The sequence below is a fragment of the Terribacillus aidingensis genome (genome assembly GCF_900215625.1).
Classification (GTDB): Bacteria; Bacillota; Bacilli; order Bacillales; family Amphibacillaceae; genus Terribacillus; species Terribacillus aidingensis.
This window is the reverse complement of sequence record NZ_OBEK01000004.1, coordinates 61593-176935: the sequence shown is the minus strand read 5'-3', so window position 1 is coordinate 176935 and position 115343 is coordinate 61593. Positions and strand designations below refer to the sequence as shown.

Here is a 115343-nt window from a genome sequence, read left to right as displayed (position 1 = left end):
CGGATAATACCGCCGACACCTGTTGCAGCGCCTTGGTAAGGTTCGACCGCGGACGGATGGTTATGACTCTCGATCTTGAACACGACTGCCTTGTCATCGCCGATATCAACGATGCCGGCTCCTTCGCCGGGCCCTTGTAACACATGCGGTCCCTTGGTCGGGAATTTACGCAATAATGGCTTAGATGTTTTATAGCTGCAATGCTCGGACCACATAACGGAGAAAATGCCTGTTTCGGTGAAATTCGGCTGTCTGCCTAAAATGTTTTTAACAGATTGGAACTCTTCATCTGTCATACCCATATCGCGATACAGACGGTCTTGTTCGATTTTTTCTGGACTGATTTCAGCTTGTTGTAACATACATTTCCCTCCAGTGGTGTAATACAGATTGGAATAGTGCCAAACCGTCTTTTGAACCAAGCAGATCCTCCACCGCTCGTTCTGGATGCGGCATCATACCGAGTACGTTTCCGGCTTTGCTGACGATCCCGGCGATATCAGCACGAGAACCGTTCGGATTATTTTTGTAAGTGAAAACAATCTGATTATTTTGCTGTAACGTCTCCAACGTTGCATCGTCACAATAGTAATTACCTTCCCCATGCGCGATAGGAATTTGAATTTCCTGTCCCTTTTCATAACTGCTCGTAAACAGCGTATCGTTACGTTCCACTACTAATGTTTCGTAGTGGCACATAAATTTCATTTTTTCATTTCGCAGCATAGCTCCTGGCAGCAAGCCTGTTTCCAAGAGAATTTGGAATCCGTTGCAAACACCAAGGACAGGTGTACCTATTTCCGCTTTTTGTTTAATCTGATTTAAGACGTTTGATACCGACGCGATAGCACCGGAGCGAAGATAATCACCATAACTAAAGCCGCCTGGCAGCAAAATAGCGTCATAGTCTGCTAGATTTGCATTTTCATACCATACAAGATCAGCTTCTTCTCCTAAACCGTCCCGGACCGCATGATACATGTCTCGGTCACAGTTGGAGCCTGGAAAAACGATGACAGCGAATTTCACGACTTGATGCCCTCCTCGACTGTGTAGCTGTATTCTTCCATCACAGGATTGGCTAGCAGCTTATCACACATACGCTGCACTTCTTGTGCTGTATCGGCATTATCCGGCAAACTCATTTCGATATATTTTCCGACACGCGTATCGGCTACTTCCGGAAAACCATTTGCCTGCAATGCTTCTTGTACAGCCTTACCTTGCGGGTCTAAAACCCCTTCTTTCAGCGTGATGAAGATTCTGACCTTTTTCATTTTGCTGCCTCCAGTCGATTTAAAATTGCATCATATACGTCAATCAAACTCCCAATGTCTTCACGGAACACATCTTTATCCATTTTGCTGCCACTCTCTTTATCCCAAAGCCGGCACGTGTCCGGTGAAATCTCATCTGAGAGAAGAATAGAGCCATTCTGATCACGGCCGAATTCCAGTTTGAAATCGACCAGCTGCAGGCCGACTCTGTCGAAGAATGCCTGCAAATGCTGGTTGACTTCCAATGCTGCTTGCTTAATGAAAACAAGCTCATCTTCATTCAGATCCGTCAGCAACAGCGCATGTGCGTCATTGATAATCGGATCATCCAAGCTGTCATCTTTGTAGTAAAACTCTGTCAAAACGGGTTGAAAAACAGTTTTCTCAGGAATACCAAGTCTTCTGGTAATGCTTCCTGCTGCAACATTCCGGACAACTACTTCGAGCGGTATGATTGACGTCTGACGCACTAACTGCTCTGTCTCATTTAGCGTCTTGATAAAGTGTGACGTAATACCCTTTTCTTTCAAATAATCAAAAATATGAGCAGAAATAAGATTGTTGTAACGGCCTTTTCCTTCGAAGCTTGCTTTCTTCTTGCCATTGAATGCTGTTGCATCATTCTTATAGGAGAGCACGAGCTGCTGCTCGTCCTCCGTGGATTGAAATACTTGCTTGGCTTTTCCTTCATAAAGCAATTTGCCTTTCACGTTCTCCACCCCGTTTGTCAAAGTATTATTCTAAGCCGATTTTATGGAAGATCTGATCTACGTTCTTCAAGTGATACGTATAGTCGAAGCAGTCATCAATCTCTTCCTGGCTAAGGAAAGCAGCGATTTCGGTTTCTGCTTCAATCAGCTGTTTGAAGTGTGTCTGTGTTTCCCATGCTTCCATCGCTTTCGGCTGCACAATATCGTAAGCTTGCTCGCGGCTCATGCCTTTGTCGATAAGTGCTAATAGGACACGCTGTGAGAAAATAACGCCGTACGTGCGATCGATATTGCGCTTCATGTTTTCTGGGAAAACTGTCAAGTTCTTCACAATGTTAGAGAAGCGGCTCAGCATATAATCCAGTGCAATTGTTGCATCCGGTAAGATAACGCGCTCTGCGGAGGAATGAGAGATATCTCTTTCATGCCAAAGTGCAACGTTCTCATATGCTGTTACCATGTGCCCGCGAATCAGACGAGACATGCCGACCATATTCTCAGAGCCGATTGGGTTACGCTTATGCGGCATTGCCGACGATCCTTTTTGCCCTTTGGCGAAGAATTCTTCTACTTCACGCGTTTCCGTTTTTTGCAAGCCGCGAATCTCGGTTGCAAATTTTTCAATGCTTGTTGCAATCAATGCCAGTGTGCTCATATATTGTGCATGGCGGTCACGCTGCAATGTTTGTGTAGATACAGGCGCTGGCTTCAAGCCTAGCTTTTTCGTCACGTATTTCTCTACATACGGATCGATGTTTGCATATGTACCGACCGCACCGGAAAGTTTGCCGTATTGAATCGTATCAGCTGCTGCATCAAAACGCTCCAAGTTACGTTTCATTTCTTCGTACCACAGTGCAAGTTTCAAACCGAATGTTGTCGGCTCAGCGTGCACACCATGTGTACGTCCCATCATGACGGTATGCTTATGTTCTTTCGCTTTTGTTTCCAAAATGTCGATGAAGTCAACGATGCCTTTACGGATGATTTCGTTTGCCTGCAGCAAGATATAGGAAAGCGCTGTGTCGACAACATCTGTGGATGTCAGACCGTAATGCACCCATTTGCGCTCTTCTCCAAGCGTCTCAGAGACAGCACGTGTGAAGGCGACTACATCATGACGTGTTTCTTGTTCAATCTCTAAAATACGGTTGATATCAAAGGATGCGTTCTCGCGTAGTGCTTTGACGTCCGACTCAGGGATAATGCCAAGGTCACTCCATGCTTCACATGCTAAGATTTCTACCTCGAGCCATGCACGGTACTTATTTTCGTCTGTCCAAATCTTGCCCATTTCTTCTCTTGTATAACGTTCAATCATGCCTTGTTTCCTCCTAGTGATCGTGTAAAGGCGTCGGTTGCATCCAGCAGAGCTTCTCGTGACGTACCAACCATTGTGAAATGCCCCATCTTCCGTTTCGGCTCGGCTTCTTGTTTGCCGTAATCATGCAGATGAGCAAGCGGTTTGTCAGGTGCTTGCCAATACTGGTCCAGCGCTTCTCCTAATAAATTTATCATAACGGCGGCCCCGATAAAATGGACCGGCAAAAGCGGCAGTCCGCAAATAGCGCGAATATGCTGCTCAAATTGCGATACCGTGCAAGCTTCAATTGTATAATGACCGGAATTATGCGGGCGAGGCGCCACTTCATTCATATACAGCTGATTGCCAGCAACAAACATTTCAACGGTGAACGTGCCGACAACTCCGGCCGCCTCTGCTAGCTTGCCAGCAGCTGTGCGAGCTTGCTCCGCTACCTCGTCCGTTATAGACGCTGGCACAACTGTTCGAGACAGGATATGGTCACGGTGCTCATTTTCGGCAGCTGGGAAGAAAGTAATTTCTCCATCTGTTCCTCTTGTGAGCACAATCGATATTTCCTTATCGAAGGTCAGCCATGATTCAAGTATGCAGCGTCCATTTTTACGGACAAATTCGGCTGCTTCTGGCAAATCATCCTTACCATTCAGTTTTAGCTGTCCCTTGCCGTCGTATCCGCCGCGGCATGTTTTCACGACAGCTGGAAACCCAATGCTTCTTATTTCAGTCAGCAATTCCTTCTCCTCTTTCACAATGGCAAAAGGAGCTGCCGGCAAATCAAGCTCTTTCATTAGATTCTTTTCATTTGCTCGGTCTCGGCTGATTTCTAAGAGCAGGGAACCTTGAGGAAGCTTATTCGCTGCTTCAAGTAATCTGGCTGCTTCCAAATCTACATTTTCAAATTCATAGGTGACAACATCACTTAAGCTTGCCAGTTTTCGAATGGCTGTTAAATCATCATAAGCCGCTTCTATATGATTGTCTGCAACTTGTGCCGCTGGACAATCGGGCGTTGGATCGAGAACAACGATTCGGTAACCCATATGTTTGGCAGCTGTGGCCATCATCCGTCCAAGCTGACCGCCGCCGAGAATGCCAATTGTTTTGTTGTTATTTGGTCGCAAGCTGATTCCTCATTTCTGCCACTTGTTTCTTCATATTTTCTTGGTAAGCAGCCAGTCGCTCGGCTATCTGATTATCATGGATACCGAGCATCTGTGCGGCTAGGAGGCCTGCATTTTTTGCTCCTGCCTTCCCGATAGCTACTGTCGCAACAGGTACGCCGCCAGGCATTTGAACGATGGAGAGAAGAGAATCCATTCCATTGAGCGCTTTCGTCTGGACCGGTACACCAATGACAGGTAAAGTCGTCTTGCTGGCAACCATTCCTGGTAAATGTGCTGCTCCGCCAGCTCCGGCAATAATTACCTTCAATCCTCTGCCTCTAGCCGATGCCGCATACTCGAACATGTCCTCAGGTGTACGGTGCGCTGAAATGACTTCTTTTTCATAAGGAATTTCCAGCTCTTCCAATAGCTTGCACGTATGCTCCATTGTCTCCCAATCTGAAATGCTGCCCATGATGATTCCAATCTCCGCCAATCCAATCCCTCTTTCCTCTTTTATTCCATAAAAAAAGCCTATTCATCCCTCCCGTAAAATCAGAGAGAAGATGAATAGGCTGACATTGCTGTAAGCTCATAATCATGCACACGTCCAGCCGAGATTCGGCTGTTCCATCTTCCCTCATAGTCCGCCATTTACGGTAGCAGGTAGAGACTTCCGGACCGTATCTCCGGAAATATATGAGGTGCGATCTATAAGTACAGCTAAGCCGCTGTACGTTATTGTCAAATCTAGCCGTGTCTTTCATGCATGTATTATGATAACAATTTTGATACCTATCGTCAATGAAAAAATCGAACGATGGTCATTTTGTTATATTTATTGTTCGGTTTTTAGGAGCTTTGCATCAAACATGACGCTTTTCCCAATCGGCTCTACCTTCTTTACGCCGTTCTCGGTTGTTTCCCGGAAAATTGGTTCTTCTACTTTTCGAACCGGCATATAGCCCTCCGCTTTGATACGGGCAAGGCAAGCATCAATTGTCTCATTCTCACCGAGCTCAAACCGTTTCTTGGTCATCTTTTTTTGGTTTGCCATTTCGACGAATTCGCTCCCTTTTTACACTTTTAACCCAGAAACCGCCTGAAATTTGCCGCGGTTCGTAGGAGATGATAAATGCTTTTGGATCTATTTCCTGAATCGTTTCGTAAAGCTTCAATTCATATTTTCGCGGTGTCAGGATTTGCATCGCCAGCCGGTCACCTTCCATGCCATATGCGAACCAGCTCGTAACACCGTATCCTTTTTCTCGAAGCTTCTTCGTAAACTCAATACTCGGATCGGAGGAAATAACATTAGCAGTAACATAACCTAAAGCTAGCTTTTCCTCAATTTTTGAGCCGAGTACAACTCCAATACCGAATCCGAGCGCATAAGCGATCAGATTCTGAATTTGATCAAGATTGTTCAATACCAGTCCCAGACCGACTGTATAGATCGTAACCTCGAACACACTGACTATTGCCGAAATATAGCGTCGTCCTTTTAATGTCAAGATAACACGCAAAGTATTGAGGGTAACATAAACGATGTTCACAACAAAGATGATAAGCACCATGACGAGTGGTATTTCTAACAAATTACTTCCTCCTTAAAGACTATTGTGTTTTTCAATAGCCGTGCTGCTTGCGCTTGCGCCGAAACAAATGAATCGGAATTGATATGAGAATAAGCAGTGCCATAATACTTGCGACAGCTGTAATAGCCGGAAAATTCTCTGCCCTGGCAGCGGCAATAGCTACATACGCCCAAATAAACACAAGCGGATAAATACTGTCGCGGAATATATGCATAAAGCTGATTGCTAAGATAGCTCCAATAATGAGCAGAATAATTGTCCAAACCTCACCGGACAACAGCCAGCCCTCTACATTATCGACGCCTAGTGACACAAATAGAATACCTACATTTAATATGGTTGCAACTGATACCCAGCCAATATAAATGGAAAACGGAAATAAATCAAACTTTCCGCGGTCTGAGGATGTTGAAACAGACTGATATAAGATAATCAATGAAATAAGCAGTGCAGCCATTGGGATAATGGAAAGGCTGAATAGCTGATAATGGAAACTGAACAGCCAAGCAATATTGAAGATACAGCTGGCGACAAATGCACTTGCTGCTTTTCCATACCATTCCTTTTCACGTGTCGACCGGAAAAAAAGACGGATGATCCAAATGAATACAACCAGATAAATAATACCCCAAATACTAAATGCATAACCTGCTGGCTGAAATAGCACACCTAGCTGGTTTGATAATTGCTGCGTCGTTTTTCCTCCAAGCGGCAAGGCATTGGACAGGTAATTGACGACGATTACTGCGATGAATGCAAGTAAGCTGATCCAAGCCAGCTTCACAGAACGGTTACTCATGTAAATTTCCTCCTCCTCGCCCACAGACGATTCTAATCTCTCGCTAGTATAATACAATTATACCCTCAAGCCTCGCAAACAACGCACAAAGGGAAAATCCTCCTAAAGAATTGTCATATTTGGCCTAAAGAAAAGCCGCCCCATATGGGACGGCTTTTCTTTAGGCCAAATAAATGAAATACAAAATGAATATCACGAACAGGAACCACATGACCGGATGAACTTCTTTCACACGGCCTTTGACAAGCAATGTCAGCGGGTAGAAGATGAAGCCAATCGCAATACCAGTTGCAATACTTGCTGTCAGCGGCATCATAAGGATCGTGAAGAATGCTGGTACAGCAAACTCTACCTTATCCCATTCAATCTCTTTTAGAGAAGAACACATGAGCACCCCAACAACAATTAAAGCTGGTGCTGTTACTTCGTTTGTAATGACGGAAAGCAGCGGGCTGAAGAACAATGCCAGTAAGAAACAGATGGCTGTGACAACAGCTGTAAAGCCACTTCTTCCGCCAGCACCCACGCCTGTTGTGGACTCAACATATGCTGTTGTATTTGATGTTCCGATGATCGCACCCGCCACTGTGGCACCAGAATCAGCAAGCAATGCTTTTCCTGGATTCGGCAGCTTGCCATCTTTCATTAAACCTGCTTTTGTAGCTACTGCTACTAACGTACCCGCAGTATCAAAGAAGTCAACAAACAAGAATGTAAGGATAACCGTCAGCATCTGAATGGTGAAGATATCGCCAAAGTGATCAAATGCTGCACCAAATGTAGGTGCTAAGCTAGGTACGCTTCCCACAACATCATTCACTGCAGTTGGCGGAGCAATCAATCCAGCAACCATACCAGCAACGGCTGTAATCAGCATACCGATGAAGATTGCTGCACGTAATCCTTTTACCAGTAAAAGAGCTGTTACAAAAACACCAAAGACTGTTAACAGAACTGGTCCGCTTGTGATATCACCAAGCGCTACTACTGTATCCTCACTTGCAACTACTAAGTTCGCATTTTTCAAACCAATAAATGCGATAAAAAGACCAATACCAGCACCCATCGCTAATTTCAAGTTCGGCGGGATTGCATTGATGAGCAATTCACGCAGACCGGAAAGAGACAAAATCATAAAAATCACACCGGAGGCAAACACACCAGCCAATGCAGTTTCCCAAGGGATTTGATACGTTAAGACAACTGTAAATGCAAAGAAAGCATTCAATCCCATACCAGGTGCCAATGCAATCGGCAATTTAGCGAATAGGCCCATAATCAGCGTACCAATCGCTGAAGCTATCGCTGTTGCAGTAAAGATCGCACCAGGATCCATACGGCCAGAACCAGGCAGTGCATTATCTGGAATGCCTTGCAAAGAAAGAACATTTGGGTTAACGAACAAAATATATGCCATCGCTAAAAATGTCGTTACGCCGGCAATAATCTCCGTCCGGTAAGAAGTGTTCAATTCGTCAAAGCGGAAAAAACGTTTCATAGCTTGTTACTCCTCCTGTTGCTTCGTTGGGGCAGGATAAGCTTTCAAATAAAAAACACTTCTGCCCAAAGAGCAAGAAGCGTTTCTTATCTACACCACATCTGCGTATGTAACTCAGATCGAAATGTCAGCGTAGTCAGGTTAATGACGGTAACCTGGTAGAAACTCATGGGCCATATTCCCAAAATTATACGAAGACGAAAAATATAAGTATTATTACTATTTCACTATAAAAGCAACTTACTCAATTCGTCAATGTTTTTTCAGTATTTGGACCCAAATATAGTATTAGTAATCGTTTCCAAGTTATTCAGCTGAATGTTGATTGCATAATTTCAGAAGTGGCGTTTGTAAAATAATCTTGAATAATAGCATGATCCGAATGCGGAATTGCTTCCCCTTTTACCAGTTGGGCGCCGTTGATTTGTCCGCCTGTAATCAGGACAATATCACCTTTACTGCTGAGCTCTAGCGCAAGTCTGACTGCCTCAGCTCGTGTCTCTGCAGTAGATATATGCTCTCCCTTATTTGAAAAACCTTCACAAACCTTTTTGATAACATCCTTTGGATCCTCGTAACCTGGATGATCAACAGACACGACAATCTCATCCGCGCGTCCTTCCACTGCCTTGGCCATTTCTGGCATTTTGCTATGATCACGAATTCCGACTCCCATAACGGTTGCAATTATGCGCTTATGCGGAATAGTATGAACAGCTGTTAATAATTGATCGAGCGCAACTGGCGTGTGAGCATAATCAAGAATTATTTTTCTGCCGCCGAATTCGAGAACTTCAAAACGACCTTCAGGACTTTCAATTGTCTTCAATACCTCAACGATTGCCCCCATGCCATACCCAAGCTGAATAGCTGTGCATATAGCTGATAGCAAATTTGCGACATTGTATTGACCGAAAATCGGTGCTTTTGCTGCGTATACTTTTCCGTGTATAACTAGTTCAAAATTTGTTCCATGGACATCTGTGCGAATCTGCTGTGCAATAACGTCTGCTTTACTTTTAGGATTCAGACTGTATGTCAGCAAGTCACCTTGATAGCTATTCAGAATTTCTTGGGCCATTCCCTTATCATCCAAGTTCACGATCGCCCTTTTTGTCTGCTGAAAAAGTTTTAGTTTTGCTCGCTTATAGTTTTCCATCGTTTCATGAAATTCCAGATGCTCCGGTGTCAAATTCGTATGAATTGCCACATCAAATGTCATGGCAGCTGTGCGCTTTTGATCAAGTGCAATGGAAGTTGCCTCCATCACTACGGCTTTCTCTCCATCTGCCTCAAGTTTTTGGAACAATGCATGCAAATCTGCAGACTCGGGCGTCGTCGGTGTACTTTTAAAGAAATCAATTTTCTCTTTCGATGTTATGATGCCGCAAGTTCCAATGGAAGTCGTCTTTAATTGAAGCTGATTCAGCAAGGAATGAACATAAGCAGCTACTGTTGTCTTGCCATTTGTCCCCGTCACACCAACTGTAGTGAGCTTTTCCCATACATTATCAGACAGCAGTACTGCCATCTGGGCCATTGCCAGCCTTGCATCTTCTACGGCTAGAAATGTACGGTCTTCATGCTCAAGATAGTATCTCTTTAAAAGATCTTCATCGGTGCCGATAACTACAGACGCTCCTTGTGCAAGCGCATCCTCTATATAAGCGTGTCCATCATGATTCGTACCTTTCACACAAACAAACACATCATCGTTAGTAACTTGACGTGAATTAAAACGCACTGTGTTGGCAATCGTACTAGACGCACCATAAATGCGCTTAAAATGGACTTTATTCTGTTTCATCATGTTGATTATCATGGCTACCCCCTGTATTTCCAATCCAAGTGTTTTCTTCGTTTACCCGAAATACAGAACACATATACCATGCACTCGAAAATCAAGCTGCAAGTCCTATAAATTTACCATTTCCGCCCATTGCCTTCCCTTCTCAATTTTGTTTTAATGTAAACATGTTAGTTTAAAGGTGTTGACAGAAAGTGAAGAAGCCTATTATCGGCAACCGCGTCATTAAGACGGGCATTGCCGTATTTTTTACTGCATTATTATGTGAGTTTGTTCATATAACCCCGGCATTTGCAGTCGTTGCCGCCATTGTTACCATTGAACCGACTATTCATGCATCTATTCAAAAAGGAATCATTCGTTTACCAGCAAGTATGATTGGAGCGGCATTTTCCGTCCTTTCCATTTATTTATTCGGAGCTTCTCCGCTGACCTATACGGCAGCGGCTTTTTTGACGATTGTCGTCTGTTACAAATTGAAGCTGCACGCCGGCTTAATTGTAGCGACAATTACCGCTGTTGCTATGATTGATGTAACGCACGTCAGCTTATGGGCAGATTTTCTAGCGCGACTTGGAGGCAGTGTGATAGGAATTGTAATTTCGACTATCGTAAATATGGTGATACTGCCGCCTGACTATCTTAAAAAATCACGCCAGCAGCTGGAAGTGGTCATCACCCATACAAATAAGCTCCTAAACGATTTTATCGATATCAGAATCAAACAAACGGAAGGCAGCCACCCTGTGCATGTGCTGACGAAATCCTTTCAAAAGCTCACAGAAGAACGGCTGCGTTTGGAGCAATATATTCAGCAGCAGCAAAGTGAAATGCGCTATCATCTTCCAAACGCTGAAACCAAAGCGATTCTGGAAGAAGAAGCTGCCGAAGCACGACAGCTGACACTCATTCACTATCATTTGTGGAACTTAATCCACGCTGGCCGAAGCGGCAAACAGCTGCATTGGAATAACGAGCAGCGTCATCACTACATATTGGCCGCTGAAGCTGTGCAGCAAAACCTGCTGCGTTGGACGAGTAAAAATTGCGCAATAAATAATAAGCCATTTCAAGATTTATTCCAGCTGTACTGGAGTATTGAAATACCCGAAAACCCAGAAGAAGCGTATTTTCCGATTGAAAGCATCTACTTGTATGAACTATTGTCGATTAATCAGCTGATTGAAGAGCAGCAAAGCGGAAATACACATCTGCCACAAAAAAAGGCCGTGCTATCGAATTGATAGCACGGCCTTTTTCTCTATTATTCCCACTCAATCGTTGCAGGTGGCTTACTTGTAATATCATACACAACGCGGTTCACGTGGTTCACTTCATTTACGAAGCGCACGGAGATACGCTCTAATACATCCCAAGGGATACGTGCCCAGTCTGATGTCATGCCGTCGATGCTTGTTACCGCACGGATACCTAGTGTGTAGTCATACGTTCGGGCATCGCCCATGACGCCGACACTCTTGAAGCCTGGAAGGACAGTGAAGTACTGCCAGATATCACGGTCTAGTCCTGCTTTCACGATTTCTTCTTGCAGGATGGCGTCTGATTCGCGTACAATCTCCAGCTTTTCTTCCGTGATTTCGCCGATCACACGGATAGCCAGTCCTGGTCCAGGGAATGGCTGACGGTGCACAATTGCATCTGGCAAGCCCAGCTCTGTTCCAAGTTCACGTACTTCGTCTTTGAACAATGTTTTCAGCGGTTCAATCAATTCGAATTGCATATCTTCTGGCAGTCCGCCCACATTATGGTGGGATTTGATTGTCTGTGCTGTTTCTGTACCACTTTCCACAATATCCGTATAAAGGGTACCTTGTGCAAGGAAGTCCATGTTTTCAAGCTTAGACGCTTCATCATCAAATACGTAGATGAATTCATTACCAATGATTTTACGTTTTTGTTCCGGATCAGAAACACCTTCAAGCTTGCTCAAGAAACGCTCTTGTGCAGGCACCGCAATCAAGTTGATTTTAAATTCATCACGGAATGTTTTCTCGACCATTGCACCTTCGTTTTTACGCAGCAGACCGTGATCAACAAAAATACATGTTAGCTGATCGCCGATTGCTTTGTGAATCAAGGCAGCTACAACAGAAGAATCCACGCCGCCGCTCAATGCGCATAGTACATTGCGATCGCCGACTTGCTGACGGATTTTTTCTGTTTCCATTTCGATGAAATTCTCCATCGTCCATTCTGCTTTTGCATGACAAACGTCAAACACGAACTGCTTCAGCATATGGTTGCCGTATTCAGAATGGCGTACTTCTGGGTGGTACTGCACACCGTAAAGATTGCGCTCTTTGTTGCTGATTGCTGCAACTGGGGTGGACGGGCTTGTCGCATCAACGCTGAAACCAGGTGCCGGATCAAGCACTTTATCACCGTGGCTCATCCACACTAGCTGTGTTTCCGGTGAATCTTTAAAAATAACAGAAGGATTCGTCAAAGTAATTTCGGCACGGCCGTATTCCCGGCTGTCTGCACGCTGTACATTTCCGCCGAAATGCTGCGTCATTAACTGCATGCCGTAGCAGATACCCAATACCGGAATACCCAGCTCGAAGATTTCTTCGTCACAGCGGAAACTATTCTCATCATAAACACTGTGCGGACCGCCGGAAAGGATGATGCCTTTCGGGTTCATTTTGCGAATTTCATCTGCTGTGAGTCTGTGGGAATGCAATTCACTGTACACACCGAACTCCCGGATTCTCCGTGTGATTAATTGATTGTACTGGCTGCCAAAGTCCAGTACTAATATCATATCTGTATCGATATCCAAGTCTGTCCACTCCTTCATAGTTCGTTCTCTAGATATAAGCAGGTCGGGTGCAAGCACCACATTTTACCTTTATCACGTTGTGAAAAAACAGAAGCTGAATCCGCGCCATCTAGTAAGGCGGAATCCAGCAAAGGTAACGCTGTCGGCTCAAGCCTTCACCAACATCAGCAGCTAAGCTGCACGTGTCTGAAGGTGCTTATTGCCTCTTATTCTATCAATGAGCCTAAATGGGGTCAAGATGCCGCTTGTTTAATTAAATTTTCCCACAATTCGACGGCATTTTCCCACAAAGGTTCGCTTTTTTCGTTTCGATAGAGAATTCGCTCATATGCGGCTGTCAATTCAGTCATTCGTGAGTTGCCGTACGCCTTGTCAATTGTCTGCGCATATTCTCGCAATGTTTCTCCTGATTGCCGCTTATAACCTTTATGAGCAAGCAAACGTAACAAGTAGTCATATGCTTTTTCGTATGTTTCCTCCGAACGTTCTTTTCCATACTTGTGAACGTAATAAGCTGTCAGCCACTTGTAGCGAGTCAAGTACAGAAGAAATACCGCAATTAAAAGTACAGCGATTGGAATAATCCAATATATCGGAGAGATAGCTGTGCTTGTTTCTGTTTGCGCTGTTTCGTTTTCTGCTTCTTCTGCTTGCGGCTGCTCTTCCTGTTGCGGTGCAGCCGCTTCCTCTTCCTGATCTGGTTCAGGTGTGTCTGCTTCTGGCGTTTCCGGAGCAGCATCGTCCTCGCTCGTGAATTCTGCCGGATTGCTAAAGCCTTGTGTAGGCTCAAACGGCACCCAGCCAGTCTCTGGAAAATACACTTCTACCCAAGAATGTGCATTAGCATTTGTCACAACATAGGAATCCATATCCGCAGGAGCAGAAACATTCGGATTGGAGCCCGGCTGGCCTTCGGTAAATCCTTTTACCCACCGTGCTGGAATATCTGCTGCACGCAGCAGCACGACCATCGCAGACGAAAAGTTATCGCAATAACCAATTTTTGAATCAAATAAAAATTGGTCTACATAATCTTGATCTTCTTCCGGCACCGGTACATCTTGTGTCCGGTATTGGAATCCATTTTGATTAAAGTACTGCTCCACCGCTTTTGCTTTATCGTACCGAGTAGCTTCAGAACCAGTTATCTCCGATGCCAGCACTCTAACACGATTTGGCAAGGTTTCAGGCAGCTGTGTGTAGCGATTATGGGTGTTTTGATCCTCAATACCTGGATCCCGCCGCAAATCCTCAATATTATATTGCGGCTCGTCAAAAGCAATTGTATACGGTTCAGACGGGTATTGTGATCGATTAAATGTTTCTACCACGCCAAAATCTGAATCCACAGCTACCGAAACAGGATCGCTGAAAAATGTTTGAGTGCCATAAGGATACAGAAGTCGATCCAGCACCTCATTGACATTCGGATACACAATGGCTTCCCGCGGCTCCTTCACTACATCTTCTTGGTAAAGGTCCAAATTCAGTGACTCTCCGCTTTGGAAGCTTTGCGGCTGCACTTGCCTTGAGCGTTCCCAGCCTTTACCGGTGTAGACATCTTTGCTGTCTGCCCGCCAATAGCCGGCGGCTTCGGTTGCTGCCCAAAAAGCAACGGAATTATCTTGGACAAATGGTCCGCCAAGCTGGGAATCATCTTCGCCAAAACCAACTTTTCGAACGCCTCCGCTGCCCGCCTCTTCCTTATCCGTTCCCGACATCTTCTGAATAAAAGGCACTGGATCTGCCCATTGCGGCGGCAGCTTCGGCGCAGCATAACCGACTGCTGCTGATAAAACGAGCAAAGCCAGCAGCGGGCCGCTCCAGAGCAGCAATCGCTTCGGAAGCTGCTGCTTTTCACCGGTCTGATAAATCCTTGTAAAAGCAGCGATTCCCATAGCAAAGAAGCTAAGTACAAAAATACGGACAATTGGACCGCTGCCATCGTATGGCGTAAACGTATCCAAGACGCCAATATAAACAAACGTCATGATAATGAAGAAGAAAATACGATTGGCAATAATAAACCAATAATACAAAAGATTGCTCATCAGCCATAAAAGTATTAAAAACAGCAATGTTCGGAAAAATGGCGTCAGTAACGCGAGCTCTCCTGTAAACAGCAGCTGCAGATTGGTTTGAATCTCGTCTTGGAACAAGGCCACCCAGCTTCCGGATAACAAGTTCTCTTCTGCTAAGATCACTTGCAGTACAACTGCAGTGAGCACAAGCTTTAACAGGAAGCTAAGCCACCAGCGCAGTTTTAGCGCCGACAGCAGAAAACAAACCGCTGTAAACAGCACGAACATTGGCAAACTGCCTGTATCACTGATCTCTTCCAGCGGACGAAGCCACTCCCAAAACAAAAGAAAACCACATAAATAGACGAGGTAGCGAAGGACTTGCAATTGCTGGTCTTTTTTAGGCATTATGCAGCACCTCCGCCCTGTTAGCAGGTTCTTGCATTGGATAAATCTCTATGTTGTGTCCAAGCTGACGAATACCGCTGATCAAGCTGCTATCGGCTTCAGCTTGCCGGCAAATATACAAAACAACAAGCAAATAGCCGCTTTGTCTAAGTGCCCGCAATATCGGAAAATCACCGATATCCAGCTGGGTTGTCACGTAATAGACGGTAGAACCTTTCGGCTGCTTGGAGAGCTCTGCAGCAAGTGCTTGTATCCGTGCAGGTTCTTGTTCGTAACGGACTGTGATCAAATGCTGCTGCACACGCTGCAGCTGTGCACTGCCCATGGTCGCCGGCAGCCATTTGACTTCTTTGCCGATACTTAAGAAACCAACTTGTTCATTGCGTCGCTTTAGCTGCTGATAAACAGAATAGACAATCACAATACTATGTTCGAAAAGATCCTCCGACTGTGCCGCTGCTCTTTGATCCAAGGCTATGAGCACATCCGCACTTTTTTCTTGTTCAAATTCCTTGGTCATCATATCTTGTTTGCGCGCAGATGCTTTCCAGTCGATCCAGCTGAAACGGTCGCCTGGCGTATACTCGCGGATGCCGGAGACGACATTGGTTTGTTTTGAACGAGGAGCGAATGCAGCGGCAGCTCCTTCCTCAAACACACTCGGCGGGTTGCCGAGCGTTATTTCTCTTGGTGCAGGATACACATGCAGCTGCTGCGGCAAGTCAAATACCGCCTCTTTTATGATTAGCTGAAACGGATCGCCTGTACGGATACGCACGCGATACAACTGATGCTTGCCGCGAGGAAGCTTGTCCAGTACATATTCCACATGCAGCTGTTTACGGAACCACGGGAAAAGAATATGCTGTTTCACTTGACGCGATTGGGCCGGCAGCATCGTCCCATCCGTTTTTGTCATTTTTAAGAGTGACTTGTCAAATAAATCTTCCACTTGCACATATGCAAGCGGATAAGGAAAACGCCGCTGTAATGAAAGCTCTACTTTTACCTCGCCGCCGCTTTTAACGTAAGTCTTAGAAAGCGCACGATCAATATGCCAGCTCCCAATGGGGCAGAAAAGCAAGATGAGCACGTAAAGCAGAATCGGCATGTAGGCATAAAACAGGAACCAACTGACAAATCCGCCTTGAAACATACTATAGGTAAACAAGATGCCAGCAAGCAGGATTAAACTTCCTAGCTTCATAGCAAAACGCAATTTACCTTTCATGTACAGATTCCTTCTCCACCGGCACTTCCACTGCTTCTAGCAAACGCTGTATCAGCTTCTCTGGTGTGAGCCCGTCGTAACGCGCTTCCGAGCGAAGCAGCACGCGATGACCAATCACATAAGGAGCCAGTGTTTGCACATCATCCGGAATAACATAGTCGCGATAATGTATATATGCATAAGCTTTCGCCGCTCGTGCCAATGCAATAGAGCCGCGCGGGCTAAGACCAAGATATACATCAGGGTGTTTGCGTGATGCTTGAGCCAAATTCACGATATACTGCTGTATTTGACGGTCCATGTATACATTGGTTACATCCCTTTGCATTTGTACGAGCTCATCCTTCGTCATAACAGGCTCCACTCGAGTAATCGGATGGTTTTCGTCAACAGAGGAAAGCATACGAAGTTCCTCGGCTGCGTTCGGATAACCCATCTGAATTTTCAGCAGAAAACGATCCAGCTGTGCTTCTGGCAGCGGATACGTTCCTTCATAATCAACTGGGTTCTGTGTTGCCATAACAAAAAATGGATCCGCAAGCGGCAATGCATTGCCCTCCACTGTAATGTTCTTTTCTTCCATCGCCTCCAGCAAGGAGGACTGCGTTTTCGGAGATGTACGATTGATTTCATCTGCTAAAACAATGTTGCCTAGAATTGGTCCTGGACGGAATTCGAATTCAAGCGTCTTTGGATTATAAATAGAAACACCCGTTACATCAGACGGCAATAAATCAGGTGTGAATTGAATACGTTTAAAATCGCAATCTACAGATCGTGCAAGGGAACGTACAAGCATCGTCTTCCCAACTCCAGGCACATCTTCCAGCAAAACATGACCGCCAGCCAGCAGAGCCGTTAAACTAAGAATAATCGGTTCTTGTTTTCCGATAATTACTTTATTAATATTCTCTATAATCCGCGTAACAGCGGGATGATAGGTTGATAGCTTCGTCATAAGAGCATTCCTTTCCCAGTTAAATTCGACAGAAAATTTTGGACAAGTGTTTCTTTCATGTTACCTGCCATATGAAGCATCGGCAAGCTATATACATGTAAAATTATTGCAAGAATAGAAAGAAGGCACACAATTGTGAGCCTTCCAAAGATTTACGATTCACGAGCTTTCTTCGCCTTGATCTCCTGCCATTTGAACAGCTTGTTGAGGAAGAGAAAAATTATTTTTGATTCCTTTGTTAGTAAAGGACCTAGTATGGCAAGGATGAGCACGTATAAAGCTGAGAATGGCTGCAGCACACCCATTAATCCGCCTGCCATCCCTAAATTCGCCATAATAATGGAGAATTCTCCTCGAGAAACGATGGTTAATCCAATATTCGTAGATGCTTTATGAGATAAGCCTGCGCGCCGTCCTGCAATCATGCCGGCGACAAAGTTTCCGATAACCGTAATAACGACTGCACCCAGGGCAAGCCATACCGCATCGCCAAGTGTAGTTGGGTCAATACTCAAACCAAAACTAAAGAAGAAAATGGCTCCAAAGAAATCTCGGAATGGGACTACCATATGCTCGATTCTTTCTCCTTGATCTGTTTCCGAGAATACGAGTCCGAGCAAGAGGGCACCGATTGCTTCGGCAACATGAATTGTTTCCGAGAAGCCGGCGATAAAAAATAAAGAAGCGAAAATAACAATGATAAATACCTCATTAGAGGATATACGCAGAAGTTTGCTTAATAGAGGCGCCGCCTTTCTTGCGATAACAAAAAACAGCAGCATATAACCAAGTGCGATTAAAATGGATAGAATCGTTCCGCCCAAGGAGTTGGAGTCTCCTAAAACCAGTCCTGATACAGTGGATAAATAAACAGCGAGGAAGATATCTTCAAACATAATGATACCTAAGATCAGCTCGGTCTCGGTATTGCCAGTACGCCGCAGATCGACGAGCACTTTAGCTACAATGGCGCTGGAACTGATTGTGATAATACCTGCAATAATTAAGGTCTCTTTGATCGGAAATCCGAGCAGAAATGGATAAAGCAAGCCTAAAGCAAAGTTGATTCCGATGTAAATGCTGCCGCCAACGACAATCGATTTACCAGATTTAATAAGCTTTCCAATTGAGAATTCGAGCCCTAAGTAGAATAAGAGAAATAGTACACCAATCCGTCCGAGGAATGCAATGATATCATCACTGTGGACAAACTGGAGATTGATTATGCCAATACTAGGTGCATGCGGTCCGACCAGCATCCCAATGATAATGAGGAACGGGATAATGGAGAAGTTTAACTTGTTGGCTAAAATGGCTGCGATTGCGATTAAAACAAGCGCAGTTCCTACTTCAAAAACTAAATGATCCATCGCTTATCCCCTTTCCTTTAAGAATAGCTCATTGTTGGCACGTTTTAAATCTGCCCGCTCACCAGAAATGACAAGGGTGTCACCGCTATTGAATACAGAATCAACACCAGGATTAAGCTGCTTGGTGTGGTCTTTGCGAATAATACCGATAATATTGATATTATAATGCTGACGGATGCCGATTTCCCCAATTGTCTTCCCGACAATTGGCGCGCTTGGTCCAAGCTTATACCATTCAATTACCAGATCATCAAATGCAACTTCAATCGTTTCCACCGCTTTCGGCTTATATGTCATTCCGCCGATAATCGAAGCAAGCTGTCTTGCTTCCGAATCTGTGAACGTTACACCGGAAATGCTTTCTTCCAAATCATCATCATCATAGTGGTATACTTCTCTGCGGCCGTCATCATGAATAACCACCACAACTTTATCGTCATTGTCCGTCATCAGCTCAAACTTTCTGCCAATACCCGGCAGTTCTGATTCTCGAATATTCATACACGTACCTCCTATTTTAGTGATTTAGCTTTCTGGACGACTTCCTTGAACTTGCTGTCGCTTAGAATTTCCTGCAGGTCATGAATAGAATCAAGATTAGCTTTTGCCATAAACACAATCCCGCACTCTTCCACAAATGCTACATGCTCCCCTTCCTTGACGTCCAGCACCTCCCGAATATATTTCGGCACTGTAATTTGCCCTTTTGAACTAAGCTTTGCTAATTCCATGATTTCGCCCTTCTTTCAAGTATTCCTTACATTCTTTACTTCCCTTACAAGTAAAGTCTACTAAACATCTCTCCCCTCCACAAGTAAGGGTTTACATTTTAGTGTTTTTTTTGCTGCTCAGCTATTCAAATTCCTGACACATTTCTAGGCTTTAATTGGCATTTCACTGGTCATTCAGCAGCTTATCCAGTATACTAAAGATAGGAACGAATGTTCTTGTTTTTTATTAAACAACAGGAGGACTGGCAGCAAGATGCAATTTCGGTACGCATATACTGCAGGAAAAGAAGCAGTTGTCCGGCACGAGCTGGAGCGGAGTATTTCCAATTATGTGAAGGAAATTATCCCAGATGCACATCGACTCTATTCCAAGAGGACTTCTTCTTCCAATAAAGGTCAGATTCGACAGGATTGGCGTAATGTCATCAACAAAGAAGGTCAGGAGATAAATCAAATTTACATCGAGATGTACAAGGAACAAGCAGATGATTCTTCCTATTACGTCGCTGAAGTAGATTTAACAAAATAAAAACGATGCGGGTTTTCCGCATCGTTTCTCTATAATCACTGATAATAAGTTTCGAGCCCTTTTACGATTCCAGTTGCAGCTTTTTGCTGGTAGCTGTCTGTTAGCAGGTTGGCAGCTTCAGCCGAGTTTGTAATATAACCAATTTCAGCCAAGATCGCTGGCGCCTGTGTATTGCGCAGCACACTGAAATCAGCTGCTTGCGTGCCGCGGTCTACGGAACCGAGCTGTGATATTAAGTTTTCCTGCACAGTAGAAGCAAGCTGCACACTTGTATCACCATCCGGGTAATAATATACTTCTGTTCCATTCACATATTCCTCGGATGATGCATTCAAATGAATGCTGACGAACATGGAGGCATGTGCAGCATTCGACATCGCTGCCCGAGTCTCAAGTGCAACGAATGCATCGTCATCCCGTGTCATAATGACATTTGCTCCGAGATTCTCCAATTGCTCCTGGGCTTTTAACGCAATAGATAGAACAGCAGATTTCTCATAAAAGTAATCTCCAATTGCTCCGCTGTCTTTTCCGCCGTGACCGGCATCGATTACAATCGTTTTTCCTTTCAACGGCGACAAGCTGTAACTCGCTTCATTCTCACTCGTAGTAATATAATCCATACTCACATAACCTGTATTACCATCATGCTCAACTTGTGCCCAGTTATCTTGAATAGAAACAATTGACACTGCTTCTCCATTGTACAAGCTTTCTGTAACAGCAGCGGACATATTTGGTGCTGTTCTGACATTCAGCGAAGTGGCAACTTGTACATACCCTTCGGTTGCAGCATTAGACTGAACCGCTGTTTGCTGTACATTCGGAGCTGCCGACGCGGAATCTTGAACACCGCTGACAAATACCATACTTATGTATCCTTCTTGCCCATAATAGTCGATTTTACCCCAGTCGTGCCTTATTTCTTCGATCTCAACTGCCTGTCCACCTTGAAGTTTGCCAATTACTACTGCATTATTCGAAGGCTCAGCGCGCACATTCAGAGACGTCGATACATCGATTGTTCCACTAGCCGCATAGCTCGATGCTGGTAAAAATGCTACAGCTGCTATAAGTGCAATAATAACAACCAAGCTTGAGCGACGGATTAGATGTTTGTCTAGCATACGATTCTCCCTTCACATTGTAGATTTTTGTAGATTCGCCATTATTATAGATGAAAATCTTGCCATTGAATAGTCTAATAGTCTTGCCAATTAATTGACAGTAACCGTCGAATTCAAAAAAAATCAGTATTATTGCCTCTCTTGAACCAGTTTTCTAGTCAAAAAGGCAGTGATATACGAGATTTGCTGTCTGTATCTGCGTAATTCTCATTGTTAATCCGTATAATCACGTATACCTTGCACAAGTCCGGCTGCTGCTTTTTCCTGGTAGGAAGCAGATGCTAGTTTTTGTGCTTCTGGCGCATTTGTCAAAAAGCCTATCTCAGCCAATACAGCTGGCATGCTTGTGTTGCGGAGCACATTAAAGTCAGCGCTCTTAACACCGCGGTTATGTGAACCAAGCTGATTTAATAATCCGGTCTGTACAGCAGCAGCTAAAGCATAGCCGCTTGAAGAACCCGGATAGTAATATACCTCTGTTCCACTTGCCGCAGTTGCTGAAGCTGCATTCGCATGAATACTGACAAACACATCTGCTCCGGCTGTGTTTGCTTGGTTTGCTCTGTCTTCCAACTCAATATAAGAGTCGTTAGACCTCGTCATCATTACTTCTGCACCTTGTGCCTGAAGTTTAGCTTGCGTTTTCTTTGCAATTGGCAGTACGACTCGCTTCTCTAACACACCATTTGCGATAGCACCACTGTCTTTCCCGCCATGGCCGGCATCAATCGCAATCACTTTTCCTGCTAATTCACTTGCTCTCATATGTACGTAATGCATGCTCACATAACCTGTCTCACCTTTATAGGTAATGCTCCCCCAGTTATTGGCAACTTCCTGCAATTCGACAATGTCTCCCGGATATAAGCTGCCGATGATATGCGCTGATGTAGATGGCGCTTGCCGTACATTCAATGTGGTATCCACATCCACCGTACCGCTTTGAGCGAAACTTGCTGCCGGGTACAGTACGATGGCTGTGAAAATGATGCATATTCCTATCAAAAGCTGTCTATTTCTGATCATACATGCCCTCCTATACTGACAAAAATCGAATGTTGTCACCATTATAGAAGACATGCTGAACAGCAGGTAGACCTATTCACAGAAAAGGTCCGGACGCTCTAGGTGATAGACTTGTTTTTCCAGACACCTCTTGCAATTCCTAACCTTCTGCCCATTACGTAACATCCACGTGCGTATTACCGATTCGCAAAGATTTGTTCCGTACTGTGAGAATACACTTCAATAATATTTCCAAAAGGGTCCTGGCAGTAGACGAGATAGTAGTTGCTGTCTTCGTTCAATGGCCAAAATTGACTAATAACTTTCCCGCCGGTCTTTTCAATCTTCTTCGCCAAGCGATGTACATCTCCGTCCTCCGCTACTACACAAAGATGGAACATACCCGGGTCCCATGGATGTCTTTCGGTTTTTCCATTTGTCTTAGGTTCAATAAATTCAAACAATTCAATACCGACTTGATTTGCTGCACTCATGTGGACATTACGAATATGTTTTACTTGTTCACCTTGCAAGTCTTGGGTCATGTCCCCTGCTTCTGGTTTCATATCAAATGGACCTGCTATGATTCGGAATCCAAGTACTTCCTTATAAAAATTAACCGCTGCATTTAAATCTGACACCGTCAAACCAATATGTGTAATTGCTGCCATACCCATTCCCTCCTACTATTTAGCTGTTTTTTACAAAAAAAATCATATCCTCTACCTATTTCACTTCACAATTGGTTTTAAACTCCGATTATATAAGTGAACAGTTCTGCGTTCAAAGGGGGATGACCATGAAAAAAAGACATGGCTTAGCAGGGAAGTTAATGATTGTTGTTGCACTAATTACGATTATATGCGGTACAGCTGTTGGAACCATCAGCTATTTAACAGCCAAAAATCAGCTGATTGAAGCTGGAAAAATGGACTTGCAGCATATGGCCAACAGTGCCGCTAGCGTACTGACACTTCTCAATGAGCAGGTGGAAAATGGGGAACTTACGCTGGAAGAAGCGCAAGAGGAAGCTCGCGTTATCTTGAACGGTCCTATCGAGGCTGGTGCGCATGATCTATCACAATCAGATTTTAATTATAAAGATGGTGCCGGTTACATTCTGGCTTATGATGATCAAGCAAATATGGTGCTTCATCCAAGAAAAGAGATTAACTCAGCTCCTACAGATGATGGCATAAAGAAAAATCGAGAAGACATAATCAAATTAGCAAAATCACAGGATGGTGATGCCAATAGTTTCTTAAGCTACGATGATCCTGATGAAAAAACAGGTGAAATCCGGGAGAAAATGGCATACGCAAATTATTTTGAGCCGTGGAATTGGACGGTTGGTATTACTGTATATACAGACCTTTTCTACTCAGACCTACAAACGGTTAAATGGATCATTATTGGCGTTACTGCCGGTATGACAATTCTCAGTCTTGTTTTGTTTTACTTCATCATCCGTCCAAAGCTGGTACAGCTTAAGTTAGTTACGGATGCGGCCACCCAGCTTGCTGCCGGTGACTTCCGCGAACAGCAGCTGAAAGAATCAAAAGATGAAATTGGCGTGCTGAGCCATGCATTCACTAAAATGGCTGGAGAGCTGCGCCTATTGGTGCAAAGTATTATTCAATCCAGCGACAAAGTATCGGACGCAGCATCTGAGCTGTCTGCAGTGAGTGAAGAAACTTCTGCCAGCAGTGAACAAGTTGGCGTAGCCGTCGATGATATCGCCAACGGAGCAAGTTCCCAAGCAGCTGATTTGGAAACAACAGCGCACCATTTGAGCGGATTTAATAACTCCATCCGGACAATGACTGCTCAAAGTGATGCAATCGCTCAGGCTGCACTTCAAACAAGTGATGCGACGACGAAGGGCAGCACGATGATGCTTGATTTGCAAGCAGCGAACGATGCATCTATGCAAAAAGTTGAAGCCATTTCTGATGGTATGAGAGATCTAGATAACAATCTGCAGCAAATTGTTAAGATTACAGATGTTATTGAAAATATTACCGAAGAAACAAACTTACTTGCATTGAATGCAAGTATTGAAGCAGCACGTGCTGGAGAGCATGGAAAGGGCTTTGCTGTTGTAGCGAGTGAAGTTCGGAAACTTGCAGATCAATCCAATGCTGCCACAAAAGAAATTCAGCAAATGATTTCTTCCATCACGAAAGAAGCTGCAGAGAATGTTGCCTTAATTGAATCGAATAAACAGCAAGCAGAACAACTGAATCGTTCGGTTGTTTCTACAGCGGCTGAATTTGCAGCCATTGAAGCTGCAGCAGAAGCAACGAAGAATGCAGGCAATAAGCTAATTGACGAAATCAAGCAAGTCACATCGCAAACGAATGGCATCACAGACAGCATCCAAAATGCATCTAGTGTGTCCGAAGAAACGGCTGCCAGCGTCGAAGAAATCGCTGCATCTATTGCAGATCAAATTCAAGCAGTCGGCAATATCGCCGCATCGGCTGAGGAGCTGACACATATCAGCAGACAGCTGAATGAATCTATCGCTGTTTTCAAACTATAAAAAAAGACCCGAAGCTCAGCTTCGGGTCTTTTTTATCAGGTACAGCCTTCACATTCGTAATAATGTTTGCTCGCATCTAATGTGCGAAGCAAGCTGCCGATTTCGACTTCTTCTGGTTCTACGAATTCCAAATCTGCCACACGTTCCTGAATGGACTGGCGAGCTTCTTCTTCAGATTCAGCTACGTAGCTGAATTCGCTCTTTTCACCAGTTGGCAGTATCTTGTACTCGAATAAGTATCTTTGCATATTACCGGCCTCCGCAACACAATATATAGTGTACGTACACTATACACCATCCCATATATGCAGGTCAATTGAAAAAATCCCATTCTGCTATATTGCTAGTTTTCTTAATAATCTGTTACCCAGGCAACCCGTTTCATTAAACCGTTTTCTTGCAAGGAGGAAATTTAATTTCTAGTTTAATATGTTGGGACAACCAAGCATACGTTATACAAAGGAGGTAGGGACGTTGGAATTTCCTATGATTATGACGAACTTCTGGGATGCTGTGCTTGGGGTCCCCATCGTTCTCATATTTACTCAGATTGTAAAGCATTTGCTTCCGCTTCCCGGCAAGTATACACCTACAATTGCCTTGCTGAGCGGCTTGCTATTGTCTTTTCTTTTCAGTCATCCTGACAACTTGATAGCTGCGATTTTTATGGGATATTTTTATGGTTATGCCGCCGTTGGCAGTTATGCTGCGCTTCGAACGGCTTTACGCGCCTACCGGAAAGACAAGCATGATTATCGCTGATAAAGCTGAACGCCAATTTTGGCGTTTTTTTATATACCGTAAACGTGCTTGAGTATGTTTTGTTTCACTTGGCCAAAGTTCTTTTCGTCAAGAGCCTGCGGATAGCTCATCAGCTGCAAAGGCACAGCTGCTCCTCCCTGACGCAAAGCTGGCTGTTCATAAGAAAAATCGTTCAGATGAAAACCCAGCTTCTCATAAAAGCGCACACGCCGGGCTGCATCTGTAGAATCAGCAGGAGGTTCTACTTCCAGTACAATGCGCTGCTTCGTTCCAGCTATCACATCACGCATAATTTGACTGCCAAGGCCTTGTCCCCGATAACGCTCCTCCACTGCTATATGTTCAATGAAAGTTAGCCCAGGCAGCATATACCGCGCATAAAATGCTGTCAAGCTGCCGTTTTTTACATATGTATAAATATGATAATCTTCTCTTTCCAGAAGCGCTAATTGAACTTCAAAATTTCGATATTCCACCTTTGGAAAAGAACGCTGCATTAAGTTGTAAACAAATTGAAAGCCCTGCATTAGAATACTTCCTTTTTCTTATTAGTATACATGAAAAAAGCGCCAGCTTCTGCTGACGCTTTTCTGCTCAGTTAGGATACCGCTTCTGATATCCCCTTCACAACTGCAATAAAGGTAACCCATAATGGAATACTTAAGCCTGTACCATATAATAACCCTACAAAAAAATTATTGTCATTCTTTTTCATGTCACGTCCACTCCTTCTATTGTGAGGATGTAGAATAGCTTCCTGCTTACATACATTTTATATTGAAAGCGTTTACACGGCAATAGGTTTTACTTGCTAAATTTCTTCAATAAACGCCATCGTATTTAAAATTTTCCCAATATTGTTTTGTTATAAACATTTGAATTAATAAATAGGAGTTTTGCTTTATATTAAAGGAAAATAATTCAAGCGATAGAGTGTAGCATATTTTGTGCACATTTTTGAAAAACTAAGCTTAACTGGAAGGAGGCATACAGAATGGCAAAATCAAAAAAACGAGCGCAAGAGAATGCAAATAAAGTTGCAGAAAAACAATATAATCCTTCAGACTATGAAGCGACTAGCGAGATTGATCAAGGAACAGCAGTTACCCATGAACAAGTGACGGACACGTACACAGAAGGTACAATTGACGGGAACATTGATAATGTAACTAAGGACGGTTCCCTAAAAAACAAACAAGGTAAAGATATCCCGCGAGAAGGATTCTAAAGTAACAAAAAGGACAGCCCGCTTGTGAGCTGTCCTTTTTCATTGCCTTATTGCCTGCGAACATCCTCTGTTCGCTGGTAAAACCATGCATAGAAACGCGCTGCTTCTGCTGCAGGAATATCTTTAATCTTATTATGCAAAACGGGTTTTGCACGGTTAATGGATGTAATGGTAGCTAATCCGAGCCAGCGCTGCAATGGATTTTGCATGCTGGCAATCTCAATCATTTTATTTCGCTTTGTAACAAATGTCGTTGTCGTAAAAGCACCTGATTTTATTTGAAAGAACTTCTCACTAATTACATATTGGGTATGCTTGAAGTCTAAATAACGATACAGCTCGATAAAGCAGAACAATACAATGGCTGCAATCCACCATGTGATCTCAAATCCCAGTACTTCCGGCCGCCAGAAAAACAGTGTGATGGTGACAATCAGCCAAATGATGCTCGGCTGCATTGTGCGGTAAACAAGAACTTTCGGCTCTAATTTAGCCATGTTTCTTTTCACTTTGTATTCTGGAAGTATCTCTGCGAGTAACGTGTATGCCCGTTTTAAAGGGAAATAAGGATACAAGGAATTAATCTCTTCTGTGTCTTCACTTAAATCCAATGCACCTGTAGTAATCAGCTTTATTTTAGCTAACCCGAGAAAACGATGTAACAGCGGTTGAGCTATTTCAATCCCTTGTACGCGATCTTTGCGAATGGAAAATGATGATTCATCCAAGAGCCCGGTCCGTATGTAGATGTGGTTATCGTCTGTGGCTAGTTCGTAATTTCCATATTTCTGCAGTATTCGCCACATCCCAATCAGCATGGACAGTACAATCAGAATGAGCAGTCCAATGCCTGTAATCCACCACACCTTCAATAACGGTAAATACTGACGAACATCACTCCAATCAAAGAAAATGTCTGCCTTTAATAGAAAGGATACAAGCAACGGAGGTATAATCAGGAAGCTTAACGATGTAAACGAAGCCTTTATCAGCTCTTTTTTGGTTGGTTTAAAATGGATGAACCGGTCTTTGACCTTAGGCTGTGGTGCTTCAGCAGTAAATTCATCCAATTCCTCTTCTATTACAGCTGCCTCCTGAGTTGGCACAGCTTCCTGTTTTGCCAGCTGCTCCAGTCGATCAGCCTCTGCTTTTCTAAGCACTTGGAATTCAACTGCTTGCTCCTGCGACCCTGTCTCAAACTTAATCGCAGACAAGCCTAACAATCGATGCATCAATTTTTTATGTTTCGTTACACTCTGGATTTTCTCATAGGGTACTGTGCGACTAGATTTAGTAAAGATTCCGCTGTATAAGTGAAATGCATAGTCATCCGTTGCATACTTCTCAAAAAACCATTTCAAGATATCATGAAGAATGGATAGCAGTATAATAGCCAGCACTATATAACCGGCGTATTTCCCCCACCAGTTATCAGCACTATTAAAAATAGTGACTATTATAAGCGGAACAATCCAACCCTTTATCGCCTTTACAATCCCAAACAGCATAATGGCCGGATGATAACGTTTTGTCTCCATCAGTCATCCTCTTCCTTCGCTTTGGCATACGCTGCAATCTCATTTCGCAATGCATATGCTTCCTTCTCTGGCAGCCCTGGAATACTATACTCGCCGGCCATTGTCTCTATTTCGACTTTCCGGAGTTTATATTTTCTTAATAACGGTCCTTGCTTCGTTTCGACCGATTGAATCTTTGTCACGGGAATAAGCTGATCCTTTTGGAACCAGGCACCTTGTCGCAGCTGGACATATTCTTCATCCATGTCATAGCGCCAATTACGATGGTCAATAACTGTTGCGAAATAGCCGATAACACCAAACGGCACAAAGACGATGAACAGAATAAGAAGCACGATCCCTATCCAGGCCGGCCACACAAACAGATAATCAAAAACAAATAATCCCCCAAAGATGAGCAGAATAATCGCATCAAAAATAATGTCACCTATAACTCCGACCCGCAATGATTCTTTGGGCAGTTTATATTTTGGTTCTTTTACTGGTGTCTCCATATGCTCCCCCGCTTTATCTCTATTTCTAGTTATATACGTGTACTAGTTAAAATGGTTTCAAAACTGTACTAATCTAATAGTACAGTTTGCGGAACAAGCAGACAATCATTATTTTGTTAAAAAGAAGTAAAAAAGGATTATCATGGGTATAGGAGTGCGATACAATCATTGAAATTCTAGAAATAAAAAAAGAATGGACCCGGTAAAAAACCGAGTCCATTCTTTTTATTTTGCAGGTTGGACCTGATTAATGTCTTGATTTTCTATTTTCGCAACAGCTTCGCTGCTTGTATCTACTCGTTTAACAAACAGTGCAAGCACCAATGCCAAAATGTTGATACCGAGTGCTACATAGAAGGAAGCATGAATACCAGCAAGCAACGCTTTTTGTGTCATTAAAGCAGTTGCTGTTTCTGTCAGTGTTGCTGGATTTACGCCTGCCATCAAGTTTGTCGCCTCGTCTTTTGTTACCGAGTTCATGATGGTAACAAGGACGGCAGTACCAATTGAACCAGATACTTGCTGCGCTGTGTTATTCACCGCTGTACCGTGTGGGTTCAATGCAGTTGGCAGTTGATTCAAACCATTTGTCATAATCGGCATCATCACCATAGACATACCGAACATACGCAGTGTATAAACAACGATAATGTAAGTATAGCTGGAATCGAGCTGCAAATGCGCCAGCATGTAAGTGGATACAGCCGTAATCGTTAAGCCGACAGCTGCTAGAATTCGCGGTCCGAATTTATCAAAAAGACGACCGGTAATTGGCATCATCAGTCCCATAATAATCGCACCCGGCAGCATCATCAAACCAGAATCTAACGGCGAAATGCCACGTACGTTCTGTACATATGCTGGTGTTAAAATCATACCGGAAAACATCGCCACCGCATTTACAATCGAAATGACAGAACCTAATGCAAACATCGGATGTTTATATACGCGAAGGTCCAGCAAAGGTTTTTCGATTCGTAATTGGCGTAAAACAAAAATAACCAGTGCAATTGTTCCTGCGATCAAAGTTGTCAATACAACTGAATCAGTCCAGCCGTCAGAACTGGCAGAACTAAAGCCGTAAAGCAAGCCGCCAAAACCAACTGAAGATAGCACAATGGATAAATAATCGAGTGTTGCTTCTTTATTTTGCGGCATCACATTTCTAAGCTTCCATACAGCCAGTAAAACACTAATTACTGCCAGCGGAAGAATCATCTCAAACAATAAACGCCAGTCATAATATTCCACGATATAACCAGACAAAGTCGGGCCGATAGCCGGTGCGGTAATCATAACCAGACCAAAAATCCCCATCGCTGCACCACGTTTTTCACGCGGGAAGCTAACGAGCATAATGTTCATCAGTAATGGACCCATAACAGAGGAACCTGCCGCCTGAACCATACGGCCGGTCAGCAATAAGCCGAAGTTTGGTGCAAAAGCTGCCAAAGCAGTACCTAGTGTAAAAATAATCATTGCTGTAATAAATAACATACGGTTTGAAAAACGTGTGACTAAGAATGCTGATGCAGGAATTAAGACCCCGCTCACCAGCATATAACCAGTTGCCAGCCATTGGACGGTCGAATAATCTTTAATATCCAAGTCCACCATAATGGAAGGCAGTGCAACGTTCAATAAGGAGTTATTTAAAAACGATACAAACGCCCCGACAAATAAGATTGCCAACATTAAGTATGGCACTTTTCTTGGTTGTGATATTTCTGAATTCAACTTTCTATCTCCCTTAATTCAATTTTAATGCTGCAAAGAAGGCCGCTTGCAAAGGCTAGCGTTGACCCCTTGTTTTTGCAGTGTCTCTACTACTTTCTTCATTAGCTTGTCGCTCTTCTTGATTACTTTGTTATACATCACATATCCTCGTTTCTGTGCAGACCTCTTTTAATCAAGTCAATTTGCGTCGTGTAATTCGCAATCGCCTCTTCTTCCGTCAAGTCATGAACAAATACCTGGACGAGATTGTGAAACGTAATGGCGCCGACAATCTTGATGATATGCAATAATTCCTGCTTATCTTTTATATTCAAATAAGATGTATCCACCAATTCTAACGTTTGAGATCGCTCATTTTTCAAGCTTTCTTTGTACATGCTGTTCGCCATCGTATTTTCTTTGCGATAGTTCATGTTACGAAAAGCATGATTTAACAGCTCGCCGTGTTCTGGATCGTGGCGCAAAGAAATCATATGGCGGAACGCATCCTCCAACGTCCCTAGAAGGTCGCCGTTCTTCTCCTTCAACATAGCTGTAATCTTTTTATTATTTTCTTGAGACAGCTGATTCAGCAGATAATAATAAAGATCTTCTTTATCCTCAAAATATTGATAGAAACTGCCTCGCGGTATTCCCGCATCTTTTATAATGTTCGCAATGGACGCTTCGTGAAGCGGTACACGTGAAAATTCCTTCTTAGCTGCATCTATTAATGCTCGTTGTTTTCCTTCTGGTAATTGAAGAAACGTTTGTTTTGGCATCGTTATTTACTCTCCTGCCTAACATATGACAACATGTCATATTGATGATACATTCATTATAATGTGACACAGTGTCATAAGTCAATACAATTCGCTCTCATCTACATGGACGCACGAAAAAACGGATTTCCAGCCGCTGGGAAATCCATCTTTTCATCTGCTATTAAGGTAGGTTGTTGCCAGCAGCCCGGTAAAGACTGTACCATTCTTTCCGACTCAGCTTCACGTTTTGCGCCTCACTAATGGAGTGAATTCTGTCTGGATTCATGGAGCCAATCACAGCTTGAATCCCTGCAGGATGCCGCAATATCCAGGCAATGGCAATGGTTGATTTACTGACATTGTACGATTCCGCTACTTCCTGCAACGCTTTGTTCACGTCCGGATAAGCCGGATTATCGATAAAGACACCTTCTATCATGCCAAATTGAAATGGCGACCAAGCTTGCACTGTCATTCCGTTCAACTGGCTGTAAGGCAGGACACCCGCGTCTCGCATGACTGATTCTCGGTTGTGCATATTAAGATTTAAGCCAGCGTCCAGCATCGGCGTATGCATCAAACTGAATTGCAATTGATTAATAATAAGATCCTCTTTTACATACTGCTTTAACAGATCAATATGGCAAGGCTGATGATTGCTGACACCAAAATGCCTTACCTTTCCGCTTTCCTTCAGCTGCCGAAATGCATCCGCCACTTCTTCTGGTTCCATTAATGCATCCGGCCGATGCAGTAAAAGTACGTCAAGATAGTCTGTCTGCAGCCTTTCAAGTATTCCATCAACACTGGACAGAATATGCTGCTTCGAGAAATCAAAAAAGCCATCTCGAATGCCGCATTTAGATTGAAGAATAATATCCTCCCGCTTAACCGCGCTTTCTTTCAGCCCAGCAGCAAATATCTCCTCTGACGATCCTGCGCCATAGATATCGGCGTGATCAAATAAGGTGATACCTGCCTCTTTACTTGTTTCAATTACTCGTAAAGCTTCCTGTTTATCTAAATCTTTCATTCGCATACAGCCGAGCGCAATTGGAGCTGTTTCTAGTCCGCTTGATCCTAATTTCATTGTGGTGCCTCCTTTTACTGCAAAACTTGCTTCAACTTATCTATTGCCCATTCGAGCTCATCTTCGATAATAATTAAAGGAGGAGCGATTCGAATGACTGTTTCGTGTGTTTCCTTGCAAAGCACACCCAGTTCTTTAAGCTTTTCACAGTATGGCCGTGCAGGCTCGGTTAGTTCAACTCCAACAAACAAACCTCTTCCTCTGACTTCTTTTATTTTGTGCGACGTCAGCTGCTGCAGCTGATCCTGTAAATAAGAGCCAAGCCGGTTGGATCTCGCTGCAAGATCTTCTCCTTCTGTAACATCCAGTGCAGCAATAGAAACCGCACATGCCAGCGGGTTTCCCCCAAATGTAGAACCATGCGAACCAGGATTGAATACCCCTAATACTTGCTTATCCCCCGCCACACAGGAAATTGGAAACACACCGCCGCCAAGTGCTTTGCCAAGAATGTATAAATCCGGTACAACATCTTCCCAGTCACAAGCAAACCGTTTGCCTGTACGGCCTAAACCTACTTGAATTTCATCTGCAATGAACAACACATTTTCTTCTTTACATAGTTCGGAAGCTGCTTTCAAATAGCCGTCTGGCGGAATGATGATACCCGCTTCTCCTTGGATCGGTTCCAGCAGGAAGGCTGCTGTGTTCGGCGTAATGGCAGCCTTCAAGCTTTCCAAGTCACCATAAGGAATAATCTTAATACCAGGCAGCATCGGTCCAAATCCGCGTCGATATGCCACTTCGGAAGATAATGACACAGCTGCCATCGTCCGGCCATGGAAATTCCCGCTGCAGACGATAATCTCTGCTTGGCCGTCCGCAATGCCCTTGACGTCATACCCCCAGCGTCTGGCAGCTTTAAAAGCTGTCTCAACCGCTTCTGCTCCCGTATTCATTGGTAAAATCATCTCTTTATTAGTGAAAGCAGCCATTTTTTCGTACCATAACCCGAGCTGATCATTATGAAAGGCGCGGGAAGTGAGTGTCACCTTTTGCGCTTGTTCGATCAGAGCTGTGATGACTTTCGGATGCCGATGTCCTTGATTCACTGCCGAATAGGCACTCAGCATATCCATATACCGCTTCCCCTCAGTATCCTCCACCCATACTCCCTCTGCCTTCGAAATAACGATAGGAAGCGGGTGGTAGTTATTTGCCCCAAACTGATCCGTCAACTGCATCAAATTCTGTGCATTTGTATCTTTCATCCCAACTGCCCCTCTCCAGGTTCATTTGGCGCCCATGATCAGCGCGATATTTCTGACTATTCTTATATTCTAACAAAGCAGTTCCTCTTTGTAAGCGTTTAAACGAGAAACCAAAAAAAATGCCCAGCTGCACTGGACATTTTTAGAGGTAATGATTATTTATAAGATTGTTGCTGTTTGTTCCTGCTTCTCCATCACTACATGCGGAATACCATCTTCATCAAAAACTTCAGACGCTTCCACATAACCGAGCTTTCGGTAAAAGCCGCTCGCCTGTACTTGTGCATGCAGCTTGAATTTCGTTTTACCAGCTTGGCGGACAAGCTCCTCTAGACTCTCAATAATAACGCTTCCAAGTCCATGCTTACGAAATTCCTTCCGCATACATATACGCTCCAGCTTTCCGTAATTCCCAACAAATCGCAGCCGCCCTGTTCCGGCAGCTTCTCCGTCATGGAAAATCAATAGATGCTGACAAGCACCGCCCAGCACATCAAAATGATCAAATTCATCCTCATGCGGCACGCCTTGTTCTTCTACAAATACTGCCGTGCGTATTGCTTTTGCTTTTTCGAAATCTTTTTCAGTTGTAATGACTTTGTATGTATTCAATGAGGTACCTGCCTTTACTTATTTGCTAGTTTTATTTAAACAAGCAATATGTTCTAATTGCAAGACTTTTCACTCATCTGACCACTATTAAATTTGATTGCATCCTTTCAGATTTAAATCCTCTTCCCTTCCAACGGCTTATTCCGAAACAAAGCCAAGATCCCTATAATCACGCCCCCTATCAGCCCAGCAATCAAATCGGTCATTGTATCTTTGTTTCCGCTTCGCTGCATTACACTCGTTACCGTCATATCGCCGATAAATTCAATACATTCCCAGATAGCACTTCCTAGAGCAGCTATACCTAACACAAAAAGAAAGATTATCCACCGCGAAATCTCAATTCCTGAGGGCCGTAACACTTTATAACGATAAATAGCCAGGCCGAGCCACGCAACATACATACTTCCCACCACATGCAGTGTTACATCCCACCATTTGTATGTATCATAAAAATGAAAGATAGCTCCTAAAATGAAGGTACAAACGAGGAGGGCATAGTAGCCTAGAATATGAGCCACGCGAAATGGTGTGCGCTGGAGAAACAGCAGTGCTAATGGCAAAGCACTCATCATTACCCGTCCGCCGCCTTTTGTCCAAGAGTTTATATCTCCATTTTTAATCTCTATTACAAAAGAGACCAGCATAAAGCTGCTAAATAAAATGCTTAACACAATAATTGTCTTTTTCACGTTTTCTCTCCTTTGACTCTTTTCCATAGTCTAACCAGTAAAAGCAGGTCTTAATGCGAATAAAAAAAAGACGACCCACCTTTCAGGTGAATCGCCTCCATGCTAATTGAGGAACTCCTCTATATCCTCATCTAAATAAACCCAGCCTTTCCAGCCGATATGAATCGTGTCACGCATAAAATACGGATCATGTTCATGTCCGGAATAATCGGCGTATGTGAAGCCGCTATCCGAAATCTGTTTTTTAATTCGGTCATAGTAGGCTTCTCTTCCTTGCTTTGGAAATCCGGTGTAATCATAATATGCGCCGTTAACAGGAATAACGACAAACAACGGTTTCGCTTGCGCTTCTTTGAGAATATCCAGCATCAGCTGGAAGTCCTCATACTCAAGTGACTCTTCATAGGAATGTCCTTTATTCTTCCCTTCCATCTTCTTGATATAGTGCTTCTTATCCTTATACACCTTATCATCAATATAGAATTGCGAGTGCTCTGTCCGTTTCTCGCCATATGTATCGGCTTGGGTCTGCAGTTCTTCCCATGTCTTGTTCTTCACTGTATCTGACTGATGACGATTGGTCGCTTTATCTTTCAGAAGCGCGAAATACAAATCTTTTTTCTGAAGCATGGATAGATAAGCTTTTGCAGGCACTGATAGACTAGCAAACAACACTTTGTTGTCATTCAAATATGCATCATACAATTGATATAGCAATGTGTCGTTTTTAACTGCGTCGTATGTCATTAAACGCTCCATCAACTTTCGTTTCACTTGCTCGTCTACATCCTTATTAAAAGGAAGCTGAAACGCTTGCAGCGAAGAGTAGTTTGGCGCAAAATGCTGCTCGTCTGTACCATGCTTAACAAACCATTGCGGCGATACGATGATCACCATCTGCTTGTTTTTCAATTGATCAGCATGTGCTGCAAAGTTTACATCATGAATAATAGAAGTCATTCCGCCTTTTCCTACTAGATAAGGTGTATAGGCAGCATCATTTGTTTCGAAATAATTCGATGGATGGAATGGATCCCAGCGCGATAATTCAGAAGAACCATAGATTGGAACGTAAGATGAATGTTTAAGCATTTCACTCTGTAAATACGTTCCCTGGAACATAGTCGGCTCCAGACTGATAGCTGCTTCTTCCAAACGATCTGCCGGAACTAACTTAGCCAGCCACGATGCCGGTACAAACACGAATCCGGCAAACAGGACCAATGCTAGAATGATTGGTCCAAACAGATACTTCTTCTTCATTATTTCAGCTCATTCAAACGATCTACAATAGCATTTGGTGTATTCCACGTATCTCGGTCGAATTCCGTAATCGGTACATTGATATCTAGCTGTTCTTCGAATTGAACAAGTAATTCTACTGTCGCGAAGGAATCAATCAGTCCTGCGTCGAAGATATCCATATCATGCTCTTCTTTGACAACATCATCTTCACAAACTTCTGCAATAACTTGTAGTACTTTCTCTTTAAAATCCATCATTCTATTCCCCTTTTATTGAAATGGTCTGCCTGAAAACAGATAAAATCCGAAACAGACGACATGAAAAGTAATAACGATTGACACAACCGTCATCATTCTGCCGGTTGGCCAGCGTTTGTGTTTTTTATTCCAAGTCTCGAAGAAATTAAATCCGGTCATCATCAAGGCATGGTACGCGCCATAAATGATGTACTGAATAGCTAACCCATGCCATACTCCCATCAGCAGGAACAGCAGGATATAACCTAAATTCGAGACGAGCATTTTGTTTTGTAACCATTTTTTCTTCTTCATCAAAAAGACGAAACGCATGAACACGTAATCACGGAACCAGAACGACAGCGACATATGCCATCGGTTCCAGAAATCTTTGATGTTGCGGCTGATAAATGGTTTATTAAAGTTCTCCGGCGACCTAATTCCCATTATATAGCTGATTCCGACTGCGAAAGCCGTATAACCGGCAAAGTCGAAGAATAAGTACAAGCTGTAGCTGTACATGTACAGCAAATGATGCGTAAACATGCTATCTGCTATATGATCAAGATTCATAATGAAGTACGTATTGATGCTGTAGCCAATAATAAACTTATACAAAAATCCAAGGAAGATCTTGTTGATTCCCTTATAAAGCAGTTCCTTGTATTCCTCCGGTGCCCAGAGCTTTTCTTCATCCTTCTGGAAGCGGCGGAAACGATCAATTGGACCTGACGAGATGGTCGGATAAAACAGCATAAAATAAACAAGCTGATAAATAGAGAGCTGCTGCTTAATTAAGCCATCTCTTGTTTCGATGATAACTTGGACGGCTCGGAACGTAAGATAGGAGATTCCGAGAAAGCTTGCCAAATTATCCACTGCCAAAATCGGCAGCACCTTTGATAAGATCAAGGGCAGGATGGACAACATGCTCATTACATAGAATACGAGACTGCTATTTTTCTTCTGCCTATAAGCAATGTAGCCTTTAATTAGTATCAGCTGCAGGATTGTGAAGGCAACTAATGAGAAAAAGCCTGCGCTTCCTTCTGAAAATATGATAGCCAATACAACTATGGAGACGAACACATTGTAATACCGCAGGCGCTTGCCCATTATGCCGAGAGTCATTGTCGGCAGCAGCAAGATACCTAGAATAATAAAGAAAAGGAAAGAACTGTACGGGGTCATGCGAATACCTCTTCCTTCATTCTCTTGCGGTCCGCTTTTCCATTCATCGTCATCGGAATAGCAGTATGATAAGTGAACTTTCGCGGTATCATATACGCTGGCAAACGCAGCGCAAGATCTTTCCGAATAGCAGCTGTCAGCTGGTATTCTTTTTCAAAGTCATGATTTTCTGGTACTACTGCTGCAATCAAGTATTCAATTTCCTCATTCGGTGCATGCGGAATAATAAGTGCAGCCTTTATGTACGCAGACTGATTCAAGTGGAACTCAATCTCTTCCAGCTCCATCCGGTAGCCATGCAGCTTGATTTGATAATCCAGCCGGCCTTGGCAGTACACCAATCCGTTCTGAATAAAGCCCGCATCTCCAGTACGATAGGCAGCCATTCCGTTTATGATGCCAAATGCATTCTCCGTAAGCAGCGGCTCTCCTAGATAGCCTTTTGACACACTCGGCCCTGCAAGGATAAGCTCCCCTTTTTCTCCATCAGCCAACGGATTACCCGCTTCGTCCACAACGAGAACACGCATATCAGGTTTTGCATGCCCAACCGGCAGCGCTGCTTTTTTTTCAAGCAATTCGTCGGTAATTTCAACAGACGTCACAGCAACCGTTGCTTCAGTAGGTCCATACGTATTAAAGATCCTTGCTCTTGGGAAACGTCTTTTCAGTTCTTTGGCCACCGCGAGCGGCAGTACTTCCCCGCAGAACAGGAATACCTCGAGTTCCGGGAGCATCTTTTCATGAAAGTCTGGATTCGGGAAACACATTTGCACAAAAGAAGGGGTCGATGTCCATATTTGTATGCTAGAACGACTTAAGTTCTCAAACAAAAGCTTTGGCTTATTGATAACCTCTTTCTCCAATGCATGCACAGTTCCACTGCTTTGCAGAGCAGGATAAAAATCCATAACAGACAAATCAAATGAAAACGGCGCCTGATTCAAGAATACTTTTCCTTGATTTAAAGGGAAGTCACCTGTCATCCAATCTGTGAATGACTGAAGATTTGCAGCAGTTATTTGAACGCCTTTTGGATTTCCGGTACTGCCGGAGGTATAAATGATATAAAATACTTCATCCGGCTGAACCCAGTGTTCATTGCCAATCGGCTGTTCTGTTTCCAGCTGCAGTGCCTGCATATGTAAAACAGCAACATTATTCAAATCCAGTATGCTATCTGTCGTATTAATAACTAATTGTGCACCGGATTTTTCCACGATAAGACGCATCCGTTCCATTGGAATGGATGTATCTACCGGAATATAAGGGTGGCCAGCCTGTACACAGGCGAGGAACGATACCGGCATATCGGCTCCCATATGACCATACACAACAATTGGCGTCTGCCGGCCAAGCTGCGTGGCATGTATTAAACTTGCCAGTCTGCTTGACCTGTCCCAAAGCAATCCGTAAGTCAGCACTTGGTCATCTGTACGAAATGCTGCCTGCTCTGGATTACTTGCCGCATGTTGTGCAATGCGTGTTAAAAGTCTCATCTTATTATCTTCTCCATTTAAAAATCATTATAAATATAGTTGCCTGTATTGGCCGTGTGAAAGCCGTACATCAAAAACAAGGTGACGAGAATTGCCAAGTAAAAACAGGTATGTAAAGCAAAACGGACACCTGCGTGCAGATACATCTGCTTAAGCTTATTCATTTTCTTTCTTCCTTTTATTCAAATTTGTAGCCAGTTCCAATGACAGTTCGAATATGATGGGATTCGCAGTTTAATTTAGCGCGCAGCTTTTTTATGTGTGTATCGACTACTCTACTGTCTCCATCAAAGTCTATCCCCCACACATGATTTAAAATTGTTTCACGTGAAAGAACATTATTTTTGTGCTGAAGCAGGAATACCAATAATTCATATTCTTTTGGTGTCAATTCTACTTGCTGGCCATCGAGCTCCAGCTGGTGTGATTTTGTATTAACGATTGCTTGCCCGAAGCTGATCATGTGACCAGTCGGCAAGTAATGTTCGGTTGCCCGCTTCATTAATGAATTGGCACGTGCTACTAGCACTTTTGGGCTGAACGGCTTGGTAACATAATCATCGGCACCCAGTTCAAATCCATGAATTTTATCATTATCACTAGATTTTGCTGTCAGCAATATAATCGGTACACCAGACCTCATGCGAACCTGCTTGGTGACAGCAAATCCATCCATTTGCGGCATCATAATATCGAGAATGACTAAATCGGGATAAATCGCATCAAACCAGTCGATAGCACTGCTGCCATTATCCGTTTCATACACTTCCCAGTCGTCTTTTTTGAAGTAGTCAGCTACTACTTCCCGGATTCTCACTTCATCCTCGACAAGCAACACTTTCTTCCCCATCGTGAATCTTCCTTCCACTCTATATACAAAATTAACAAGCTTGTATGTCTTTCATGTGTCCTTCTAAGCAATTTATTCTATTATTTAAAACGAACATAAAAACGCACACCGTCAGATAGATTTTCTGCTCCGTAACGAAACGCATGAAGGTCTAAAATTTGCTGGACGATAGCTAGTCCTAATCCTGTACCCCCTGTCATACGGCTTCGTGAAGATTCCGTCCGGTAAAACCGGTTCCAGATCTTTCCCAACTGTTCTTCTGGTATATGTGCGCCTTTGTTTTCAATCATACACACACTTTCGCCGTGTTCCTGATCTAATTCAATTGCAATAGTGATAGCAGAATTCGCCTCACTGTGACGGACCGCATTCATAAGCAGATTTCGCATAACCCGCTCCATCCACTCATAATCCGCTAACATAGGCTGTTCATTTTTCGGCATAATTTCTATGACAACATTTTTCTCTTTCGCTATACAATATAGTTTATCTGCCAAATCCTCGATCATTTCACTAAGCAGAAACGATGTTTTTCTTAATTTTATTGCGCCATTTTCGAGCTTTGCTAAATCTAGCATATCCTTGATCAGCACTTCCATCTTGTCTGACTCTTCGATAATCACTTCGATGTAGTGATCTTGTTTATCTGGGCTGACACCATCCTGCAGACCTTCCGCGAAGCTTTTAACGATACTGAGCGGTGTTTTTAATTCATGCGATGCATGCTCAAAAAACTCACGCTGTTCTTTTTCCATCTGCTCGCGCTGTTCCATGTCTTGCTTAAGCTTTCCGTTAGCTTGTTTCAAATCAGTTAATGCGACATCAAGATTTTTCGCCATAACAAGCATATTATTTGAAAGACTTCCCAGCTCATCCTTTTGCTTAATCGGCTTTGCTGAGGAGAAATCCAGATGCACCATTTTCTTAGCCATTTCATTGAGCTTAATCAGCGGTCGGCTGACAAGCCGTGAGTAAAACAGCGACAGCAATAAGATGAGAATTAGCCCTGCAATGCCAATATATACATAAAATACTCGAAGTGCCTCATTTGTGTCTTTGATTTCCTGAAGAGAGGTAACCGAGAACATAAATTGCATTTCTCCGTCTTTCTTAACTGGCTCAATTAGTATTAGATTATGTTTTCCAGTCCACGATTCCACCCAGTCAATTTGCAAACTCTTCCCTTTGGAAAGCTGCTTGATCTGCTTCTCTTCAAGTGGGAACCATTCTAATAATGCATCATATAGAAGTCCCAGCCCTCGATTCCACATACCAGCTTTAGGAAGTGAAATACTTTTTACTTTCCCTTTTATTGTCACTTTATTATCGACCAAATCTTCGCCTACACTAGACGCATTCTTCGTAATGGTGGATGGATAAATGACCGTAGGAACAGTGGCATCTGCTTCACCTTGAACAGTTAAAGTATCTCCTGTATCGATGTGCAAGGCACGAAGCTGTTTTCCGTAATCTGTGACAAGCAGGGAAAGCGACACTTCCACTATTTGGCCTTCTTCTGTTTCCAGCATAATATTAAACGGATCTTGAACTAGCTGAAAACCTTCAGCGTCCACTATCGTTAATGGACTTTTCGTCTCTCTCATGTAATGGAGTGTCTGTTTAGTAAGTTCCGCTTCGCTCCAAGTATTATTCTCATAGCCTTCTGCTAACTGATGAATATGTTTTGCTGCTTCTTTCGTTTTATGATGCTGATAAAAACGATCAAAGAATAATAGTTGAAAAATCATAATCATGGCATAGAACGCCATGAAGAACAAAGCTGTTACAGCGAACAATTTAACGGTGATACCGCTTTTTCTCATGTTGTACTCCTTTATTTCTTACGACAATTTGCTATATATACTTTAAATCACATATATGTTTTTTATGTGTCCATCCGCACAGTCTCCATATCGTACCTGTTTCCCAAATAATACGGAACCTTTTTTTGTACAAAAATAAACTTCATTTTGCTACATAAGCTCTTTTCGGGACATATCATCCGTAAAGAGGATACACCTAAGGAAAATAATTTAGACGCAATATTTTAGTGATGTGACTATATTTGACGTACCTTATCCTGCGTACTATATCATGTCTGAAACACCCGTCCAGGTATTAGCGCAAACATATTTCCTTGATATTGAGAAGCTGCCGGAAACGCTGTATCCGCTTAACAAGCAAACCATTGTCATTGTTCCAATAGATACGCATGTTCAAGAGACTGTTGACGATGCTCTTGGCGAGAAGCTCATCCGAATAGCACGAATTATGAACAAACAGCATTAATCTTACCGATTTACATACACTGCAGAGAACTAGCGTATGATTCAGAGCTATTGATTACAAATTAGATAATTAAAAAACTTTACAGTTATACAAAATAAAAAGACTGCCAGCTGGCAGTCTTTACTCGTTGCGTCTTGCTCTTTTGATAAGGAGCCGATAGGAAACGTATAGCAAATAGATTGGTGTGAGGAAATACATGAAGAACGGCAGTTGAAAGGAAGAAATAAGATCTACCCCAAGTACTCCAATACCCACCAGCACAGTTACTAGTGTCCCGTAGCTTGGTACCGATATATTTTTAAAGCTCGGAACTTTGATACTGCTTACCATTAAATAACTAAGTACACTAATAATGATCATATTTACAGACGCCGGTATATGCGCATGGAACAAGGTAGTAAAAGCTAATACACCTCCTGCAGCAGTAATAGGAACGCCGCGGAAATAGGAATTATCTTCTGAAGTACCTGAGTTGAAGCGTGCCAGCCGATAGGCTCCGCACAGCAGGAACAGCCCGGCTAATGCATAATCAAAGTAATCGCTGCCGCCATTTATCGTATTTGTATAAGAAAAGAGGATAGAGGGGGCAATACCGAAAGTAATAATATCCGCAAGTGAATCTAGCTGTTTCCCTATATCACTATTGACCTTGAGAATACGAGCAATGCGTCCATCCATCCCATCCATAATCGCGCCGAAAAGTATTAAAAGTACTGCACTCCTGTAACCCCCCCCTATAGTGAAACCTATTGATACAAACCCACAATACATGTTCCCAAGTGTTATTGCATTGGGAATATTTTTTTTTATGCTCATGTTTGTTCACACCTTTTACAATTTGATAGTTTTATATTACAGTTCCAGATATACTGAAAGAATCAAAATTCGCTAGGAGTTGCCTAAAATGTTAAAACTCAGTTTAAAAATATTCGTAGAATTAACGGGGAACAAATACTTATCCAGAGCGCTTGCTGCCTATACCAGTTCAAAATACAGCCGTTTACTCGTTCCCCTCTTCGCCTCTGTGTATAAGTTGAATAAAGATGATATGCGTTATCCGCTATCTTCTTATACAAGTCTTCAAGCGCTTTTCACACGACAATTGAAACCAGGTATTCGTCCAATTGATGCCCATACTTCGATAGCTGTCAGCCCGGTTGACGGGGTCATAAGCGATTACGGCACGATTAAAGATGGAACGACAGTACCAGTCAAAGGCTTGCAACTTTCTGTTTCGGAGTTACTTGGTGGAGAAAAACATGCAGCATCCTTTGATGGCGGAAAATTTATTGTCATTTATCTGTCACCACAGCATTATCACCGCATTCACAGTCCTGTGAATGGCCGTGTCATAAATAGTCGCACATTGGGAGGCAAATCATATCCGGTTAACAAGTGGGGGCTAAGATACGGTACTCGTCCTTTATCCACCAATTTCCGAAAGATCACGGAAGTTGATATAGACAGCCAAAAGTGCGCTATTGTAGCAGTAGGAGCTCTAAATGTAAACAGTATTCACATAACCAATCAGTCTGACAAACTTGAGAAAGGAGAAGAAATAGGTTTCTTCTCCTTCGGCTCTACTGTCATTCTATTGTTTGAAAATATGACCTTCTCAGCATTAACACCTAACCAATCAATTAAGGTTGGTGAAAAAATCGGAACAATTTCTTAACCCAATTTCTTTTTACGACGTTTGCGGTACCTAATTAATAAATACGCAGCTAACGCCAAACATGTGCCGATAATAATATATTTAGTGTTGCCATGCAGGACTCTTTCGACAACTGGCCATTTATCACCAAGCAGAAGCCCCAGAGTGATGAAGAAGTTGACCCAAATAATAGCCCCTAAGTAAGCGAAAATGGCGAACTTTCCAAACCGATAGTTCGCTATTCCAGCTACATAGGCTGTAATATGACGAATTCCAGGCAAGAAATAACCGAACATCAAAAATAACCCCCCACGCCGGGCAAAGAAGGCCTGAGTCCAGCCAATCCTGCTTTCACTAATGTGCAGCTTGGGACCAAAACGTCTTAAAAACGGCAACCCAAGTTTTATTCCAAGCAGGTAACTAATTGTTATTCCAACAACTGATCCAGCTAATGCAGCTAGAACTGCTCCACTCCAGCTTAGCCTGCCAATAAATATGTTGTAACCAACATAAGTCATTAGCACTTCATCAGGAATAGGTAATCCTACAATCCCCAGCACCAATACAACAAATATTCCAATGTAACCGTAGCTCTCTATTAAACTACCTAAATCATCCATTTCATCACCCGATTCAATTGTACTAGCATTAAATGTTAAACTCTTTCCACTTTAAGTATATTAAAGGAATTTGTCAATTTAATTATCACGAGAATAATAACCTTAACTCCCTCTTATTTTGCAGCAAATCCTGCAGCGTATAGGCATCCAGCACCTGCAAATAAGCTTTCAATGCATTACCAAGAACCCCTTTCAAGCCACAAACGGAAGCAATCGGACAAGTATTATTCTCTCGATTAAAGCACTCCACCAAGTGAAGATCATCTTCCATCTGCCTTACGACAGCTCCTACATTGATGTCCTTTGGATCACGAGCCAGCCTGATACCTCCCGACCGACCTCTTACAGCTTCTATATAACCTGCTTGCCGCAGTTCATGCGACACTTTCATCAAGTGATTTTTAGATATTTTATAAGCAGTCGCGATTTCCTGAATCGTCGACAGCTTGACTTTATCTTGTGTTCCCAGATATAGAAGGATCCGCAGGGAGAAATCTGTATACATTGTTAACCGCATTACTATTCCTCCTCTTCTCGAGGATTATAGCACAAGTATCCAGGCGGATGGACAAAAAGAGAATGTGACACTTTTGTTAAAGTGGTATTTAAAAAATATCTTTTATCCGAAATTAGACTTATGATAGCAGTAATCCAGCGAAAGAAGGAATCAACCATGTTATCACAAAAAACGATTAACATTATTAAAAGCACTGTACCTGCTCTAGAAGAACACGGAACTCACATTACTACTGTTTTTTATGAAGAACTATTCAAAGCTCATCCAGAACTGCTGAACATTTTCAATCACGCCAACCAAGCACAAGGGAAGCAACAAACTGCACTGGCGAACGCTGTCTATGCTGCTGCAGTACACATTGATAAGCTGGAGAAAATCTTGCCAACTGTCGTACAGATTGCACATAAACACGTTAGTCTTGGTGTTAAACCAGAGCATTACCCAATTGTAGGCGAATACTTACTCAAAGCGATCAAAATGGTATTAGGAGATAACGCAACTCCAGAGATACTGCATGCATGGGGAGAAGCATACGGTGTTATCGCGGATGCGTTCATCGGAGTAGAAGCCACGATGTATGAAGAAAACGAGAAAAAAGAAGGCGGCTGGACGAATTTCAAAGACTTTGTTGTCGAGAAAGTTGTCCCAGAAAGTAACGTTATCACTTCCTTCTACTTAAAGCCTGCAGATGCAGCACATCTACCTTCGTTTAAACCAGGCCAGTATATTTCCGTACGTGTGTCCATTCCTGGCGAGAAGTACATGATGATTCGTCAATACAGTTTATCTAAGACTCCGTCATTAGATATGTTCCGTATTTCCGTAAAAAAAGAAAACGATAACAATCCAGACGGTAAGGTTTCTGTCTACTTGCATAACCAGGTAAAAGAAGGAGATACACTTGAAGTTAGTGCACCAGCTGGTGACTTCACACTTAGCGGAAAGTCAGATAAAGCTATTACATTCATTGCTGGCGGTGTAGGAATTACACCAATGATGAGTATGATGGAAACACTTGCAGCAGAAGAGCCGACTCGGGAAATTGTCTTCCTGCAAGCAGCACGCACACCAGCGTACGCTGCCTTTACAGAGCAGATTCAAAGCCTTCAAGAGAAGATGCCCAACTTAACTTATAAAACATACTACGAGGGAAATCGAATTGACGAAACTGTGCTCAAGGATATGGTCCATCCAGATAGCGATGTTTATGTCTGCGGTCCAGCTGGATTCATGGAATTCGTCATCTCCACCCTCTATTGCGCTGGATTCAGCAAAGAACAGATTCATTTTGAATTTTTCGGACCAGCAGCCGACTTAGAGAAAGCAGAATAACAAAAATAGCGCTAGACTCAAGAGTCTAGCGCTTTCTTCTATTCGTTCTTATTTTAATAGATTCAATGATTCGCGATTGAATGCTTCCAAATCATCAGGTGTTCTGCTTGTTACAATATTATGGCTTACTACCACTTCTTCATCCTTGAAGTTAGCGCCAGCATTGATTAGATCCTTACGAATACTGCGGAAGCCTGTAATATCTTTGTCTTTAAGCAAGTCCGTATCAATCAAAACTTGCGGACCATGGCAAATAGCAAAAACAGGTTTTTCATTTTCTACGAAAGCTTTTGCAAATTCACCTGGACGGTCATCCGCACGAAGCAAGTCAGGAGAGAATCCTCCAGGTATGAGCAGTGCATCAAAATCACTTGCATCCACATCAGAAAGCGCCTTGTCGATTTTCACTTTCTCCCCATGCTTGCCAGTAACTTCTTTTCCAGCTTCTAAGTCGATGCTGACAACACTGTGACCAGCTTCTTCGTATGCTTTTACCGGACTAGTATACTCTACGTCTTCGAATTGGTCGGTTACTAAAACTGCAATCTTTTTACTCATATATAGTCCCTCCTATTTCAATCTGTTTCTATCGTAGCAGATGCCTTTGCAAAAATTCAAAGATGTTGCTCAAAATCTGTAAGCATAGTGCTTATCGAAAAAGCGAATGTATGTCTTGGTCATTCATTCCAAATACTACATAGTTTATATAAATCTATATTAGTTTTTAAAATATACTTTCCATAAAAAAACTCTTTTAGTAGACAGACATTAATGATCTGTAACTAAAAGAGGGATACCGCGCTCAGTTTAACAACTTGCATGTAAGTAATACTAATCAATGTATAGATTCCTCCAAGTATAACCCAAGCTTCTCAACCAGCTCTGAATAATTAACTCTTGAAAAGTCGGTTACATCTACCTCAACTAACTTACCCATCTGAAATGAATCGTAACCTCTCGTTGTGCACCGCTCTATAAACTCGTTGTATGTGAGTAAACCATCTGCCTCATTTCTATTCTCCAAACGATCACCAATTCGGTATGATGATACAACATGACTTAAATGCCTAGATGTATCTAAATCTCTCTTTCTTTGTCGTTCGTACAAAATATCTAAATCAGCTATCAGACGAATTGTTACGACTTTGTATTGGTACTTTTCTGTTAATCGTTGTAGAAAAGGTTGCTGCTTTTTACTGAATGGATAATCAGAGATGATCTTCTTTTCTGCGTACATCTGATATTCCAGCGCTTCATAATATTTTTTCCATGCTCTTTCCATAAGCTTATGTTTTTCCTTCAAGTTTTGATACCCATATATATCGAAATAACGCTCTTTTAAATCATCTGGTGAAATTATTGAATACGGTCCTAAATTCTCATCAATAATTTTGCTTAAATAAGTTTTCCCTGTTCCCGGAAATCCAGCTAGCAATATTAGTATTTTACACATGTAATCACCTTCTATCTAACTACTAGGTACGGGTAAGGAAATTTCCCTTCTACTTCGTATTATATAAATCACCTCAAAATAAGGGTGCGATCCTCAATGTTCCTAAAGATACTGATTTTGTGTTTGACTACTTCTTTTACTGCCTGATTGCATGGAATTATATTATGTCTAAGTGATTTAGTTTCTTTCGTCTCTTCAAATGTTTCTTTTGCTTTTCTTGTCCAAGCCACCAGCAATTCCGTACCTACATTGAATTTACGAATTCCATTGTTAATTAATTCATGTATGTCCTGTTCGTTTACACCAGTTCCTCCATGAATAACTAATGGTACATCAACCACAGCATCAATCTCTCTTAATAATGGTATATTTACTTGCGTCTTTGATTTATATTGACCATGATTAGTACCTATAGCTATTGCTAGTGCATCTACCTTAGTCGCCTTAACAAACTCTATCGCATCTTTTGGATTCGTATAAACTTTATCATCTTCGCCTACATGTATTCCTTCTTCTGTTCCACCAATGGTCCCTAGCTCTCCTTCAACTGAAACCCCATGCTTATGCGCATACTCCACTACTGCCCGTGTTTTCATAATATTTTCTTTCAAGGGTAAGTGCGAGCCATCAAACATAACAGATGTATATCCTTTATCAATAGCTTCTTTAATGTCATCAAAATTTCTTGCATGATCCAGATGCAATACTACATCTACCATTTCTTTTGTAGCCATCGACTTGCACACCGCAACAAAATTTTCATGGCCGATATATTTTGCAGTATCTATACTTGTTTGGATAATAATTGGTGAACCCTGTTCTTTCGCAGCACGAATCATATCAGGCAGCATTTCTAAATTGTGTGCATTAAAAGCACCGACTGTATAATTAAGTTGCTCAGCTTTGCTTGTAACTTCTTTTAAAGTAGTATACATAAATAACTCCGCTCCTCTTAATAATAATTTGGTACTGCTTACCGCACACCTCGTGTTACATCTTTAGAGATTTGCATCATCTGATCCATTTTCTCCATATAGATCTGCAAGGATTTATCGTCATTCATTTTCGCTGCCTCTGCCCTTTTTTTGTTATATAGTCTTAGTAAAGTTTTGTATCCATCTCCCAGAGTTTTCTTATATTGAATACTCTTTTCAAGCGCATCTATTGCCTGATCGTCTTCTTTGATTTTCAAATATGTCATACCAATATCTTCATAGATTTTTGCCTTTCCTTCTCTGTCTGCCTGATTTAGTTCTTTTTCTCTCATAGAGATTGTACGTAATACCTCATCCTTGTTTTCTTCTGTTATTACCGCCACTTCCGGTTCAATGAACTCTTGTTTTGGTTTCTTTGTTTTCTTCTTACCAAATCCAAACATTAATTCTCCTCCTTTTAAAACGCTTTTAGAAGCGGACCAATTAACCATGCATATAGTAAAGCAGCAGTTACTGTATCAACGTCAGTCGCTGTCGTATTCACAAAACCCATAGAATTAAAAGTAGTTACTAGCAGCGCAGGAAGTAGTGTGATGAAGAATCCATGTGCAATACCACCAATAACCGCTCCACGCCTTCCGCCAACTAGATTACCAAATATCCCTGCCGTTCCCCCTGCAAAGAATGCTGTCAGCATACCTGGTAAGATCATAGCTAATCCAAATACCGGCAGTACAAACATCGCAATAACACAGCCAATAGTCGTTGTAATGAAACCTACAATTACCGCGTTAGGACTAAATGGAAAAAGCACTGGACAATCCAAAGCAGGTTTGGCATTTGGAACAAGGCGCATGGCAATCCCTCTAAACGCAGGAACAATTTCTCCTAACAACAAACGGACACCTGCTAATAGAACGTACACTCCTACCACAAACTGAATTGCTTGGAGGAATGCAAACATTAAATAATGTGTATCACCTGATAATGTAGAAGCGAAATCCGCACCAGCAAATGCTGCTGTAATAATATAAAGCGGAACCATAATAACCATTACTGAAAGGTAGGTATCTTGTAAGAATTCTAATTGCGCAGGAAGCTTTAAGTCTTCTACCGATTTTTTCTTATCACCTTTTTCCCCGAACACCTTTGCTACACCTGCTTCAAACACATAGCCAACTGTACAAAAATGTCCTAATGCTATGTCATCTGATCCTGTTATCTTGCGGACAAACGGCTGTGCGATTGCAGGCATAGCAACTGCAAATACAGCACCAATGAAACCGCCTACCAAAATCAGTGTAATACCTCGCAACCCTGCAAAATAACCAAACACTGTTGTCATAGTAGCCATCCAAAGGATTGCTTGACCTGTTAAGAAAATGTACTTCCACTTAGTAAATCGGGCAATGATTATGTTAAAAACAAAGATAGCAAGGAAGGTTAAAGCAATGTCCCGCCCTAGACCTAATTCATTCATGGCCTGACCGTTAATAGCTTCAATAGATGGGACAATACCCTGCATGTGAAACCCTTCCGCAAAGATTTTACCGAAATATGTCAAACTGCCCACAATGATACTGGATCCAGCAACCAATACCATAAATCCTAGCATTGTTTTTAATGAGCCAGATATTACTTGCCCAGCTGATTTCTTCTGGAGAATTAAACCTAGCATAGCAATTAAAGCTATTGTGACGGATGCCTGAGTTAAAATGTTTTCGATAATAAAGTTAATAACTCTCATACGCTATCTTCCTCCCTCACTTTATCTTTCTTCTATCTAAACTAAAGCCCCTTTATCCTTTAGGATAGGAGTAATCTTATCTTCAATTTCCTGCTTCGATACAATGTTGCGCAAGTAAACTATCGTTGTTTGATTAGAATCTATTGAAAACTTTTCAAACTGAGACTGGAAGTTCTGTGCCGTGATAATAATATCCGGCTTTGCCGAAGCTGCAGAAGAAATATCACTATGATCCAATCTAGCTTCTACTCCTAATTTAGTTAACACATCTTCTGCTGCCATTTGACAAGCAAAACTGCTACCTAGTCCCGCGCCACAAACAAACAAAATATTTAACTTTTTCATGAAAATCTCTCCTCTTCAAATTTGTCTTCTTCGCTTCCATAAAGTACCTTATTGAACGTATCTGCATCTTGTACTGCTATTAATCTATTTAATTTTTCTTGATCATTTATCAAATCAATTAGATTCCTCATTACATTAAGATGTGAATAAGCATCTACCGCTGCTAAGCAGAAAATTATTCTTACCGGATCGTTATCCAGGTTCCCGAAATTAACTGGTTCTTTTAAAGTCATGACACTAACTCCTAGTTTATTTACGCCATCTTCAGGTCTTGCATGCGCTAATGCTAAATATTTACCGACAACTATATATGGCCCATATTCCTCAACAGATTGAATCATGGCAGTTATATAACTTTCTTCGATAACTGATTCTTTTAATAAAAGCTCTGCAGATTTCGTTATGGTTTCTTTCCAGTCTTTACATTCTTGATTTAAAAGAATATTGGACTCCTTTAGGATATCCTGTAGCATTGGCTGAATCTCCCTTGTATTGATTTTTAAATGATGGCTTATAAATGTCTCTTCTAATCTTTGATAACTCTCTTTCGTGATTTGACCTCCACTTTCAATCATTAGTGATAAGACATCTTGCATCAGTTTAGTGGCGTCTAAGTTATTGGATACTACCCTTCTTTTATCTTTGTTTTTTTGTAAGAAAGCTTTTATCTCTTTACGATCACTTTCACGCAAAATAGGATTAAGTACTAAGAGTGGTTTTCTCTTATAAAGAATAGGAATTGTCGTAAATACTAAATCTACATCTAACTTGTCAATAAACGATAATTCGTGCGAGCTCAGCACTGCTATGATATCGATATTGAAATGTTCCTTTAGATTTGCAGCCAACAATTTTCCTGTCGAAAGACCGTGGTTGCATAACACAACTGCCTGATAAAAGGATTGCTTTTCCTGCTTCCACCAGCTCGCAGAAGTCGAAAAATAAACGGTAAGAAATCCAATTTCATCTTCTGATAGTGTTTTTTTCGTGTGTTTCTCTATCTGCTTCCGAAAGCAAGAAACTGCTTGATATAACTCGGTATATGATTCCTTAATAGTCTCTTTCAAAGGATTAGAAGCCTGGATATCGTTTTTTGCCCTACTTAACAGCCCAGTGATATGCTTATACAATCCTTCATATAAATCTTCCTCTCTCTGCGAAAAGGGGATACCAGTCATTTTCTCTACATGCTCAATTAGTTGAATAGCAAGCAGTTGTGCTGTAACCCAATCAAATGAATTATTCATATCTTTTGGATTGAAGGATTCGATGGCCGCTGTAATGTACTCCCTTTCGCTTAACGGAATATCTAAATCAAATTCGCTGCAGATTGAACTTATAAAGTCTTTAATAGGCCCTTTCATATTCCCTATATCAAAGTCGCAATATTCAATTATTTTTTCGTCTTCTTGCACCCTTCGTTTCCAAATTCCTAACAACAAAATTACCTGATTACGATATACATGATTAACTTTAATTTTGCATCTTTCTAAAACTTCATCATAAAGTTTACGCATTGTATTTAATACTTTTGCATCTAAATAATCCAATCCTAATCGATTAGGGATAGAGAGTACTACTTCTGTATCTACTGATCTCATTAAATAATCAATATCAACCATATTTGTAATAACTTTATACAATATAGCCCTTATAGAGCGCTCATCCCCATGTAATACAACGCCTTGTTTCGGCAGACTAACGACTGATATGTTATGGTCTTTCACAAACAAACGCAACCTTCTCATATCTTCATCTAATGTACTTTTTGAAACTTGAAGCTTCTCTCCCATTTCATAGAGAATCGTTGTAGTCAATGGATTAACGATATCTAGAAGTAATGCAAGAAATCTCTCATTAGGTCCATAATAAGCGTGTGTTATTTCATCTCCGATATTGAAAAGTAACCTCTTTCGTTCCTTTTCAGAAAGATTTAATTTCAATCCTTTCCCTCTTGCGGTAATAATTTGTGGGTAATCATTTTGAGCAAGATAGTCATTAATTAGAAATAACTCGTTTCGAAGCGTCCGTTCACTAATAAAAAACTCCTTACTCAGATCTTTATAAGTTAAAAAGGAATTAACCGAAGAGATTCTAATTAGTATTTTTTGAGTACGCTCTTTCATCAATGTAACCCCTTTCATAGTTTGATTATATGTTGCCGAATTCAAAAAGTTTAGTGTACATTTTTGCAACTTAAACCCGCAATCATGTAAGCGCTTACCCAGTTGCATTAATCTCCTTTCTCCTAAAACAAAAAAAAGCCCTATATAAGGGCTTTCTCAATTACTTTCTGGTACTATTGTTTCGCCTTCACCCGAATCTGATAAACAACCAGCAATAGAATAAACCACACTGGCGTGACAAACAAAGCAATTCGTGTGTCTTCAGCTAACGCAAGCACCACGACAACGAACGCTAAGAAAGCTAAGATTAAGTAGTTCGAAATTGGAGATAATGGCATTTTGAACTTACTTTTCTTCGCTAATTCCGGGCGTGTTTTGCGATATTTCAAGTGAGCAAGTACGGTTATGCTCCAAATAAAGATGAAGCAAACTGTTGAAATACTCGTAATCAGCGTGAAAACACCTTCAGGTATGATGTAATTGAGCACGACTGCAATCAGAATAATAATCATAGAAAAGAACAGTGCGTTTTTAGGTACTTTTCGCAAGTTCAATTTTTTAAATGGCTTCGGTGCGTGATCCTCTTTTGCCAGTGAATATACCATCCGGCTAGTACTGAACACGGCGCTATTACAAGCGGAAGCAGCCGATGTCAACACAACAAAGTTAACAATACCTGCCGCAGCTACGATGCCGACAGCTGTAAATACTTGTACAAACGGACTTTTAGCAGGATTTATCGCGTCCCATGGATAGATACTCATAATGACGATGAGTGCACCAATGTAGAAGACAAGAATCCGAATCGGAATATTGTTAATTGCTTTTGGAATAACCTTTTCCGGATTTTCTGTTTCTCCAGCTGTCAGCCCGACGAGTTCGATTCCCACGAAGGCAAACACGACCATCTGGAATGACAGAATAAATCCATGTACGCCATTCGGGAAGAAGCCGCCATGATCCCAAAGATTCGAAAAACTGGACGGTCCAGCATCAGTAGAGAATCCGCGAAGAATCATATACACCCCGACAACAATCAAAGCCAAAATAGCGATAATTTTTATTAGAGCAAACCAAAATTCCATTTCTCCAAATAATTTCACTGTCGCAAGGTTCATGATCAGCAAAATAACGAGTGCGATTAATCCTGGCATCCACTGCGGTACTCCTGGGAACCAGAACTTCGTATAGATACCGACAGCTGTTAAATCAGCCATCGCAATGGAAACCCAACAGAACCAGTATGTCCATCCCGTGACAAAGGCAGCTCTGTCTCCAAAGTAATCTCCGACAAAGTCTACAAAAGATCCGTATCCTAAATTACTGAGCAAGATTTCTCCTAATGCTCGCATGATAAGAAAACAGAAAATACCAGTAATCAGATAAGCAAAAAGAATAGATGGTCCGGTTAGATGAATCGATTTGCCGGCACCTAGAAACAACCCTGTCCCGATTGCACCGCCAATTGCGATTAATTGAACATGCCTATTCTTTAATCCTCTGGCTAGTTTCTCTTCAGCCATGTTTATGCTCCCCTCTTCTTCATTTCGAGTATGGAACATATAAAAAGCCCTGACTCAAAATAAGTATACTATTATATAGTATCGAAACAGCTAGAGGCGCGCAATAATCAAATTTTTCTAAAACTTAATATATCCTGCATTTGTTAGATTTTATTTCTGCGTTTCTTTATGACATATGCCCCCATAATAATGAGGTAGATAACCAATGTTATCCCGGTAATGACCACAGCAGTTGTCCAAATCACGCCAATCAAGATGAGCAGCAGCGCAATGATTGCAAGCCACGTTGTCACCGGAAAAGCTTTGACATAATAAGTACTTTTATCAGGCTGGCTCTTTCTCGATTTCAAGTGCGCAAACGAAATAATCAGCCAAATGAACAATACGGTGTACCCAAGGGATCCCATCAAGTAATCAAATGTCTTACTGCCGATAAAGAGTGAAATAAGAACTCCTACATATAAGAAAGATGTACAAACAAGTATCGAAACGACTGGTACTTGCCGTTTGGAAAGCCAAGCAAAACGTCTGGAAATCCTTCCGTCCAATGCTTGCGTGTAAAGAACACGAGATGAGCCATACAAGCCAGAGTTCATGGACGAAATAATAGCCAAAAGAATAACAGCATTCATCACATGGTCCGCACCAGGAATTCCGATAAGCTGGAAGACGAGTACGAATGGACTTACTGCAGATTCGTTCACTTCATTCCAAGGAATAAGACTTACAATAATAAAGAACGGAAATAGATAGAACGCAATAATACGTGTTAAGGTGCTGCGAACTGCTTTTGGTACTACTTTTTCCGGATTTTTTGTTTCAGCTAATGTGACACCAATAATTTCTGTTCCGCCATATGAATAAATAACAACCAACATCGCTGAAATCAAACCGCCTGCACCATTGGGCAGAAATCCGCCATGATCTGTCAGGTGAGAAAAGCCAGGTGCTCTATGATCTCCGAAGGATACAAGCAGCAATACAATACCAGCCAAGATGAACAAAATAATAATACTTATCTTAATTAAAGCCAGCCAGTATTCTGTCTCGGCAAATGTTTTTACAGAGAATAAATTAACAGCTGTCACAAGCACTGCGACAATTAGCGTCAAAATCCAAACCGGGTAATCTGGCAGCCAATACTGCAGAAAGATTGCTGCAACGACAGCTTCAGCAGCAATATTTAATACCCACATCTTCCAGTAAATCCAATCAAGGAAGAAAGCTGGGAACTTACCGATACTGGACTGAACTAGATCGCGAAATGTTCTTGCATCTTTATTTTGTACTGCCATTTCGGCAAGACCCTGCATAACAAATAATAGAATAATGCCGCCTAGCAAATAAGCAAGTATAACAGCAGGTCCTGCCAAATCAACAGCTGAACTTGAGCCTTTGAAGAGCCCTGCACCAATTGCACCGCCTAGTGCCATCATCATAATATGGCGCGCTGTCATGGTGCGCTTCAGTCCATGTTGTTCTTTCTTCATCATCTTTACCTCCATTTAAAATTTCAGCTTCCAAGAAAAAAGCCTTCCGTCTCTTCTCCATATGTGATGGAAAAGAGACGGAAGGCTTTTTGTGCTTTCCGCGGTACCACTCTCGTTGGTTCTAAAGAACCCGCTTTTCACCTTGTAACGAAGGTAACTCGTCAAAACCTAAAGAATCTGTCCGTCAGTTTTGCTGCTCCAGGGTGAGTTCGAGGAAAACACAGGCTGCGTTTCACCAATCCGCAGCTCTCTGTCAGCTGTGTCTGTTCCTCTACTGCTCCCATTCGTCGCTTTTGTTAAAATATTTCGACCAAATAATTAATCCTTACTATAAGCGCCGCAGAATAGTTTGTCAATATATCTTACAAATTAGTTGACTTCCAATTTTATCTGACCTATATGGCTAAAATCAGCACTATAGGAGCCTGCTGCTAATGGAATAGGTGATAGAAATGTTCCGGAGCTTATTGCCATGCCTTTCTTTAAGTATTGGTTTTTTTCGCCTAATTTTTGCGTCAGCCAGGCGACAGATGCAACCGGGTTCCCCATCACCTCTGTTGCATAGCCTGTATCAAGATGCTTCCCATCCTGTGTAAGCGTCAGCTTAATTTGCGCAGCTTCCTCTTGTGTCAGATCATCTCTCCCGCTCGCTGCCAGTACAACTTTTCCGGTAACACCATTATCACAAATTAAATCAGACAACTGAAATTTAGGGAACCAATCCGCAAATCGGGAATCAGGAATTTCTAATCCGGCATGAAGTACACATTTCTCCAATATCTCTTGTTCTGCTGCTCCGATGCTTAAATCTTCTTTCAGAACGAACACAATCTCGGGCTCCAGCAGCGGTGAAAACATCGAAGCTAACTCTAGCTCCGTGTGTCCTCTATGTAAAGTATCATCAAATAACGTCCCAAATGCTGGTTCGCTTGCGCTGAATAAGGCCTGTGTACGAGGACTTGTCATACTGATTTTATAACCCTTTATTTCTTTTCCAGTCTGCTTTGACCTTTTAGCTGCAAACACTTGCTGCACTTCATACGATTCTTCGACGGAAAGATTATGTACGTTGCTAAAGAAATCGATCGGCTGCTTCGTTTCATACACCTGTAGAAGCTGTGCTGCTAGCTGCTCTTTTGTAACCTGTTTCACCTGTTCTGCCATCTTTCCCTCTCCTTTTTATCTAAATTATCAGATTTTATTGAATTATAGTACACCTTTCAAGTCATTGCCAGCTGTTGACCTATGTAATTAAAATTTTTCCATAAAAAAGGCACCTATACTTAGATAGATGCCCTAGCTCTTTATTTCTCTATTACTTTAGCAGAAGTTACATTCGCTAGATTAACAACTTCACCAGCTACCCCAAACCAACCATTCTCACTAGCTTTAATTTCGTTCACTACATGAACATAGGAACCAGACTGGTAATCTTTAAATGTATACTTATCTCCGCCGACAAATGTAAACTCCACATCGAACTTTTCCTGCACGAATAGTGCCTCCTTTTGTTTTACCTTCTTCATTCCATTTCCCAAAGTTAACGCAGTTAAACACATATTTGCTTAATATCAAACTATTTAGTAATCTTAAGGTATAGCAGCTTGCGACAGAGGGAGATCATGATGGGAAAACATATATTCTTGCATCTTGTTGGCACCTTTATTTTAATTGGCGGCATCTATTTATCACTTACAAACACATTCATTGGTGTTGGTATGGCAATGGCCGGAGCTATTCTGCTTGGAGCCAGCTCTTATTTCGTATCTATTAAAAAAACGAAGCAGCCGAAACCTTAATACACATCACTCTTTTTCCGTTTTATATATACTAGGATAAACAGCAGATTTGGAACCCAGCAAATCCAAGCTGTGTATGCATAATACACGTCATAATGCTGGAGCCCGAAAACAAGCATAAATAACCCCAGCCAGATTCGCAGTGTTACGGCAGCAAATGTCAGGCTGTAATTCATCATAGTCCAGCGTCGATGCTGGGCTATTTTTTTTTGGATAGCTGCTTTGACTGCTAGAATTACCGTTATGAACCAAACAATAGCAAGCATGCCGAAGCCAGTTTGAGCAATCACGCCGCCGGTAGCATAGTAAGCTAGATACAACCCAGAAACTCCTCCACCTATTACGCCTGCTGTATACACATAGCCCATGCGTTTATGCAACACCTTGTTTTTGTGCCTTACCTTTTCCATTAACAAAAAGGGACCAAGTACAAGCGCGAAGATGCTTGTCACAATGTGAACGCCGAGTATTACTTTCCACAAGCTAGATACAATCTCTCCTGAACTGACTTTCTGCATAATCAATCCCGCTTTATCCATTCCAACTATTCCGTACTGCACAACAGCATAAACGGCAATCCCTATAGCCAGCAACAAGATGAACCGCATTTGCATGCTTTTTGTAACCACAAAGCTCCCCCTATTTGACCAGTGGTCAGTTATATTTAATAAAAAAGACCGTTAAATGGTCTTTCTTAAAAAATCAACATGTACTGCAGCAGCCTTGGCAGCTCCCTCAAAATTTGGGACGCGGTGCAGGTGAAGCGATACAAATCCATGCAGCGCTAAAAAAATCGAGTAAATCATGTCATTCTGCAGGTCTTTACCGCTAGCTTTTTTCACTGCTGCTGCAAATTTTTCATAACTTGCAGCTGCCGGCTGCTGCATTAAACTATCTACTTCTTCACTTTTTAGTAAAAACATCAATTCATATTGATACGGATAATTGAGACCGAAACGCAAGAATCCAAGGAGCAGCTCCTGCAGCTTATCGTTCTTTTCCTGCTTCATCGTAAGATCAATGAGTAAATTTAATTCATCAAAATAAAATGCTAATACCTCGGAAAAGAGAGCTGCCTTATTCTTAAAGTGATAATACAATGCGCCATGGCTGCATCCTAAATCCTTCGCAATATCACGCATGGAGACTTTTTCATAACCATGTTCTATAAACAATGTTCTCGCCTGCTGGGTAATTCGTTCTTTTGTTAATTCAGCTATTTTTCACACCTCTTTGACCAGTGGTCAGTTTTAGTATACGCAAACCGCTCTTTATCTGTCTATTGTATTCTTTAGACAGTAATCGACATAATATACGAAAATCTTACAAAATACCCCTCTTCCAACCCCCTCCCTATTTTCTTACAATAAAAGCAAGACAAGTACATGCCGAGAGGGTGAGTAATGTGACGTTATTCCAGAAGTACATTTCCAGTCTGTATTCATTCAAAAAAGGTGATCCTGGCGATGCAGCGATCCTGTATTTGGCTGCCACTTCTCACTTAGAGCTTTCTCATTTTTACTACTCCTAACAGTTCCCCTGCCTGTTGCACTGCTCAAAGAACGTCTTGCTATTACAGAAGAAGATGACCTCATTATCAATCCAACGGGCGGAAAGCTCGAGGAAGATGACGCCGGCGCATATTATACTTTAGTAACGAAAGTGAAGGATTGGGTAGAAAATGACGGATCCGGCACTGCTGGTATTTACCGTGTATATGAAGATGGCACCATCAGTGATCAATATAAAGAGGAGCCTGTTGAACAAGCGGCGACAACAGATACAAAAGTTGTCACTAGTGCGGACGACGCCGCTGCCCTGCTCAAAGAACACCTCAACATCAAAGATAACAAAGACCTTATTGTCGGCACAGCTGAAGACAGCGAAAAAGATAAAAATGGGACTTATTATTATGTAACATTAAAGTCTGAATCAGCAATGGCAAACGGCGGTACTGGTACTGCGGGTATTTATAGGGTGTATGAAAATGGCACAGTCGTTGATGCTTATGCGGACACCAGTGAAAATAACTAAGCAAAGAGGCAGCCTTCTAAGATAGCTGCCTCTTCTTACTTCGCTTAAAAATCATATTCTGCTTCTTTTTTCTCGCGCACGCCTGCTTGCGCTTCTGCCAAGTCAAATGCATCCTCTGCCAACCGCTGAAGTCGGAGGTGGACGTCGTCATTGATAACCTTTCCGTTCAAGAAGTCTTTTTCTTCTGCAAAGACATACGATGCTACGATGTGTGCTTTCATATAAGATAAAATTGGCTTTAGCTGCTGTTCAGCAACAAGATAATGCTTTGCTGAACCTGCTGTAACAACAATCCCCGCTACTTTGTCACGGAATGCCTGTGTAGGCAAAAGATCGAATACATTTTTCAACGTCCCTGGTATGGAAGCTTGAAAAATTGGTGTGCCGATAAACAGGATATCTGCTTCCATCAGCTTTTGCGTCACATATGCCGTGTCACCTGTGTACTCTAAATAATTTCTTCCATCACTGAACTGCAGCTCATAATCTGCCAAATCCAATAGCTCATGGTCCGTATCAGGATAGGCTTTAAGCATCTCTTCCCAAAGCAAAGACATCGCTGTTTTAGTTTTTGATCCGACGATCGATCCTGCGATACCAACTACCTTCATGCATCCGTTCCCCCTTGCTTCGTATATTTCTTAATTGCCGGCAAAATTTCCGTTCCAATTAACTCAATATTACGTTCCATCTTCTCAAACGGTACGCCGCCGAAATCAAGCTGTGCCAGATAGCGCTGATGACCGAATTGCTCATGCTGATAAAGAATCTTCTCGATAATCTGCTGCGGGCTGCCGACATTGATGATGCTGCGGTGATCTTGCGCCTGCGCAAATAACTGTTTCGGGAATCCTTGTCCGTTTGTCTTCTTCATACCTTCATTTATGTGCGGGTAATAGTCGCGCAATGCTTCTTGTGTTGTTTCTGCTGCGTAGAAGAAGCCTGTTGTTGCTACTGGAATCTGTGTTGGGTCAAACCCTCGCGCTGTTAATGCTTCCCGGTAAGCATCAATTGTTCGCTTGAATACACTTGCAGGTCCGCCAAGCATAGCAGTTATCATTGGTACTCCAGCATATCCAGCTTTAATCGCACTCGCTGGTGTTCCGCCTACAGCACGCCAGATTGGCAATGAGCCATTCACCGGGCGCGGCAGCACTTGTGCATTCCGCAACGGTTTGCGGAATTCCCCGCTCCAGTTTACAACCTCTTCCTGATTGATCTGCAGCAGCAAATCGAATTTCTCTTCGAACAGTGCTTCGTAATCATGCAAATCATAACCGAGCAATTCAAATAATCCAACACGAGATGCACGTCCGGCTACAATTTCAGCTCTTCCGCCCGATAGCAAATCAAGCGTAGCAAAATTCTCATATACCCGAACTGGATCAGATGTACTAATAATGGTAGAAGAACTGCCAATTTTTATTTTCTCCGTCGCTTGCGCAATTGCGGCCAATATAACTGCGTGAGCCTGCGATGCAAAATAAGGCTGATGGCTTTCCCCGACACTAAAGAAATCAAGACCAGCTTGATCTGCTAACTGTGCCAGTCGCACCAATTGCTGTACCCTCTCTTGCGCAGAAATTCGTTCTCCTGTATGCGGATTAGCTAAATGATCACCTAATGTGTAAATACCAAATTCTATACCTTTACTTGAATCAATACGATAATTTTCCATAAAATCTGTCTCCTATTTTTTATCTTACAGCCATTATCCACCAAAGCTCACTTATTGGAAAGTACGCACTTTAAAGTGGTATAGTATAGAAAAGGATACTGTAGAAGCGGGGGATAAAAAATGAGCGATTATAATGAAGAAATTGTACCGGAAATGTGTAAAGTAACAGATGCACTTGGCATTTTAGTTGGAAAGTGGAAGCCGGTCATTCTGCTTCATTTGCTGAAAAATGGGACACAGCGCTTTAATGAACTGAAACGTAGTTTGCCCGGAATCACACAGAAAATGCTGACAAACCAGCTTCGTGAGCTAGAAGAAGAGGACATTATCGAGCGTAAAGTCTACGCCCAGGTGCCTCCGAAAGTGGAGTACTCGATTACAGATTACGGCACAAGCTTGGAACCCATTCTACATGCCATGCATGTATGGGGAGCAAATCATACCATTCATAAGCAAACGAAAAGAAATAATCAGGCGGAAGCCAAATAAAAGATGGACTGGTGACAGTCCATCTTTTATTTGTTTCACCGCACTTATGTTTACGATTGCTCATGCTGCTAAGAAGGAATACATCATGGCAAGAACAACCTTACACTTCCGGAACATGTGATACCTATCATGCAGAAATGGGAAATCCCGGTTATCATTTTAATTACGACCAAGATGGCACCTTACTAGAAGTTCGTTACCTCGGCACTAACGTAGAGCGCCAGACAAACTTAGACAGCATTACACATGAAGTGTTAGAGCGATTGGGGAAAGCTGATGCAATAACTTCTATTCCGGCAACGGACCAGCATAAATACAGTTATGAGACTGGCACCTATCTTGAGTTACCGATGACACCCTTAAAGTTGATCATGTGAATCTTGTCCACAGTGGCCTATTAAATGATTTATATTAAAAACAGAGCAGAAAGAAAGCAGAGAAACCGAAGTTTCTCTGCTTTTTCACGCTGTATAAAGATGCTTAGTTTTTCAAACGTGCTGCTGCTTCTTTTACTTGTCCAAGACCATCTTCGATGATTTGAGCTGCTCGATCAGGAGACGCGTTATGGCCTTCGATTACAACTTCATCGATGATTTCCATACCGAAAACGCCGCCGAATACATTGCGCATGTAGTTAAGAGACATTTCCATTGGTGCAGCTTCTGGCAGAGAGTAAACGCCGCCGCGTGCATTTAGGAAGATCACTTTCTTGTCGGTCATCAACGGAATTAAGCTGCCTTCTGCACTGTATTTGAATGCAAATCCTGCAGCAAATACATAGTCAATGAAAGTCTGCAATTTAGCTGGAATTGTCAAGTTCCATAGCGGGAACGCGAATACAACAACATCTGCCGCTGTAACTAAATCCATAGCTTTTTGCTTAGCAGCCAATAGACGCTGCTCTGTATCATTCAGTTCAGCACCGTTTTGTACTTTACCGAAAGCATCGAACAATTCTTGTCCGAAGTATGGTGTATCTTCTGCGAATACATCATAAGTAGTAACAGAAAGATTTTCTGCACCTTCTAATTCTTGCATGAATGTTTCATACATTTTACTTGATATCGCCTCAGAAGCCGGACGATTATTTGCTTTAACTACTAATACGTTCATCTATAAAACCTCCATTATATCTCAATCTGGAATCGTATTCCCCTAAATCCCCTAATGACTATTATTAAGTTATTTAGTTAAAACAACAAGTACGCACTTAAAAGTGGCATAGTATCTTAAATGATACTAATGGAGAATGACAGCAAAAAAGCAGCCATCTTTTGGCTGCTTCTCTGGTTAACCTTCTTTATTTGGCTGATGCAGCGGCGGAGGCATAAGCCAGCCTTTTTCCTTCAATAACTTCAGGAACTTTGCACCTAACATTGCTTTATTCGTATGGAACTGTCCAAACATCATGCCAACATCTTCACGGATAGATTGTCCCATCATTGTGCTGCAAGCAACAAGACTTGCAGCAACACCTGCTGAAGCAGTTGCTGCTACGTCAGGATCAATGAATCGTGCGCCAACAGGAATAGATTCCAGCTCCACTTCTGGCGGTTCTGGTGCAGATGGCGGTAAAGCGATGCCATTCGCCCGCAAGATCTCCGATACCTGTTTGACTTCTCCTTTTGCTCCGTCAATTGCTTCTGTCATAAGCTTTTTCAAGTCGTCGTCGCCTACATGGTTTAACAGCATTTGATGATTTGCAATCATCTTATTACCTGTCAAAACGAAAGACCAAAGTCCGTAAACTTCCCCGTAATGCAACGGCTCGTCTTGCGGATTTCCGCTCAAGATTCCCATCGTCATCCTCCTAAAAAAATTCATCTTTCAGTGCCGCCTTTCTGTTGCACATTATTAGCATGACCTATTCTGCCGAGTTTATGTAGAAATGTTTAAACGTATTTGCAAGCAGGTATTAGGCAGTGAAGGAAGAAAAGGAGGTGACAGCAATGGAAGCAGTATTGATTATTCTTGGTATCGCAGTAATTGGACTCGTTGTTTTAGATTTTATCTTGACAACCCTTTGGGTACAGGGCGGAGCAGGTCCGGTAACAAGCAAGCTTACAAGCGGTATATGGATTCTGACTCGGAAAATGAGCAGAGACAATAAAACGATTCTCAGTCTTGTCGGACCTATGCTGCTTGTTCTCACCGTAATGAGCTGGATTTTACTCTTCCTTGCAGGTTGGTTTTGCTTAATCGCCAGTGATCCGGACATTCTTTCTAATAGTCAGCATGAAGGAAATGCTAGTATTATTGATCGAATATATTATGTTGGTTATACATTCTTTACTCTAGGCAGCGGAAACTGGACGCCTAGTAGTGATGTTTGGAAAGTAATTGCAATCATACTAACTGCGTCTGGCATGATTTCCATTACATTCGCTGTTACTTATTTAATTAATGTTGTCAGTGCTGTGAACACCAAACGAGGTTTCGCCCAGGATGTGTTAAGTATCGGGCAGTCCGGTACCGAGATACTTCTGACAGCTTGGAATGGGAAGGATCTTCATCACTTAGATAAGCCGCTCAGTTTAATTAGTTCTAATTTATCAACATTAAGTACGCAGTATAATGCTTATCCAATTCTGCACTATTATTTCAATAAGGACTCGAGCAAATCCACATCCCTGGCTATTGCCGCATTGGATGATGCACTTCAAGTGATGGAGCATCACCTTCCAAAAGAAACATTGCCAAACCCTGTTATTGTAAAACAGACACGTTCGTCTATTCTTACATTTTTAGACACATTGGATTTCGTTACTATTTCTGATAAAAATGAAGAAGCACCTGCTCCTGACTTAACTGAACTGCGTGAAAAGGGGTTGCCTGTTCATCAAGCGCAAGGGGAAGAACAAACATTTGAACATAGAAAAAAACTTCTTTCGTTAGTACATTTAAATGCCAGGAAGTGGCCAACTTAATTCAAGAGCTGAGGATGCTCTGGCTGGTGGCTGCCTTCAATTTCGGAAAACAAATTAGATGCTGAAGGTTGTCCTTTTGTTAAATCTGACTCAACTTGTTCACTAGTTACCGCCTCTTTTAGTAATTGATGTAGCGCGGTTATATCCTCTTTCGTTGCAGGCTGTTTGTTTTCTTTCAGCATATAGCCCAATTGGCCGCTGGGCTCGACAGTAGCCCATTTGAGATCTTGAATGGATGCAATCCCTTGCTGCCGAAGCCGCATTTCTAATTTATCAACAGATAATTTTAATTTTTTGAGGGTTTTTACGTCCAGCTGCCCGTTCTCAATAACAATTTTAGCTTTGCCAGTGAAGAAGGATTCTGCTTTATTCCATTTTAATTGCACAAATTCCAGAATCATTAGCGTTACAATTAAAAGCGCAGCAATGGCAAAAGTACCCCAAAGATTTTTACCGCTGACTGGCTGGATGAGTAATGTGCCAATTGAGATCATGATAACAGTCTGGGATATCGTCATTTGGGAAATAGATCTTCTCCCAGAGAACCTTATAAGCAAGATACCAACGATAATGATGAGGACAGATTTCCATATAACGTTTAAATCCAATTGAATCACCTTCTGCAGCATATTTTCTTGTTTAACTTTGCCTGCAGAAGTAAAAAACATGCACACAGAACATGATAAAGCCAGTCTGCCCGTCTGGCTGTAACTATTTTTGTCTTCCTTTGCCTGCAGAGTTAAACATCGACTGATACAGGGCAGCTCATTATAACAAGCATACCTTTTCTCTCCATCACTCGACGGCCTGTATCTCGATAGCCTGCCTTTTCATAAAGCCTGCGGGCTAATGTATTTCCTACATTCACCGCCAAAACAATCTCATCAATATGCGAAAACACTCGCTGTACAAACGCTGGCAATCTTCTCAGCGCTCCTTTTCCGTACCGTTTTCCAAGTTGGTGATAATCCGTCGAAAAAGTTCGCAAAAGGATGGCTGCTGGGTTATCCGAAAAGCGCCGCACCCCTTGCTCATGCAAAGAGTATTTTCTCCATTGCTTCATTAATTTTTCCTTCATGATGACACCCGCACATAATACCCATCCGGATCAATTACTCGAAAGTCTCGCTTTCCCCATGACCTATCTGCAAGCTGTGATTCTATCTGTGCTGGGTAGATACGAAGGAGCTTGTTGAAAACCTGGTCCACATTTTCAACTGGCAGGATAAGCTCCACTCCCTTTCCTTTTGCCGAATCACGCATAGAATTAAAATAATGATTGCTATTTAAAACAGATTCATCCGTCAATCTTAAGACAGCTCCTCTGGCATCCTCAAAGAGCGCACTTGTTTTATTGCAACTTGTGCACCCTTTTCCTAACAAGCAACGATAGAACACAACGGAAGAAGCCAGATTCCGGACAAATAATTCCACTTGAAACATCCTCATCACCTCCGGATAATACGTAAGTTACGCTGATTAAAACAATGGTCCGCCAAATCCATTTAATCTGGCAATCACACCAACTTGCCCGGCATGATATGCTTCATGTGAATAAACATGGTGGAACAGCCACTGCATCGTCGGCTCAGACGGCGGCTGCCAGCCATCCGAAAAATCAGGCACATCAACAAATTGAGCCCATTCTTCCTTTTGTAAGGAATATAAAACCTTGTCCGTTTCTTCTCTAATATGGATATAGTTGGTTAAAGGATCCTGATCGTCCAATATCCTGCTGTTTTGTTTCAGCCCAACTTGAAACACCCAGTAATCTTCCGTTTGCGCCATATGGTCGATTACCCAGGAAATACTATTATGATAGGCGTTAGCCTGCCATTGTTCACTAGTCAGCTGCTGTAAATAAGGTATCAAAATTTTTCTTACATCATTACGATACGGGAACAACCGCCTCAACTCCTAAGTATACTTCTACCAATATATTGAATATTCTATCAGTACAAACAATCTCTTGAAAGTTAAGTGCAATAGAATTGATTTTTGCTGCATACAAAAAGTCCCTGCACGTATGTGCAGAGACTTTCACTTACTCAATTATAATTTTTGCTTTTGGCGTTACTACTGCATCTGTTTTATATCCTGGTTCGCCGAAATACGGCATTTCATCTTTCCAGAAGAAACGCTGTACACGGGCATGCCTATTGGGATCGTAAAGCGGGTTGCCTTCAATCTCCTTATACGGTCTGGCATGGTAGACGAGCAAGTCAAAGCCATCTTCTGTCACCGTGAAGCTGTTGTGCCCTGGACCGTAAAGACCTGTGTTGTCGGAGCTTTTCAACACAGGCTCCGGCACTTTTGTCCAAGCAGCAGGATCCAGCAGATCAGCATCCTCATCCGCATATAAAAGGCCCATTACATAACGGTCATCGGTCGCACTTGCGGAGAAGGTTAGAAACACTTTGCCATAACGGCGGAGAAACGCAGGACCTTCATTCACATCAAAACCCGCCCTTTCCCAGTCGTACTCTGGCTTAGTGAGCAGCACTTGTTTACCTTTGATGGTCCATGGGTTCTCCATTTCAGCGATATAAAGATTGGATATGGTGTCGTTCTCTGTTTTTTGTGCCCAAACAAGATACTGTTTATCATGATGCTCGAACGTTGTAGCATCTAAGGAAAAGCTCTGAAATTCAGTATTGATGGCTCCCTTTACCGTCCATTCATCCTTTAACGGATCACCAGTACATTCAAATACGTACGGGCGGATGGCCCACACATCCTCCTTATCTCCTGCTGCAACATGTATGTACCATTTACCGTTAATTTGATGCAGCTCAGGAGCCCAAATATGTTCTGACAGTATACCAGATTCGTGTGCCTGCCACACTGTAATCTCCTCTGCTTCGCGCAGTCCGTCTATTGTCTTAGCACGGCGCAAAACGATTCTGTCATACTTCGGATAAGAGCCGGTGAAGTAGTAGAATCCGTCATCTGCTTTCAGAATATAAGGGTCCGCTCGCTGGGCAATGAATGGCTCCGGATAATCTTCTATTTCTATCTTTCCTTCTACCTCATACGCACCAGCCTTACTATTGTCAGGTAATTCTGGCCAGCTGACCCGATAAGCTGCTTGCACGCCTTCTTCTATTTGCACATCTATTACTGTTGGTAATTCGATTCTTTCCCCTTGTTTAACACGCACTTCAATTGGATCAACATTGACGATTTTCATCTTATCTCCTCCAACTTCTTAAGCGAATGGAAGTTCCTTAATGGACGGCAGAATTAAATCGGGCTTAATGCTCGAAATAGCTGCCTGCTCCTTTGTTGTATTGCCTGTCAGCACTAATGCTGTTCTCAGCCCGAACATAGCGCCCATCGCTATGTCGGATGTCATGCTGTCGCCGACGATCATTGTTTTTTCCGGTTCGCTGCCTGCTTGCTGCATAACTTTTTGATACATAAAATGAGATGGTTTACCGACGATAATATCGGTTTTCTTTCCTGTTGATGCTTCGATAGCGCCGATTAAACCCCCAACGTCAAGCTGCAGACCGTCTTTGCCTGGAAAAACAGGATCTTGATTTGTCGCAAGTATTCTCGCTCCATGAATAACGGCCCGAAACGCTTGATTCAAATCATGATACGTAACACCAGTGTGCAAAGAAATAACCAGCCAATCGGCATCTTCAGGCTTCGCAGCAAGTGTCAAACCTGCTTCCTGTAATTCCTCTCGAAGCCCAGCTTCACCAAGCACCCAAACTGGCAGCCTCGGATAATGCGTCTGCAAATAATCAGCCGCAAGATACGAGGACATAATTATGTCTTCCTTCTCCCAGTGAATACCTTGCTCTTGAAAATAAGCAGCAATCTGCGTCCTGGAATGTGTGCCGCGATTACTCAATCCAATTACACGTTTGCCAGCTTCCTGTAAGGTACGTATCGTCTCTGCAGCTCCGTCAATTAGCGTAAAATCCTTCCATACGGTACCGTCCAAATCAAATAAAATAGCGTCCAGCTCCTGATAATACGTCATAGCAGTCGCCTCCTTTCTTCCATTATACCTGCTGCCAGCGGTCTCCGTCAGGATCAGGACAGCGCTTATACGGAAGGGAAGCCCGAAACTGAATAAAACAGCCGCAGCGAGCGCAAGTATGCTCTGCAGTCAAGGATGGACACCTATTGCAGATTGCTAAACGCGCCGACACCGTAACTTCATCCGCCAAAATCGGTTCCAGCGCCAACTGGTCACTCACAAGCGCCGCGGCTTCCGCTGCAGAATAGCTTTTTTTCTTCTGACAAGTCGGACAAGTCATCGGCTGCCGATTCGGTCCTGCAGCGGATAGCTGATTTGCTCTCTTTTAAATTGATTTATGAGCAGCAATCCTGTACAGCGGTCACGCAAATGATAAGCTTCATTCAAGCTATCCTGGACAAGTGATTCTTGGATGCCGATCTCTTCTGCCGTCGCAGGAGCTCCTACCTGATATAAGTAATACTGCAATGCTTCTGGTGTTGGCAATGCGGCAATTTTCAGCCGGATATCCTGCCAGTACTCTTGCAGTAAAGGAGCGTTATCACCTTTCGCTTCCAGCAAATCAAACTGTTCACTCCAGTTTTTATATAGTTCGGTGATGATTGCACACGCGACACCAACTTTGGATCCGTGCAGCAGCTGCGGTTTGTCGGCTTCCAGCAAATGCATCTCCCAATAATGAGACAAATGGTGCTCTGCTCCAGAAGCTGGCCGGGAAAAGTCTAGTACTTGCATCACAAGACCCGATTCAATCAGTGCCTCCATCAAGATCTTGATGCCGGCTTCATCTGCTTTAGCGATTTCCTCCACATGCTCCACACAGTTATCAAGCGACCGCCTTGTCATCTTGGCAGCTAGCGTATTATACGGTTCGTTTCCAACTAAAGCAGAAATCTCCCAATCCAGCAAAGATGTGAACTTTCCTAAAATATCGCCAAAGCCTGCTGCTGTCAGTGCACGTGGTGCAGCACATAAAATATTGAGATCAGCAAAAACTGCTACCGGTGCAGCTGTTTGGATTGTCTGCTTCACACCACGTAAAATTAATGGTGCACCTTTTGAGGTAAAGCCATCAACAGATGCCGCTGTCGGTACACTCACAAATGGAATTGAAAGCTTTTGACTGCAAAAACGGGTAATATCATGAATCGTCCCCGACCCTACCGCTAGCAGCACATCTGTATCCATTGGTGTTTCAACAAGCACTTGCACGAGCGAGGTTTCATCTGCGTTCACCTGCCCATGGTGATTGGCAATCAATTCAATGATTTGAACTTGAATGCCGTTGTCTTGTAACTGCACCGCGAGCTGCTCACCTGCTGCAGCTTTCGTTTGTGCATCCACAAGGAGAACGGCCTGCGACCAGTTTTTTTCTTTCAAGAAGGATGCGACAGAAGTGAGTGCTCCTGCTTCTACTTCCAGACGCGGAAAAGTGTCGGCGTTAATTCCATATTCTTCAGCCAATGCGAGCAAATCTGCTGAAAGCTGCATTATGCGCCCTCCTCGATTGTGAGTACCGTAACGCTCATTGGCGGCAATGTCACTTGCAGTCCTTTGTCATGCTTTGTGAAATTCGTGAATGCTGTTGTCTGCACGGCATCCGGTTTTTCAAATGTATTTCGCGCATCCTTTTCGTTCGCCGTAAGCACCTGACCTGTTACCTTCCCTGCTGCAGCGCCGCGAAGTTCTGTATCGACTTGCACGTCGTTTGTATCGTCCAGATTGCAGAAGCTAATATGAATCTTGCCATCTTGCCCTTTTGATACCGAGGCTGTGACAGATGGATATTCAAGTTCCCCATGTGTCAGATTATCTGTTTCCAGATGGAAGGATAAACGGTCTGCATCTTGGTGTACCTGATACAAGTCAAATACATGATATGTTGGGGTTTTAATCATTTCCTGTCCTTCTGTTAGAATCATTGCTTGCAGCACATTAACGGTTTGAGCAATATTGGCCATTTGCACACGATCGCTGTGATTATTGAATATGTTTAGTGAGGCTCCGGCTACAAGTGCATCCCGGATGGTATTTTGCTGATAAAGAAAACCTGGGTTTGTACCTGGTTCTACGTCAAACCACGTTCCCCACTCATCAATAATTAATCCGACACGTTTTTCCGGATCGTACTTATCCATAATGGTGCCATGCTTCTCAATCAGCTCTTCAATCCACAGCGCACGCTTCAGCGTCAAGTGCCATTCTTTCTCGGTAAAGTCTGTCGCAGAGCCTTTTCCAAGCCAGAAGTCACCAGGAATCGTGTAATAATGCAAACTCAAGCCATCCATCATTGCGGCTGCCTCTCGCATGAGTACATCCGTCCATTGGTAATCATCAATATTGGCGCCGCCAGCTATTTTGTACAGCTTGTTATCGCCATAGTTGCGTACATATGTCTGGTAGCGACGATAAAGATCCGCATAATATTCCGGGCGCATATTTCCGCCGCAGCCCCAGTTTTCGTTGCCAACCCCAAAGTACTTCAGCTTCCAAGGTTCCTCGCGTCCGTTCTCCTGGCGCCAAGCGGTCATCGGCGATTCACCGTCGAACGTCATATATTCAACCCACTCCGACATTTCCTGTACAGTTCCGCTGCCAACATTCCCGCAAATATAAGGCTCGGCATCCAGAAGTTCACAAAGTGTAAAAAATTCATGTGTACCAAAATGATTATTCTCGACAACGCCGCCCCAGTGCGTGTTAACCATCCGCTTACGCTTCTCGCGCGGACCGATGCCATCTTTCCAGTGATATTCATCAGCAAAGCAGCCGCCTGGCCAGCGCAGCACTGGAATGTGCAGCTGCTTCAATGCTTCAAGCACGTCATTTCGAATTCCTTTTGTATTCGGTATAGAGGAATCTTCTCCGACCCAAATTCCTTCATAAATCCCTCTTCCAAGATGCTCAGCAAAGTGGCCGTAAATATTTTTGTTGATTTTTCCTTCGGTAACGTCAGCCTGAATTAGCAGTTTCGTTGACATGCGAATCGCTCCAATCTTTATTCAAAATGAATTAGCTCGCTAATTGTTTTTGCAGTTTCATTGTGCTGAATACTTTCAGGCTCAGCCACATCCATCCGAAGGCACTAAAGCTGAAACAGAAGAACAGCAGCAGCACCGGCAAGCCGATGGAGTGATACAGAACCGCAAATAAAAGCACCCCAATCGAAAGCGTCATATGAAATCTCGTCAGGCCAATAATGAATGCATTCTTTACGATCTGGAAAGTTCCTGCCTTATATTGCGCCAGCAGCGGAAAGCTCCAGATTACGACGGTCATGTAAAACAAAATGAGGACGTAAAAAAGGAAAGGAACTAAGAAGAACAACTGTCCATCCGCTTGCCTGATAAGCAGATAGTTGATATACAGAATGAACCCCGCTGCGGCCAGCAGCCATCCGAGCTTGTTCGCTGCCCAGAATTCTTCTTTATACGCTTGACGGAATGCTGGATGAAGCTTTACTTCCTCCCCGTTCAATAGTTTTCGAGAAACTTGTAAAGCAGCTGCAGTTGCCGGCGCCACACCGGCAATAAGCAAACCTAACAAACTGTATAGCAAAAACAAGGCATTCAAATAGGCAAAACGTGTGATCCATAACAGCGTTTTATCTAAGTTTTTCATCGCTTTTTTCAGCATCTTCCTAACTCCTTTCCTATAATCCTATGGCTGCCAGTTCAATAGACAAACTAGCAGCCTTTCATCAGCCTTTCACACCGCCGACAGTCAAACCAGAAATAAAGTAGCGCTGGAAGAATAAGAACAGAATAACGATTGGAATAATCGTCATAACCGATCCAGCAATCAGGATGTCGTAGTTATTACCGTATGGCGTCAGCAGTGTTGCAAGACCAAGCGGCAAGGTAAACATATCGTTTGATCGGAGTACCAGAAGCGGCCATAGGAAGTTATTCCAGCTGCCCAATCCTTGCAGGATGGCCATTGCCGCCAATGACGGTCCCATTAACGGCAGCATAATTTTAAAGAAGATACCGTATTCGGTAGATCCATCAATCCGAGCTGCATCCATTAATTCTTTCGGCAAACCAAGTGCATATTGCCGGAAGAAGAACACCGCTACTGGTGCAACTACACCTGGCAGGATGACGCCGAGATACGTATCAATCAGCATCGTGTCAATCATTAGCTGGAACAGCGGCAGCATTAGAATCTCAAATGGCACCATAAGGATAAAGACGACAGCCACGAAGAAAAGATTGCTGCCTTTAAAGTCGTACATCGCCAGCGCATAGCCGACCATGGAAGAAAAGAATAGGGACAGCACGATCATAAGCGCCGAAATCCATAAACTGTTGCCATACCAAGTCCAATACTCCGCCGACTGGGTAAAAATGTACGTGTAGTTGCTTAGCGTTAATTCACTCCAAGGAAAACTGAACGAAATCCCATTCCGCATTAAGGAAGAAGACGGGATAAACGAAGATAACACCATACTGATAATCGGAAAAAGCGCAATCAAGCTGACGATGGCCATGACAACAGTGGCAATGATACTGAGCAGTTTACTGTTATTCTTTTTCATCATCTGCCCTCCTTCTTAAATGTACCTGTCGCAATCAAGTAGATAATACTGATGACGAAGATGATAAGCATGAGCACAACGCCTAATGCAGCACCAAAGCCCATGTCGTTTTGCTGAATTCCTTGCTGATAAATATAAGCAGCTATAGAAAGACCAATGTTACCTGGTGAACCGACAGCCCAGAATACATAACTCTCTTCGAACATTCGGAAACCATTAATGATTGTAATTGTACTAACGAAGACGATGATTGGCTTCAGCATCGGCATCGTGATGAAACGGAAGCGCTGCCATCTTGTCGCACCATCAATTTGTGCTGCTTCATACATTTCATCCGGCACGTTCTGCAAAGCAGCCAGGAAATATAGTATATTTACACCTATCCAGCGCCAGCTTGCCAGGAGTACCATAAGCAAGATTGCCGCCCACGGTGAAAACATCCACTTTACGGAATCAAATCCGAAAAATCCGATGAACTGGTTTGCCACTGCACTGTCTTGTTCACTGAACATGAAGCGGAAGATCATCCCGCCGACGATTGTCGATGTGAGGGCAGGAATAAAGAGTGATGCTCGGAAAATGTTCCGGAAACGCACATGCTTCGAATTCAGAATAACGGCGAGTATCATCGGAATGATGGTCAAAATCAATACGGTGAAAATAACGTAAAGCGTCGTATTCGAGACAGCTCGGTAGAATGTCGGGTTGAATACCCGTTCATAGTTGGCCATCCCAATGAACTCCACTTGCCCTGGCAGCACGCTTTGGAAACTCATCATCACGCCTTGAATAGCTGGATAGACGGTAAACAGCAGCAGTGACAGAACAAATGGTGAAATAAAAACAAAAGGCACTACTTTTTTAGAGTTTAGGAACCGGACGAGCTTGTTTTGCTTTTTCCGCGCTGGTACCGGTGTCACCGGATTTGTAACTATTTTCACAACAATCCCCCCTTACGATTCGTTAGTTTTTGTTTTATGCAGCCGGATGACATTCCAAGAAGTTCGATGCAGCTGTGCATGTAATTTCCCATCTGCCAAGCTGGAATCTCCGTTTGTGTGCGGGGTCACACGTGCTGTATCTTTTGTGTTAGCAGCTTTCAAGTCATGATGCTCCAGTACAATATGTTCTTTGATTGTGTAGCCTTCAAAGCTTCGCACATCCACGTCAAGCGGAATGGTGTCTTCTAAATGTTTATTAACAAGGAAAATCGTTAATTCCTCGCCTTGTTCATCGTACACAGCTGCACAATCTATAAATGGTACATCTGTGAAATCTTTGCTGTCATATTTCGGAGAGGAAAGAATTGGCTGTAAACTTACCCCCCGGCCAAATACAGATGCGTGCAGATACGGATAATAGATTGTCTGTTTCCAAGATTGGCCGTTATTTTCAGTCATGATTGGGGCAATAACATTCACGAGCTGTGCCATACACGCCATCTTCACGCGGTCTGCATGGCGAAGCATCGTGATCAACATACTTCCTACCAGCAAGGCGTCCTCAAAATTGTAGACATCCTCCAGCTGCGGCGGTGCAACTGTCCACGGCTCCAGCTTTTCATCATGCTCTCTGGAGTGGTACCACACATTCCATTCGTCAAAGCTTAAGTTGATTGTCTTCTTGCTGCGGTGTTTCGCTTTGATATAGTCACAAGTTGCAGTTACTGTTTTAATAAAATGATCCATGTCCATGTTCTTTGCCAAATAGTTAGCAGGATCATTGGAATTATTGCCGTAATATTGATGCAGGGATATAAAATCAACTTCGTCGTAAGCGATATCGAGTGTTGTTGCTTCATATTCCGGGAATGTCGGCATATCGGTATTAGAGCTCCCGCATGCTACAAGCTCAATTGTTGGATCCACAAGCTTCATTGCTTTACCTGTTTCTTTTGCAATTTTTCCATACTCGGCAGCCGTTTTCTGCCCAACCTGCCATGGACCGTCCATTTCATTACCTAAGCACCATGTTTTGATTTGATGCGGCTGTTCATAGCCATGCGCTCTGCGTAAATCGCTCCAGTAGGTGCCGCTTGGATGATTGGTATACTCAATTAAGTTACGTGCAGCATCAATGCCTCTTGTGCCAAGGTTTACTGCCATCATCACGTCTGCGCCTGCTTTTTTTGCCCAATCAACAAATTCGTTCGTTCCCATTTCATTTGTTTCAATGGTGCGCCACGCCAGCTCCAGCCGTCTTGGCCGCTCTTCTTTCGGTCCGACGCCATCTTCCCAATTATACGCAGACACCATATTACCGCCAGGGTAACGGACAATTGGTACTTGCAGTTCCTTGACCAGATTTAGTACATCTTTTCGAAAACCTTGTTCATCCGCTTCCGGATGGCCTGGTTCGTAGATTCCGCCGTATACTGCTCTTCCAAGATGTTCAATAAATGAACCGTAAATACGTTGATCGACCTCACTTATTTGATAACTCTTATCCAGCACCATTGTCGCTTGCAGCTTATTTGCCATTCATTCCACTCCCTTTATATTGATAACGCTTACAAATATAGTGAAAAAAGAAGGCGATTCGCATCGCGCCTTGTACGAACATATTTTTAGATACATCACACCAGCCGTAAATATGTACGTATAAGTTCATACATTTAGTATAGTCAGATATCGATTTAAAAACAAGCGTTTTTGTAACATTAACTATACAAAAAACCGAGCAGCTTACAGAACCGCTGCTCGGAGTTGATAAATTCATCCTATTTCTTCATCGTGCTCTCAATTTTATCAGCAGCTTCTTTCATTGCTTCTTCTGGTGTTTTGTTCTTCTGCCTTAACACAGAATCGGCGATGATCGTGTTATATTCGGTGGAGACATCTGGTGTACTTTCCGTAATGTTAAGTGTATTGATTTCATCTTTTACTTCTAATAACATATCGAAGATGCCATCACCAAAGAACTGATAGTATTTATTATCTTCTTTGACTGCATCGCTTTCCCATACATCCCAGCGAGGCGGGTCAAATCCAAGAACCTTCCACAAGTTAATGCTTCCCTCTTCAGAAAGCTTTGTATATGCAAGGAATTCTTTAGCCAAATCCTTATCTTCAGACTGGTTTGTTACCGAAGTACCTGTTCCGCCCATACCGGCCGAACGTTTGCCGCCTTCTTCCCACGCAGGAAGCGGTTTAATCGCGATTTTGCCTTCCATTTCCGGCATATTATCTAGGAAACGCCCCATATACCAAAGCGGAGCTAAAATGGCAGCAGATTTACCTTCTGTGTAATATTTATAAAAGTCTTCTGACTGGTTCGTACCGCCAGGAGTAAGCTCTGCAATTTTATCTGTATAAACTGTGTCATAAAGGAATTGTAAGGTATCTATGTTTGTTTCGTTATCAAGTGTCAAATTTCCTTCTTCATCAAAGAAATCGGAATCCTGCTGAGAAACCATCGGCCAAAGATCCATTAGGAAGTCTGCAGTTCCGACGTTCCACATAACCGCATCTGTCTTTTCTGTTACTTGTTTACCAGCTTCTACGAAATCATCCCAAGTCTGGATGCTATTAATATCAACGCCAGCTTGCTCCATGATTTCGGTATTATAATACATCACTGTGGCGCCTACATGTGTTGGTATTCCGTAATAGTCTCCGTCTTTTGCATATAATTCAAAACGAGCTGAGACGGAATCTGCTAATACTGGCTCTACGTATTCATTCATTGGTTCCAGCTGCGGCTTCCCTTGCATAAAGTTCTGAAACTTACTCATCTCAATATCTGCAATATCTGGTGCACCTTTACCAGACTGCAAGCTTAGCAGCAAGTTGTTGTGCATCTGGTCAAATGGATACGTTTCTGCTGTAAGTTTGATAGGCCGGTCAGGGAATTCTTTATTCCAGCGTTCTGCTGATTCTTTAAACAAATCCATATGCTGCCCAACAAATGTCCAATAAGTCAATTCTGTTGCACCCTCTAAATCTGCCCCAACAACTTCTGTTTCATCCGCTTCACTGCCTCCGCCGCCGCTGCCTTTACTGCAAGCGACTAATACGACAATCATGAGACCAATCATCAGCGTTTTTAAAACTTTCTTCATCAAAGCTACCCCCTCATTTTTATTCATGGCAAGCACTTCTTTGAAAGCGTTTACTAAAGAGGTCATACCTCCCTTACCGTAATCAGCCAACGTGAGACAGTCTGGATGATAGCGCATACATTTTGTTTGTCAGCTTTTACGATGTGTGTTACATCTATCCTAGCACCAGGATAACAATCAGTCAATAAGTTTTCTTTCATTTTAATTACAACTTATACGAACAAGTTCAAAATGCTTTTTATTGCATTGTTTGTTTTACATGTTTATAAAAAGAAAGCTGAACAGATGTCAGCTTTCTTTGTTTCTATATCTTCTCTAATCTATTTGTCCTTATTGCTTGTGTTGAATTTCTTGTTACCAGCTCCGTCGGGAATACAACACTATCTATCGTCTTCCCTAACCCCTTGCCATTCTTACTTTCAATCAATTCTAAAATCAGCTTGCCCGCTGCTCTGCCCAGCTCAGCTTTTGGATGCTCAACAGAGGTGAGTTTCACTTCTGATAGCTCAGCTAAAATAGAATTATCGAATCCGATAATTGACATGTCGTGCGGGACTTTCATATCCCGGGTCCGCAGTACATCGAGCATTTTGATTGCGAGCTCATCATTGTAGCATACTAGTCCTGTCGGCTTTGTATCTGCTTGATCAAGCAGCACTTCCAGCTCATGTATTGGCTTGTGATGCTTTTCTTCTGTAGTGTACGTGACAATATGTTTAGGGTTGATTGGTACTTTATTTTCGCGATGCGCTTTCAAGTACCCTTTCATCCGAAGTGTTCCTTGCAGATCGTCTGTCTTGAAGAAACCAACAATATCGCGATGTCCTTGCTGAATGAGATGTTCTGTCTGCAAAAATGCCCCACGTTCGTCATCGACAAGCACCCGAAACGGCTCCAGCGCGTCATAATAGGCATTAATCATGATGTAGGGAATTTGAAGTCGCTCTAAATTCAAATAGTAATTGATATTTGGATTGGCAGAAGCACTTTTCGTCGGCTCGATAATTGCGCCGTCAAATCCTGTTGTAATAATCCGCTCCAGATATTCTCGTTCCTTTTCATGATCGTTATTTGTGCTAAATAAGCTCACGTTATAGCCATGTTCACTTAGAAAAGCCTCTGCACCGCGAATAATGGATGGAAAGATATAATCAGAAATGTAAGTAGTCACAATAGCAATATTTTTATTTTGGATACCGTTCTGCTGCAGCTGATGCTTGGAACGATCTGCACAAAAGGTGCCTGCTCCTTGTTCTCGGTAAAGCCAGCCTTCATTCACCAGCTCACCTATCGCCAGCCGCACCGTATGACGGCTAACATCGTGCTGCTTCATCATTTCACTCTCAGATGGAATTTTCGCGTGCGGCTCATACGTACCATCGAGGATTTTGGACTTGATTGCTTGTTTTACAATTGCATACTTTGTCTGCATAACTCACACCAGCTTCCTTGACATGTTCGTATAAGTTAGCATACCACAGGTGATGGGAAGGGCGCACTATGTTGTTCTTTATTACGGTAGATGTTTTGTAAGAGTCTATCTTTTTTCTGGATGCTTTCTTGTGGTAGTATCAGAGCAGCACATAATACGTAACTGCGTCTCACAGCCTATAAGAGAACGCTCGTTTTTATTGGAGGACAGCACCACAATGAAAAACTATCAAGCTTTATTTTTTGATGTAGATAATACAATTCTCGACTTTACAAAAACGGAACAGGAAGCACTCCCTCGCCTATTTCAACAGCATGGATTGCCAATTGATGAAGAAGCAATGACTGCCTACCGCACCATTAATAAGCGGCTTTGGAGTTCCTTCGAAAAAGGAGAAATTGATCGGGATACGGTTGTTCAATCAAGATTCCGGGAGTTTTCTGCGCTATACGGCCGTGAAACGAATGGTGCAGAATTAGATGCAGCTTATCGTGAGCTGTTAGGGAAAGGAACACATATGATAGTTGGAGCGGCCGAAGTATTAGAAGAACTGAGCAAGCAATATCCGCTTTACATCGTGACGAACGGTGTTTCAGAAACACAATATCGCCGTCTAAAAGCAACCGGTCTGCTGCCGTATTTCCAGGCCGTTTTCGTTTCCGAAGACACTGGCTTCCAGAAACCAATGGCCGAATTCTTTGATTATGTGTTTGATCGCGTTCCCGATGTAAGTCCTAGTCGTTCACTCATAATTGGTGATTCGTTAGCGGCTGACATACAAGGAGGTCATAAGGCCGGTATGAATACATGCTGGTTTAACCCTGGAAGACTGCCGAATCATCTTGCGATAGCACCTGATTATGAAATAACTGCATTAGAAGAACTCAAGCAATTACTTGCTATATGATTCGTTTTGAACTAAAGAGTGATTAAAAACTATTATTCAAAAAAGATGTGCAAAAACGCACATCTTTTTTTGTGTTCTATTTCCACACTGCCTGATTCCACTGCAGCTCTTTTCGGAATTGCTTTAACTTGGTATCGTTATCGATCGTTACACACTCTATGCCAATTATGTCCGCAAAGTCTTCCAGCTGTTCAGCAGTCAGAGCGAAAGTAAGTGCCGTATGATGGGCTCCGCCAGCATAAATCCATGCTTCTGTTGCTTCACTTAATGATGGCTGCGGTTTCCACAGTACTTTGGCTACCGGCAAGTTTGGTGTTTCGTTTTCTGCCTCGACAGCATCCACCTTATTAATAATCATGCGGAATCGGCCGCCGAGCTCAATGATGGAAACGTTTATGGCTTCACCGGCAATTCCGTCAAATACAATCCGTGCTGGGTCATCTTTACCGCCAATGCCTAACGGGTGCACCTGAATAGATGGTCTGTTTTTGGCAACAGTCGGACAAACCTCCAGCATATGTGATCCTAAGATTAATTCCGCACCTTCTTCTAAATGGTACGTGTAATCTTCCATAAAGGATGTTTTTTCATTATTGGCCATTGCTTTTAGCAGTCGAACGAGCGCTGCGGTACGCCAATCTCCTTCGCCAGCAAAGCCGTAACCTTGCGCCATCAGATGCTGAACAGCGAGTCCTGGCAGCTGGTTCATTCCGTGCAGATCCTCAAAGTTGGTGCTGAACGCTTGGTAACCGCCGCGATCTAAGAAGCGCTTTAATGCTACTTCAATTTTAGCCTGTTCACGTACAGAAGCTACCTGATCTGCCTCTGTCGGCAGATCGTACACTTCCTTGTACGCTGCAACGAGGTTATCTACTTCTGCCTCACTTACTTCTTTCATTTCCGCAACCAGATCGCCAACACCATAATAATCGACGGTCCAGCCAAACTTAATTTGTGCTTCCACTTTATCGCCGTCCGTAACAGCAACGTTACGCATGTTATCGCCAAAACGGGCTACCTTAATTTGCTGACTTTCGTTAACGCCAACAGCTGTTGTCATCCAATCAGCAATGCGGCTCTGTATTTTTGGATCGCCCCAATAGCCGACAATCACCTTTCTGGCTTTGTTAAGACGTGTTCCCATAAAGCCATATTCACGGTCGCCATGAGCGGCTTGATTCAAGTTCATAAAGTCCATGTTTATCGTATCCCAAGGAACATCGCGATTGTACTGCGTGTGCAAATGCAAAAGCGGCTTTTGAAGCGTCTTTAGTCCGCCAATCCACATTTTCGCTGGTGAGAACGTGTGCATCCACGTAATCAATCCTGCACATTCCGGATCAGCATTTGCTTCCAGACTCACCCGCTGAATGTCTGCTGCGTTCGTGAGCACTTCTTTAAAGGTAATTGGAAACGGCAAATTGCCCTGCTCGTTTATTTTATGGATCAAATCCTCAGAATTAGCTTGCACCTGCTTTAGTGTTTCTTCCCCGTACAAATGCTGACTTCCTGTAACGAACCAAAATTGATAAGGCTTTACTTGTAACATAATTTCTCCCCCTTAATTCTGTGCAGTCAATTTTCTTTCCGATTGTGAACGTATTGCTTTTAGCCGCTTCATGACATCATTAGATCCGCGTCCGAAATAGTCATGCAGCGTATTGTACTCCTCGTAAAGCCGCTCATAAATGTCCACATTTTCTGGGATCGGCTGTATAACTTCTTCCTTTACCCGCGCCATATGTTCAGCTGCCTCCAGGATGCTGTCATAGCCACCAGCATCTGCTCCTGCTGCAACGGCGCCAAACATCGCTGCTCCAACTGCTGGTGTTTGTACCGAGTCGGCAATATAAATCGGCCGGTTCGTGACATCAGCAAAAATTTGCATAAGCAGCTTATTTTTCTGCGGCAGTCCGCCACATGCATATAGTTCATCAACAGCTACACCATTTTGATGGAAAGCGTCGACAATTTTACGCGTACCAAAAGCCGTCGCTTCCAGCAGCGTCCGATATACTTCTTCCGGTTTGGTCTGCAGTGTCAGCCCCATTATCAGTCCGCTAAGTTCAGTATCCACGAGCACAGACCGGTTGCCATTCATCCAGTCCAGCGCCAGCAAACCCGTTTCTCCCGGACGATAAGCAGCCGCACGAGCTTCCAGCCACTGGTGCACATTCTGTCCAGCTGCTTCTGCCTGCTGATGTACATATGCCGGCACTTGCTCATCCACGAACCAGCCAAAAATGTCGCCAACTGCCGACTGCCCGGCTTCATAGCCATAGTAGCCTTCGATAATACCGTCCTCTACCACTCCGCACATGCCTTCGACTGTACGTTCCTCTGTGCCAAGTACCATATGGCAAATAGAAGTTCCCATAGCCATTACCAATTTACCTGGCGTCACTACACCCATTGCTGGGACGGCCGCATGCGCATCCACATTTCCAACAGCCACTGCAATACCTGCCGGCAGATTCATCGGCCCAGCAAGTGAGGCTTGCAATTCGCCAGCCTTGGATCCAAGCGGATACACCTCCCCGCGCAGCTTTGTTTCCGCCACATCTCGCAACGCAGGATGCAGACTGCCGAAGAATTCTTGCGAAGGATAGCCGTCTTGCTTATGCCAAATAGCCTTGTATCCAGCAGTACAGCTATTTCGTTTCAATTCACCTGTAAGCTGCGAAATCACCCAATCAGTAGCCTCGATAAATTGATCTGCCGCCTCATAGATTTCAGGTGCTTCATCTGCGATTTGCCAGATTTTAGGTATCATCCACTCCGAGGAAATCTTGCCTCCATACCGCGATAGAAAAGCCTCGCCTTTGTCCTTCGCAATGTCATTTAGCTTATTGGCCTCATCCTGCGCAGCATGGTGTTTCCAAAGTTTAACCCAGCTGTGAGGATTATCACGGTATAGTGGGTTAAAACACAATGGTTCCAGATTTTCGTCAACGGGCAGCATCGTACATGCAGTAAAATCAATTCCTAATCCGATAACGTCTGGCGGTTCCACACCTGCTGTTTTCATGACAGCTGGCACGGAATTCCGCAGTACGTCGAGATAATCCATCGGATGCTGCAGCGCCCACTCATAGCCTAATGCTTTATTCAAATGCGGCAGTTTTACATCCATGACTCCATGGGCGTACGCTGTCACGTGGTCCGCCATCTCTATTCCATCACGTAAACGGACAAGCACTGCTCGGCCCGACTGCGTGCCATAATCTATTCCGATTGTGTATTTTTCCGTCCCCATTTGCATTTCCTCCTATGTGGTCTTCTGGCCGTAATAGGCACCTGCACCATGTTTTCGCAGATAATGTTTATCTAACAGCTCTTGTTCCATATCATCCACCTGGTGATCCAGCTGATAAGATAGATGCGCAAGTCTGGCCACTTCCTCTAAGACAACAGCATTATGCACAGCTTCCGCAGGTGATTTCCCCCAGTTAAATGGCGCATGCTTATGCACGAGTACACTTGGAATTTGGTTTGGATCTAGGCCTTGCTTCTGAAACGTCTCGACAATGACATTGCCTGTCTCTAATTCATAATTATGCTTTATCTCTTGTACGGTCATCGGCCGCGTACAGGGCACTGTTCCATAGAAGTAGTCCGCATGAGTTGTCCCAAGCGCCGGCACCCCTTTGGCTGACTGCGCGAAAGCTGTCGCCCATGTGGAATGCGTATGCACAATGCCGCCAATAGCATCAAAATGCTTATACAAAACAAGATGGGTTGCTGTGTCAGATGAAGGCTTCAGATCTCCCTCCACCACTTCGCCATCCAAATTGACAACAACCATGTCTTTTACCGTCAGCTTCTCATAAGCCACACCGCTAGGCTTAATCACAACTAAACCGGAATCCCTATTGATACCGCTTACATTTCCCCACGTGAAAGTTACCAGCTCATGCTTTGGCAGATCCAGGTTCGCTTGCAGCACCTGCTCCTTCAAATCATTCAGCATCAGGTTCACCTCTTCTTGTACGTATATTTAACTCCTTAACGTGATTTTAACTTAATTGGTACGTACAATCAATCTATTTTTCTTCGATTCTGTCATCTTGCCCGTACAAGTGAAGAATGCAGGTGCTGTTTATTCATGTGAGCTAAAATTATTGGTAATGTATATTTATCTTTATCACTGCTTATGTTCTGCGTTACGATAGAAGAAAGAGAAATATCTGGAGGATGTTTATGGAGAAAATGATAATCGGAGTTCTTGGTCTTCTGCTGCTTCTTTTCCTAACTGCATGTTCCGCTGCTGATAATGACATAAGCATGGGAACGGTAGATTATCATGCGCTATCTGCATATGAAAAAACGTATATAGGAAAAAACAGTGATGTAGGGGCAATTCTTATGAAGCTCCCAGGCAGCAATATACTGGAAGAGATAAGCTTGTCAGAGAGAAATCTCGCAGTCCTTTATGATACAAATAAAATTGATAAACAAAAAGAAAATACGTGGTACAACAAGCAATCAGCAGTCCAGAAAGTCTTTCTCCACAATATCCTGTATCTCTCTGCCCTAATTACTAATGAAAAAAACATCACTTTAACTTTGCAAAGCGACGAAACAGAATACAACATGGAACTTTCCTCATCGGATTTAGAGAAATTTCTAAACGATGACTTAGAAGAAAAAATAAAGCACGAGCAAGGATGGAATAATTTTTTAGAAGAGGAATTACAAGCAGAAAATCAGCAGGAGCTTGTGAAGGAATTTCCCTTAGATGTACAATAACGTTAAAAGCGACCACAGAAACAATTTCTGTGCTCGCTTTTTAACCCTTAAATTCGACTGCACCTTCTTTAAAGAATCGGTACCAGCCGTCAATTTTTTCATCTTCCCTTACCGCAAGAAGCTTCAGTATTTCACGTGCAAACTCTAAAGGCGCGGTGCCATTCGCAGTGACCAAGTTATCACCGCGTACTGCTTGAGAATGAACGTACAAGTTTTCACCTTGATAAGCAGGCGCACCTTCTTGCAAGTACTCCAAACTATTACTTGTATGCGGCGTTTTATCCAAGAAGCCATATCTTCCAAGAAAAACGGTAGCATCGCAAATAGCCGCTATAGGTATGGCATTTGCTGCACAATGTGCAAGCAGCTCTTTTACCGGAACAGTAGCATCTTCTCGCCATGTGTTTCCGCCCGGAAGAATGAGCATATAAAAATTCTCATAGCTTTTTACTTCCTCTAAGCTATAGTCAGGCAGCACTTTAAATCCGCCAATAGAGGCGACCGGCTGGCCATCTAAGGTTGCTGTTTTTACTGTGTAAGCAGAGTGCGGTGCCTGCAGCTCGGCTGCCGCATAGCTCGCTTCCCAATCAGCATATTGCTCTGTCAAAAAGATAAGTACTGTCTTTTTCATCGCACGGCCAACCTCTCTTTTTAAGTTTAAACCTCTCGGCTTAAGAACATTAATCTTTCAATCTCGTTAAAGCCATTTCTTTTATAAAATGTCTCGGCAGGAAGTCCGCGATCTGTCAGTAAGCTGATGGTCTCTGCATCAGTTGTTTTCAAAAGGTAGTGCATTAATTGCTTGCCTACACCTTTACTTTGCTTATCGCTTCGCACACACATCTCGTTTATGAAAAACTCATCACCTGACCACCACCTTCGTTTCACCCCAAAGATGAAGCCGATAATATCCTGATTTTCTGCTGCTAAAATCCCTGTAAATCCTGGTGTGTGATAATAATCCTTCAAGTATTTCAGTGCCGTTTCAGGAGTCCAAGCTTCATTCCACGGCTCCTCACAGAAAACATTAACAAAGATATCACTGCAAACTTCTAAATCACTTTCCATACATGCGCGCATGTTCATATAACTCCTCCTACAGTTTCTTTGTCTTTACAATAGATGCTGTTTCATACCCTAATCGCTCATATAATCGCTGGGCATCTTCATTTGCTGCAAACACATTAAGCGCCATCCTGCTAACACCTTCTCGCCTCGCCACTTCTTCCACTAATGTTAACGCTGCATGCGCATACCCTTGCTTGCGGAATGCTTCTTCTATAAAAATATGATAAATGAATACACGATTTCGCTCAGCCTGTGTGTTGTACCAAATGATCCCAACATTCTGCTTTTTCTCCTCACAAAAGATATGCCCAATATATTGGCCATTCTTTCTGTTCTCTTCAGATAGAAGCTTGTATGTTTGTTCGGCATCACGAAGCGCCTTTTCTTTCGGAGTACCTAGGTTGCTTGATACATTCTCCGCATAAATGGGACTTTGTAACTCTATGTATTTCTGAACTTCTTCTGCGGTTAATGCTTTGAATGAAATATGCATTGTCTAACCTCCTGTATTTTGTATTTTCTATTGTACAGGAATACGAATAAAAAATAATTGAGCAGAAAATGATTATCTTCATCTAGGGGTTTTATATCGACCGCTTATGGAAATATGGAAAATATAGGAGGTATAAAATGGATTCGGATCTTATCCTCTTCACGTTTCTCGTTCTCTTACGATTACTTTCTTGTATTTATCTAACAGCAAGAAGTTAAAGGCTTGGAAAAAAGACAGCTAAAGCAATAGTATGCAAAGGCAGCGACCAACTTTATCTAATCTTACATAAATAAATTTCTCAAATATGCCTCACGATTCTGCAGAAAACCTCGTGTTAGTTGATAATGCTCTGTTTCTTCATAATCAATCTGCTGGATGCCTTCCTCGCTGAAGTGCAAAATCTCCGCTTCAGGATATCCAAGCAATATAGGTGAATGGGTAGCGATGATAAATTGCACATTACCTGTTTTGACTAGATCATGGATAAGACGAAGAAAGGAGAGCTGCCTTTGCGGGGATAGTGCAGCCTCTGGCTCATCCAGCAAGTAAATTGCCTTGCCGCCAAAGCGATTTTGGAACAAAGACAGAAATGCTTCTCCATGCGATTGGTGATGCAGCGACTTGCCACCATACGCATCAACTGATCCAATATCATCAATGTGCGAGGCAAAATGATAAAAGGATTCTGCTCGGAGGAAGAATCCATTTGTTACCTTGGGCAGCCAAGACAGGCGGATATAATTCGCGAGTGCAGCTTCTGATGCGTCCACATCATATGCATTATTCCGACCGCCTCCTGCTGTATGGAATTCGCATCTATCCGCGATTGCTTCCATTAAAGTTGACTTTCCACTTCCGTTTTCCCCCACAAAGAAGGTGACCGATTGATTAATATCCAGCTTGTCCAGCTGTCGGAGTGCCGGAATGGAAAACGGGTATACATTCTGCTGGAATGCAGGATGCTCTTGTAAGAGTTTGACTCTTTTTAGGAACATGTCTTCAGCTCCTTATATACTGATTGCTTATAAGTAAAACAACTAACGTACAGTACAGTAATTCTGTACAACGGAGTTCGCCTCCTTAACCATTCGCTGCTTATTACAGAAAATCCTCTGTCTGTTTCTGCTTCCTTACTGGACCCAGAAAGAATACGAAGCTAAAAAACGGAAAGAAACCCTTCTTGCAGGCTTCTCTCCGTCTCAAAAAAACAGTCTTTCTCCTTATGAATACACTGTTGGCGTTGGGTACTCCCCAGTTAACACCCAATGTCCAATGTTTTTTCGTTTGTATTCAATCGGATTATGAAGCGAATGTGTACGCACATTTCGCCAAAATCGATCAAAATTATTTTTTCTCGTAGCTGAACGAGCGCCCATTACTTGAAAAATGCTGCTTGTTATATTTAGAGCTACTTTTGTACCGAAAGCATTCGCTGCTCCAGTTAAAAGCACGGTATCTCCTCGTTCTTCTTTGGTAAGGGAACGATCTCTGCTCCACGCTTCATCGACTTTATTCCCCGCCTTTTCAACTAATTGAACAGCTGCCTGGATATCAATCCAAAATTCACCATAGCTTCGCTGTATAAATGGATCATCAGTAGCTTTTTCATAGTCAGTAAGATACCAAGGCCGCGATTTATTACTTGTATATTTTTTTGCTTCTTCTAGTGCTCCCTCAGCAGAACCAACAAAGACATTTGCTAATACAATCTGAGATAAAATAGCATCAAATGTGGCAAAAGGAGTTCCTTTCGATTCTGTTAAATCGATAATCTCATCTGCTTCCACTAACACATTTTCGAACGTAACAGACCCGCTATCCGTTTGTCTTTGGCCCATTCCATCCCAGTCATCATGAATGGTAATCCCACCTCTAGCAGTAGGAATAATCCCAATGTACAAAGTAGTTTTTTCAGGATTGTCGTACCAGGTAATCGCTAAACGATCTGAATCCTTTGCTCCTGTGCTGAACGTATTATGTCCATTTACAACAAAAGCGTCTCCCACTCTTTCTCCAATTAAACTAGGTTCTATCGGATTAGACGAGTTGCCCCAGAACCAATTGTTTGCTGCTGATTCTTTATAGAAATACTCCTTTTGTTTTGCCGTACCGGCAATATGCGGCAAAACAGTTTGAAAAGCATGGTAGCCATACAGATGACCAAGCGCCGCATCCGTCTTCGCTAGTTCGCGAACAATCCGAAGAACAAGTGACCAAGGCTGTCCTTCCCCGCCATATTCTTTTGGTATAGGAAGCTTTAACAATCCGCTGTCTCTTAAAGCATCTCGCTGTGCTTTAGCCGTACCGCCCGCTCTGTCCCGTGCTGCTGCATCCGTACCAAATGCTTGAGACAGCAGTTCTGCTGTTTTCAGATATTGCGCCGATTCGTTTACAATTGTTGTTTCCAATGTAATCTTCCTCTCCCCATCTTTTGAATAATTCTTCGATAAAACTGCTTCATCATTAGATTGATTGATACACACAAAAAAACCTCTTCTAAAATAAGAAGAGGTTTTTTAACCGTTCACTTTTACTCCTCTTATCTCTCAAGCATACGCTTGCTGGATTTGGCACAGTGCTTATAAAAAGTCTGTTGCCGAGGTATCACAGGGCCAGTCCCTCCACCTCTCTTGATAAGCTTATTTAATTGTTACTTGAAAATATAATCCATGCGAAATTTAAAGTCAACACTTTTCTGAATACTTTATTAAATTTACGCAAAGCGATTGATCTCTCTGTCTTATTTTACTAACACCAAGTGGTTCTAAGCTACACGTCAAGTACATGTTAAAACGGTTTAAAAAAAGCAAATGGAGGTAACAGAAATGTAATCACTTTTTGCTCCAATAGTCACATGACAATACCTTCCATCTGCGCTACTATAATATTTGTGCATAGAAAAAGACCGTCCGGTGCTGCCAACACCAATCGGTCTGTCCAGGAATAGCATGATTCCCTAGGGGATCTGCGCGAAAAAAGAGGTAAGATAACCATCCTTCTCGAGCTGCCAACTCAAGGGTGGTTATTTTTTCTGGTTCTTGTCAGACATGATTGCAACAATTAACGTTCCAAAGCCGATCATCAACGTCAACGCCTCTGCCACCGTCATCCGCTACACCACCCTCCATGAAACAAAAGGTAATGCGCAAACCACCCTTGAGTCACCTATGCTATTGTCCTACAATTATAACAGAGGATTTAAAAAGCCCATACGTTACAAAAGTCCATATTTTACCAAGGTGCCCGTTACTTTAGCACCTTAAGCAAGCCTTGTTACTTCAGTGAATGTATCGCTTCCAGTACTTGATCAATCTCTTCAGGAGTGTTGTAGATACCTGGAGTTAATCGTGCAAATGCGGTTTGGTATGGTGCAACTGTCCCGATGATCTTCTTATCATGCAGTTTTTTCACTACATTTTTCGATTTCATCCCTTTTACTTCAAATGCGGTAATACCAGCTGATAATTCATCTGCTATCGGTGTGTGCAGCGTCACATGCGACATGGAAGCCAACCCTTCTTTTACTTGTCTGTTCAGCTGATGCACTCTTTCATAAATAGCATCTTTGCCAAGATCCAGCGCAAACTCAAATGCGTCCTTCAATGCCCACCTATGCTCCATGGAATGAAAACCGCCCGGTGTCATTTGGGTTCCGTTCATCTCTTTCGGGTGCTTTTCGTTTATAGAGACCATACTCAGAATAGTATAAGATGGAATGACGGGTGTCACCGAACCCCAAGCTTCCTTTTTGGCAGCTACAAAACCAGTACCGCGAGGACCGTACAGCCATTTGTGACAGCTTGTAATAAAAAAATCACAGTCCAGTTCCGGGAAGGTTTCTGTTTCAATACCAAAGCCGTGCGTACCATCCAATACGACAATAATTTGATTTGCCTTATCACGTTTTTTGTTAATTTTCTTTAATTGGTTCATAAACTTCTTTACTGGGAACTTTAGCCCGGTATCAGACTGCACCCACGTCAAGCCAATAACAACTGTATTGTCCCTGATTTCATTTAATAAAGCTTGCACAAGGCTTTCCTCTGTCACATCTTTCATCTGGTGATAAACTGGCACTTCACGGAAACTTGCCCCTGTCCGGTTCGCCACCTGCCGTATCGCTTCCTGATGAGAGTAGTGATTATGTTCCGGCGTGAGGATATCATGGTCTTTATTAATATTTAAGCCTGTATAAATGATACCCAAACCCATCGTAGCGCTATCTGTCAGTGCAATAAGATTAGGGTCATCTATTCCCATATACTGTACAAGCTTTTTCCTAACCTGCAACGGAAAATTCTCTTCATTATTTTCCGTAAAGTTCGTTGGATTTTCATCTAATTTTTTACGGTACTTCTCAATTGCATCCCGAATATGCTTCGGATGTGATACAAAATACTGAGATGTTCCAATGTGTATGTACTCTCTATTTAAATTAAATAGTCCCCTTACTTTATCCCAATCCACTTGTTTAGCCATAATCCCTGCTCCTCTTCTCATCGTAAGATTCTTCCATCATTCCATTATGAGAAGAGGGGCAGGGTTTTATACTTGAAAGGTGAAACATAGATACCATTTCATGCTTTATTGCGCATGCACTTCCATCCATATCGGGCATTCAAAGCAGCAAACATCCTCAACAGCAAAGGCTAGCTCAATAGCAAGGGAAGTCTTATTGTGCTAAAATAAAGCTATAAGATTCAGCTATACGCAACGATATAAATATTCTTGAGTCGGTCTGAAATCCTTCTCTCTCCTCACATTCCAATCCTAAGTAAGTCCAATAGAGCAATCCGAAAACAGAGAATGCTGCAATGATATTTTTAGCTGGTTTTTCCGCCTAGGTTAAGGCTGTCTTCTTCTCATACTATATGATTGAGCTTTCGTTACTGTTATCGGGCAAAAATAACAAAATTAAATAACTTCGATGATGAGGTGGCCAGCATGCATTTTAATCAAGTAACTAGCAAGCGTCTATACATACAAATTTATGAACAGATTGTTGAACAGTTAAAAAGCGGTGCATTCAAGATTGGTGACAAAATTCCATCTGAACGTGAGCTTTGCGAACAGTTCGGTGTAAGCCGGGCACCTGTGCGGCAAGCATTAAGTGCATTAGAGATGAACGGTTTCACTTATTCCAAACAAGGAGAAGGCGTTTATATTAAGTCATTGCCAGCGGATGAAATCAACTCGCCTGCGTTTTTGTCTAATATATCTCCTGAGGATATTGTTGAAGCGCGGATGACGATTGAACCGCTGATTGTCCGGTTTGCGGCAATGCGAGCAACGAAGGAAGATTTAGAAGAGCTTAATCAGACAATAAAGCTGATGGAAAAGGAAACGAAAGAAGGCGTGTACGTCCCTGAAACCGATGAGCGATTACATAATGGCATCGCAAAAGCATCCCATAATGATTTATATATTCAATTCATGGCGACGATCAGCAATGCGATGAAGCAGCAGCAAATGTGGACTTTCATTCGGGACCGCACTGTAACAAGACCAGATTACCGGGGTGTAAACTTCCAGGAACATAAGAACTTAATTGAAGCTATCGAGGATCATGACGAGGAAAAAGCAGAAAAATTAATGAAGCTGCACATGGATAATTTGTACGAAAGATATTGGAAAGTATAAAAAGGAGTCAGCGTTTGCTGACTCCTTTTTATTATGATCCTTAGTTTTCTTTACAAGACTCGCATACGCCATAAAGGGTACGTCCGCCTTCTGGGCTTTCGGCTACATCAATCACATCTTCGCAGTCCTGACAAATAATCGTTTGCTTCGAATTTAATTTCTCTTCCATTTTCTTCGCCTCCGATTTTCATTTTTGTCATCCCAGAATCAGCTTGATTTATGAAGCTTACTATCAGCTGAACGGGACAAAGCTTTTCCTGTTTGTTTCACTAAGAATATGATGATGAAAGAGCTTACAATCATACTAACACCAAGAAATACCATACTCATTGTGAAGGAGCCAGTTGTATCGCGGATATATCCCACCGCATACGGTCCGAAGAATCCACCAAGGTTTCCAATACTGTTAATCAAGGCAATTGCACCTGCAGCAGCTGACTCAGTCAAGAAGGAAGGCGGTATCGCCCAAAACGGTGAATACGCTCCGAACGCACCACATAACGCAATTGTCAAAAATACAAACGACAAGATAACATTTGATTCTGCGACAAAACTACTTGCAATCATCGCTACCGCACTAGTCGTTAAACAAGCAGCAACGTGCCAGCGTCTTTCGTTCTTCTTATCCGAGTGGTTTCCTACTAAAATCATTGCCACCATCGCAATACCATACATCAGACCAAGCAGCCATCCCAACCCCTGCGTGCTGATTGACAATGATTCCGACATGGATTGTGTTACTGTTGGCAAGAACATGTTAATACCATAGTACCCGAACATCCAGCAGAAATAACCCGCAGAGAGAATCAAAACATCTCGATCTTTCAGTGCCTGTGCAAACGTGTAATGCTTTACTTTCTGCTTTGCCTCTTTTTCTTTTCGCGTTACTTCCAAAAGCCAGTTTCTTTCTTCCGGCTTCAGCCATTTCACATCTTCCAGACGATCATCCAAGTAGAAGAAACAAATTACACCTAGAATCAAAGCTGGAACCGCTTCCAAAATAAACAACCATTGCCAGCCTGCAAGATTAAACCATTCTATTTGCATTAGGAACGTAGATAACGGCGCCCCTACAGCATTCGCTCCAGGAATGGCTAACATGAAGGCTGCAATTGCTTTCGCATGGTGTTTGGTTTGGAAGAATCCACTCAAGTAGAACACCATACACGGATAAAAACTTGCTTCGGCTACACCCAATAGGAATCTAGCAGTATAGAACTGCCATGGTTCTGTTACAAAAGCCATTAAAATGGCAATAATCGCCCAAGTGACCATAATTCTGCTGATCCATCTACGCGCTCCGATTTTGGTCATAATTGCGCTTCCAGGAACCTCTAATAAAAAGTACCCTAAGAAAAATATACCCGCTCCGAGACCAAATACTGCATTCGAAAAGCCAAGATCTTCATTCATTTGTAAAGCTGCAAAACTGATATTTACCCGATCAAGGATCGAGATGAAGAAACAAAGAAACAAAAAAGGAATCAGACGTAGTGTTACCTTCCTGACTGTGGATTTTTCAAGCAACTGCTGCTCCAATACAATTCCTCCTGTCTTTTAGATACAGGACGAGACCCAGGAGTCCCGCCCCCACTAACTTTAGTCCATGTGCGAACCGCCATTGATATCAATTTCTTCACCAGTAATATAGGAGGCTTCTTCTGAAGCAAGGAAAGCAACTGTTGAAGCGATTTCCTTCGTTTCTCCTGGTCTTCCTAGCGGAATGCCTGAGATGACCTGCAAAGCATCCTCCTGTGGCAATGACTTCCAAATATCTGTATTCACTAATCCTGGTGCTACACAGTTAACCGTGATACCATCTAAGCCAACTTCACGTGCCAAGTTTTTAGAGAAACCTAGAACAGCTGCTTTAGACGCTGAGTAGTGTGCACCGCCGAAAACACCGCCGCCTCGTTTAGCTGAAACAGAGGAAAGGCTGACAATTCGGCCGAATTTCTGTTTGCGCATTGGCCCAAGCACTGCTTGTGTGCAAAGAAACAGCCCAAACATATTTACGTTGAAAATTTTCGTAATGTCGGTCAATGTCATGTCATCTACCGTCACTTTTTGCGAGATACCGGCGTTGTTAACCAATATATCGATACGTCCAAAAGTCTCCAAAGTTTTTGCTACCATTTCGTCAATGGAAGCTTTGTCTGTTACGTTTACTTCTACACCAAGTGCTGTTCCGCCGGCTTCTGTGATAGCAGAAACAGTTTCTTCAATGCCTTCTTTATTCAAGTCTGCAACCACAATTTTCGCACCTTGCTCGGCAAGTGTCAGCGCGATTGTCCGGCCAATTCCTTTTGCAGATCCGCTTCCTGTAACAATTGCAACTCGCTCATCCAATCTAAACATGTTCTCCCGACCCCTATGCTATTAGTTTGATAGTAATTTATTTGCTTGTGCTACGATGTTTTCTACAGTAATACCGTTGATTTCAAGCAGCTTCTCATAAGGTGCAGATTCACCGAAGCGATCTTGAACACCAATTCGCGCAAGCTGTCCTTTTCCTTCTTCAGCCATTACTTCTGCCACTGCACTTCCCAAACCATTGAGTATGTTATGATCTTCTACTGTGACAATTCGGCCAATCTCCAGACATTCTTTTACTGCCTCTACATCAAGCGGTTTGATAGTATGCATATCAAGAAGTTTTGCAGAAACCCCTTTTTCCTTCAGTTGTTCTGCTGCTTCAAGTGCTAGGTGTACTGTGTCACCGTTTGCAATAATAGCAACGTCTTCACCGGCAAGCAGCTGCTTCGCTTTGCCGATTTCAAAAGTTTCATTCTCGTCATAAATCATTGGCACTGTATCACGTGTAAAGCGAAGATAAACTGGACCATATTTATCGGCTGCCTGTGCAATCAATTTCCGTGTCGAATGATAATCAGCACCCATGATAACTGTCATATTCGGGAACGAACGCATAATCGCCATGTCTTCAATTGCCTGGTGGCTTCCTCCGTCATTTCCTGGCGTCAGCCCGCCATGCGAACATGCAATCTTAACATTCAAATTCGGATAGCAGACTTCCTGACGAATCTGTTCTGCCATACGCAGAGACCCAAATACAGCGTACGTGCTGATGAATGGGATTTTGCCAGTTGTCGCCAACCCGGCTGCAATTCCTGCCGCGTTTTGCTCCGCAATACCTACATTCAAATGCTGTTTAGGGAACTTGGCAATAAAATTATCAGTCTTACAAGATTTACCGATATCAACATCAACTACATAAATGTCTTTATTGGACTCACCCAAACGAACAATCTCATCCCCGAACGCAGCTCTCGTTGCCTTCTTTTCAGTAGGTTTCTTCGTCACACTCATACCGGTAAGCCTCCTTCTAGTTGTTTAATTGCATCTTCAAACTCTTCTTTATTTGGTGCTTTACCATGCCATGCTGCTTGGTCCTCCATGTAGGAGACACCTTTCCCCTTCACTGTGTCACAAACAATACATTTCGGTTTGCCGTTCTTCTGCTTAGCAAATGTATCAAGTGTTTCAACAATGGTTTCCATGTTGTGACCATCAATGCGTGTAGTGTCAAAGCCGAATGCATCAAATTTCTTTTCCAAATCTTGCAGCGGCATAACATCATCACAGAAACCATCAATTTGCAGACGGTTATTATCAACAAAGACTACTAAGTTATCCAGCTGGTATTTAACCGCCGATTGAATCGCTTCCCAAATTTGGCCTTCATTACATTCACCGTCTCCAACCATTGCGAATACACGGTAATCTTTTTCATCCCGCTGTCCGGCAATTGCCATGCCGACCGCGCAGGAAAGACCTTGACCTAGTGAACCTGTAGATATATCAATTCCAGGACATTTTTTCATATCCGGATGTCCTTGGAACGGGGATCCATATTGGCGTAATGTGTATACGCTTTCATTTGGAACAAAACCTTTTAATGCCAATGCTGCATATTGGATTGGTGCAACATGACCTTTTGATAAGACGAAACGATCTCTATCTTCCCATTTCGGATTAGCTGGATCTATATTCATCTCTCTGAAATATAACGCAGCAATTATATCCGCAGCTGACAACGAACCACCAGGATGTCCAGACTGTGCCTCATATACCATCGTGACTGCCGTTTTGCGTAATTCAATCGCATGTTGTTTCAACTCTTCTACACTTGTTCGCTGCATTTGTCACACTCCCTGTTCGTGAATAATCCCCTTGTAATCTTATACACTTGTATACTTGTATTACAAGTGGTGTTGAAAACATCATAACGCCATTTCCTGAAAATGTCTAGTACTTATGTTAATTTAGTTCAAAAACCTAAAATTACTTGTTACGAAATAACATGAGCGCATAAAAAAACACAAATTTCTACAGAAAATTGTGTTTGAAAGAAACAATATTTTCCCCTTATCTGCCTAACTTGTACTAGTTTTTCGCAGAAACCAATCCTTCTCCGCAACAAAATGGAAAACTTCTGTCTGTTCTGCATCCATATTAACTTCTGCCTTGAATGAACCCGGAAACTTATTTGCTTGATACCACTCTTCGTCTTCAAGACTGTCCCACCCAGTTACAGTTAAAAATATGCTTTCTTCTTTGTAAGATTCTCCAAAGAGCACCTTGCCTACTTTACCGGCAGATAACATCCATGGAATCCGCATTTGTGTAAAATCCCCTCTCTGCAACTTATTAAATTGAGACCGCTCCATTCGGATGCAACTGCTCTTTGCAAGGTAATCTGCTGTTTCTTCATAAGCATCTGGAAGTGGAATAGATATCGCATAGGTTTCCACCTCTATGTTTTGTATGAACGGAGCTTGAGGTGAATTTTCATATATTTCGTCATGTACGTTATGCATGAAATATTGATAGGACTCTGTATCTTTCCATAAGGAAATAAGATGCGCTATATGCTTATCTTTTGTGTCCCATCCGCCAATTTGACCTACGAAACCTGGTATAGTATTTAATTGACTCCATGCAGCTTGTCCCAAACTAAATATATCTTTTTTTCCTGTGCCAACCTGGCAGCTAATCCGTTTTAATAGCAACAAATTCCTCCCTTGTACTTCTCCTTTTATGATGAAAAATCTTAAAAATATACAATACTATAAAAGCCTCTCTGGCTTTTCTGCGTACCACTCTACAAACCCACAATTACTGCACACGTTGGGATTAATCCTTGTATGCTTTTTATTACTAAAAAGTCGTTCACCTGCAGGATTCTTGACGGTCAGCCCTTTGAAACCTTCATCTGCGTAACAAACAATCATATTGCCATTACATCTTGGACAACTGATAATAACACTCCTCATAAGATTAGATTCACTAATACTTATACGGAAAGTTATTCTATTCGTTTCAGAACTCTTATATTCTCTTCGTTTTCTGCAGACAGCTGCTTATAGAAATATGTATTAAAAAAGGACACTCTAAGAAGTATCCTTTTTGAATCTATTCCATTACGAAACGAATCTCTCAGCCATATTACCGATAATCGGAAGCTTATAATATTCCTCCTGGTATGCTTTCGCCATCAAAATAATCCAGAATACTAGTGAGACGGGAACGAGCAGCAAGCTAACCAGCAAGCCGATAATTGGAATAAATCCTAAGACAATATTGATCACGAGTAAACATGCAGAAAATAAAATAGACTGCAATGCATGGAAACGAACAAACTCATTCTCTTTTTCGAGAACAAAAAATATAATGCCTGTAATTAGTCCAAGTACATAAGAAAGCATTGCTGCAGTGTTGGGGTTTATGCTAGCAGAAGTCTTTTTTTCTTGATTGGAAGATACAGCATCCTTACTTTCTGGTATGTTGTTATACGTCAATTACAATTCCTCCTCTTAAGTAGTAGGGTCGGCAACGCTATAACTACTTTGATTATACAAACCGTTTTGGAAATTCATTCCGATTTATTGCGGTTTTAATTTCATGCCCCTTTTCTAGCAGTAAATCGCTGCATCACAGCCATCTTAATTCCCCATTTTAAGCGTATGAAAGCTAATCTTTAAATAAATTCAAACAAAAAAAGCTCATCCCTTTTTTGGGGATGAACTTGAATTTAATATTGGAATTGCCAACTTAGTGAATGTCACTCTTCCTAAAGTTACCGCCTTTTACCTCAGCAACATCATAAATTGTTACAAATGCTCCATCATCTATATCATTGATGATTTCTTTTAGCTTACTTTCTTCCAGACGGTTGATAACACAGGTAATCTCCATAAATCTTTCGTGTGTGTAGCCGCCGTATGCTTCCTTATACGTCGCACTTCTTCCTAACCGATCACGAATTGTTTCGACCATCAATTTCGGTTCGGTAGTAATAATCTTGAAGGTTTTGGATCCGCTAAGACCTTCTTCAACAATGTGGATGACTTTTGAAGCGATAAAGTAGGCGATTGCGGAAAGGATAGCTCCTTTTAATCCGAATACAGTGGAAACAAAGATGAAGACGAACAAGTTAAGGAATAAAATTAGGTCACTTGTTCCAAATGGTAATTTTCGTGCTAACAGAACAGCCAGCATATCGATACCATCTACCGCGCCGCCATTACGCAGCGCCAGACCCATACCAAAACCTAGGATTATACCGCCGACAACCGTGACAAGCAGTGTGTCTCCTTCAATGATCGCTGGGGTGTGGTGCATAAGTACTGTCCCAATAGATAAGGATGCAATACCGATAACAGAATAAACCGCAAAGCTCTTTCCTATCTGTTTATAGCCTAACCACACAAACGGGAGGTTAAGGATTGCGATGAGTAAGCCTAACGGCAGATCGGCTAATTGTGAAATACCGATACTGATTCCCGTGACGCCTCCATCTGATACGTTATTAGGAATTAGGACGGTTTCAAGACCATAAGCTGCGATGAATCCCCCGAGAACGACAGCTAATCCTCGTAAAAAAATGAATAACTTACTGCGATTACGTTTTTTGCCTTTACCTATGATGTGTCACCTCATTCTACGTTATAACATCTATTTTATCATATTACATAGGGTGTTGCTGTTATGCAGTTTGTGATGCTATTTCAACCATGTGAATTAAAGGTATTTAAATGCTTTCATGAGTAACCTATCAGGAGTATTATTTACAATTGTAGCTATGAAAATCGGTTCAAACGATTTGGAATCTAATACTGATTTTTTAGAAGCATGTAACATTGTTTCTCTATCCACTTTTGTCCAATCAATTTCATAACCATTTCTCATCGCAAGCAGCCTGAAGTATTCCCGCTGCGTTCGTCCATTGCCATCTCGAAATGAATGCAGGAAGTTCAATTCAGACATGTAAAAAGACAACCGTCTGCAGATTTCTTATTTTGTTAAATTTCTTAAATAGTTCTCACTTCTCAATTGTTTATCAAGAAGCTGCACTCCATTTTCATGTATATGTAAAGGTGCTGCAAAAGTGGTTGTGCCTTTATGTATTAGTTCTTCTCTAAATTCTCCCGCAAAAGAATATAGATCCTGAAAGATATACTTGTGTATTCTTTGTACATGCTCGATGTCAAAGGATCCTTGCAGCGGTTTAAGATATAACTGAGAAAGTCTGAACTGTGTAATAGCTGATTCCATGTCCTCTAATCGATTGAAGTTCTCTTCATCGAGCTTATTTATCAATGTGTCCGTATCTGGATAACAAAATCTAGATTGATTACTCATATGCTAACTTCTTAACCTTCTCAATAAAGTCCTCATTTGACAGGCGACCTTCCAAGGCAGCTCTAACTAATTCCTCTTGTTGTTCCGATACTGTCATACCCTCTAATGCTAAATTTGCTTTAGCGGAATTCATTGCTTTCTCTATTTTTTGATGAGCCATCTTTCAACCTCCTCTAGTAATGAAGCCACTTTCATTATACTTTATTTTAAATGACATAGATTAACACCTACTATCCCTTTTTAAGTCTACTTCTCGCATACTAATAAAATTTTTATACCCTCCCTTGAATTGAAAATGAACAACTTGTATCCTCCCGGACTGTATACTACCATTAAAGAAAGGGATTTTTTTTATTTTTGGGAAAATAAATACAGCACATGATCGTAAGTTTCTCTTATAATAGAATAAGGTAAACTATACATATACGAATGTTTTAAAGGAGCTATCCAACGGTGAATACCAAATACTTAGACCTATTGGCACAAAAATATGATACGGAAGAAAAAGTTGTTACCGAAATCATTAATTTGAAGGCCATTCTCAACTTACCGAAAGGAACAGAGCATTTTGTCAGTGACCTGCATGGCGAGTATCAAGCCTTTCAACACGTATTGCGTAATGGTTCCGGGAGAGTAAAAGAGAAAATCAGAGATATATTTAGCGGCAGCATTTATGAGAAAGAAATCGATGAACTCGCCGCTTTGGTTTATTACCCGGAAGACAAACTGCAAGTCATCAAAAATGACTTTAATAAAGAAGAAGCATTGAATGAGTGGTATAAAAAAACGATCAAACGGTTGATCAAGCTTGTTTCTTATTCTTCTTCTAAATATACGCGCTCTAAATTACGGAAGGCGCTTCCTAGCCAATTTGCTTATATCATTGAAGAGCTTTTATATAAAACAGAGGAAAACGGCAATAAAGAACAATATTATTCCGAAATTATTGAGCAAGTGATTACCCTTGGACAAGCCGAGAAACTCGTTATTGGACTCGCTTACAGCACGCAGCAGTTAGTTGTAGATCACTTGCACGTTGTCGGCGATATTTATGATCGCGGACCGGAGCCAGATAAGATTATGGAGGAGCTTATTAATTATCATTCCGTAGATGTGCAATGGGGAAATCATGATGTGCTCTGGATTGGTGCTTTTGCTGGATCAAAGGTGTGCTTGGCAAATATTCTTCGTATTTGTGCGCGTTATGATAATTTGGACATCATTGAAGATGCCTATGGTATAAATCTTCGTCCGCTATTGAATTTAGCGGAGAAATATTACGATGACAATCCTGCTTTTCGTCCAAAAACACAAGCAGATAAACATACTTCAGAGCATGAGATTAAACAAATCACTAAAATGCATCAGGCAATTGCAATGATCCAGTTTAAGCTGGAAAGCCCGATAATTAAGAGACGTCCGAATTTCAATATGAAAGAACGCTTGCTGCTTGAGAAAATTGATTATACATCCAACAAGATTACGCTAGACGGCAGCACCTATAATTTAAAAAATACTTGTTTTGCTACAGTAAATCCAAAACAGCCGGATATGATGCTTGAAGAAGAACAGCAGGTTATCGATAAGCTGTTATTTTCTGTTCAGCATTCTGAGAAATTAGCTCGACATATGAACTTCTTGATGAGAAAAGGCAGTCTCTATTTGCGCTATAACGGAAATCTGTTAATTCACGGCTGTATTCCAATTGATGAAAACGGCGATATGGAGAAAATGGAGATTGAAGGCAAGTCTTATGCAGGTCGTGAACTGCTTGATCGATTTGAAAAGTTTCTTCGGGAAGCATTTGCAGCGCCAGAGAAAACAGACGACCTTGCAACGGACATGGTCTGGTATTTATGGACAGGCGAATACTCCTCCCTCTTTGGCAAACGAGCGATGACAACGTTTGAACGTTACTTTATTGAAGATAAGGCCGTTCATAAAGAAGTGAAGAATCACTATTATTACCTGCGCGAAAATGAAGATACTTGCCATAAAATCCTGACAGAATTTGATTTAGACCCGGAACATGGCCATATTATCAATGGGCATACGCCTGTAAAAGAAATCGAAGGCGAAAACCCGATTAAAGCAAATGGACGAATTATCGTTATCGACGGCGGATTCTCTAAAGCTTATCAGTCCACAACCGGCATTGCGGGATACACCTTGCTATACAATTCCTACGGCATGCAGCTCGTCGCTCATAAGCATTTCAACTCAAAAGAAGAAGTGCTCCATGACGGAACCGATGTCTTATCTGTAAAACGATTAGTCGACAAAGAGCTGGAACGGAAAAAGGTGCTTGAAACCAACGTTGGTGAAGAGTTATGCAAGGAGATATCTATCTTGAAAGATTTGATGGAATATCGGTATATGAAGTAACAGCAGCAAGGAACCCAGAGAATACTCTCTGGGTTCTTTTTTTGGATTTTATAGGATAGTTCTGCTAAACAAGCAACAAAAAAGGCGAGGAATTACTCCTCACCTTTCGCTTCTTCCATATAAATTTTTTGATCCTTCCCTGCAATGGTTCCAAGAAAGGCAATGCAAAGTGCTACTACCATCAGAATCGCCAGCGGCACGGTCCAGCCGCCTGTTACTTCTGCAATCGTTCCTAACAGAAGCGGTCCCATCGCTGCAATTAGGTAACCAAAGGATTGCGCCATACCGGATAACTGCGAGGATTCCTCCACTGTATTGGTCCGGAGCACAAAGAACATCATGGCTAAGCTGAATGTTGTTCCAGCACCGATACCTGTCAAAATTAGAAAGACAACAATAAGATGAGACGATACTAACCAAACTCCGATTAAGCCAAATAAAAATAACAAACCAGAAATACAGCCGATTAAGCGCTGGCTCTTCATTCTGGCAGCTATGATAGGTGCAATAAAGGTCGTTGGGATTAACCCTACCTGGTAAATAGCTACGAGCCAGCCAGCTTCACTTTCGCTATATCCTTTACTTAAGAAGATATCTGGCAGCCACGTAAACAGGCTGTAAGGAATAAACGACTGCAGCCCCATAAATAGCGTGACAGCCCAAGCAATTTTAGATTTAAACAATCTTTTTGATGGCTGGTTCTGTATTTTAACAAAGACTTTCTTTTTCGCTGACCGTATGGCCGGCAAGCGAAGAACGAGTATGATAACGGCGATGAGCGAGATGATACTCCATAGCTGCATCGCACTTCTCCATCCGAAAGCAGGCAATGTAGCAATCGGAACGGAGATACCTGATGCCAGCGCGCCAAATACGTTCATAGAAACAGAATAAAAACCGGTCATTAGTCCGATTTGATACGGAAAAGTGGATTTAATTAATCCAGGCATCAGCACGTTACCAAAAGCAATTGCCATTCCCATTAGAACTGTGCCAAATAACAGCACTGGCAGATCGTTTAATGCACGAATAAAAACGCCAATTGTTAAAAGCCCCATGGCAAAGAGCAGCGTAATCTCCATGCCAAATTTACTTGAGATTTTAGGCACAAGCGGTGAAAAAATACCAAAAGCAAGTAATGGCAGTGTATTTACTAACCCAATCATCGAGTTTGGAACACCTAGCTCTTCTCGGAAAAAGGGAATAAGCGGTCCAACGGAAGTAATTGGGGAACGCAAAGTAGCAGCAATTACTAAAATCGCCGCAATTAATAAAAATGTATAATAACGTTTTTGTTTTTTTGTTGAAATTAAATTCAATTAAATGCTCCTTCCTATTAAATTGTCTCAAAAACACAACAACTAATCATAACAAAGGTTTATTTAATCCGGAAGAAAAAAGTTTACCAGTTTATTAAATAGTTAAGGTTATTGTTTTGTAAGTATTATGAAAAGTACATGAGACAAGCCATCTATCGATATCACGTATGGTGTTTCCCTAATTAAAGCGCCGGTACTCCTGTTTATCTTTTGTTTACATAAAGAAAGTAATGTAACGGCAGCACTTGTTTGTTGTAAGTAGTCGTTTTAACTTTTGCATACACTTCTTTATAAATGACGTAAAAGTTAATACCTTCAGGACATTCACCCAAACACTAGTCACAAACCTACATATTCTACATGGAATGCACGGGAGGTATGTTTATGACCAACTTTTCTTCCTTCCAAGGAACGGTTACGACGATTCGTGACTTTCCCGGAAATGGCGAGGGCTGCTATAAGTTTATAACATTAGAAAACAATGCCGGCGCGGTTGTCAATTTCATCGCATCTCCTTCCACTTACTTTGTGGATCATAGCATGCTAGCTGTCGGCGACGTGGTAACAGGCTACTATAATGGCGATGCACCGGTAATTCTTATCTACCCACCCCAATATGCAGCGCTTGTTATGGTGAAAGAAAACAGCAATCAGAATGTAAAGGTAAGTTACTTTAATGAGCAGCTTGTAAGTAATGACGGGCAGCTGCAACTGAACATTTCACCATATACGCCATTGCTGCTTATAAACGGGCAAGCTTTTACGAGTAACCTAGCAAATAAGGACCTTATCGTGGTATATGGACCTGCGACGAAAAGTATCCCATCTCAGACTGTCCCTTATAAAGTGATTGTTCTGTGTTTGCAGCAGAATTAGAAAAGATTGCTTGAAGCAAAAAAAAGGCGCACCGTAATGGTGCGCCTTTAAACGATCTATATTAATTGGACTCTTCTTCCTCTTCCTCTGTACCCTCATCAGTTTCGCCTGCATCATCTTGGTTTTCCTGCTCTTCGATTTGTTCATCATCAGCTGGTTCTTCGTCATCATTACCACAAGCCGCCAACGCTAACACTGATACTAATCCCAAAGCCAGCATCCACTTTTTAATCAAAGAAAACCTCTCCTTTTTTGATAAACAAAATTAAGATACTTAAGTAAGATACCAAACTGATGTTAAGGAGTGGTCAAGCCATTGTAAATAAGTGTTAAGGTTAGCGATAATCGGCTGTCTAACTTAATAGAAACTTTTTGCATAAATGGAAGGAAGTTTTTCGTATGCAGTGTGACTCCTCGTTATTCTTCCCCCTGCTGTACTCTGTTTGCCCTTCTCCTTAAATGAATAATAATAAAAACAACTCCCATCACCAGGGCTACTATCGGCCACCACAATATACTGCCGCTATATGCACTGCGACTTCCACCATTAGCAGAAACGATTTCATGGGGTAAAACAAAAGATAAGACTGAATAACATAGAACATCACAAACGATGCTAAAAGCGATAAAACACCTGATAATAAGTAGATGAATTTGGTGTTGAAAACCAAGTAGAATGCTCCATATGTTAAAATATTCTAAAATAAGAAATTAAATAATATTTTAGGAGCTTAGCCATGTCTGAAAAAGATACAATTAAAAGCACCAGCACTCCGCAAACGCGCAGTTCCCTAGCAAACGATTTGCGAAATCTAGGTTTAACAAAAGGAATGACCGTATTAGTCCACAGCTCCATGAGCACACTTGGATGGGTTTGCGGCGGTCCAGTAGCTGTCATACAAGCACTGCAAGATGTCTTAACACCAAGCGGGACACTAATTATGCCTGCCCATAGCGCCAACGTATCGGATCCTGCAGAATGGGGAAACCCGCCTGTGCCAGAATCATGGTGGGAAACAATCCGAGAAGAAATGCCTGCATTTGATCCTCAACTAACTCCTGCCTTCTTTATGGGGAAAATTGTTGACACTTTTCTTACCTTCCCTGATGTTAAGCGAAGCTATCATCCTGTCTCCTCCTTCGCAGCCTGGGGGAAGCATCAAGACAAAATCACAGACAGCCATTCTTTAGATAATAGTCTTGGCGAAGACTCTCCGCTGGCACGCATCTATGATTTAAATGGACATGTTCTGCTGCTCGGAGTTGGTTATGACAACAATACTTCCATGCATCTTGGTGAGTATAGAGCTGGGAATATGCCGGTTATTACAAAGAGTAGTCCAGTATTTGAGAATGGGAAGAAGGTTTGGAAAACATTTTCTGATATAGAGTTTGATGAAGAACGCTTTCCCGCTATCGGAGAAGCTTTCGAGAAGGACAGTCATGTGAACATCGCTAAGATTGGAGATGCAGAGGCGAGACTAATATCTCAGCCAGCTATTGTTGATTACACAACTAGTTATCTGCAAAAATAGACTAGCTTAAACAGAAAGCGGGTGACCAAAACCTAATGGTCACCCGCTTTCTGTTCTAACACTTTTACTAAACAATTAATTTGAGTGCTTCTCTTTAAAAATCCTTGAACATGTCGATATAAAGAAGTAACGTATTATTTTCTGGTTAGCGAGACTAATCAACTTGGGATAAGTAATGTATGTATGGTATTTTTATTGACTTCAAACGATTATCTACATGAGGAAAGGAATTTATTAATGCAAATTAAAACAAAACTTCTGGGGATTATCTCTATCTTGATATTTTCATTAGTGTTAATTGGAGGTTCCTCTCTTTATATCAATTCTTCTATGATCGAGAAGAATGAGATTTTGAAGGATAAAATGGAATTTCAGAATCAAATCAAACATGTACAGTACCGATTAGCAGGCTTATCCAATGATGAAAGAGGATTTCTCGTCACTGGCGACAGTCAATTTGCAGATGGAATGCAAGAAAAAAGTGACGACATCTTTTCTACTTTGGACCAATTAGAAACTCTGATACACAATCAAGGATATACGCGTAATGTAGATGATATCCGAACGAACTTCACAGCTTTTTGGAGCATGAACCAAGAGGTCATTTCTCAATATGCTTCCAACCCAAAAGAAGCGGAAGCACTTCACTTTGGCGAAGAACGAACATTACGGAAGCAAGTATTAGATCCATCCGTCAATGATCTAGTCGCTGAGTTGAATGAAGATGTAAAAGACCTGAAAAATGAGATTCATAGCTACGGATCGGTTAGTAAGTGGTTCATCACAGCTGTGACAATCATTTCAATTATACTAGGAATTATTTTAAGTCTGCTCCTTCTAAGGTCCATCTTAGTACCGCTTAGAAGCTTAAATCAACAGCTTGAAGAGATTGCTCAGGGAGATGCAGACCTTACACAGACAGTAGATGTTAAAAGTAAAGATGAATTTGGCCAGCTTGCTACTTCGTTTAATGCATTTGTTGACTCTCTTGCAGGTATTGTAAAGCAAATAAGCAGCTCATCTCAGCAAGTTGCAGCTTCTTCAGAAGAATTATCAGCAAGTGCCGAGCAGTCCAGAGCGACTTCGGATCAAATTTCGCACTCTATGAAGGAAATTGCTGCAACGAGTACAAATCAAAGTACGATGACCGAAAAAAGCGCTGCATCAATCACAGAAATATTAACGAGTCTTTCCAGCGTGGCGGAAAATACAAATAGCATTGCGGAAAGTTCCTCTCATATGAAAGACAAAGCAGAGATAGGTGCCGCGTCGATACATACAACATCCGAACAAATGGCTTTAATTGACCAGTCTGTTCGAGAAGCTGGCAATGGATTAGCATCATTGATGAAAGGTACAACCGAGATAAGTCATATCTCCTCCTTTATCACAGATATCTCGGAGCAAACGAATCTCCTAGCATTAAATGCTGCCATAGAAGCTGCACGAGCAGGAGAACACGGAAAAGGCTTTGCAGTTGTAGCTGAAGAAGTTCGCAAGCTAGCTGATGAAACAAATAAATCAGCCAGCCATATCAAACAGCTCGTTTCCACAATCGAAACGGACTCAAAAGATACCGAACATAATATCCATAATGTACAGCAAAACGTAGCATCAGGAATGCATCTAACCCTTGAAACCAAGGAGCAATTCAACGAAATAGTAAGCTATGTGGAACAAGTAACCTCTCAAATTCAAGAAGTTGCAGCTGCCACCCAACAACTAACTGCAGGCGCCGAAGTTATTCAGCATACGATTGCAACTCTGAATACAGGAACGAAGGAAACAGCAAGCAGATCCGACGCAGCCGCATTAGCAACAGCGGAACAATTAGGGTCAATGGAAGAAATCTCAAGTGCCGCTGTTTCACTTTCGAACTTGGCGGAAGAATTGCAGATGGTTGTTAGTCGGTTTAAGTATTAGAGATGTATTTTTAAAATATCTTTATGTTATCAAAAGAGTAGGTCCCTCAGGAAGTGTCTGTGGGACCTACTCTTTTTCTATTAACATACACCTCTGATTTACACTTCGAAATAACTTCACACTAAAAAGTGAGTAATCACTTTACTTTTCTGAATGATGTCCCTTATACTGACTTTGAACCAATAAAGCCAACCCATGTTTCAAAGTCTTCTCCACCCATTTTGAATAATTTTTCTTAGGAGGATTAATGATGAAAAGTGAATGGAAATCTCTAATTAAAAACAAGTCAATTCTAGCCGGTCTGATTGCTGTACTATTTATACCAGTTCTGTATTGCGGTACATTTCTTTGGGCATTTTGGGATCCATATGATGCAACTGATGAAATTCGTGTTGCTGTTGTCAATCAAGATGAAGCTGTGGATTATAATGGTACATCCATTAATTTTGGGGAAAGAATTGTTGAACAACTAGAGAATAACGAAAGTTTTGGCTGGGAGTTTGTTTCTAAAGAAGAAGCCATGGAAGGTTTAGAAGATCAAGCGTATTTTATGATGGTGGAAATTCCAAAGGATTTCTCCGAGAATTCTACGACTGCCTTGCGTTCCAATCCTACGCAGCCAACGCTTCTCTATACGCCGCATGAAAGTCGTAATTTCTTGGTCACGATGATTGAGAAAAGCGGGGTAGAAAGTTTGCAGCAAAACGTGTCCAACACATTAACTTCCACTTACATCAAGACACTAACAGAAACGATGAAGCAAACTAGTGAAGGATTGATGACAGCAAGCGAATCGACAACCAAGTTAGCAGATACTATTTCAGTAATGCAAAACAATTATGATACCGTTATACAAAGTCATCCTAGTCTAACGGCAGACCAAAAAAATCAATCAATCTCATCTTTTAATTCACTTAATGAGGGAGCAAACAGTTTAGCCACCAGCTTAACAGATGGTACGGAACAGCTTCAAGACGTAAACCTCACCCAGGAAAATATAGACATGATCGCCAATCCAGTGAAAATTAATACTGATAAGTTTACAAGTGTCCCTAACTATGGGCATGGATTTGCGCCGTTTACATTATCGCTCGGTCTTTTTATCGGAGCAATGCTCATTTCGATTGTTTTTCCTGTTCGAGATACTGTCTTCACACCTTCTTCTCCGTTTAGCTGGTTTATTAGTAAATTCAGTATCATTGGATTAGCAGCTATTATTCAGGCAATCATTGCATGTGTTTTTCTTTTAGGAATTCTAGAGTTAGAGGTTGGAAATGTTGGCTACTTTCTTCTGTTTACGTTGTTTACTAGTTTAGCATTTATAGCCCTGATACAACTGATTGTATCCGTATTAGGAGAAAAGGGACGATTCTTAATTATTCTGTTGTTAATATTACAAATTACGAGCAGCGGCGGAACGTTTCCGGTTGAGATGATACCTAATATCTTGCAAGAAGCAAGCACGTATCTTCCAATGACCTACTCTGTATCAGGATTCAGAGCGCTTGTATCAAACAGTAACAACGACCTCATGTGGCAAAATATCGGATTTTTATCCATATTTGCTTTCATTTCCATTATCGGTACACTATGTTATTTAACTTTCAAACACAGAAAGATAGATAAAGAAGAAGGAAACATAACAAATGAGAACTTTAATATAAGATAACGCAACTCACATGATAATCATTTTTGTGCAGCATTAGAATGTACTATGATAAAATTAGTTAGTCTAGATTCCATGCTTTACACTTACTGACGTATTGCATGGATTTCTTTTTAAAATAATCCATGAGTTGGGTGAATAGGTAATGGAACAAAAACTAGCTGATAAAATTAAAAAGATAAATGAAGAACATCTTAAAATGACAGATAAACAAAGCAGAATAATTGAAGTCGCTATCGAAGAATTTTCTCAAAATGGCTTTGCTTCCACATCCACAAGTCAAATTGCCAAAAAAGCTGGCGTTGCTGAAGGAACTATTTTTAAGCATTATAAAAATAAAAAGAACTTATTGCTTTCCATTGTTACACCTACCATGACAAAATTGGTAGCCCCCTTTGTTATGGACGGGTTTGATACCGTTTTTGATCAAGAGTATAAAACTTTTGGAGATTTTCTTAGAGCTATTTTAAAAAATCGATTCGAGTTTATGAAGGACAACTTATCGATCCTAAAAATTTTTATGCAGGAGATCTCTTTCCATCCTGAACTTCAGGAAAGTTACAAAGAATATATCGCGCAGCCATTATTCAAACGCTTAGAAGATACTATCACTCATTTTCAAGAGAAAGGCGAGATCAAAGAATTGCCTGTTCATACTGTCATCCGGTTCACAGTTTCTACAGTCATGGGACTTTTGTTCAGCCGGCATATTGTCTCTACAGATGCGAGCTGGGACGATAAAAGTGAAATTGAAATGACTGTTAATCTGATTGTAAATGGGCTTTCGCCTGAATCGTAATAGGTACCTCTGTACGTATTAATAGCAACTTTTACAGAAAAAAGCGTCAAACCCTGAGGGCTGACGCTTTTGCTGCTTCCTAATGATCATGGACGCTCTAATGCTTTATAATCCTCCATATATTTACCGCTATTAGCTACAAAAGAATGATAAAGTGCTTTAACAGCAAAATCCTTTTCTAAGTCCATTTCAGCTTTAAGTCTTTTTAATTCTTGACGTAATTCACTGTTTTGGTCAATTAATTTCGTCATGATTGTTTTGTTGTATTTCATGTTAGACACATCCTCACTTCATTACTTTAATAAATACGACTTTTAAATAGTTAAATTCAGGGTAATTGTCTGGTACGGTAAAATCTTCCGGCAGCTGGTGTTCCTCTAAGATTTTGTAGCTTGTGTTCGTTTCCGTGAATGCTTTATCGATAAATGTTTTGAACTTCTTCATGTTGAAGCTCGCGTTATTGGTGGATGCGATAATTACGCCACCGTCACTTGTGATCTTCAAGGTATCTTTAAGCAGTTTCGGATAATCCTTGGCTGTGCTGAATGATATCTTCTTTGTCCGCGCAAAACTTGGCGGATCCAGTACAACAACATCAAACTTTAAATCATGTCGAGCCGCATACCGGAAGTAATCAAATACATCCATCACTTTAATATCCTGCGCTTCATGATCAATTTCATTAACGGCAAATTGTTCGATTGTTTTTGGCAGGCTTCGTTTTGCTACGTCCACACTCGTTGTCTGCACCGCACCACCAAAAGCAGCTGCTACAGAAAACGCGCCTGTATAAGAAAATGTATTCAGTACCGTTTTCCCTTCTGAATACTTGTCACGTAACGCTTTACGTACATTACGCTGATCCAAGAAGATTCCTGTCATCGCTCCATCATTTAAATCCACCGCATATTTCATCCCGTTTTCTGAAACGATTAAAGGAAATTCTCCATGTTCACCTGACACATAATCATCTTGTTCCACATATTGGCCATTCGTATTAAATCGTAATTTCTCGTATAGCCCGCGCACCTCTGCCACTTCACCCAAAGCTTGATAGACAGCTTCACGGAAGGAATACATTCCTTCACTGTACCAATTCACTACGTAAAAGCCGTCATAATAATCAATGATTAAACCGCCGATACCGTCTCCTTCCCCATTAAACACACGGAAAGCAGTTGTATCTTCTGTTTCGTATAAATTCTTCCGCCTAGCAACAGCAGCACTAATTTTCTTAACAAAGAACGTCGTATCAATCTTTTCCTGTTCTTTACGCGTTAAAACCCAGCCTATCCCTTTATTTTGCAGGCCATAATATGCTGTTGCAAGATATCTGCCGCTGGAGTCAACTAAGCGTAAAATACTCCCTTCATCCATTGTTACTCCTGAATTTTCAACCGCTTCCTTGGCGAGTAACGGATAGCCATTCATTATATTTTTAACCGACTTCGGTTTTACTTTCACTTCTACTAACTGTCTCATACTGTCATCCTTACTTTTCTGGTTTATTTTAATTATGCCATTGTTTAATAAAATTAGCTAAATTGTATTAGTTTCACCTGTTAAAATAAACCCCACTCTACCTATCAAGAAAGGAAAAAGGCTTCTCATAAGTCTAATTGACTGATGAAAAGCCTTTTGTATACAATTCTCATGGTTTCTTACTCTGTTTACTGACTATTGATTTACTTAAACAATGATGCTTTTCTTCTTCTTATAAAGAAGAAAATCGTTCCGCTTACCAGCAGTATCAACCCAGCTAATAAGTACTGATAAGTATTTGTAGCGGTTTCTGGTAGTTTTTGTCCGTCTTCTATTTCAGACTGCTGCTGTGTTTCTCCATCTTCCGCTTCAGGCTGCTGCTGTGTTTCTCCGTCTTCTGTTACAGGTTGTAGCAATGTCTCTCCATCTTCAAAAGCGGTGTAGGTGCTGAAATGATCGGTTTGCGCTGTCACGCTTCCATCTTGCCATTCTCCGCCGATTGCTTCCCATTCTTTGCTCTCTGGATTCTGATAGAAGATTTGTACCTTGTCTTGATTGTTTACCTTGTCGCTATCAACGGAGAAAGTTAGTGTCACTTTTTCCTCGAAGGTTTTTAATTCTTTTCCGCCTTGTGTGATTGTAAAATCATAGACTGCGCTAACCGCTTGATCAATATCAGCTAGACGATTAAACTGAATAGCTGCAGCTTCGGATTCATGAATGAAATTCGAAGAAGCTAGTCGCAAGCTTACATTTTTTAATTCAATGTTGATAGTTATATGGTGCTCCTTCAGCCATTTTATTTGCTCTGAAGTTAATGCTAGATTAACAGAGTCATTCTGATCCTGTAAATCTATCGTTAATTCACCTTGATCAGCTAGTTGATAGAGCGCGTCTGTTTCAATTGTTGCCTCGCCATCGATAACGTCAGGTGTTAAGGTAACACTCGTTTGTTTCTGTGGGCTTTCTGGTTCATCCGTATCTTCTGGATCTTTAGGATTCTCTTCGTTGCCCGGTGTTTCAGGATCTTCCGAATCTGGTGTACCTGGATCAGAAGTACCGATTGCTTCGATATGTGCAACGGCGTTGTTTTCGTTATATGTGACTGTTACATCATAACCATCTGCGGTTACAGTATCGAATTTACCGTTCACCTTGTCAGCAGTCATTAACGTAATATCCGCAGCCTTGTCTATTTCATAAGTAGAAAGATCTAAATCCAGATCTCCGCCATCAAGGTATAACTGTCCGTCTACTTGTAGCTGCGTATCGCCATTATCCATTGCGATATCCAAGCTTCCAGCTTCCATTGTGAAGTTACCTTTTACATTTAGAGGCTCTTCGCCAGTAACTAAAACTGTACCATCTTCTACATAAAGGTCCCCTTCACCAAAGGCAGTCGCAGAAGCAGCTTCTAACGTTCCTCCCTGCAGCAATGTACCTCCTGCATAACTATTATTTCCTGTCAATGTAAGTGTTCCTGTCCCTTGCTTGGTAAGCATACCACTGCCAGTTATATCATTTCTCCACCAATCATGGGCATTAAATCTTCCTTTTGAAGCATCCATATTTACTGTTACATCGCTTAAAAACGCACCATATCCATCAGATGCTGTTACCAAATCAAGTCTGCCCCAACCATTGGATTCATCCAATACAGGGTAGCCTGATTCTATTTCTGTGGTATACAATACTTCTCGGCGTTGTTTGTCAGTCAAATAAGGCTGACGAGTTTCCAATAAAGCTTCAGCGCCTTTAGGCACTACAGGGTCTAAACCTTTTACGCCGTTCTGAGGCAATCCGTATGTAAGTTTTTCCCGGTAGAATGCTTTATTTGCATCATGATCTTCCCATTTTTGTTCATCGTACGCACTTTCAAACGTATAGTCCTCTGTTACCGTATGGGCATATTCGTACAAGCTCATTCCTTTTGCATCAGCTGCTTCACCGAATACTTCCCCAGCATTTTGATAAGCCTTATCTAATACCGCTTCGTTTTCTTTCAGGTTGAATGCGTATGCAGTCATTGCAGTTGATTGGATTCTTCCGCCAATAACATCCAGTGGCGAGTGCATACCAGTCACTATCCTATTTTCTCCCATTTGAGCTGCTCTGGTTAAGAATTCAGCATATCTTTCAGGCGTTGCGTACGCAAAACCGAATGACGATAAATAAGCCGCACTTGTATGTCCGCTTGGGAAAGCACCGTCTTTCCCTCTTCCATCTTCCGCTTTTCTTTTCACGTATTCTAATGCAGGAATCACTTTCACATTTGTTTCATATTGCTGGTAATGTCTTTCTCCCGTTGCTTTTTTACCGCCTGAAGGTAGTTCTTCTTCTGCAGCTTCACCACTACCGATCGTGGTCCATTTTGGTAACCCATACTCATCAACAACTTCTTTCACTTCTCCATTGGAATTCATTCTGTAAGGTCTTGGGGAGGAGAAAAAGTACTTAGAAGGACTGGAGGAAGATGGATTCCTAAATCTAATTAGATGCACTAAATCCATCGCATCCGTTAGTTTTGTACCCTCCCATTGCCCCATTCCTTGCGACTGATCCTCAACAGTTTCTTCTTCCAATACTACATTCATGTCCGCTTTTGATCGGACAACACTTGTAGTTGGATTCACAATATCTGCATAGGTATTCGCCAACGGTCCATAAGCATCCATTACACTATATATCTTATCTCTTTGATCATCATAATAGGCTGCTAACACTTCTTCGTCTGTCCGGTTATTCGTCACGTCTTCTACATACTTAATATTCGCTTTCCAAGTTTCAGGATTCCTGATTTCTTCGTTAGCGTATGTTTTTTTATCTGCTACTACCTTTGTCGGATCATTTTTATACCCATCAAAATAAACGGTAGGCCCGTCACCATATTTAGCAGCCTTACCGTTTGCACCTGGTACAGTTAACGCTGATCCGTCTCTCCAATCCGGTTGATTCATAGACCAAACCTGATCAAAACCGTCTAAAATACTGATAAAAGGATTAGTCCCAGCAATATTCTTTAGTGTAGGATCATTTGCATTTCCGCCATTATCCACCACTGGTAAAGGCTGATTAACCGCAGGCGGATTTGTATTTAATTCTCCAGAAGTTCCTTGTGGCTTTGAAGGTTTTGTGATTTCCTGATGACTCGCTGCCAAAACAGGAAGCTCGATAGAAGTCACAGTCAGCACAGCAAGTAGTAAAATGACTGCTATTTTTTTTATGAATCTCATGCTTTTTTATCTCCTTTTCTAGTGTATTTTATAATCACAAGTTCAACTCTATTGGATGCTTGTTAAATGAATGCAGGGAATTTGTTGAATTTTGGTGTTTTTTTTGTAAAGGTGGCGAATGGGGGAGCTAATTATTGAAAAAGGCAAGTCTTTGTTTAGAAGTGAAATAATACATTGCTATTGCTGAAAGTACGTGGTTGAGAAATCCAGCCAATTCCTGCATTTTATATCGAACTCATTTTTGCCATCCAGGAAATAAAAGAAGCCTCTTAAAAGTACATCCACTCATTAGAAGTTTCTTTTTAGGTGTTATTAAAACCCACCATTACGAAAAAAGCGCCAAACCCTAAGGTTTGGCGCTTTTTCTATAAAGAGACGGTCTTACATCATACCGCCCATGCCACCCATATCAGGCATGCCTGCGCCGCCAGCGTTTTCTTCTGGCTTGTCGGCTACTACTGCTTCAGTAGTCAGGAACATAGCTGCTACAGATGCTGCGTTTTGGAGTGCGGAGCGTGTTACTTTTGTTGGGTCAACGATACCTGTGTCAAGCATGTTTACCCATTCGCCTGTTGCTGCGTTGAAGCCGATGCCGACTTCTTCTTTTTTCAGGCGTTCGATGATAACAGAGCCTTCAAGGCCTGCGT

Annotated in this window: 123 protein-coding genes, 3 riboswitches and 1 other annotated feature (1 of these 127 only partly in view); of the genes, 22 read left to right on the top strand and 101 right to left on the bottom strand. The window is 42.1% G+C overall.

Going from position 1 to position 115343, the window contains the following annotated elements:
• The 12 genes from purL to CRO17_RS13390 form a co-directional block, all read right to left on the bottom strand.
• Positions 1-362, bottom strand: the beginning of a protein-coding gene (gene purL, locus CRO17_RS13445; RefSeq protein ID WP_097043013.1) for a phosphoribosylformylglycinamidine synthase subunit PurL. 1861 nt of this gene lie to the left of the window's left edge; 362 of the gene's 2223 nt are visible here — the first part of the coding sequence; it begins with the start codon at positions 360-362; its stop codon lies off the left edge, out of view.
• Positions 346-1029 (bottom strand): phosphoribosylformylglycinamidine synthase subunit PurQ, encoded by a 684-nt coding sequence (purQ, locus tag CRO17_RS13440; RefSeq protein ID WP_097043012.1) that lies wholly within the window; start codon positions 1027-1029, stop codon positions 346-348. The genes purL and purQ overlap by 17 nt, the downstream gene beginning before the upstream one ends.
• Positions 1026-1277, bottom strand: coding sequence for a phosphoribosylformylglycinamidine synthase subunit PurS (gene purS, locus CRO17_RS13435; RefSeq protein ID WP_097043011.1), 252 nt, complete (start codon positions 1275-1277; stop codon positions 1026-1028). Before purS ends, purQ begins: the two co-directional genes overlap by 4 nt.
• Complete coding sequence (purC, locus tag CRO17_RS13430) at positions 1274-1987, bottom strand: phosphoribosylaminoimidazolesuccinocarboxamide synthase (protein WP_097043010.1); 714 nt, start codon at positions 1985-1987, stop codon at positions 1274-1276. The genes purS and purC overlap by 4 nt, the downstream gene beginning before the upstream one ends.
• A gap of 25 nt (positions 1988-2012) precedes the next feature.
• The gene (gene purB, locus CRO17_RS13425) at positions 2013-3308 is read right to left on the bottom strand and encodes an adenylosuccinate lyase (RefSeq protein WP_097043009.1); all 1296 of its coding nucleotides are present in this window, start codon (positions 3306-3308) and stop codon (positions 2013-2015) included.
• Entirely contained in the window at positions 3305-4432 is a 1128-nt protein-coding gene (gene purK, locus CRO17_RS13420) for a 5-(carboxyamino)imidazole ribonucleotide synthase (protein ID WP_245864794.1), read from the bottom strand. The genes purB and purK overlap by 4 nt, the downstream gene beginning before the upstream one ends.
• Positions 4419-4910, bottom strand: coding sequence for a 5-(carboxyamino)imidazole ribonucleotide mutase (gene purE / locus CRO17_RS13415; RefSeq protein ID WP_097043008.1), 492 nt, complete (start codon positions 4908-4910; stop codon positions 4419-4421). The genes purK and purE overlap by 14 nt, the downstream gene beginning before the upstream one ends.
• 127 nt (positions 4911-5037) lie before the next feature.
• A riboswitch (purine riboswitch) is annotated at positions 5038-5137 on the bottom strand.
• 115 nt (positions 5138-5252) lie between these two features.
• Positions 5253-5471 carry an NETI motif-containing protein gene (locus CRO17_RS13410; RefSeq protein WP_245864793.1) on the bottom strand — a complete coding sequence of 73 codons (219 nt, stop codon included), beginning with the start codon at positions 5469-5471 and terminating at the stop codon, positions 5253-5255.
• Positions 5434-6012 carry a DUF2179 domain-containing protein gene (locus CRO17_RS13405; RefSeq protein ID WP_097043007.1) on the bottom strand — a complete coding sequence of 193 codons (579 nt, stop codon included), beginning with the start codon at positions 6010-6012 and terminating at the stop codon, positions 5434-5436. The genes CRO17_RS13410 and CRO17_RS13405 overlap by 38 nt, the downstream gene beginning before the upstream one ends.
• A gap of 31 nt (positions 6013-6043) precedes the next feature.
• On the bottom strand, positions 6044-6811 hold the full coding sequence (locus CRO17_RS13400) for a tryptophan-rich sensory protein (protein ID WP_097043006.1): 768 nt from the start codon (positions 6809-6811) through the stop codon (positions 6044-6046).
• Positions 6812-6971: 160 nt separating this feature from the next.
• Positions 6972-8309 carry an NCS2 family permease gene (locus CRO17_RS13395; protein WP_097043005.1) on the bottom strand — a complete coding sequence of 446 codons (1338 nt, stop codon included), beginning with the start codon at positions 8307-8309 and terminating at the stop codon, positions 6972-6974.
• Between the two features lie 113 nt (positions 8310-8422).
• Positions 8423-8524, bottom strand: a riboswitch (purine riboswitch).
• A gap of 95 nt (positions 8525-8619) precedes the next feature.
• On the bottom strand, positions 8620-10131 hold the full coding sequence (locus CRO17_RS13390) for a UDP-N-acetylmuramoyl-L-alanyl-D-glutamate--2,6-diaminopimelate ligase (RefSeq protein ID WP_097043004.1): 1512 nt from the start codon (positions 10129-10131) through the stop codon (positions 8620-8622).
• 179 nt (positions 10132-10310) lie between these two features.
• Between CRO17_RS13390 and CRO17_RS13385 the strand changes: the two genes are divergently transcribed.
• Entirely contained in the window at positions 10311-11360 is a 1050-nt protein-coding gene (locus CRO17_RS13385) for an FUSC family protein (protein WP_097043003.1), read from the top strand.
• A gap of 20 nt (positions 11361-11380) precedes the next feature.
• Here CRO17_RS13385 and guaA read toward each other — a convergent pair whose 3' ends face one another.
• The 7 genes from guaA to CRO17_RS13350 form a co-directional block, all read right to left on the bottom strand.
• Positions 11381-12901 carry a glutamine-hydrolyzing GMP synthase gene (gene guaA, locus CRO17_RS13380; protein ID WP_371747623.1) on the bottom strand — a complete coding sequence of 507 codons (1521 nt, stop codon included), beginning with the start codon at positions 12899-12901 and terminating at the stop codon, positions 11381-11383.
• Positions 12902-13152: 251 nt separating this feature from the next.
• The gene (locus CRO17_RS13375) at positions 13153-15348 is read right to left on the bottom strand and encodes a DUF4129 domain-containing transglutaminase family protein (RefSeq protein WP_097043002.1); all 2196 of its coding nucleotides are present in this window, start codon (positions 15346-15348) and stop codon (positions 13153-13155) included.
• Complete coding sequence (locus tag CRO17_RS13370) at positions 15341-16579, bottom strand: DUF58 domain-containing protein (RefSeq protein WP_097043001.1); 1239 nt, start codon at positions 16577-16579, stop codon at positions 15341-15343. The genes CRO17_RS13375 and CRO17_RS13370 overlap by 8 nt, the downstream gene beginning before the upstream one ends.
• Positions 16569-17537, bottom strand: coding sequence for an AAA family ATPase (locus tag CRO17_RS13365; protein WP_097043000.1), 969 nt, complete (start codon positions 17535-17537; stop codon positions 16569-16571). The genes CRO17_RS13370 and CRO17_RS13365 overlap by 11 nt, the downstream gene beginning before the upstream one ends.
• A gap of 152 nt (positions 17538-17689) precedes the next feature.
• Complete coding sequence (locus tag CRO17_RS13360; RefSeq protein WP_097042999.1) at positions 17690-18907, bottom strand: cation:proton antiporter; 1218 nt, start codon at positions 18905-18907, stop codon at positions 17690-17692.
• A gap of 3 nt (positions 18908-18910) precedes the next feature.
• Positions 18911-19408: a cation:proton antiporter regulatory subunit gene (locus tag CRO17_RS13355; RefSeq protein ID WP_097042998.1), complete on the bottom strand. Its 498-nt coding sequence runs from the start codon at positions 19406-19408 to the stop codon at positions 18911-18913.
• A gap of 11 nt (positions 19409-19419) precedes the next feature.
• Complete coding sequence (locus CRO17_RS13350; protein WP_097042997.1) at positions 19420-19638, bottom strand: AbrB/MazE/SpoVT family DNA-binding domain-containing protein; 219 nt, start codon at positions 19636-19638, stop codon at positions 19420-19422.
• A gap of 253 nt (positions 19639-19891) precedes the next feature.
• Between CRO17_RS13350 and CRO17_RS13345 the strand changes: the two genes are divergently transcribed.
• Entirely contained in the window at positions 19892-20167 is a 276-nt protein-coding gene (locus tag CRO17_RS13345) for a hypothetical protein (protein ID WP_097042996.1), read from the top strand.
• Positions 20168-20202: 35 nt separating this feature from the next.
• On the opposite strand, the gene CRO17_RS13340 is transcribed toward CRO17_RS13345, so the two are convergent.
• The 3 genes from CRO17_RS13340 to CRO17_RS13330 form a co-directional block, all read right to left on the bottom strand.
• Positions 20203-21294 carry an N-acetylmuramoyl-L-alanine amidase family protein gene (locus CRO17_RS13340; RefSeq protein ID WP_097042995.1) on the bottom strand — a complete coding sequence of 364 codons (1092 nt, stop codon included), beginning with the start codon at positions 21292-21294 and terminating at the stop codon, positions 20203-20205.
• Positions 21295-21507: 213 nt separating this feature from the next.
• The gene (locus CRO17_RS13335; protein WP_179637068.1) at positions 21508-22320 is read right to left on the bottom strand and encodes an N-acetylmuramoyl-L-alanine amidase; all 813 of its coding nucleotides are present in this window, start codon (positions 22318-22320) and stop codon (positions 21508-21510) included.
• 176 nt (positions 22321-22496) lie between these two features.
• Positions 22497-22970 carry a VOC family protein gene (locus CRO17_RS13330; RefSeq protein WP_097042993.1) on the bottom strand — a complete coding sequence of 158 codons (474 nt, stop codon included), beginning with the start codon at positions 22968-22970 and terminating at the stop codon, positions 22497-22499.
• Positions 22971-23098: 128 nt separating this feature from the next.
• Here CRO17_RS13330 and CRO17_RS13325 point away from each other — a divergent pair, with 128 nt between their 5' ends.
• Complete coding sequence (locus CRO17_RS13325; protein ID WP_179637065.1) at positions 23099-24844, top strand: methyl-accepting chemotaxis protein; 1746 nt, start codon at positions 23099-23101, stop codon at positions 24842-24844.
• Between the two features lie 35 nt (positions 24845-24879).
• Here CRO17_RS13325 and CRO17_RS13320 read toward each other — a convergent pair whose 3' ends face one another.
• Entirely contained in the window at positions 24880-25092 is a 213-nt protein-coding gene (locus tag CRO17_RS13320) for a hypothetical protein (RefSeq protein WP_077304818.1), read from the bottom strand.
• A gap of 226 nt (positions 25093-25318) precedes the next feature.
• Here CRO17_RS13320 and CRO17_RS13315 point away from each other — a divergent pair, with 226 nt between their 5' ends.
• Positions 25319-25606, top strand: coding sequence for a hypothetical protein (locus CRO17_RS13315; protein WP_097042991.1), 288 nt, complete (start codon positions 25319-25321; stop codon positions 25604-25606).
• Between the two features lie 29 nt (positions 25607-25635).
• Here CRO17_RS13315 and CRO17_RS13310 read toward each other — a convergent pair whose 3' ends face one another.
• Entirely contained in the window at positions 25636-26133 is a 498-nt protein-coding gene (locus tag CRO17_RS13310; protein ID WP_097042989.1) for a GNAT family N-acetyltransferase, read from the bottom strand.
• A 467-nt stretch (positions 26134-26600) separates the two neighbouring features.
• Here CRO17_RS13310 and CRO17_RS13305 point away from each other — a divergent pair, with 467 nt between their 5' ends.
• Positions 26601-26834 (top strand): YozQ family protein, encoded by a 234-nt coding sequence (locus tag CRO17_RS13305; protein WP_097042988.1) that lies wholly within the window; start codon positions 26601-26603, stop codon positions 26832-26834.
• A 47-nt stretch (positions 26835-26881) separates the two neighbouring features.
• On the opposite strand, the gene CRO17_RS13300 is transcribed toward CRO17_RS13305, so the two are convergent.
• From CRO17_RS13300 to CRO17_RS13230, 15 genes are all read right to left on the bottom strand, one after another.
• On the bottom strand, positions 26882-28372 hold the full coding sequence (locus tag CRO17_RS13300; RefSeq protein ID WP_097042986.1) for a PH domain-containing protein: 1491 nt from the start codon (positions 28370-28372) through the stop codon (positions 26882-26884).
• On the bottom strand, positions 28372-28866 hold the full coding sequence (locus CRO17_RS13295) for a PH domain-containing protein (RefSeq protein WP_097042984.1): 495 nt from the start codon (positions 28864-28866) through the stop codon (positions 28372-28374). The genes CRO17_RS13300 and CRO17_RS13295 overlap by 1 nt, the downstream gene beginning before the upstream one ends.
• Before the next feature lie 225 nt (positions 28867-29091).
• A complete protein-coding gene (locus tag CRO17_RS13290; RefSeq protein WP_097043170.1) occupies positions 29092-30561 on the bottom strand; it encodes a DHA2 family efflux MFS transporter permease subunit in 1470 nt (489 codons plus the stop codon).
• A gap of 179 nt (positions 30562-30740) precedes the next feature.
• Complete coding sequence (locus tag CRO17_RS13285; protein WP_097042982.1) at positions 30741-31364, bottom strand: TetR/AcrR family transcriptional regulator; 624 nt, start codon at positions 31362-31364, stop codon at positions 30741-30743.
• 163 nt (positions 31365-31527) lie between these two features.
• Positions 31528-32436 (bottom strand): aldo/keto reductase, encoded by a 909-nt coding sequence (locus CRO17_RS13280; RefSeq protein ID WP_097042980.1) that lies wholly within the window; start codon positions 32434-32436, stop codon positions 31528-31530.
• A gap of 14 nt (positions 32437-32450) precedes the next feature.
• Positions 32451-33647, bottom strand: a complete 1197-nt coding sequence (locus tag CRO17_RS13275; RefSeq protein WP_097042978.1) for an ornithine--oxo-acid transaminase — start codon at positions 33645-33647, stop codon at positions 32451-32453.
• 159 nt (positions 33648-33806) lie between these two features.
• The gene (locus tag CRO17_RS13270; protein WP_097042976.1) at positions 33807-34259 is read right to left on the bottom strand and encodes a GNAT family N-acetyltransferase; all 453 of its coding nucleotides are present in this window, start codon (positions 34257-34259) and stop codon (positions 33807-33809) included.
• 113 nt (positions 34260-34372) lie between these two features.
• On the bottom strand, positions 34373-34951 hold the full coding sequence (locus tag CRO17_RS13265; RefSeq protein WP_097042974.1) for a DUF2238 domain-containing protein: 579 nt from the start codon (positions 34949-34951) through the stop codon (positions 34373-34375).
• A 102-nt stretch (positions 34952-35053) separates the two neighbouring features.
• A complete protein-coding gene (gene dltD / locus CRO17_RS13260; protein ID WP_097042972.1) occupies positions 35054-36214 on the bottom strand; it encodes a D-alanyl-lipoteichoic acid biosynthesis protein DltD in 1161 nt (386 codons plus the stop codon).
• Positions 36214-36450 (bottom strand): D-alanine--poly(phosphoribitol) ligase subunit DltC, encoded by a 237-nt coding sequence (gene dltC, locus CRO17_RS13255; protein ID WP_097042970.1) that lies wholly within the window; start codon positions 36448-36450, stop codon positions 36214-36216. The genes dltD and dltC overlap by 1 nt, the downstream gene beginning before the upstream one ends.
• Positions 36451-36465: 15 nt before the next feature.
• Positions 36466-37623 (bottom strand): D-alanyl-lipoteichoic acid biosynthesis protein DltB, encoded by a 1158-nt coding sequence (dltB, locus tag CRO17_RS13250; protein WP_097042968.1) that lies wholly within the window; start codon positions 37621-37623, stop codon positions 36466-36468.
• Positions 37620-39122, bottom strand: coding sequence for a D-alanine--poly(phosphoribitol) ligase subunit DltA (gene dltA, locus CRO17_RS13245; RefSeq protein WP_097042966.1), 1503 nt, complete (start codon positions 39120-39122; stop codon positions 37620-37622). Before dltA ends, dltB begins: the two co-directional genes overlap by 4 nt.
• A 17-nt stretch (positions 39123-39139) precedes the next feature.
• Entirely contained in the window at positions 39140-39268 is a 129-nt protein-coding gene (locus tag CRO17_RS13240; protein ID WP_425444458.1) for a teichoic acid D-Ala incorporation-associated protein DltX, read from the bottom strand.
• A gap of 32 nt (positions 39269-39300) precedes the next feature.
• Positions 39301-39972 (bottom strand): response regulator transcription factor, encoded by a 672-nt coding sequence (locus tag CRO17_RS13235; RefSeq protein ID WP_097042962.1) that lies wholly within the window; start codon positions 39970-39972, stop codon positions 39301-39303.
• 80 nt (positions 39973-40052) lie between these two features.
• A complete protein-coding gene (locus CRO17_RS13230) occupies positions 40053-41795 on the bottom strand; it encodes a sensor histidine kinase (protein WP_097042960.1) in 1743 nt (580 codons plus the stop codon).
• Positions 41796-42066: 271 nt separating this feature from the next.
• Here CRO17_RS13230 and CRO17_RS13225 point away from each other — a divergent pair, with 271 nt between their 5' ends.
• Positions 42067-42261 (top strand): hypothetical protein, encoded by a 195-nt coding sequence (locus tag CRO17_RS13225; RefSeq protein WP_143596028.1) that lies wholly within the window; start codon positions 42067-42069, stop codon positions 42259-42261.
• A 120-nt stretch (positions 42262-42381) separates the two neighbouring features.
• On the opposite strand, the gene pssA is transcribed toward CRO17_RS13225, so the two are convergent.
• Positions 42382-43077 (bottom strand): CDP-diacylglycerol--serine O-phosphatidyltransferase, encoded by a 696-nt coding sequence (gene pssA, locus CRO17_RS13220; protein ID WP_097042956.1) that lies wholly within the window; start codon positions 43075-43077, stop codon positions 42382-42384.
• An 88-nt stretch (positions 43078-43165) separates the two neighbouring features.
• Between pssA and CRO17_RS13215 the strand changes: the two genes are divergently transcribed.
• Positions 43166-43936 carry a phosphatidylserine decarboxylase gene (locus CRO17_RS13215; RefSeq protein WP_097042954.1) on the top strand — a complete coding sequence of 257 codons (771 nt, stop codon included), beginning with the start codon at positions 43166-43168 and terminating at the stop codon, positions 43934-43936.
• Here CRO17_RS13215 and CRO17_RS13210 read toward each other — a convergent pair.
• On the bottom strand, positions 43933-44535 hold the full coding sequence (locus CRO17_RS13210) for a DedA family protein (RefSeq protein WP_097042952.1): 603 nt from the start codon (positions 44533-44535) through the stop codon (positions 43933-43935). The two genes, CRO17_RS13215 and CRO17_RS13210, sit on opposite strands and share 4 nt — an antisense overlap.
• An 85-nt stretch (positions 44536-44620) precedes the next feature.
• Complete coding sequence (locus tag CRO17_RS13205; protein WP_097042951.1) at positions 44621-45052, bottom strand: RrF2 family transcriptional regulator; 432 nt, start codon at positions 45050-45052, stop codon at positions 44621-44623.
• Positions 45053-45208: 156 nt separating this feature from the next.
• Here CRO17_RS13205 and hmpA point away from each other — a divergent pair, with 156 nt between their 5' ends.
• A complete protein-coding gene (gene hmpA / locus CRO17_RS13200; protein ID WP_097042949.1) occupies positions 45209-46384 on the top strand; it encodes an NO-inducible flavohemoprotein in 1176 nt (391 codons plus the stop codon).
• 48 nt (positions 46385-46432) lie between these two features.
• On the opposite strand, the gene yraA is transcribed toward hmpA, so the two are convergent.
• The 11 genes from yraA to CRO17_RS13145 all read right to left on the bottom strand — a co-directional run bounded on the left by yraA (position 46433) and on the right by CRO17_RS13145 (position 57496).
• Positions 46433-46942 carry a cysteine protease YraA gene (gene yraA / locus CRO17_RS13195; protein WP_097042948.1) on the bottom strand — a complete coding sequence of 170 codons (510 nt, stop codon included), beginning with the start codon at positions 46940-46942 and terminating at the stop codon, positions 46433-46435.
• A 277-nt stretch (positions 46943-47219) separates the two neighbouring features.
• On the bottom strand, positions 47220-47837 hold the full coding sequence (locus CRO17_RS13190) for a P-loop nucleotide/nucleoside kinase family protein (RefSeq protein WP_097042946.1): 618 nt from the start codon (positions 47835-47837) through the stop codon (positions 47220-47222).
• A gap of 68 nt (positions 47838-47905) precedes the next feature.
• Positions 47906-48772 carry a class II fructose-bisphosphate aldolase gene (locus CRO17_RS13185; RefSeq protein WP_097042945.1) on the bottom strand — a complete coding sequence of 289 codons (867 nt, stop codon included), beginning with the start codon at positions 48770-48772 and terminating at the stop codon, positions 47906-47908.
• Positions 48773-48810: 38 nt separating this feature from the next.
• Entirely contained in the window at positions 48811-49215 is a 405-nt protein-coding gene (locus CRO17_RS13180) for a hypothetical protein (RefSeq protein ID WP_097042943.1), read from the bottom strand.
• Between the two features lie 14 nt (positions 49216-49229).
• Entirely contained in the window at positions 49230-50519 is a 1290-nt protein-coding gene (locus tag CRO17_RS13175) for a PTS sugar transporter subunit IIC (protein WP_097042942.1), read from the bottom strand.
• A 36-nt stretch (positions 50520-50555) separates the two neighbouring features.
• Positions 50556-50864 (bottom strand): PTS sugar transporter subunit IIB, encoded by a 309-nt coding sequence (locus CRO17_RS13170; protein ID WP_097042940.1) that lies wholly within the window; start codon positions 50862-50864, stop codon positions 50556-50558.
• Positions 50861-52990 carry a BglG family transcription antiterminator gene (locus CRO17_RS13165; RefSeq protein WP_097043169.1) on the bottom strand — a complete coding sequence of 710 codons (2130 nt, stop codon included), beginning with the start codon at positions 52988-52990 and terminating at the stop codon, positions 50861-50863. Before CRO17_RS13165 ends, CRO17_RS13170 begins: the two co-directional genes overlap by 4 nt.
• Positions 52991-53163: 173 nt before the next feature.
• Positions 53164-54513, bottom strand: coding sequence for an amino acid permease (locus CRO17_RS13160; protein ID WP_097042938.1), 1350 nt, complete (start codon positions 54511-54513; stop codon positions 53164-53166).
• 143 nt (positions 54514-54656) lie between these two features.
• Positions 54657-56003, bottom strand: a complete 1347-nt coding sequence (locus CRO17_RS13155; protein ID WP_097042936.1) for an amino acid permease — start codon at positions 56001-56003, stop codon at positions 54657-54659.
• A gap of 70 nt (positions 56004-56073) precedes the next feature.
• Positions 56074-56300: a binding site (T-box leader), on the bottom strand.
• Positions 56301-56372: 72 nt separating this feature from the next.
• Positions 56373-57167: a 2-keto-4-pentenoate hydratase gene (locus CRO17_RS13150; protein ID WP_097042935.1), complete on the bottom strand. Its 795-nt coding sequence runs from the start codon at positions 57165-57167 to the stop codon at positions 56373-56375.
• A 140-nt stretch (positions 57168-57307) separates the two neighbouring features.
• Positions 57308-57496, bottom strand: coding sequence for a hypothetical protein (locus CRO17_RS13145; protein ID WP_097042933.1), 189 nt, complete (start codon positions 57494-57496; stop codon positions 57308-57310).
• A 132-nt stretch (positions 57497-57628) separates the two neighbouring features.
• Between CRO17_RS13145 and CRO17_RS17615 the strand changes: the two genes are divergently transcribed.
• Positions 57629-57802, top strand: a complete 174-nt coding sequence (locus CRO17_RS17615) for a hypothetical protein (RefSeq protein WP_179637061.1) — start codon at positions 57629-57631, stop codon at positions 57800-57802.
• Here CRO17_RS17615 and CRO17_RS13140 read toward each other — a convergent pair.
• Both CRO17_RS13140 and CRO17_RS13135 read right to left on the bottom strand, forming a co-directional pair.
• Positions 57799-58431 (bottom strand): DUF2306 domain-containing protein, encoded by a 633-nt coding sequence (locus tag CRO17_RS13140; RefSeq protein WP_097042931.1) that lies wholly within the window; start codon positions 58429-58431, stop codon positions 57799-57801. The genes CRO17_RS17615 and CRO17_RS13140 overlap by 4 nt on opposite strands.
• Positions 58432-58482: 51 nt before the next feature.
• Positions 58483-58998, bottom strand: coding sequence for a TetR/AcrR family transcriptional regulator (locus CRO17_RS13135; RefSeq protein ID WP_281253834.1), 516 nt, complete (start codon positions 58996-58998; stop codon positions 58483-58485).
• Between the two features lie 466 nt (positions 58999-59464).
• Between CRO17_RS13135 and CRO17_RS13130 the strand changes: the two genes are divergently transcribed.
• Positions 59465-59836 (top strand): hypothetical protein, encoded by a 372-nt coding sequence (locus CRO17_RS13130; protein WP_097042928.1) that lies wholly within the window; start codon positions 59465-59467, stop codon positions 59834-59836.
• A gap of 44 nt (positions 59837-59880) precedes the next feature.
• On the opposite strand, the gene CRO17_RS13125 is transcribed toward CRO17_RS13130, so the two are convergent.
• Together CRO17_RS13125 and CRO17_RS13120 are read right to left on the bottom strand one after the other, a co-directional pair.
• On the bottom strand, positions 59881-60447 hold the full coding sequence (locus CRO17_RS13125; RefSeq protein WP_097042927.1) for an NADPH-dependent FMN reductase: 567 nt from the start codon (positions 60445-60447) through the stop codon (positions 59881-59883).
• Complete coding sequence (locus CRO17_RS13120) at positions 60444-61514, bottom strand: LLM class flavin-dependent oxidoreductase (protein WP_097042925.1); 1071 nt, start codon at positions 61512-61514, stop codon at positions 60444-60446. The genes CRO17_RS13125 and CRO17_RS13120 overlap by 4 nt, the downstream gene beginning before the upstream one ends.
• 120 nt (positions 61515-61634) lie before the next feature.
• Here CRO17_RS13120 and CRO17_RS13115 point away from each other — a divergent pair, with 120 nt between their 5' ends.
• The gene (locus tag CRO17_RS13115; protein WP_097042923.1) at positions 61635-62003 is read left to right on the top strand and encodes a winged helix-turn-helix transcriptional regulator; all 369 of its coding nucleotides are present in this window, start codon (positions 61635-61637) and stop codon (positions 62001-62003) included.
• 11 nt (positions 62004-62014) lie between these two features.
• Complete coding sequence (locus CRO17_RS13110) at positions 62015-62380, top strand: DUF4309 domain-containing protein (protein WP_097042921.1); 366 nt, start codon at positions 62015-62017, stop codon at positions 62378-62380.
• 103 nt (positions 62381-62483) lie between these two features.
• Here the strand turns inward: CRO17_RS13110 and CRO17_RS13105 are convergent, their stop codons facing one another.
• Both CRO17_RS13105 and CRO17_RS13100 read right to left on the bottom strand, forming a co-directional pair.
• On the bottom strand, positions 62484-63116 hold the full coding sequence (locus CRO17_RS13105) for an FMN-dependent NADH-azoreductase (protein ID WP_097042919.1): 633 nt from the start codon (positions 63114-63116) through the stop codon (positions 62484-62486).
• A gap of 177 nt (positions 63117-63293) precedes the next feature.
• Positions 63294-63803 (bottom strand): DUF3231 family protein, encoded by a 510-nt coding sequence (locus CRO17_RS13100; protein ID WP_097042917.1) that lies wholly within the window; start codon positions 63801-63803, stop codon positions 63294-63296.
• Positions 63804-63952: 149 nt separating this feature from the next.
• On the opposite strand from CRO17_RS13100, the gene CRO17_RS13095 reads away from it, so the two are divergent.
• Positions 63953-64930, top strand: a complete 978-nt coding sequence (locus CRO17_RS13095) for a potassium channel family protein (RefSeq protein WP_097042915.1) — start codon at positions 63953-63955, stop codon at positions 64928-64930.
• On the opposite strand, the gene CRO17_RS13090 is transcribed toward CRO17_RS13095, so the two are convergent.
• The 15 genes from CRO17_RS13090 to CRO17_RS13020 form a co-directional block, all read right to left on the bottom strand.
• Positions 64927-65547 carry a DUF421 domain-containing protein gene (locus CRO17_RS13090; RefSeq protein WP_342748988.1) on the bottom strand — a complete coding sequence of 207 codons (621 nt, stop codon included), beginning with the start codon at positions 65545-65547 and terminating at the stop codon, positions 64927-64929. The two genes, CRO17_RS13095 and CRO17_RS13090, sit on opposite strands and share 4 nt — an antisense overlap.
• A 122-nt stretch (positions 65548-65669) precedes the next feature.
• Entirely contained in the window at positions 65670-66008 is a 339-nt protein-coding gene (locus tag CRO17_RS13085) for an N-acetyltransferase (protein ID WP_097042913.1), read from the bottom strand.
• Positions 66005-66373: a VOC family protein gene (locus tag CRO17_RS13080; RefSeq protein WP_179637059.1), complete on the bottom strand. Its 369-nt coding sequence runs from the start codon at positions 66371-66373 to the stop codon at positions 66005-66007. Before CRO17_RS13080 ends, CRO17_RS13085 begins: the two co-directional genes overlap by 4 nt.
• 36 nt (positions 66374-66409) lie before the next feature.
• On the bottom strand, positions 66410-66835 hold the full coding sequence (locus tag CRO17_RS13075; RefSeq protein WP_245864792.1) for a DinB family protein: 426 nt from the start codon (positions 66833-66835) through the stop codon (positions 66410-66412).
• Between the two features lie 139 nt (positions 66836-66974).
• Complete coding sequence (locus CRO17_RS13070; RefSeq protein WP_097042907.1) at positions 66975-68120, bottom strand: family 43 glycosylhydrolase; 1146 nt, start codon at positions 68118-68120, stop codon at positions 66975-66977.
• Positions 68121-68138: 18 nt separating this feature from the next.
• Positions 68139-68924 carry an HAD-IIA family hydrolase gene (locus tag CRO17_RS13065; protein WP_097042905.1) on the bottom strand — a complete coding sequence of 262 codons (786 nt, stop codon included), beginning with the start codon at positions 68922-68924 and terminating at the stop codon, positions 68139-68141.
• Between the two features lie 22 nt (positions 68925-68946).
• A complete protein-coding gene (locus tag CRO17_RS13060; protein ID WP_245864791.1) occupies positions 68947-69144 on the bottom strand; it encodes a DUF6171 family protein in 198 nt (65 codons plus the stop codon).
• 56 nt (positions 69145-69200) lie between these two features.
• A complete protein-coding gene (locus CRO17_RS13055) occupies positions 69201-70415 on the bottom strand; it encodes a sn-glycerol-1-phosphate dehydrogenase (RefSeq protein ID WP_097042902.1) in 1215 nt (404 codons plus the stop codon).
• Positions 70415-71905, bottom strand: coding sequence for an alpha-N-arabinofuranosidase (locus CRO17_RS13050; RefSeq protein ID WP_097042900.1), 1491 nt, complete (start codon positions 71903-71905; stop codon positions 70415-70417). Before CRO17_RS13050 ends, CRO17_RS13055 begins: the two co-directional genes overlap by 1 nt.
• Positions 71906-71936: 31 nt before the next feature.
• Positions 71937-72560 carry a YesL family protein gene (locus tag CRO17_RS13045; RefSeq protein WP_097042899.1) on the bottom strand — a complete coding sequence of 208 codons (624 nt, stop codon included), beginning with the start codon at positions 72558-72560 and terminating at the stop codon, positions 71937-71939.
• A gap of 64 nt (positions 72561-72624) precedes the next feature.
• Positions 72625-73464: a carbohydrate ABC transporter permease gene (locus CRO17_RS13040; protein ID WP_097042896.1), complete on the bottom strand. Its 840-nt coding sequence runs from the start codon at positions 73462-73464 to the stop codon at positions 72625-72627.
• Complete coding sequence (locus tag CRO17_RS13035) at positions 73464-74405, bottom strand: carbohydrate ABC transporter permease (RefSeq protein WP_097042894.1); 942 nt, start codon at positions 74403-74405, stop codon at positions 73464-73466. The genes CRO17_RS13040 and CRO17_RS13035 overlap by 1 nt, the downstream gene beginning before the upstream one ends.
• A 12-nt stretch (positions 74406-74417) precedes the next feature.
• Positions 74418-75944, bottom strand: coding sequence for an arabinosylfuranosidase ArfA (arfA, locus tag CRO17_RS13030; RefSeq protein ID WP_097042893.1), 1527 nt, complete (start codon positions 75942-75944; stop codon positions 74418-74420).
• 239 nt (positions 75945-76183) lie between these two features.
• A complete protein-coding gene (locus tag CRO17_RS13025) occupies positions 76184-77524 on the bottom strand; it encodes an ABC transporter substrate-binding protein (RefSeq protein ID WP_097043167.1) in 1341 nt (446 codons plus the stop codon).
• A gap of 304 nt (positions 77525-77828) precedes the next feature.
• Positions 77829-78956: a GntR family transcriptional regulator gene (locus tag CRO17_RS13020; protein WP_097042891.1), complete on the bottom strand. Its 1128-nt coding sequence runs from the start codon at positions 78954-78956 to the stop codon at positions 77829-77831.
• Positions 78957-79173: 217 nt separating this feature from the next.
• Between CRO17_RS13020 and CRO17_RS13015 the strand changes: the two genes are divergently transcribed.
• The gene (locus tag CRO17_RS13015) at positions 79174-79863 is read left to right on the top strand and encodes a YjjG family noncanonical pyrimidine nucleotidase (protein ID WP_097042889.1); all 690 of its coding nucleotides are present in this window, start codon (positions 79174-79176) and stop codon (positions 79861-79863) included.
• 76 nt (positions 79864-79939) lie between these two features.
• Here the strand turns inward: CRO17_RS13015 and araA are convergent, their stop codons facing one another.
• The 3 genes from araA to araD are packed head-to-tail and all read right to left on the bottom strand — an operon-like array spanning position 79940 to position 83833.
• Positions 79940-81412 carry an L-arabinose isomerase gene (araA, locus tag CRO17_RS13010; RefSeq protein ID WP_097042887.1) on the bottom strand — a complete coding sequence of 491 codons (1473 nt, stop codon included), beginning with the start codon at positions 81410-81412 and terminating at the stop codon, positions 79940-79942.
• 12 nt (positions 81413-81424) lie between these two features.
• A complete protein-coding gene (locus CRO17_RS13005) occupies positions 81425-83119 on the bottom strand; it encodes a ribulokinase (protein ID WP_097042886.1) in 1695 nt (564 codons plus the stop codon).
• Positions 83120-83131: 12 nt separating this feature from the next.
• Positions 83132-83833, bottom strand: coding sequence for an L-ribulose-5-phosphate 4-epimerase (gene araD, locus CRO17_RS13000; RefSeq protein ID WP_097042884.1), 702 nt, complete (start codon positions 83831-83833; stop codon positions 83132-83134).
• Positions 83834-84063: 230 nt separating this feature from the next.
• On the opposite strand from araD, the gene CRO17_RS12995 reads away from it, so the two are divergent.
• A complete protein-coding gene (locus CRO17_RS12995) occupies positions 84064-84612 on the top strand; it encodes a DUF4825 domain-containing protein (RefSeq protein ID WP_179637057.1) in 549 nt (182 codons plus the stop codon).
• 40 nt (positions 84613-84652) lie between these two features.
• On the opposite strand, the gene CRO17_RS12990 is transcribed toward CRO17_RS12995, so the two are convergent.
• From CRO17_RS12990 to CRO17_RS12965, 7 genes are all read right to left on the bottom strand, one after another.
• Positions 84653-85243 carry a DJ-1/PfpI family protein gene (locus CRO17_RS12990; RefSeq protein ID WP_097042881.1) on the bottom strand — a complete coding sequence of 197 codons (591 nt, stop codon included), beginning with the start codon at positions 85241-85243 and terminating at the stop codon, positions 84653-84655.
• Between the two features lie 26 nt (positions 85244-85269).
• Positions 85270-85698, bottom strand: a complete 429-nt coding sequence (locus tag CRO17_RS12985; RefSeq protein WP_097042879.1) for a GNAT family N-acetyltransferase — start codon at positions 85696-85698, stop codon at positions 85270-85272.
• A gap of 10 nt (positions 85699-85708) precedes the next feature.
• Complete coding sequence (locus tag CRO17_RS12980; RefSeq protein ID WP_097042876.1) at positions 85709-86173, bottom strand: GNAT family N-acetyltransferase; 465 nt, start codon at positions 86171-86173, stop codon at positions 85709-85711.
• 281 nt (positions 86174-86454) lie between these two features.
• Positions 86455-87168 carry an AAA family ATPase gene (locus CRO17_RS12975; RefSeq protein WP_097042874.1) on the bottom strand — a complete coding sequence of 238 codons (714 nt, stop codon included), beginning with the start codon at positions 87166-87168 and terminating at the stop codon, positions 86455-86457.
• A gap of 225 nt (positions 87169-87393) precedes the next feature.
• Positions 87394-88656 carry an acyl-CoA dehydrogenase family protein gene (locus CRO17_RS12970; protein ID WP_342748984.1) on the bottom strand — a complete coding sequence of 421 codons (1263 nt, stop codon included), beginning with the start codon at positions 88654-88656 and terminating at the stop codon, positions 87394-87396.
• A gap of 53 nt (positions 88657-88709) precedes the next feature.
• Positions 88710-88813: riboswitch (SAM riboswitch) on the bottom strand.
• A gap of 382 nt (positions 88814-89195) precedes the next feature.
• Positions 89196-89282 (bottom strand): putative holin-like toxin, encoded by an 87-nt coding sequence (locus tag CRO17_RS17780; RefSeq protein ID WP_256444542.1) that lies wholly within the window; start codon positions 89280-89282, stop codon positions 89196-89198.
• Positions 89283-89446: 164 nt separating this feature from the next.
• Positions 89447-90652, bottom strand: a complete 1206-nt coding sequence (locus CRO17_RS12965) for an aminotransferase class V-fold PLP-dependent enzyme (RefSeq protein WP_179637055.1) — start codon at positions 90650-90652, stop codon at positions 89447-89449.
• Between the two features lie 465 nt (positions 90653-91117).
• Between CRO17_RS12965 and CRO17_RS12960 the strand changes: the two genes are divergently transcribed.
• On the top strand, positions 91118-91813 hold the full coding sequence (locus CRO17_RS12960; protein WP_097042870.1) for a FadR/GntR family transcriptional regulator: 696 nt from the start codon (positions 91118-91120) through the stop codon (positions 91811-91813).
• Positions 91814-91853: 40 nt separating this feature from the next.
• Here the strand turns inward: CRO17_RS12960 and CRO17_RS17365 are convergent, their stop codons facing one another.
• From CRO17_RS17365 to CRO17_RS17610, 11 genes are all read right to left on the bottom strand, one after another.
• Positions 91854-91982 (bottom strand): GapA-binding peptide SR1P, encoded by a 129-nt coding sequence (locus CRO17_RS17365; RefSeq protein WP_143596027.1) that lies wholly within the window; start codon positions 91980-91982, stop codon positions 91854-91856.
• Positions 91983-92020: 38 nt separating this feature from the next.
• Positions 92021-93352: an MFS transporter gene (locus CRO17_RS12955; protein ID WP_097042868.1), complete on the bottom strand. Its 1332-nt coding sequence runs from the start codon at positions 93350-93352 to the stop codon at positions 92021-92023.
• 60 nt (positions 93353-93412) lie between these two features.
• Positions 93413-94171 (bottom strand): SDR family NAD(P)-dependent oxidoreductase, encoded by a 759-nt coding sequence (locus CRO17_RS12950; protein WP_097042867.1) that lies wholly within the window; start codon positions 94169-94171, stop codon positions 93413-93415.
• 21 nt (positions 94172-94192) lie between these two features.
• Positions 94193-95143: a transketolase family protein gene (locus CRO17_RS12945; RefSeq protein WP_097042864.1), complete on the bottom strand. Its 951-nt coding sequence runs from the start codon at positions 95141-95143 to the stop codon at positions 94193-94195.
• Positions 95140-95976, bottom strand: coding sequence for a transketolase (locus CRO17_RS12940; RefSeq protein WP_097042862.1), 837 nt, complete (start codon positions 95974-95976; stop codon positions 95140-95142). Before CRO17_RS12940 ends, CRO17_RS12945 begins: the two co-directional genes overlap by 4 nt.
• Positions 95977-96210: 234 nt before the next feature.
• Positions 96211-96846, bottom strand: coding sequence for a YdbC family protein (locus tag CRO17_RS12935; RefSeq protein WP_179637053.1), 636 nt, complete (start codon positions 96844-96846; stop codon positions 96211-96213).
• Positions 96847-97257: 411 nt separating this feature from the next.
• The gene (locus CRO17_RS12930; RefSeq protein ID WP_245864790.1) at positions 97258-97635 is read right to left on the bottom strand and encodes a DUF4870 domain-containing protein; all 378 of its coding nucleotides are present in this window, start codon (positions 97633-97635) and stop codon (positions 97258-97260) included.
• 253 nt (positions 97636-97888) lie between these two features.
• Positions 97889-98761, bottom strand: a complete 873-nt coding sequence (locus CRO17_RS12925; RefSeq protein ID WP_097042859.1) for a YitT family protein — start codon at positions 98759-98761, stop codon at positions 97889-97891.
• Positions 98762-98857: 96 nt separating this feature from the next.
• On the bottom strand, positions 98858-99115 hold the full coding sequence (locus CRO17_RS17960; protein ID WP_342748982.1) for a hypothetical protein: 258 nt from the start codon (positions 99113-99115) through the stop codon (positions 98858-98860).
• Positions 99116-99130: 15 nt separating this feature from the next.
• On the bottom strand, positions 99131-99478 hold the full coding sequence (locus tag CRO17_RS17955) for a Fic family protein (protein WP_097042855.1): 348 nt from the start codon (positions 99476-99478) through the stop codon (positions 99131-99133).
• Positions 99471-99638 carry an antitoxin VbhA family protein gene (locus CRO17_RS17610; protein ID WP_179637051.1) on the bottom strand — a complete coding sequence of 56 codons (168 nt, stop codon included), beginning with the start codon at positions 99636-99638 and terminating at the stop codon, positions 99471-99473. Before CRO17_RS17610 ends, CRO17_RS17955 begins: the two co-directional genes overlap by 8 nt.
• 293 nt (positions 99639-99931) lie before the next feature.
• Here CRO17_RS17610 and fbp point away from each other — a divergent pair, with 293 nt between their 5' ends.
• On the top strand, positions 99932-101863 hold the full coding sequence (gene fbp / locus CRO17_RS12910; RefSeq protein ID WP_097042853.1) for a fructose-1,6-bisphosphatase: 1932 nt from the start codon (positions 99932-99934) through the stop codon (positions 101861-101863).
• Positions 101864-101955: 92 nt separating this feature from the next.
• Here fbp and CRO17_RS12905 read toward each other — a convergent pair whose 3' ends face one another.
• Positions 101956-103182: a CynX/NimT family MFS transporter gene (locus tag CRO17_RS12905; protein ID WP_097042851.1), complete on the bottom strand. Its 1227-nt coding sequence runs from the start codon at positions 103180-103182 to the stop codon at positions 101956-101958.
• A gap of 384 nt (positions 103183-103566) precedes the next feature.
• On the opposite strand from CRO17_RS12905, the gene CRO17_RS12900 reads away from it, so the two are divergent.
• Entirely contained in the window at positions 103567-104058 is a 492-nt protein-coding gene (locus CRO17_RS12900; protein ID WP_097042849.1) for a hypothetical protein, read from the top strand.
• A gap of 61 nt (positions 104059-104119) precedes the next feature.
• Here the strand turns inward: CRO17_RS12900 and CRO17_RS17605 are convergent, their stop codons facing one another.
• The gene (locus CRO17_RS17605) at positions 104120-104293 is read right to left on the bottom strand and encodes a hypothetical protein (RefSeq protein ID WP_179637049.1); all 174 of its coding nucleotides are present in this window, start codon (positions 104291-104293) and stop codon (positions 104120-104122) included.
• A gap of 502 nt (positions 104294-104795) precedes the next feature.
• Here CRO17_RS17605 and CRO17_RS12895 point away from each other — a divergent pair.
• The 4 genes from CRO17_RS12895 to CRO17_RS12880 all read left to right on the top strand — a co-directional run bounded on the left by CRO17_RS12895 (position 104796) and on the right by CRO17_RS12880 (position 109981).
• The gene (locus tag CRO17_RS12895; RefSeq protein WP_097042847.1) at positions 104796-105593 is read left to right on the top strand and encodes an AAC(3) family N-acetyltransferase; all 798 of its coding nucleotides are present in this window, start codon (positions 104796-104798) and stop codon (positions 105591-105593) included.
• A 237-nt stretch (positions 105594-105830) separates the two neighbouring features.
• Positions 105831-107516: a methyl-accepting chemotaxis protein gene (locus CRO17_RS12890; protein ID WP_097042845.1), complete on the top strand. Its 1686-nt coding sequence runs from the start codon at positions 105831-105833 to the stop codon at positions 107514-107516.
• A 250-nt stretch (positions 107517-107766) separates the two neighbouring features.
• Positions 107767-109185: a YhgE/Pip domain-containing protein gene (locus tag CRO17_RS12885; RefSeq protein ID WP_245864789.1), complete on the top strand. Its 1419-nt coding sequence runs from the start codon at positions 107767-107769 to the stop codon at positions 109183-109185.
• A gap of 142 nt (positions 109186-109327) precedes the next feature.
• The gene (locus tag CRO17_RS12880) at positions 109328-109981 is read left to right on the top strand and encodes a TetR/AcrR family transcriptional regulator (protein ID WP_097042840.1); all 654 of its coding nucleotides are present in this window, start codon (positions 109328-109330) and stop codon (positions 109979-109981) included.
• A gap of 86 nt (positions 109982-110067) precedes the next feature.
• Here the strand turns inward: CRO17_RS12880 and CRO17_RS12875 are convergent, their stop codons facing one another.
• From CRO17_RS12875 to CRO17_RS12860, 4 genes are all read right to left on the bottom strand, one after another.
• On the bottom strand, positions 110068-110253 hold the full coding sequence (locus CRO17_RS12875; RefSeq protein ID WP_077305045.1) for a hypothetical protein: 186 nt from the start codon (positions 110251-110253) through the stop codon (positions 110068-110070).
• A gap of 13 nt (positions 110254-110266) precedes the next feature.
• Positions 110267-111463 (bottom strand): class I SAM-dependent rRNA methyltransferase, encoded by a 1197-nt coding sequence (locus CRO17_RS12870; protein ID WP_097042839.1) that lies wholly within the window; start codon positions 111461-111463, stop codon positions 110267-110269.
• Between the two features lie 203 nt (positions 111464-111666).
• Entirely contained in the window at positions 111667-114696 is a 3030-nt protein-coding gene (locus tag CRO17_RS17905; protein ID WP_143596026.1) for a phosphatase PAP2 family protein, read from the bottom strand.
• A gap of 381 nt (positions 114697-115077) precedes the next feature.
• Positions 115078-115343 (bottom strand): TCP-1/cpn60 chaperonin family protein (locus CRO17_RS12860; RefSeq protein ID WP_281253828.1); only part of this gene is annotated, 266 nt, incomplete at its 5' end.

Excerpts from the sequence above, each read along its gene's own strand:
- CRO17_RS12890 (WP_097042845.1), top strand. The coding sequence starts at position 105,831 with ATGCAAATTAAAACAAAACTTCTGGGGATTATCTCTATCTTGATATTT.
- purB (WP_097043009.1), bottom strand. The coding sequence starts at position 3,308 with ATGATTGAACGTTATACAAGAGAAGAAATGGGCAAGATTTGGACAGAC.
- CRO17_RS13005 (WP_097042886.1), bottom strand. The coding sequence starts at position 83,119 with ATGGGGACGGAAAAATACACAATCGGAATAGATTATGGCACGCAGTCG.
- CRO17_RS17365 (WP_143596027.1), bottom strand. The coding sequence starts at position 91,982 with ATGGAAGAGAAATTAAATTCGAAGCAAACGATTATTTGTCAGGACTGC.
- CRO17_RS13285 (WP_097042982.1), bottom strand. The coding sequence starts at position 31,364 with ATGCCAAAACAAACGTTTCTTCAATTACCAGAAGGAAAACAACGAGCA.
- hmpA (WP_097042949.1), top strand. The coding sequence starts at position 45,209 with ATGTTATCACAAAAAACGATTAACATTATTAAAAGCACTGTACCTGCT.
- CRO17_RS13235 (WP_097042962.1), bottom strand. The coding sequence starts at position 39,972 with ATGGGGAAGAAAGTGTTGCTTGTCGAGGATGAAGTGAGAATCCGGGAA.
- purS (WP_097043011.1), bottom strand. The coding sequence starts at position 1,277 with ATGAAAAAGGTCAGAATCTTCATCACGCTGAAAGAAGGGGTTTTAGAC.
- CRO17_RS13335 (WP_179637068.1), bottom strand. The coding sequence starts at position 22,320 with ATGATCAGAAATAGACAGCTTTTGATAGGAATATGCATCATTTTCACA.
- CRO17_RS12985 (WP_097042879.1), bottom strand. The coding sequence starts at position 85,698 with ATGAACATGCGCGCATGTATGGAAAGTGATTTAGAAGTTTGCAGTGAT.
- CRO17_RS13345 (WP_097042996.1), top strand. The coding sequence starts at position 19,892 with ATGCAATTTCGGTACGCATATACTGCAGGAAAAGAAGCAGTTGTCCGG.
- CRO17_RS13330 (WP_097042993.1), bottom strand. The coding sequence starts at position 22,970 with ATGGCAGCAATTACACATATTGGTTTGACGGTGTCAGATTTAAATGCA.
- CRO17_RS13290 (WP_097043170.1), bottom strand. The coding sequence starts at position 30,561 with ATGTTGGCAATCTTATTTGTCGGGGCGTTTGTATCGTTTTTAAATAAC.
- CRO17_RS13400 (WP_097043006.1), bottom strand. The coding sequence starts at position 6,811 with ATGAGTAACCGTTCTGTGAAGCTGGCTTGGATCAGCTTACTTGCATTC.
- CRO17_RS13160 (WP_097042938.1), bottom strand. The coding sequence starts at position 54,513 with ATGGCTGAAGAGAAACTAGCCAGAGGATTAAAGAATAGGCATGTTCAA.
- CRO17_RS13175 (WP_097042942.1), bottom strand. The coding sequence starts at position 50,519 with ATGAGAGTTATTAACTTTATTATCGAAAACATTTTAACTCAGGCATCC.
- araA (WP_097042887.1), bottom strand. The coding sequence starts at position 81,412 with ATGTTACAAGTAAAGCCTTATCAATTTTGGTTCGTTACAGGAAGTCAG.
- CRO17_RS13105 (WP_097042919.1), bottom strand. The coding sequence starts at position 63,116 with ATGAACGTATTAGTAGTTAAAGCAAATAATCGTCCGGCTTCTGAGGCG.
- CRO17_RS13070 (WP_097042907.1), bottom strand. The coding sequence starts at position 68,120 with ATGAAAATCGTCAATGTTGATCCAATTGAAGTGCGTGTTAAACAAGGG.
- CRO17_RS13370 (WP_097043001.1), bottom strand. The coding sequence starts at position 16,579 with ATGAAAGGTAAATTGCGTTTTGCTATGAAGCTAGGAAGTTTAATCCTG.
- CRO17_RS13115 (WP_097042923.1), top strand. The coding sequence starts at position 61,635 with ATGAGCGATTATAATGAAGAAATTGTACCGGAAATGTGTAAAGTAACA.
- CRO17_RS13210 (WP_097042952.1), bottom strand. The coding sequence starts at position 44,535 with ATGGATGATTTAGGTAGTTTAATAGAGAGCTACGGTTACATTGGAATA.
- CRO17_RS13050 (WP_097042900.1), bottom strand. The coding sequence starts at position 71,905 with ATGTCAACGAAACTGCTAATTCAGGCTGACGTTACCGAAGGAAAAATC.
- araD (WP_097042884.1), bottom strand. The coding sequence starts at position 83,833 with ATGCTGAATGATTTGAAGGAGCAGGTGCTGCAAGCGAACCTGGATCTG.
- CRO17_RS13015 (WP_097042889.1), top strand. The coding sequence starts at position 79,174 with ATGAAAAACTATCAAGCTTTATTTTTTGATGTAGATAATACAATTCTC.
- CRO17_RS12990 (WP_097042881.1), bottom strand. The coding sequence starts at position 85,243 with ATGAAAAAGACAGTACTTATCTTTTTGACAGAGCAATATGCTGATTGG.
- CRO17_RS13375 (WP_097043002.1), bottom strand. The coding sequence starts at position 15,348 with ATGCCTAAAAAAGACCAGCAATTGCAAGTCCTTCGCTACCTCGTCTAT.
- CRO17_RS13215 (WP_097042954.1), top strand. The coding sequence starts at position 43,166 with ATGTTAAAACTCAGTTTAAAAATATTCGTAGAATTAACGGGGAACAAA.
- CRO17_RS12995 (WP_179637057.1), top strand. The coding sequence starts at position 84,064 with ATGGAGAAAATGATAATCGGAGTTCTTGGTCTTCTGCTGCTTCTTTTC.
- CRO17_RS13240 (WP_425444458.1), bottom strand. The coding sequence starts at position 39,268 with ATGTATCTGCACGCAGGTGTCCGTTTTGCTTTACATACCTGTTTTTAC.
- CRO17_RS17615 (WP_179637061.1), top strand. The coding sequence starts at position 57,629 with ATGGGAAAACATATATTCTTGCATCTTGTTGGCACCTTTATTTTAATT.
- CRO17_RS12975 (WP_097042874.1), bottom strand. The coding sequence starts at position 87,168 with ATGTTCCTAAAAAGAGTCAAACTCTTACAAGAGCATCCTGCATTCCAG.
- CRO17_RS13150 (WP_097042935.1), bottom strand. The coding sequence starts at position 57,167 with ATGGCAGAACAGGTGAAACAGGTTACAAAAGAGCAGCTAGCAGCACAG.
- CRO17_RS17780 (WP_256444542.1), bottom strand. The coding sequence starts at position 89,282 with ATGACGGTGGCAGAGGCGTTGACGTTGATGATCGGCTTTGGAACGTTA.
- CRO17_RS17905 (WP_143596026.1), bottom strand. The coding sequence starts at position 114,696 with ATGAGATTCATAAAAAAAATAGCAGTCATTTTACTACTTGCTGTGCTG.
- CRO17_RS13045 (WP_097042899.1), bottom strand. The coding sequence starts at position 72,560 with ATGCTGAAAAAAGCGATGAAAAACTTAGATAAAACGCTGTTATGGATC.
- arfA (WP_097042893.1), bottom strand. The coding sequence starts at position 75,944 with ATGGCAAATAAGCTGCAAGCGACAATGGTGCTGGATAAGAGTTATCAA.
- CRO17_RS13230 (WP_097042960.1), bottom strand. The coding sequence starts at position 41,795 with ATGAGAAAAAGCGGTATCACCGTTAAATTGTTCGCTGTAACAGCTTTG.
- CRO17_RS13085 (WP_097042913.1), bottom strand. The coding sequence starts at position 66,008 with ATGAAGGAAAAATTAATGAAGCAATGGAGAAAATACTCTTTGCATGAG.
- CRO17_RS13065 (WP_097042905.1), bottom strand. The coding sequence starts at position 68,924 with ATGACGTATTATCAGGAGCTGGACGCTATTTTATTTGATTTGGACGGT.
- CRO17_RS13410 (WP_245864793.1), bottom strand. The coding sequence starts at position 5,471 with ATGGCAAACCAAAAAAAGATGACCAAGAAACGGTTTGAGCTCGGTGAG.
- pssA (WP_097042956.1), bottom strand. The coding sequence starts at position 43,077 with ATGAGCATAAAAAAAAATATTCCCAATGCAATAACACTTGGGAACATG.
- CRO17_RS12965 (WP_179637055.1), bottom strand. The coding sequence starts at position 90,652 with ATGGCTAAACAAGTGGATTGGGATAAAGTAAGGGGACTATTTAATTTA.
- CRO17_RS13225 (WP_143596028.1), top strand. The coding sequence starts at position 42,067 with ATGTCTGAAACACCCGTCCAGGTATTAGCGCAAACATATTTCCTTGAT.
- CRO17_RS13155 (WP_097042936.1), bottom strand. The coding sequence starts at position 56,003 with ATGAAGAAAGAACAACATGGACTGAAGCGCACCATGACAGCGCGCCAT.
- CRO17_RS13275 (WP_097042978.1), bottom strand. The coding sequence starts at position 33,647 with ATGAAAGATACAAATGCACAGAATTTGATGCAGTTGACGGATCAGTTT.
- CRO17_RS13340 (WP_097042995.1), bottom strand. The coding sequence starts at position 21,294 with ATGCTAGACAAACATCTAATCCGTCGCTCAAGCTTGGTTGTTATTATT.
- CRO17_RS13355 (WP_097042998.1), bottom strand. The coding sequence starts at position 19,408 with ATGAATATTCGAGAATCAGAACTGCCGGGTATTGGCAGAAAGTTTGAG.
- CRO17_RS13310 (WP_097042989.1), bottom strand. The coding sequence starts at position 26,133 with ATGCAGGGCTTTCAATTTGTTTACAACTTAATGCAGCGTTCTTTTCCA.
- CRO17_RS13020 (WP_097042891.1), bottom strand. The coding sequence starts at position 78,956 with ATGCAGACAAAGTATGCAATTGTAAAACAAGCAATCAAGTCCAAAATC.
- CRO17_RS12885 (WP_245864789.1), top strand. The coding sequence starts at position 107,767 with ATGAAAAGTGAATGGAAATCTCTAATTAAAAACAAGTCAATTCTAGCC.
- CRO17_RS13185 (WP_097042945.1), bottom strand. The coding sequence starts at position 48,772 with ATGTATACTACTTTAAAAGAAGTTACAAGCAAAGCTGAGCAACTTAAT.
- dltD (WP_097042972.1), bottom strand. The coding sequence starts at position 36,214 with ATGAAGAAGAAGTATCTGTTTGGACCAATCATTCTAGCATTGGTCCTG.
- CRO17_RS13180 (WP_097042943.1), bottom strand. The coding sequence starts at position 49,215 with ATGTTTGGATTTGGTAAGAAGAAAACAAAGAAACCAAAACAAGAGTTC.
- CRO17_RS13280 (WP_097042980.1), bottom strand. The coding sequence starts at position 32,436 with ATGAAATTAGGATCAAGCGGACTAGAAACAGCTCCAATTGCGCTCGGC.
- CRO17_RS17955 (WP_097042855.1), bottom strand. The coding sequence starts at position 99,478 with ATGAGTAATCAATCTAGATTTTGTTATCCAGATACGGACACATTGATA.
- yraA (WP_097042948.1), bottom strand. The coding sequence starts at position 46,942 with ATGAGTAAAAAGATTGCAGTTTTAGTAACCGACCAATTCGAAGACGTA.
- CRO17_RS13120 (WP_097042925.1), bottom strand. The coding sequence starts at position 61,514 with ATGGAAAATTATCGTATTGATTCAAGTAAAGGTATAGAATTTGGTATT.
- CRO17_RS12945 (WP_097042864.1), bottom strand. The coding sequence starts at position 95,143 with ATGAGTGTGACGAAGAAACCTACTGAAAAGAAGGCAACGAGAGCTGCG.
- CRO17_RS13350 (WP_097042997.1), bottom strand. The coding sequence starts at position 19,638 with ATGGAATTAGCAAAGCTTAGTTCAAAAGGGCAAATTACAGTGCCGAAA.
- CRO17_RS13125 (WP_097042927.1), bottom strand. The coding sequence starts at position 60,447 with ATGAAGGTAGTTGGTATCGCAGGATCGATCGTCGGATCAAAAACTAAA.
- CRO17_RS13305 (WP_097042988.1), top strand. The coding sequence starts at position 26,601 with ATGGCAAAATCAAAAAAACGAGCGCAAGAGAATGCAAATAAAGTTGCA.
- CRO17_RS13040 (WP_097042896.1), bottom strand. The coding sequence starts at position 73,464 with ATGAAAAAGAATAACAGTAAACTGCTCAGTATCATTGCCACTGTTGTC.
- CRO17_RS13080 (WP_179637059.1), bottom strand. The coding sequence starts at position 66,373 with ATGTTTCAAGTGGAATTATTTGTCCGGAATCTGGCTTCTTCCGTTGTG.
- dltC (WP_097042970.1), bottom strand. The coding sequence starts at position 36,450 with ATGGATTTTAAAGAGAAAGTACTACAAGTTATTGCAGAAGTTTGTGAA.
- CRO17_RS13360 (WP_097042999.1), bottom strand. The coding sequence starts at position 18,907 with ATGGATCATTTAGTTTTTGAAGTAGGAACTGCGCTTGTTTTAATCGCA.
- CRO17_RS12940 (WP_097042862.1), bottom strand. The coding sequence starts at position 95,976 with ATGCAGCGAACAAGTGTAGAAGAGTTGAAACAACATGCGATTGAATTA.
- CRO17_RS12980 (WP_097042876.1), bottom strand. The coding sequence starts at position 86,173 with ATGCATATTTCATTCAAAGCATTAACCGCAGAAGAAGTTCAGAAATAC.
- CRO17_RS13390 (WP_097043004.1), bottom strand. The coding sequence starts at position 10,131 with ATGATAATCAACATGATGAAACAGAATAAAGTCCATTTTAAGCGCATT.
- CRO17_RS12960 (WP_097042870.1), top strand. The coding sequence starts at position 91,118 with ATGCATTTTAATCAAGTAACTAGCAAGCGTCTATACATACAAATTTAT.
- CRO17_RS12870 (WP_097042839.1), bottom strand. The coding sequence starts at position 111,463 with ATGAGACAGTTAGTAGAAGTGAAAGTAAAACCGAAGTCGGTTAAAAAT.
- CRO17_RS13025 (WP_097043167.1), bottom strand. The coding sequence starts at position 77,524 with ATGAAGAAAGTTTTAAAAACGCTGATGATTGGTCTCATGATTGTCGTA.
- CRO17_RS12950 (WP_097042867.1), bottom strand. The coding sequence starts at position 94,171 with ATGTTTAGATTGGATGAGCGAGTTGCAATTGTTACAGGAAGCGGATCT.
- CRO17_RS13300 (WP_097042986.1), bottom strand. The coding sequence starts at position 28,372 with ATGGAGACAAAACGTTATCATCCGGCCATTATGCTGTTTGGGATTGTA.
- dltB (WP_097042968.1), bottom strand. The coding sequence starts at position 37,623 with ATGACCCCGTACAGTTCTTTCCTTTTCTTTATTATTCTAGGTATCTTG.
- CRO17_RS12880 (WP_097042840.1), top strand. The coding sequence starts at position 109,328 with ATGGAACAAAAACTAGCTGATAAAATTAAAAAGATAAATGAAGAACAT.
- CRO17_RS12900 (WP_097042849.1), top strand. The coding sequence starts at position 103,567 with ATGACCAACTTTTCTTCCTTCCAAGGAACGGTTACGACGATTCGTGAC.
- CRO17_RS13325 (WP_179637065.1), top strand. The coding sequence starts at position 23,099 with ATGAAAAAAAGACATGGCTTAGCAGGGAAGTTAATGATTGTTGTTGCA.
- CRO17_RS17610 (WP_179637051.1), bottom strand. The coding sequence starts at position 99,638 with ATGGCTCATCAAAAAATAGAGAAAGCAATGAATTCCGCTAAAGCAAAT.
- CRO17_RS13100 (WP_097042917.1), bottom strand. The coding sequence starts at position 63,803 with ATGGGAATCTTGAGCGGAAATCCGCAAGACGAGCCGTTGCATTACGGG.
- CRO17_RS13095 (WP_097042915.1), top strand. The coding sequence starts at position 63,953 with ATGGAAGCAGTATTGATTATTCTTGGTATCGCAGTAATTGGACTCGTT.
- CRO17_RS13365 (WP_097043000.1), bottom strand. The coding sequence starts at position 17,537 with ATGACGAAGCTATCAACCTATCATCCCGCTGTTACGCGGATTATAGAG.
- CRO17_RS13320 (WP_077304818.1), bottom strand. The coding sequence starts at position 25,092 with ATGCAAAGATACTTATTCGAGTACAAGATACTGCCAACTGGTGAAAAG.
- CRO17_RS12895 (WP_097042847.1), top strand. The coding sequence starts at position 104,796 with ATGTCTGAAAAAGATACAATTAAAAGCACCAGCACTCCGCAAACGCGC.
- guaA (WP_371747623.1), bottom strand. The coding sequence starts at position 12,901 with ATGATATTAGTACTGGACTTTGGCAGCCAGTACAATCAATTAATCACA.
- CRO17_RS13165 (WP_097043169.1), bottom strand. The coding sequence starts at position 52,990 with ATGAAAGAGCGTACTCAAAAAATACTAATTAGAATCTCTTCGGTTAAT.
- CRO17_RS13295 (WP_097042984.1), bottom strand. The coding sequence starts at position 28,866 with ATGGAGACACCAGTAAAAGAACCAAAATATAAACTGCCCAAAGAATCA.
- CRO17_RS13395 (WP_097043005.1), bottom strand. The coding sequence starts at position 8,309 with ATGAAACGTTTTTTCCGCTTTGACGAATTGAACACTTCTTACCGGACG.
- CRO17_RS12875 (WP_077305045.1), bottom strand. The coding sequence starts at position 110,253 with ATGAAATACAACAAAACAATCATGACGAAATTAATTGACCAAAACAGT.
- CRO17_RS13055 (WP_097042902.1), bottom strand. The coding sequence starts at position 70,415 with ATGCAGCTTTCAGCAGATTTGCTCGCATTGGCTGAAGAATATGGAATT.
- CRO17_RS13170 (WP_097042940.1), bottom strand. The coding sequence starts at position 50,864 with ATGAAAAAGTTAAATATTTTGTTTGTTTGTGGCGCGGGACTAGGTAGC.
- CRO17_RS13190 (WP_097042946.1), bottom strand. The coding sequence starts at position 47,837 with ATGTGTAAAATACTAATATTGCTAGCTGGATTTCCGGGAACAGGGAAA.
- dltA (WP_097042966.1), bottom strand. The coding sequence starts at position 39,122 with ATGAGACTTTTAACACGCATTGCACAACATGCGGCAAGTAATCCAGAG.
- CRO17_RS13205 (WP_097042951.1), bottom strand. The coding sequence starts at position 45,052 with ATGCGGTTAACAATGTATACAGATTTCTCCCTGCGGATCCTTCTATAT.